We start from the raw sequence: 113,310 nt of genomic DNA, 5'->3' as shown, positions 1-113,310 counted from the left end.
CGTGATGCTGGTCATGGTGTTCGGGAACGTCGTGCTGCGGCTCTTCTTCAACACGGGCATCGACTTGTCCGAGGAGATGCCCCGCTTCGCTTTTGTCTGGATGACATTTCTCGGCGGGATCATCGGCCTGCATCGGCGCAGCCATCTCGGCGTCGACATGGTGGTGCAGGCATTGCCGGTGCTGGGTCGCAAGGTCTGCTGGGCGATCAGCCAGGTCATCATGTTCATCTGCGCGCTGTTCATCTTCTACGGAACCTGGCTGCAGCACGACATCATCGCCGGCAACGCCTCGCCGGTGGCCCAGATCAGCATGCTCTGGGTCTATGGCGTAAGCTATGTGACGGGCGCCGCGATTGCGCTGATCTGCCTGTCCAACCTCATCCGCCTGGTGCAGGGCAAGGTCCCTGACAACGAACTGATCGATGTCCATGAGGAGGGGCTGACCGAGGGGCTCGAGGCCGAGCGCGACATGAAGGCGCAGCAGATGGCTGGAGGAGCCAAGCCATGATCGTCTTCGTTTTTATCGTTTCGCTGCTGGGACTCATGGCGCTCGGCATGCCGGTCGCCTTCGCTCTGATCGGCTGCGGCCTCGCCATGATGCTCTATATGGGCATCAACGACCCGCAGATCGTCATCCAGAACATGTGGGACGGCGCCAACAGCTTCCCCCTCCTTGCCGTTCCCTTCTTCATGCTGGCGGGGGAACTGATGAATGCCGGCGGCATGACGCGCCGCATCATCACCATGGCGATGGCCTGGATCGGCCATATCCGTGGCGGCCTCGGCTATGTCGCGGTGATCGCGGCGGTGATCATGGCTTCGCTCTCCGGTTCCGCCGTCGCCGATACCGCGGCGCTCGCCTCCGTGCTGATCCCGCTGATGCGAAATGCTGGCTACGACATCAACCGCTCCTGCGGCCTGATCGCCTGCGGCGGCATCATCGCGCCGGTGATCCCGCCGTCGATCGGCATGATCATCTTCGGCGTCACCGGCGGCGTCTCGATTACCAAGCTCTTCATCGCCGGTATCGTGCCCGGGATTCTGATGGGCGTCGCGATCATGTTGGCCTGGCGCTGGAGCATCCAGCGCGACAAGCCGCGCGTCGAGCCCAAGCGCACCATGGCCGAGCGCTTCACGGAAACGCGCAACGCCCTCTGGGCGCTGGTGCTGCCCGTCGTCATCATCGGCGGCCTGAAGGCCGGTCTGTTCACACCCACCGAAGCCGCGGTCATCGCGGCCGCCTACTCGCTCTTCGTCGGGCTGTTCATTTATCGCGAGATCAAGTTCGCCGATCTGTTCAAGCTGATGTACCGGGCTGCCGAAACCACGGCGGTGATCATGTTCCTCGTCGCCGCGGCCGGCGTCTCCGCCTGGCTCATCACGACGGCGAACATTCCCCAGCAGGTTGCCGACATGGTCCGGCCCTTCATGGACAACAAGATGCTCCTGACCGCGGTGCTGATGTTGCTCGTGCTGGTGGTTGGAACCGCACTCGACTTCACGCCGACGGTTCTGATCATGACCCCAGTGCTGATGCCGGTCGTGAAGCAGGCCGGGATCGACCCGGTCTATTTCGGAGTCCTGTTCATCATGAACAACGCGATCGGACTGGTGACGCCGCCCGTCGGAACCGTGCTCAACGTCGTCTGCGGCGTGGCGAAAGTTCCGATGAGTGGCGTGATCAAGGGGGTGGTCCCCTTCATGGTTGCCCAGATCGTCGTTCTCGCGTTGCTGGTCATCTTCCCGCAAATCGTCATGTGGCCGCTGCAGATGATGTCGCGGTGATGACGACATTGCCTTGCCCACTGCAGATCGGCTTCACCGTTCATCGTCGCCATATCGGCTGGGGAGCCGGATGTCGCGGAGGGCGGGATGTCACTCATGGCCGTCGATGATCCAGATCCGGTGTCTATGACAATATTCCCGCTATCGCCTGGCGTTGCTCGGCGTGCTTCACGGGGTTCTGCTCCTTCAGCTTCGTGAGGTTGAGCAGCTTCCAGCGAACCGCCGGCAGATTTGCCGCTTGCGGCAATCCGATCACCTCGAAGTCCGGTTCAGCATCATGCAGCGAAAGCAGGAACCGCATCGCCCTTTCGTCGAGCCGTGCGAGCAGGTCTTTGGTCAGCCGCGCTCGCGCGTCCTTCAACTCGCTCAGGCTCACAGGGCTGACCGTCATACCCTCGAACTCTTTGGCAAAGGCGTCGTCGATATCGGAAAGGGACGGCTTGATAAGCTCGTGTGGCGGTCGGCCAGAACTTGCAACATAGATCAGGAAGGTCCGAAATAGCGCGTCGGTCAGCCCCTCATTCTCATAGAGAAGCTTCACATCGAACAGATCGCGCGGGTGCTGGCGATCGACCGCCGCATGGAGCTTGCCGCCGAACAGATCCTCGAAGGCGACGACCTGCAGCTCGGCAACCGCGTCGGTGACTGTGATTCAGCATCAAAGCGTGACCCCACTTCAGATGGGATCTAAACCATTAAATTTAAAAGGTTATCTTCATTCATAGAGGGATCGAGGTCGGCGCCGGTCGTGCCCCCTCTACCAGCGCAATATGCCATTCAAGTCATTGGGTAAAAGGCAGAATTCTTACGGTCAATCTTCGGCGCTTATTCACACCTAACCGAACTGGGGCGTCAGCGGGGTTGGCGGCGCAGTCGAGCCGCGCGCGACCAACTCTGGCTGGGTGACGATCTGCGTGATCGTTTCGCGGGCGCCGGTGATGATGTCGAGCAGCAGCTGGCCTGTTCGTTCGCCCATCTCGCGATGGCTGATGCGGATCGTCGAGAGCGGAGGGCTCACCATGTCGACGAGCGGCATGTCGTTGTGACCGATCACGGAGACATCGTCCGGACAGCGCCGGCCCTGTTCGCGCAAACCCTCGTAGACACCTAGCGCCAGCAGGTCGTTGGCGGCAATGACGGCCGTGGCGTCCGGACGTCGTTTCAGGAGCTCGCGTGCAGCCGGCAGTCCGGCTTCACGAGTGAAGGCGGCCGCTTCCATAACGGCGTCGCCGCCAACCGCCAGACCGGCAGCCGCCATTGCCTCGATGAAGCCGCGTCTGCGCAGCGAGCCGGTCGAGAGCGATTGCGGGCCGGCGACATGGACGATGGCGCGATGGCCGAGCCCGACCAGATGCTCGACGGCGAGCCGCATGCCGGCAATGTCGTCGGAAACCACGGAGGGTACGCGCGCGGTCGTCTCGGCGCGGTTGACCAGCACCACCGGCACCTGCCAGCGCAGGCAGCGCTCGACCGCATCGTCCCTCAGCGAAACATTGGCGAGGACGAGGCCGTCGACGCGGCGGGCCACCAGCATCTGCAGGATGTCGGGCTGAGCGGTCCGATCCGGGGGCTGGTCGACGACGATGAGCGCGTAGCCACGCGCGGCGAGCGCCCGTTCGAGTCCGCTGATGATCGGCGAAAATACCGGATTCGCGATGTCCGGGACGATGATGCCAATGAGATGGGAGCGGCCGCTACGCAGGCTGGCCGCCGCCGCATCGGGCCGGTATCCGAGCCGTTCCGCGGCCTCGAGCACGCGCTCGACGATCGATGGGCCGAGCCGGTCGCGCTGAGACGGATCGAGCGCGCGCGAGACCGTCGAGGGGTGAACACCGACCTCGCGCGCCACATCCTTGATCGTCGTGAACCCTGCCATGACCCCTTGTAGCGGCGGCGCTTGACGGCGGCAATCACGTGGAATAAGCATGCGCAATCGATTGTGCAAACGATTGCGCATGCACGGCCTACACATTGCGACGGCTAACCCTCGGCGGCAGGCCAGGGCAGGGGTTCGTTTCGACCTGGAGCGGAGGTTAGATGATCATCGAGCGTCAGGAGGATGTGACCGAAGCCGTGCTCACCGCCATGCGCGGAGCCGAAAACGCACGCCTGCGGACCGTCATGGCCGCCTTCGTTCGCCACTTGCACGCCTTCGCGCGTGAGGTTCGGCTGACCGAGCCTGAGTTCGAATACGCGATCGACGTGCTCAACCGCATTGGGCAGGCCACGAATGACAGCCACAATGAGGGCGTTCTGTTTTCGGACGCGCTCGGCCTTTCGACGCTGGTTTGCCTGCTGAACAACGGGCGGAGCGGCGCGACCGAGACGGCCGCCGCCCTGCTAGGCCCGTTCTGGCGGGCGAATGCGCCGCTGACCGAGAATGGCGGCTCGATCGTGCGTTCGCCGACGCCTGGGCCGCCGCTCTTCGTCGATTGCCGGATCTGTGATGCGCATGGCCTGCCGCTCGCAGGCGTGCGCGTCGATGTCTGGCAGGCCTCGCCCGCCGGCATGTACGAAAACCAGGACGAGACCCAGGCCGACATGAACCTGCGTGGCGTCTTCGAGACCGACGCGGAGGGGCGCTTCGCCTTCCGCTCGGTCAAGCCCGCCGGCTATCCCGTGCCGACGCATGGGCCGACCGGCGAGATGCTGGCGGCGCAGAAGCGCCATCCCTATCGCCCGGCCCATCTGCATGTGCTGGCCTTCAAGACTGGCTTCAAGACGCTGATCACCCAGGTCTTCGTCGACGATGACGAGCATCTCGAAAGCGATGTCGTCTTCGGCGTGACGCGGGCGCTGATCGGCGATTTCCGCAAAGGCGAGGGTCCGGCGCCGGCTGCCGATGTCGCGGGCGAGTGGTTCAGCCTCGCCTACACCTTCGTGATGGAGCCGGGCGAAGCCGTGCTCCCGCAACCCCCGATCAAGTGAGTCACCACCTGATGACGCAAATTCTCTCCGGCAAGGTCGCGGTGGTCATCGGCGGATCGGGCGGAATCGGCGCGGCGGCGGCAGCGGCGCTCGCGGCCGAGGGTGCGACGTTGGTCGTGACCTGGCGCTCCGACGAGGCGGTGGCGCAGGCGGTCGTCGCCGGCCTGCCCGGCATCGGCCACAAGGCGCGACAATCCACTGTCGAGGACAGCGCGACGCTGGTCGCGCTCGCCGCTGATGTCGAGGCGACGATCGGGCGCTGCGACATTCTCGTCAACAGCGCCGGCTATACGAAGCCGGTCCCGATCGCCGATCTCGATGCGCTGACCGACGATTTCATCGACGACATGTTCAGGGTGAACTGGCGCGGTCAGTTCGCGGCGATCCGTGCCTTCGCGCCGCTGCTGAAGGCATCCGGCGACGGGCTCGTGGTCAACGTCTCCTCGATCGCGGGGCTGAACGGCGTCGGCTCCAACCTCGCCTATGCCGCGATCAAGGCCGGCATCGACACCATGACGAAGTCGCTGGCGCGGGCACTGGCGCCGGCGATCCGGGTGATGTCGGTTTCGCCCGGCGTCGTCGCGACCGATTTCGTGCCGGGCCGCGACGTGGCCGCCCTCGATAAGGTCGCCGCGACGATACCGCTGCGGCGCGTCGCGACGGCCGAAGACGTCGCCCGCGCCATCGCGGCCTGCGCGACGCATTTGACCTATTCGACCGGGTCGATCCTGATCGTCGACGGCGGCAGGGCCTTGTGAGGCGATGACGATGCGCGCCATGCTCGACAGGGTGGTCATCACCTGCGCGGTCACCGGCAACCTGACGCGTCCGGATCAGACCCCGCATCTGCCGATCACGCCCGACGAGATCGCCGACGCCTGCCTGGGCGCGGCGGAGGCCGGCGCGGCGGTCGCCCACATCCACGTCCGCGAGCCCGGCTCCGGCGCGCCGTCGATGAAACTGGAATACTATCAGGACGTCGTCGCACGCATCCGAGCGCGCAACCGTGCGCTGATCCTGAACATCACCACCGGGCCGGGCGGGCGCTTCGTGCCGTCGCAGGACGATCCAAAGATTGCCGCCGCCGGCACCACGCTGATGAATCCGGAGCAGCGCGTCGCCCATATCGCGGCGCTGAGGCCCGATATCTGCACGCTCGACCTCAACACGATGAACTCGGGCGGGCAGGTCGTCATCAACACGCCCGGCAATGTCCGGCGGATGGCCAAGGTCATCCGCGAGGCCGGCGTGAAACCCGAGATCGAACTGTTCGACTCCGGCGACATCGCCCTGCTGCATGATCTGCTTGCCGACGGCACCCTGACGGGGCCGGCGCTCACCTCCTTCGTGATGGGCGTGAAATACGGCTTCCAGCCCTCGCCCGAGACCGTGCTCTACGCGCGCGGCCTGCTGCCGGCCGGCGCCCATTTCACCGCGATCGGCATCGGCCGTTCGACCTTCCCGATGGTCGCCCAGTCCGTGCTGGCCGGTGGTCATGCCCGTACCGGGCTCGAGGACGCGGTCTATATCGACCGCGGCACGCTTGCGCCTTCCAACGCGGCGATGGTCGAAAAGGCGCGGCTGATCATCGAGCAACTCGGCGTCCAGATCGCGACGCCTGCACAGGCGCGGGCGCTCTTCGAGCTTCCATCGGCCGGGTCCGAGCCATGACGGATGCCCGAATGACACGCGGGCAAGCGAGAGATCGGGAATGAACGCACCGGCGAAGATGAGCTCCGTCATGGCGGCGGCGGTCAGACTGTCGGCCAAGGCCGACGCAATCGAGGCGGTCGCGCCTGTGATCGAGCGGCGCGCGCTGGCTCTTGCGGATGCCGGCGACGCGATCGTCGAGGTCAGAGCGGCGGCGGTGAACCCGTCCGACGCCAAGGCCGCGATCGGGATGATGCCCTATGCCGTCTTCCCGCGCACACCGGGGCGCGATTTCGCGGGCATCGTCGTTGACGGGCCCGCCGCTCTGATCGGCAAGGAGGTGTTCGGTTCCTCCGGCGATCTCGGCATCCGGCGCGACGGCACCCACGCCTCCCATCTGGTGGTCGAGGCCGCCGCACTGATCGAGAAGCCCGCCGGCCTCACCCTCGCCGAGGCGGCCGGGATCGGTGTTCCCTTCGTCACGGCGCAGGAGGGCTTTCGCCGGAGCGGAATGCCGAAGCCCGGCGAGACGGTCCTGATCCTCGGATTGAACGGCAAGGTCGGACAGGCGGCGGCGCAGATCGCCTCCTGGCAGGGCGCGCGCGTCATCGGCGTGGTCCGCAAGGATGAACCCTATGTCGGCCACGCCCAAGGCGCGGTCACGGTGATCAATTCATGTCGGCAGGACGTCGCCGGGACGGTGCGTGAACTCACCGGCGGCAAGGGCGCCGACATCGTCTACAACACGGTCGGCGAGCCCTATTACGAAGCCGGCACGAATGCGCTCGCGACCCTCGGCCGGCAGATTTTCATCGCTGCCTTGAAGCAGACGGTCCCGTTCGACATCTTCGCCTTCTATCGCGGCCGGCATACCTATGTCGGCGTCGACACGCTCTCTTTGTCCTCGCTCGCCACGGCCGACATCCTGCGCGATCTCGTCCCGGGCTTCGGCAGCGGCGCGCTGCGGCCGTTCCCGATCCTTCCCGGCGCGACCTATCCGCTCGAGCGCGCTCGCGACGCCTATATCGCCGTACTCGGCTCCTCGCGCGATCGCCTCGTCCTCCTGCCGAACGGATAATCGCCATGCACGTCATGCGACTGAACCACGCTCCGCGCTACGAAGCCCCCGGCCACAGCGACATGCGGATGTTCCGGCTGCAGGGGCGCGAGGCCGGGCCCGCCGACGTGATGTGGCTGGGAATGAGCCAGATCCTGCCGGGCGGCGGCATCGCCCCTTCGGCCTCGCCGGAGGAGAAATTCTACCTCGTGCTCGAGGGCGAAGTGACCTTCGAGACGCCGGACGGTGTCGTCATGCTCGGGGTCTGGGATTCCTGCCGCATCGCCCCCAACGAAACGCGCGCCTTGCGCAACGAGGCCAATCGTCCGGCCACGGTTCTGCTTGCCATGCCGCTGCCCAACACCGCCAGAGGCTGAAGGCCCGGCTTGTCCACAGGGAGGAACGTCGATGGATCGCCGTCAGTTCATCATCCGAGCCGGCCTTGCTGCCGGTACGGCGCTTGGCGCCCGCAGCGCCCTCGCCCAGAGCTATCCCCACCAACTCGTGCGGCTCGTGGTGCCATTCTCAGCCGGCAGCATGACCGACATTCTCGCGCGCGCGGTCGCCGAGAGGCTTTCGCCGAAATGGAAGCAACAGGTGATCGTCGAGAACAGGCCTGGAATCGCTGGGACCAGCAGCGTCTCGCGCGGCCCGGCCGATGGTTCGCAACTCCTGCTGACTTCGAACGGTCATAGCGTCATCGGCGTCGTCAACAAGAATATCGGCTTCGATCCGGTCAAGGATTTCGCCGGGATCGGCCGGGTCGCGACCACGCCCTTGCTCCTGATCGTGCCGCCCAATGCACCCTTCAGGACATTGGCCGAGTTCATCGCGACCGCCAGGGCAAAGCCCGGCGATCTGAGCTACGGCTCGGCCGGCCTCGGAAGTACGACGGGAATCGCCGCCGAACTGTTCAAGCAACTGACCAACACGCAGATGGTGCTGGTGCCGCATCGCGGCCAGCCGGAATCCCAGATCAGCGTGATGCGTGGCGATACCGCCATGGCCTTCACCTTCTTCACTGTCGGCGGCGACCTGATCCAGTCCGGCCAGCTGCGCGCGCTGGCCGTCACAGGGGGCTCGCGCCTCCCGCAGCTCCCGGATGTGCCGACCTTCGCGGAGGCAGGGCTGCCGAGCTTCGTCTACGATAGCTGGTTTGGACTGCTCGCACCCGCGGCCTTGTCGCGCCCAATCATCGGCCAGATCGGCAGGGACGTCACCGAGGTCATGGCCGATCCCGCAACCGTCGGGCGCTTCGCGGCGCTCGGCGTCGAGATCACGACCTCGACGCCCGACGCCTTCGATGCGGAACTGCGCGGCGATGCCGAGCGCTACGGCAAGCTCGTCGCGCCGGCCGGCGGCTGAGCCGAACCTTCGCGGACCTTGCGCCGGGGAGCGCCAGGTGGGGCCAAACCGAAGCGAGTATCGAGGGGAGACACGCCGTGAGCCAACCAGTACCTGACCGCCGCGACCTGCTGCTGGGCGGCGCCGCCGCGCTCGCCATGGCCGCCGCTCCGATGCCCGAGGTTTACGCACAGGCGCGCAGCGACCGGGCGCTGCTGTTTCGTAACGCCACGCTCGTCACCATGGAGGCCGAGGATGGCGGCGTCCGCGCAGGCGATCTGATGGTGCGCGAGGGACGGATAGCCGCGATCGGCGAACGGCTGGAGGCGGGCGACGCCGAGGTCGTCGAGGCGCAGGGTAACATCCTGATCCCCGGCCTGATCAACAGCCACATCCATCTCGGGCAGGCGATCATTCGTGGCCTGTCCGCGGACCATACGCTCGGCCAGTACTTCCAGGTCGTGGTCGGCCGCTACAGCCCGAAGCTGAGCGCGCAGGACCTCGCCGCCAGCGACTATGCCGGCGCGCTCGAACAGCTCGAGGCTGGCGTCACCACGATCTTCGACTGGAGCCGCGAAGTGCTGACGCCGGCCCATGCGGACGCGGCCATCGACGCCATGCGCCGCGCGGGCATCCGCGCCTTTTTGGGCTACGCGATCCCCGGCGCGGCGCAGGGCGGCGAGGCGGTAAAGGCCGACATCCGCCGCGTGCTGGCGGGTCCGCTCGCCAGCCGCGAGGGGCGCGTACGTCTGGCACTCGGCATTCGCGGCCCCGACACGTCATCGCCCGAGGAGACGCTTGCCGACTTCACACTCGCGCGCGAACTCGACCTGCTGCACCAGTTCCATATCGGCGCCTGGCTGTACCAGGGCCGGCGGCCGCGCGCCGTGGCGCAGCTCGCCGCCGACAGGCTGCTGAGTGCAAAGTCGATCCTCGTCCATGCCAATGATCTCGACGAAGACGAATATCGCATCGCGACCGAAGCGGGCGCAAAATTTGTGGTCACGCCCGAGGTCGAGATGCTGATGGGCCATGGCCAGCCCGCCACGGGCCGCGTGCTCCGCAATGGCGGTCGGCCGGGGCTGGGCGTGGACGTCGTCACCGGCATCGGTGGCGACATGTTCACCCAGATGCGTACCGCGCTTGCCGCTCAGCGTCTGGCCGACAATCTCGCCGCACAGCAGAAGAAGGAGCCGCTCAAGACCGTGACGCTGACGACGCGGCAGGTCCTTGCGGCCGCCACCATCGATGGGGCGCGGCTGCTCGGCATCGACGCCGAAGTCGGCTCGCTCGCCGTCGGAAAGCGCGCCGACATCGTCATGCTAAAAGGGCGCGGGCTCGCGACCACGCCGCTACACGATCCGATCGCAGCCGTGGTGATGCAGGCGCATATCGGCATGGTCGACACGGTGCTGGTCGATGGCGAGCCGATCAAGCGCGATGGTGCCTTCGTCGGCCGCGACATCACCAAGGCGACCAGCGACCTCCAGCGCCAGGCCAGCGCGCTGATGACACGCTGAAAGGGCACGCCTATGCCACCAACTGTCTGGTCGGCTTTGGATAATGCCGGATCTGTGGCGGCAAGACTGGGATCGTTCCCAGATCGAGCTCGTCGACGAAGACATCCACCACCCGAACCGGATTAACTTCGCTGACGTAATCCTCAAGACAGTCGGGCAGGAGCTGCTTCTGCTGCCGGTTCTCGCCTTCGATGTAGCGCGCCATGCAAGTCCTCGGATCACCCACGGCATCATCCGGATTTCGCACTTCTTCTTCGCGTTTGGCCATCCGACATCGACCATCAAGGCGAAGTCGGGGTCATAGTCGCGGCAGGGCGCCCCGTTCGCAGAGCGCGTGTGCCATTTCTTGATGATTGATGATTGAGCCACATGAACTGGCTCACGCGGTTTCCGCCGCCGCCATGCGAGCCTCATCGACCGCTCACCACCCAAGCTCGGTCAGGCCGGAGATCTTTGGAACCAGTAGGCGTTCTGGATTTGTCGCTATTTTAACGAAGGCTATAAGCTATTCGCCTTCTGATCGCTCTTGGACACAATCGGCCGGAGCGAGGTCTGGAATCTCGACCGCCTAGCCTTACGGGCCCGCCATCCACATGATCCGCGACGCGACACGTTCGGCGAGCGCCGCCTCATGAGTCATCATCAGCAGGCCAAGCCCCCGCTCCTTTACGGCTTCGATCAGGATCGCGAACACGTCCTTTTGGCTGACCGGGTCGAGCCGCGAGGTCGCTTCGTCCGCGAAGAGGAAGACGGGGTCGAGCAGCAACGCCCGCAGGATGGCGAAGCGCTGCAACTCGCCGCCGGAGACTTCGCCAGGACGGCGGTCGAGCAGTTCGCGGCCAAGGCTGAAGCGCTCCATGGCGGCCTCGACCTGCGGCCAAGCCAGCCCATGCAGCTTCAGCAGATCGCCGAGCGCGCGGCGCAGCGTCTGGTGCGGCGCGAAGGCGGCCGGCGGATCCTGATAGAGCTTCTGGAAGCGAACTGGCGCGACGCCCGCCGCGCGCTCGACGCGGCCACTGTTCGGCGCGGCGAGGCCGAGCAGGATGTTGCCGATCGTGGTCTTGCCGCAGCCGCTCGGCCCGACAATGACGACGATCTCACCGCGGCGGATCGTGATGTCGAGATCGGTGAACAGAGGCTCTGCGCCGAAGCGCTTCGACAGCCCGGTGGCCACGACCACCGTCTCGCTGGCAGGCGACAGCGAGAGCGCGGGCCAGCGGCCGGGATCGGCCTCGACGAGTTCACGGGTATAGGCGTGGCGCGGTTGGCTCAGAACCTTGGCTGCGGGCCCGAACTCGACGAGACGGCCGTCGAGCATCACCCCGATCATGCCGCCGAGCGCAGCGGCGACCGCGATGTCATGGGTGATGGTGAGCAGGAGTCTGCCCTCGTCGATCTCCCGGCGCAGTCGCTCGACGACGCCGTCGCGCAAGGCGGCGTCCAGACCCTTGGTCGGCTCGTCGGCGATCAGCAGGGAGGCTCCCGCCGCATGCGTGACGGCGATTGCGGCTCGCTGGCACATCCCGCCGGAGAGCTCATGCGGATAGGCGCGGTACCGGCCGCCGAGCCCGACCTCGGCGAGGTCGCAGCCGGCGCGGGCGCGCGCCTCGGCGGGGCCGAAGCTGTGCAGATGGCGATGGACCTCGCCGATTTGCGCGCCGACGCGCATCGTCGGATCAAGCGCGAGCCAGGGCTCCTGCGGCAGGATTGCGATCGTCCTGCCCCAGCGGGCGCGGATCTCGGCCGGGCTGGCGGCGAGCAGATCGCTTCCGTCCAGGCTGACGTCGCCGCTTGCGGAAAGCCCGGCCGGCAGGCTCCCCATGATCGCATGCGCCACGAGCGACTTGCCCGAACCGCTGGCGCCGAGCAGCGTCATGGGCATGCCCTGCGTCAGGGTGAAGGCGACGTCGCGGACGATCGGCCTCTCGCCGGCGCGGACCTGGAGCCCGGAGACCGCCAGTGTCTGGAAACGGACGGGGGCGTTCATCGGCTTTCGCTTCGGGTCGCGAGTTGCAGACCAAGCACCAGCAGGAAGATCAGGACGCCCGGCATCAGCACATGCAGCGGCGCCTCCGCGTAGTACGGAAGCAGTTCGACGATCATCGCGCCGAGTTCCGGCGTCGGCGGGCGCAAGCCGACGCTGATCGCGCTCAGCGTCGAGATGGCAATGATCGCGGTCGACATGGCGAAGGCCGCAAGCGTAGTCAGGATCGGCCGCAGCTCCGGCAGCACCAGGCTGCGCAGCAGATAGGGCGCGCGGAAGCCCAGCAGCCGGGCCGCCTCGATATGTGGCTGCTTGAGCACGGTCGCGGCCGTCGCCCGCGTCACCCGGTAGAACTCGATCCAGAGCGTCAGCGCCAGGCCGAGATAGAGCGGTCCGAAAGCGCCCGGCGAGAACGCCAGCAGGATCAGCACGAGCAGCAGCCCCGGCAGCGCCAGCAGGACGGTGGCGAAAAGTTCCAGCGCACGCTCGACGAGCCCGCCCCGCCAGGCCGCGAGCAGTCCGAGCAGGATGCCGGGAACGGCTGCGGTCGCAACCGTCAGGAGCGCGAGGCCGAAGGAGAGCCGTGCGCCGTACGCGAGACGCGCCAGCATGCTGCGGCCGTAGTGGTCGGCGCCAAGCAGGTAGTCGCTGCTCGGCGGCGCGAGGCTCGCGGCGAAATCCTGCTCGGTCGGATCGACGGAGACCAGCAGCGGGCCAAGCAGGGCAAACAGCGCCAGTAACGCCAGGAGACCGAGCCCGCACAGGCGCGCGGGCGTGAGATCGCGGTGGCTTGCGAGAGGTATGAGGGCGGCGTCGGCGATGCTCATGTGCGTCTCGGTCTCGGATCGAGCCAGTGGCAGGCCAGATCGACGGCGGCGGCGATGACGACGAATAGCAAGCCCATGGCGAGCGCCGTGCCCTGCACCATCGGCATGTCGCGCGCGATCACGGCATGGACCAGCGCGTGGCCAATGCCGGGAATGCCGAACAGCGTCTCGACGACGACGACGCCCTCGATCAGGTAGATCGCTTGCAGCGCGATATAGGAGACGACCGGTATCGCCGCGTTACGAAGGACGTGGCGGCGTACCACGACCGTTTCGGGCAAGCCCTTCAGCCGCGCGTAGGCGAGGTACGGTGTGCGTACCACCGCCTCGACGGAGTCGCGCGCCACGCGGCTGGACACGGCCGCGAGGCCGAGCGCCAGCGTCAGCGCCGGCAGCGCGAGCTCCCGCCAGGTGCCCCAACCTGCCGGCGGAAACATGCCGAGCGTCATCGCGAAGAGCAGGATCAACAGCAGCCCGAGCACGAAGGGCGGCAACGAGCGCAGGAGGATGGCCCCGCCCAGCGAAGCGCGATCGGCTACACCGCCATGCCGAAGGCCGGCGAGGAGCCCGATCGGGGGGCCGAGCAGGAGGGAAAGGGCGAGCGCCGAGCCGGAGAGCCAAAGCGTGGCGCCAAGCTGGATACCGAGTTCCTTGGTGATCGGCAGGCCCGTCACGACCGAACGCCCGAGGTCGAACCGAGCCAGTTGGCCAAGCGACGCGCCGAGTTGCACGAGCACGGGCCTGTCGAGACCGAGCTCGCGTCTGACGCCTTCGGCCGCCTCCGTGATATTCGCGTCCGGACCGTAGCGGCCCGCGGCGATGCGCATGGCCGGGTCCCCCGGTAGGAAACGGACCAGCACGAAACACAGGATGCCGACGACAATCACGACAAGCCCTGCCTGGAGCAGGCGGGCGAGAACGAGGCGGGCCACGATCACTCAGCCCAGCGGATCGAGGCCAGTCCGTAGTTGACCTCCAGCGGATCGACGCGGACCCCGGCGATCCGTTTGTTGGAGACGATCGCCAGTTCCGACCACGTCACCGGAATGCTCGGCAGCTCGGCCTGGAGTATCTGGACTGCCCGCCTTTGCATCGGTGCGCGCGCGGCCGGATCGCTTGTCGCGGCCATCCTCTCGACGAGGGTGTTGAGCTCCTCGCTGCCCCAGCCGGTCGCGCCCCAGTCGCTGCCGCCGGTCTTGTAGTCGTCGCGCAAGGTACCGATCGCGTCGGGAACGATGGAATACAGCCGCGAGACCAACCCCATCTCCAGCGTCCCATCCGCGTGACGCGCCGGGATCTCCGAGCTGTTGCCGACCGAGACCTTGGCGTCGATCCCGACCTGGCGCAGTTGCGCCTGGATCGCGGTCGCCATCGGCGGCAGTTCCGGCCAGCTCGCATACGTGAGCAGGGTGAAGGAGAAGGGCCTGCCCTCCATCTGCAGGATGCCATCGGCGCCTGGCTTCCAGCCGGCATCGGCGAGCAGGGCCTTCGCGGCGTTCAGGTCGCGCGTCAGGGGCGGCAGGTCCGGGACGTGCCAGCCCGCCAACGCCTTGGGAAACAGCTGCGTCGCGGCAAGATCGGGATTGCGCAGGATGACCTTGGAGATGCCTTCCCGGTCGAGCGCGTGGGCGATCGCGAGACGCACGCGCACGTCACCGAATAAGGGCGAGGCGGCGTTGACCTTGAGCAGTCGCGTGCGCGGAATTGTGGCGATGCGCACCTCGAGCTTCGGATTGCGCTTCAGCCGCTCGACAGAGACCGGCAGCATCGAGAAGACGAGGTCGGCCTCCCCGCTCTCGGCCATCAGCGCGCGCGTTTCGCCCTGGCCGACCGCCTGATAGTCGACCTCGGCGATGCCGGGTTTTTCGCCAGTCCAGTCCGGAGCGGCTTCGAGCTGCATGTTGAGCGGCGGCGTAAGGCTCTTCACGCGATAGGGACCGGAGGCGACGATGCGCTCGACGCGGCCCGATGGCCCGTAGGAGGACGGCGCGAGCACGATCGTCGTGAAGTTGACGAGATAGGCCGGTAGCGCTGCGAATGGCTTGGCCAGCCGGATTACGACATCGTTGCCGTCGGGCTCGATTGCCGACACCGGCGCCTGGCTGAAAACGCCGGTGGCGGCATGGACCTTGCGCAATCCGTCAGCGACGATCGTGGCGGTGACGGGGCTGCCGTCGTGGAAGCGGGCGCCCTCGCGCAGGCGGAAGCGCCAGCTCAACGCGTCCTCGCTCGCGGACCAGGACGAGGCGAGCCCGCCGATCAGCTTGCCGTCGGCATCCACCGACACCAGCGTCTCGGCGACCTGCATGCGGCTGAAGACATAGCCGGACTGGGCAGGATCGATGCCAGCGATCTCCCAGGGGCCGATCACCTTCAGTGGCTTGGCCTGAACGGTTCCGATCAGCGACAGCCCGACAAAGGCCGCCGCTACCCAGTTTCTCATCATGATCGCAAACGTCCTTGCAATGTTATACTATAACGGATGTACCGGCCTGCTGCGGACGATGCAAGGTGCGCTTGACGGGTTCTGCCCGGAATGGACGTTGGATCTGCTTGCGCGGCGCGCTAATCGGCTTTGTGCCTGTTTCAGCGGCGCCGATCTCCGCGCGGTCGTCTTTCGCAGGCTGGCCCAGTTGAACAGGCCGCTCCAATCCGGTCACAACCCATCTAGGGTCTGCTGGCCGCCTGCGCCATCAGCACGTCGGCACGGGTGATGCGGCGCATGGCCTTGGCGATGCGAAGTCGTCGCGGCGCGGCGCCTGCGTCGATCTGAATGATCGACTCGATCTCGCTGCAGTCGGGATCGCCGCAGGAGCCGCACTGCATCTGCATGATCGCGATCTGGCAGCCCTGATCGAGATGGAGCGCGGCGCGCACGAGGTCAGTCAGCGCCTTGCTCGGATCGAGCACGGCGCCGTCTCTGCTTCTGCGACAGACGAAACTGGCCATCGACGCCGACCTCCACGCAACTCAAAGCGCTGACCTGTCGCGCCCGATCAGGCCGCGACGCAAGCCTCGAACTCGGTCTTGAGCCTCGCCTCATCGAGATGGCGCCCGATGAAGACCAGCCGCGACTCGCGCTTTTCGCCATCCGCCCAGGGCCGCTGCGGCTTGCCGTCGATCAGCATGTGGACGCCCTGGACGACGAACCGGTCCGCCTCGCCCCGGAAGCTCAGGATGCCCTTGGACCGCAGCAGGTTGGGTCCGTCGACCTGCGTCAGATTCTGGAACCACATCATGAACTTGTCCGGGTCGAGATCGCGCTCGGAGACGAGCGAGACCGACTGCATGTCCTCGTCGTGATAGTGCTTTGCTCCGCCATGGCCGTGCGCCTTGAGCCCGTGATTTTGGCCATACTCGCCCTCGGCGTGGTGATCGTGGTCGTCGTGATGATGCTCGTGCCCGTGATCATGCTCGTCGTCATGGTCATGATCGTCCTCCTCAAGAAAATGCGGCTCAAGCTTGAGGATGCGGTCGAGGTCGAAGGAGCCTCGGTTCATTAGGTCGGCGACCGGGACGCCCTGGCAATTCTGCGTCTTGTGGAGGGCGGCATAGGGGTTGATCGCGTGAATGCGTGCCTCGACCTCCCGGAGTTCCTCGCGCGAGACGAGATCGGTCTTGTTGAGCAGGATGACGTCGGCAAAGGCTATCTGGTTTTTGGCTTCGGGCGCGTCGCGCAGGCGGTCGAGCAGCCATTTGGCGTCGGCGACGGTGACGATGGCGTCGAGCGACGCGCTCTGGCCGACATCCTGATCGACGAAGAACGTCTGCGCGACGGGCGCAGGGTCGGCCAGGCCGGTGGTCTCGACGATGATCGCGTCGAACTTGCCCTTGCGCTTCATCAAACCGTCGAGGATGCGGATCAGGTCGCCGCGAACGGTGCAGCAGATGCAGCCATTGTTCATCTCGAAGACCTCCTCGTCGGCCCCGACGACGAGCTCGTTGTCGATGCCGATCTCGCCGAACTCGTTGACGATCACGGCATAGCGCTGGCCGTGGTTCTCCGTGAGGATCCGGTTGAGCAGCGTGGTCTTGCCGGCGCCGAGATAGCCGGTGAGCACCGTGACGGGGATCGTGTCGCGCGACATGAGGCAGCTCCTGAAGGGGCATTTTTGATCGGCCCATGCGGTCGGGCCGGAAAGCCGTTTGCAAAAAACCGCTGGACGTCAGAATGCAACATTATAACGTTGCGTACGTTCGACGCAATCGGAGAAGCCGACCATGAGACCGATAGACACCCCGATGACAAGCCGCCGCGCCGCGCTCGGCCTGTTCGCACTGGCGCTGGCAGGCGCGACCGCTCTGGGGTCTGGGCAGGCGCGAGCGCAGGTGAGCCCCGCGCCGGCGCAACTGATCGTCGGCGACGTCGCCGCAGCCAGCCTCTATGTCTTTGGCGCGCCAGAGTTCCAATTGCTGGCGAGTTTTGACGACATCGCGTTTGGCGCGCATGCCGGCGTCGTCGCGCTGCCGGATGGCCGCGTGCTGATCCCCGACGACCGCAACAAGCAGCTCGTCGTGCTGAAGCTCGGCACTGGCGCGCCGACGATCGAGAAGCGCGTGCCGATGCCGATCCCGCTGCCCTCGCGCTATGCCTGGGCTGCGGTCGACCCGAGCCAGAGCGTCTACGCCGCGACCAATCTCGACTCCGACGAATCGGTGAAGATCCTGACGCTGGTCGATCTCAAAACCTATGCGACAAAGCAGTTCCGCATCGATGTCGGCGCGGCCGATGCCGAGCTCAATTTCGCGCTCGGCGGCGATCCCGAGCCGGTCGTCATCCTGCATCTGGCGGAGAAGGCCGAGAGCTACAGGGTCGCCGATCTGATGGCGGCTGGCGCGAAGATCAACGGCATTCTCGACGGCACGATCAAGCCAGCGAGCACGCTGCCGCTCGGCAAGGGCGGCCACAGCGATTCCTTCTCGGCCGCCAGCAAACGCTGGACCGGCTCGACCCTGCGCGGCTTCGAGATCGCGACACTGAAGGACGCGGCGCTCACGGAACACAAGACGCTGTCCTGGGAGGCCGACGAGCGCGGCGGCGGCCGCAACGCGCGCCAGCGCCTGACCGCCGATGGCGGCCATGTTTTCGGCCCGCTCGCGGCGTCCGTGCCGCCGGCGCAATGGGCCGAGGCCGAAGTCGATCTGCACTGGGTCGATCTTGCCAAGCAGACCGCGCGCCGCATGCCGCTGGCCAAGGGCGCGGTCGGGCGCGGCGGCGTCTCCGAGAAGCTTGCCGTCTATGCGAGCATCCATTCCGATGGCGACCATGCCAATCTGGTCGATGTCGATCCGGCCTCCGCGAGCTTCCGGCAGGTCGTCGGGCGCGTGACGCTGCCCAAGCTCGTCAACGGGCCTGTGCCGGGCAAGCCGACGGCTGGCGCCGAGGGACGCCACAGCGCGATCACGCCCGATGGCCGCTTGGCCTTCGTCACGCAGGGCGGCGAGGGCAAGGTCGCGGTCATCGACACCGCTACCAAGGCTGTGGTCCGGACCATCGAGACGCCGACGCCGCTGAAGGGTGGCGCATATGTCGTCGGTGTGCAAATGGGCGCGGTTTCGGCTGATCTTTCGGCGCGGTGAGACGCCGAGCGGCGACGACCATAGGGGGCGCGCCGGGACGGTGCGCCCTTTCTCCTTACGGGCGCGGCGTCAACGCCTCGGTGATCGTCCTGGCGTTGTGGCGCATCATGTCGAGATAGGTCGCGGCCGGCCCCGATGCGTCCGAGAGCGCGTCGGAATAGAGCGTGCCGCCGATCTTTGCCCCGCTCTCCTCGGCGATCCGTCTGGCGAGGCGTGCATCGGAGATGTTCTCCAGGAACACGGCCGCGATCCTGTCCTTCCTCACCTGCTGGATGATGCGGCCGACATCGCGCGCCGAGGCCTGCGCCTCCGTCGATATGCCCTGCGGCGCGATGAAGGCGAGCCCGTAGGCGTCGCCAAAATAGCCGAAGGCGTCATGCGAGGTGATGATGCGCCGCCGCTCGGCCGGAATTTTTGCAAGCAGCGCCATGATCTCCTGCTCCAGCGCATCGAGCTTGGCGAGATAGGCGCTCGCATTGGCCTCGTAGCTATCATTGCCCGCTGGATCGGCCGCGATCAGCCCGGCGCGGATGTTGGCGATATAGACGCGGGCATTGACGACAGACTGCCAGGCATGGGGATCGGTCTCGCCGGCGTGAGAGTGGTCGCCATGATCATGGGCCGGCGAGTTCTCGTCGACGACGATCGTCTTCACGCCCCGGGCCGCCTCGACCACCGCGCCGTTCGTGGCCGAGGAGCGGATCAGCCGGGCAATCCAGCCCTCGAATTTCAGCCCGTTGGTGACGATCAGGCGCGCCTCCTTGACCTTGCGGGCATCGCTCGGCGAGGGCGAATAGACATGCGCGTCGCCATTGGGGCCGACCAGCGTCGACAGCGCGATGCGCTCTCCCCCGATGTTGGCGACGAGATCGCCGAGGATCGAGAAGCTCGCCACGACGGGGAGCCTGTCCTGGGCGCGAGCCAGTCGAGACAGTGCCGGTATCGAAAGCGCTAGCGGCGCTAGAGCGAGCACATGGCGGCGCGTGATCATCGCGATTTCCTGTTCATTCAAAGCTGCGTCGGATTGGGCAGGTCGCCATAGACCGCAACCGGATCGAAGATTTTTGCGTCCTCGGTGAAGCGCAGCCGCATCGGCCGCTCGCCCTCGCCGTGGGACGGATCGAGCACGAGCGCGCGGTAGAAGCAGGAGTGGTAGCCGACATGGCAGCTCGCGCCGCTGCCGGCGACGGTGACGCTGGCAATCAGCGCGTCCTGGTCGTCGTCGACGCGCAGCTCGACGAGGCGCTGGACAAGCCCGCTAGTCTGCCCCTTGCGCCAGAGCGCCTGCCGGCTGCGGCTCCAGTAATGCATCTCGCCGGTCGACAGGGTCAGCTCGAGCGCTTGCGCGTTCATCTGGCCGAGCATCAGCACGTCGCCGCCGCCGGCCTCCATCACAATGACCGAGATGAGGCCGGCCGTGTCGAACTTTGGCGCGAAGGCAAAACCTTCCTCGACCTGCTCGACGGTTTCGCGCGCGGCGAAGCGGCTTGCGGCAACGCGCATCGTCACGCGAGCGCCACGGCCGTTGTGGCCGTCTTCTGGCAATCGGCGCATTCGCCCTCGAGCTCGACGATGCGATGGCGCGGCCGGAAGCCGTTCGAAGCCGCCGTAACTTCGAGCGAGCGGTCGAGCGCCGGCGAGGTCGCCTCATCGACGCCGCCGCAACTGCGGCAGATCAGGAACACGACCGTCTCGTCGAGACCATGCGCATGCTCGCAGGCGACGTAGGCATTGCGGGTTGCGATCCGATGGACGAGCCCGATCTCGATCAGGAACTCGAGGCTGCGATAGACCGAGATCGGTGAGACGCGGCGCTGGCCCTGGCTCATCCGCTCGGCGAGGTCATAGGCGCCGAGCGGCGTTTGGCTTTGCGCCAGCGCCAGGACGGCGCTTCTGCGCAGCTCCGTCAATCTCAGGCCCCGCCCCGCGCACAGCGCCTCGGCGCGCGCGACGAACGCCGCCGCATCGTGACGGGCTGGGACGGGATGCGCCGATGCAGCGTCGATCGTGATCGTCACAGGCGGTTGCCTCCCGAGTCGGTTGACATCGATGCAATGTTATAATGTAACGAATTGAGATTGGCAAACAGACGAGCCGGAGCGCCCATGTCACCAGACGCGACCTATATCGACCGACGCCTTCCCGTGACCGTCCTGTCGGGTTTTCTCGGCGCCGGCAAGACGACGCTGCTCAACCACATCCTCAACAACCGCGAGGGCAAGCGCGTCGCCGTCATCGTCAACGACATGAGCGAGGTCAATATCGACGCCGACCTCGTGCGCGAGGGCGGGGCCGATCTGTCGAAGACCGAGGAACGGCTGGTCGAGATGAGCAATGGCTGCATCTGCTGCACGCTGCGCGACGATTTGCTCACCGAGGTTCGCCGCCTCGCGGCCGAGAAGAAGTTCGACTACCTCCTGATCGAGGGCACCGGCATCGCCGAGCCCTTGCCGATCGCCGCGACCTTCTCCTTCCGCGACGAGGACGACAATTCGCTCGACGACGTCGCCCGGCTCGACACGATGGTCACCGTCGTCGATGCGATCAACCTGCTGGCCGACTATGACAGCCGCGACTTCCTCAAGGATCGTGGCGAGACCGCCGGCGAGGGCGATGGGCGCACGCTCGTCGATCTCCTCGTCGAGCAGATTGAGTTCGCCGATGTCGTGGTGATCAACAAGGCCGGCGAGGTCTCCCCTGAGACGCTCGCCGAGGTCAGGCGCGTCGTGCGCGGCCTCAACGCCGACGCCCGCATCGTCGAGGCGGGCTTTGGCCGCGTGCCGCTCGACCAGGTCCTGAACACGCGGCTGTTCTCCGAGGAGAAATCGCAGGAACATCCGCTCTGGCACAAGGAACTCTTTGGCTTCCGCGACCATGTCCCTGAGACCGAGGAATACGGAATCCGCTCCTTCGTGTATCGCGCCCGCCGGCCGATGCACCCGCGCAAGTTCCTCGCCCTGTTGAACACGCGCCTGCCGGGCGTGATCCGGGCCAAGGGGCATTTCTGGCTGGCGACAAGGCCGAACTGGGTCGGCGAGTATTCGCTCGCCGGCCGGATCACCCGCACCGAGGGCATGGGGAGTTGGTGGGCGGCGGTGCCCAAGGAGCGCTGGCCGCGCTCGGAAGAGTTCGCCTCGCTGATGCGAAAACACTGGTCGCAGACCTGGGGCGACCGGCGGCAGGAACTCGTGTTCATCGGCGGCCCCGACATGGACGAGGCGACGATCCGGGCTTCTCTCGACGCCTGCCTCACGGGGAGCCCAGCGACGGGGATGTCGAAGTCGCTGCTCACGCTCGAGGATCCGTTTCCGGACTGGGATCGGCAGGCTGCGTGAGAAGGCGGCGGCCCAGCACCGGGCTGCGTCGGCAATGGCGGGCAATTGCCCTCTAGCCTGCTGCTTCAAGACCTTCGACGCCCGCGAGGCGCACATGCCTGCTTCATGGCGCTGTCACTCATGGCGGGTTACCAAGGTCGCCGCTGAAGGTAGGGGATGGGAAGCAGACATGACCGAAGCCGCACGGGCCGAGATCAATCCGACCGCGGCGGGCGAGCGCCGGATCGGTACGGCCGGCGAAGTCTTTTCGGCCTTTCTCAAGCTCGGGCTCACATCCTTCGGCGGCCCAATCGCTCATCTCGGCTATTTTCGCGACGAGTTCGTCGTGCGCCGGGGATGGCTGAGCGAGCCGGCCTATGCCGACCTCGTCGCGCTTTGCCAGTTCCTGCCGGGCCCGGCGTCGAGCCAGGTCGGCATGGCGATCGGCCTGTCGCGAGCCGGCTATCTTGGCGCGGCCGCCGCCTGGACTGCGTTCACCCTGCCGTCGGCGCTCGTGCTCGTCGCCTTCGCCTATGGCGTCACGGCGATGGGCGACCTGTCGGGCGCAGGCTGGCTGCACGGGCTCAAGGTCGCGGCGGTCGCGGTCGTGGCTGTTGCGATCCTGGGCATGGCGCGAAGCCTGACGCCGGACCGCGAGCGCGCCACCATCGCGGTCGTCGCCGCCGCGCTGGCGCTGGCGGTCCCGACCGCCTGGGGTCAGGTCGCGGTGATCCTGCTCGGCGCCGCCGCCGGGCTCGCGCTGCCGCGGCCCGCCGTACCCGAGGCTGCGACGGGGCTGCCGCTGACGGTCTCGCGCCGCGCAGCCCTGGCCGCTCTTGGGCTCTTTGCCGTCCTGCTCATCGGCCTGCCGGCGCTCGCGGCCGCCACCGGAGCCAGGCGATCGCCATGATCGACGCCTTCTACCGCTCGGGCTCGCTCGTCTTTGGTGGCGGGCATGTCGTCCTGCCGCTGCTGCAAGCCGAGGTGGTGCCACCCGGCTGGATCGGCAACGACGCCTTCTTGGCTGGCTACGGCGCGGCGCAAGCCGTACCGGGGCCGCTGTTCACTTTCGCCGCCTATCTCGGCGCGGTGATGGCCCCCAGCCGAACGGCTGGCTCGGTGGGCTCATCTGCCGCGTTGCTGTCTTCGCGCCGTCCTTCCTGCTCGTCGTCGGAGCACTGCCGTTCTGGGAGGCGCTGCGACGACGCCCGGCCGTCCAGGCCGCCCTGCGCGGCGTCAACGCCGCCGTGGTCGGTCTGCTCGGGGCGGCCTTCTACAACCCGGTCTGGACCGCGGGCATCCTCAGCGCCGCCGATTATGCGCTTGCGCTGGCAGCCTTCGTCTTGCTGTTCCTGTGGAAGGCGCCGCCTTGGCTCGTGGTCCTGCTCGCCGGCGTCGGCGGACAGGCGCCGGCGCTGATCATGCGCTGAGTGTTCAGTCGATTTACCGCGTCGCCAACTCCAAGGCTGGCTGCGAGATGTCTTTCTGCTTCGTCTCTTGACCTTTCCACATGAGAAGCCACTTCACTTCCATACGCATCATCCGAGTCGACGGACCGACGTGACAGCATTCGACGCATTGTCATGCGCGAGGACGGGGAAGCACCCATTCGAGGCTGTGCTGAGCCAATGGCTGTTTCGAAGATCATGATGGTTGATGATGCTGCTTCGGCACCGGTGTCACCGTGCCTAAAGCCTCAATCAGTTCGAGGACTTCGATGCATTCCATGTCGACTTCATCGTGTTCGAGGGCATTGCCGTTAGCCTCTACGATCAGAATGCCAACTGCACCTTCATGGCTCGCGATCGATCCCCGGCGAGTTCGAAGGCCTCGACCGCGCGCTCGAACGGCAAGGTGGCGCTGACCAGCGGCTTCAGATCGACGAGGCCATTGCTCATCAGATCGACGGCGAGCTGGAATTCGGCATCGAAGCGGAAGGTGCCGTGCAGGCGCAGTTCCTTGGCGACGATAAAGTTCATCGGCAGGGTCATGTCGCCGCCGAGCCCGACCTGCACGATGACGCCACCAGGGCGCATGGCATCGAGAGCGCCCGCCAAAGCGCGGCCATTGCCCGATGCTTCGAACAGGACGTCGAAGCTGCCCTTGTCGGCGGTATAGGCCGCGAGCGCCTCAGGCTGCGCCGCGATGTTGACGGCCTGCGTGGCGCCGAGAGCCAAGGCCGTCGCCAGCGGCGCGTCCGCGACATCGGTCGCGACGATCTGGGCCGCTCCGCCCAGGCGCGCGACCACGACGCAGAGCGCGCCGATCGGCCCGCAGCCCGTCACCAGCACGCGCTTGCCGAGCAGCGATCCAGCCTGCTTGCCGGCATGCAGGCAGACGGCGAAGGGCTCGGCCATCGCGGCTTCGCCCATGCTGACATTGTCGCCGACCGGCACCGCCTGATAGGCGTTGACGGTCAGGCTTTGCCGGAAGCCGCCCTGGGCATGAGGAAAGCGCATCGCGCTGCCGATGAACTGCATGTTCAGGCATTGATGGCGCATGCCTTCATGGCAATAGCGGCAGGCATTGCAGGGCTGGCTCGGATTGACCGCGACGCGCATGCCGGGAACGAGGTGCGAGACGCCCTCGCCGATCTCCTCGATCACGCCGGCGATCTCGTGCCCGAGCGCCATGGGCTGCTTGATCCGCACCGTGCCGAAGCCGCCATGCTGGTAGTAATGCAGATCCGACCCGCAGATGCCCCCGGCAGCGATGCGGATGCGCACCTGGCCGGCCTGCGGCGCAACGACCGCGATATCCTCGATCCTGAGATCGCGAGGGGCGTGAATGATGACGCCTTTCATCGGGATGGCCTCCTTCAAGCCGCCAAAGCGAGACCGGCGCGCAGCTGCTCGCCCGTGCTGCGGGAGAACAACACGGCCTCGGAAAGATCCGGCACGACCGAGACCGGGTCGCCGGGTTTGAGCTCGCTATAGCCCTGTGTGGTGATCATGATCTCGCCCGCCACCGCGCCTTCCTCGTCATGGGCGGTCGCCGCATGGCTCAGCTTGACGGCGACGACCGATTCCGCGCCGACATGCTCGACGAGGCTGACCGTGCCGGCGAGCTGGCCCTGCACGCCGGGCGCAGCCAGCGTCAGCGCGTTGGGCCGGATGCCGAGCAGGACCGGGTCGCGCCCGGCCCCGCGATCGGCCGCAGCCAAGGCATGCGGCAAGGGCAGGTTCGCCTCGCCGAGCTTGATCATGCCGGCATCGATGCTGCCCTCGATCAGGTTCATCGGCGGGGTGCCGATGAAGCGCGCGACATAGGTATTGGCGGGCGAGGTGTAGATATCGCGCGGCGTGCCGAATTGCTGCACCACGCCATCGCGCATCAAAGCGATGCGGGTGCCCATGGTCATGGCCTCGACCTGGTCATGCGTCACATAGACGAAGGTGCCGCCGACGCGCTGGTGCAGGCGGGTGATCTCGGCGCGCATCGCCGTGCGCAGCTTGGCGTCGAGGTTCGAGAGCGGCTCGTCCATCAGGAAGACCTCGGGCTTGCGCACCATGGCGCGGCCGAGCGCAACGCGCTGACGCTGCCCGCCCGACAAGGTGCGCGGGTAGCGGTCGAGCATCTCCGTCAGCGACAAGGTCTTGGCGGTCTTCTCGACGAGGTCCGCCACTTCCGGCGAGCGCTCGATCCGGCGCTTGGCCCAGCCGCCGATGAGCGGAATATGGAACCACCATTTGAACTGCCGCATGATCAGCGGGAAGGCGATGTTCCGGCGCACGCTCATATGCGGATAGAGCGCATAGGACTGGAACACGAAGGCCATGTCGCGCGCGCTCGGCGGCAATTGGTCGACACGACGGTCGCCCAGATGGATCTCGCCACTGCTGACGGTTTCGAGGCCGGCGAGCATCCGCAGCAAGGTCGACTTGCCGCAGCCGGAAGGGCCAAGCAGGACCAGGAACTCGCCATCGGTGACGTCGAGATCGACATCGGAGATCGCGACCTTGGTGCCGAAATGCTTGGCGACGTGGTTGAGCTTGATCGAAGCCATTTTTGTTCGCTTTCTCAGCCCTTGACGCTGCCGGCGGTCATGCCGGCCACGACATAGCGCTGGACCATGAGGTAGAAGAGGACGGCCGGCAGCGTGTACATCACGCCGATGGCCATGACGGTGTGGATCGGGGTGGAGAGCTCCCCGACGAAGCTGGCGAGGCCGACGGAGGCCGTGCGCAGATACTGGCTTGAGACCAGGGTCTGGGCGAAGACGTACTCGTTCCAGCCATGGAAGAAGGCGATGACCGAGGCTGCCGCCAATGTCGGCGCGACGACCGGCACCACGACCTGGAGCACGATGCCGATCCGGCTGCAGCCATCGACGCGGGCCGCCTCCTCGATCTCCATCGGCACGCCGTCGATGGCGCCCTTGAGGATCCAGGTGATGACCGGCACGGTGAAGGCGGTGTTGGCGAGGATCAGCCCGCCCAGCGTGTCGAGCAAGGCGAGATTGGCGAAGATCGCATAGAGCGGCACCACTAGCATCGCCTCGGGCAGCATCTGCGTCGCAAAGAGCAGGAAGCCGAGCGCGCCCTTGCCGCGGAAGCGGAAGCGCGACAGCGCATAGGCCGGCAGGATCGCCAGCAGGATCGAGAGTACCATTGTGCCGATGGCGACGATCGCGCTGTTGCGCAGCCAGATCAGCACGCCGGTATGGCTGAAAGTATCGGCGTAGTTGAAGGCCTGCGCCGGGTCGGGAACCAGCTGTGGCGTGTCGGCGAAGAGGTTCGCCGAGGAGGTCAGCGAGGTGACGACCATCCAGTAGATCGGAAACACCGAGACGCTGAGCAGGATCAGGATCAGCGCCATGCGGATGGCGTGGGAGGCTGGGCTACGCATCAGCTGCGGCCCTCCGCCCGTTCGGCGCGCTGCGTCGCCCAGAAATAGACCACCGTGACCACGAGCGCGATCGAGAGCCCGACCATGCCGACGGCAGCCGCCTCGCCGAGTTCACGTGCAACGAAGGCGCGGGTGTAGAGTTCGATGACGAGCGTCTTGGTCGCGCCGATCGGCCCGCCCTGCGTCATCACCCAGATCAGGTCGAAGCGCCGCAGCGACCAGATCGTGACGAAGAGCACGAGCAGAGCGACGGTCGGCCGGATCGTCGGCCAGACTGCGACCTTGAAGATGCTGAGCTTGTCGGCTCCATCGATCTGGGCGGCCTCGCGGACCTCTTCCGAGACACCCTGGAGCGCGGCAAGCAGCACGACCGAGGAGAAGGGGAAGATCTGCCAGATCGTGGTGAAGAGGATCGCAGGCAATGCGAGCCTGGGATTGTCGAGCCAGCTCTCATAGCCGATCTCGAGATCCAGTAGCTTCAGCCAGTGATTGAAGATGCCGTATTGCGCATTCAGCGTCCAGGCGAAGACGGTGGCGACCGCGACCGGTGGCGCCGCCCAGGGAATGGTGACGAGGGCACGCGCGATGCCGCGCCCCCGGAACGGCCGGTCGAGCAAGAGCGCAGCGCCCAGGCCCAGCGCGATCGCAAGCACGACGCAGATGGCGGTGTAGAGCGCGGTCACGCCAATCACGCGCCAGAAATCCGGCCGCGCGGCCAATTCGGCATAATTGCGCATGCCGACGAAATGCGAGGTCTGCGGCGTCAGCAGCGAGGTCTGCGTGAAGCTCAGCATGAGCTCGCGCAGCAGCGGATAACCCTGAAACAGCAGGAGATAGAGCACCACGGGTGCAGCGAAGAGATAGGGCGTCCACGGATTGCCGTCGAGCCGCGCGGTCCTTTCGGACCGCGCGATCGGTGAACGCGACAGCTGCGGCTGCCTCAGGGCGGCGTCCGTCATGTCAGCGCCGGAGAATGCGGCTGAGCGCCTGGGCCTGAGCGTCGGCCATCACCTGCTTGGGCGTCTCTCCGCCGATCAGGCAGCGCAGCACGTTCTCGCAGACGACCTGCTGGAAATCGAGCGTCTTGCTCTCCAGCGAGCGCACCAGAAAAGGCTGGCCGTTCGGGGTGTTGGCGTCGAAGGCGGTGACCCAAGGGTATTTCTTCAACTCTTCCTCCGCGCGCGGAATCTGTGTCGCGACATTGGAAGCGCCCAGGAGCAACTGGAGTTCGGCCTGCGGCTCGGGCTGCAACATCCATTCGATGAAGGCGGCCGCGGCCGCCTTTTTCTTGGAGTTGGCGTTGAAGGCGAGCATGGTCAGAGTGATGCCCTGCGCCTTGTTGGGGAAGGGCGAGGGTGCGGCGCTGAACTTGAAGTCGGGCGCCTGGGCAGAGAAGATGCCGCCGACGCCGCCATTGTCGACATTCATGGCGATCTTACCCTCCCAGAACATGCGCCGGTAGGTCGCGGCATCCGCGCCCTTCGGCACGACACCAAGGTCGTAGACGCGCTTGTACTGGGTGATCGCCTCGACCACTTCTGGGCTGTTCAGCGTTGGCTCGCCGCCGCCGCCCCACTGGCCGCCGAAGCCGTAAACATAGTTCGACAGGTCGAACCAGAAGCCGGCGCGCTCCGGCATCGTTGCGCGATAGGCATAGCCGAACTTGCCGCGTCCGGTGGCCTCCTTGGCGGCCGCGACGAACTCCTCGAAATTCTTCGGCGGCATGCCGCCCTTGAGCAGCTCCGGATTGTAGAGCATCGCGTAGTTTGCGGTTTCGAAAGCGATGCCGATGCGCTTGCCGTCGACCTTCACGAACTTGTCGGCGGCCTGGAACTTGTATTTCGAGAGGTCGAGCAGGTCGTCGACCGGAAACAGGCGGTTTGCCGGCACTGCGGCGAAGAAATCGGTCTGGTCGAAGCGGATCAGGTCCGGTCCGCCGCCGCCGCCCATCTGGGTGAAGACGGTGTCGGCGAGCTTGGAGAAGGAGATCGCCACGGGCTCGATGGCATAACGATCCTGGCTCCTGTTGAACTTGTCGATCCAGGCGCGCGTCTTGTCGCCTCGCCCGGCCTCGGCGAAAAGGGCGGCGGCAAAGGTCAGCGTCTCCTTGGTCTGGGCATAGCTGCGCGTCACATTCAGTGCGGCGCCGCCCGATGCCGCCTGCAGCAGCGTCCGTCTCGAAATTCCAGTCATGGCATTCCTCCGATGTGCCCCGTGAGGCGAAAGCGCCCGGTTTTCCGGGTCGCAGATGGTTGAGCCGGTGCTCTTGGGCGCAGCGTCTCTGTGTCTCTCCACGTCAGATGCTGTCAGGACGGCAAACGCGAGTGCGGCCTACTGCGAGGGCGCCGATCGTCAACCTGCGACCACCTTCCGCTTTTCCTCGTTCTGCTGCTCCAGCGCGTCGATCAGGACGTTTCCCCAGCGAATATCGTCCTGGATCGCTTGACGTGCAGCCTTGGCGTCGCCACGGCGCAGCGCTTCCAGGATGTCGTGATGCAGATGTTCCTCGGTCGCGAGCTGGCGCTTGGGGATATGGACGTGGAACAGCCGCAGGAACGGCCCCATCAGCACCCAGGCGTTCTCGACGATGCTTTCCAGGATCGGCAGTTCGGCGACACGCAGCAGGGCGAAATGGAAGTCGCGGTTGCGGATGCTCGCCTCCGCCGGATCGACCGCCGCAGCCTTGAGGAAGCGCTGATGGATCTCGGTCAGTTCGGCCAGTTGTTTGGCCGTGATCTTCTGTGCTGCCCGCTCGGCTGCCGCCCCTTCGAGCTCGACGCGGATCAACTGCACCTCGCGCAGGCGGGCCGGGTCGAGGCGCGGGACATGAACCGCCGTCGCAGCACGCATCTCGAGCGCATGCTCGCTGACGAGGCGGAAGATCGTCTCGCGGACCGGCGTGATGCTGGTGCCGAACTGCGTGGCGAGCGCCGCGATCGTGACGCGCTCGCCTGGCTCGAACTGACCTTCCATCAGGGCTCCGCGCATCTGCGCATAGACCCTGGCGGACAGATTGTCCTTGCTGACCTGTTTGATCGGAGACCTCGTCTCGGGCATCGCTCTACTCCTCGGGAACTTCGACGAGCTCTATCAGGATGCCGTGAGGATCGCGCATGAAGAGACCGCGCAATCCCTTGGCGATGCCTTCGGTGATTTCGCTAATCTCGCCCTGAAGCGCGCCGCCGGCGTCGAGGATCTCCTGTCGCAACGCTGCAAGTCGTGTCACGCGCAGGCAGATATGCGCGGCACCAGGCTGGTTCGCCGCCGGGCGGATCGCCTCGCCCTGCGGCGAGACGAATTCGATGAACTCGATATGCGCGCCATGGCCGAAGAGATGGACGAGGCGCATATGCGCGCCGGGAACGCCGATGAAGCTCTGAAGCCAGGGCGCGCTGCGCTCGCCGATCGGATCGGCGCGGAAGCCCAGGACCTTCGTCCAGAAGGCGACGGAGCGCTCGATATCGGGTGTGATGAAGCCAGTATGGCCGAAACTGATCGAACGTGGCGTCACGGTCACGTCCTGCTGCAGGGTGGCGGTCATGGTCATGATCCCACCCGCTCGGTGCGCAGCGCAAAACCCGCCGCGCGATCCCAGTCGAAGGCGATCGCCGCGCCAGGGGCCTCCGAGATCAGCAGGTCGCCGTCCTCGATGCGCGCCTCCTCGCTGAGCAGGCGGTCCATCGGGTCGGCGCCAACCTCGGGCAGGATCATCTCGACGCAGCGGATCGCCGGGAAGGCGGCCGCGAGCTGGCCATGCAGCGTCGGGAAGACATGCGGGATGACCTCGCGATCCATGATCGTCGCCAGATGCAGCGCCTCGACCGCGCCGGTGACGCCGCCGCTGACGGAGGCGTCGATGCGCAGGATGCGGGCGGACTCGGCGAGATCGCGGAAGCCATAACGGTCGATGACGTCCTCGCCGACAGCGATCGGCACGCCGATCTGCGCCTGCAGATCCCCGACATTGCGCCATTGCTGCGGCAGGAAGGGATCCTCGATGAAGGCCGCGCCAAGATCCTGCGCCAGGAGGCAGGTCGGCAGCGCATCCTCGATCGTCTTCCAGGACCAGTGCGCGTCGATACCGAAGGCGACATCGTCCGGCATTGCGCCGCGCACGGCTTCCAGCAAGGCTCGGTCGGCGACTGTGTCGGTGCCGTTGATCATGACCTTGATCGTGCGGAAGCCGCGTCCCGCGAGATCGGCGCATTGGCCGGTCACCGCCTCGATCGAGGCGCCATAGCCGACGACGGGCATCACCGGGACGCGCATCCGCGCCCCGCCGAGCAGTGCCCAGAGCGGCAGTTCGCGGGCGCGGCCGAGCGCATCCCACATCGCGACGTCGAGCAGGCTGATGCCGCGCATCAGCACGGCGCGTGCCGGCGGCGTCGCGGCCTCGGCAGCTTGGCGAGCGGCGGCGCGCATCTCCGGCGAGCGGCCGACATAGAAGGGCGCGACCCGCGTCACCAGATCGAGCAGCGGCATGCCGCGCTCGAAGCCGACCGCATGACCGGTTCCGCCATCGGCGAGACGGATGCGGACCAGGACATAGTCGCGATGCGTCATATGCACCTTGCCGAGCTGGAGCGGGTTCGGAAAGGGAATGCGGCAATGCATCGCCTCGACCGCGGTCACGGCCGGCATTGCAGCCGTCCCGGCCGCGGCGGAGAGAGCGGGCGAGCCCGTCATGCTGCGAGCCCCAGATCGGTCACTTCCGGCTGGAACAGCGTCGCCGACATGCCGCCATCGACCATCAGCACATGGCCGGAGACGAAACCGGCAGCAGCCGAGGCGAGGAAGACGGCAGGCCCAGCCAACTCGTCGGGCGAGGCCCAGCGCGCCAACGGCGTGCGGTCAACCACCTGCTTGTGGAAGCGGCCATCGGCGAGCGTCGCCTTGTTGATCTCGGTCTCGATATAGCCCGGCCCGATGGCGTTGACGGTGATGCCATAGGCGCCGAGTTCGGCGGCGAGCGCGCGGGTGATGCCGACGACGCCATGCTTGGCGGCGACATAGGAGATCACGCCCGGCCGCGACGAGATACCCATCAGCGAGGCGGTGTTGATGATGCGGCCATAGCCGGCCTTGCGCATATGCCGCGTCGCCTCTCGGGCAAGCGCATAAAGCGAGGTCAGGTTGATCGCGATGACCTTGTCCCAATCGGACATGTCATGCGTCTCGACCGGCTTGCGGATCAGGATGCCGGCATTGTTCATCAGGATGTCGAGCTTGCCATGACGCGCGACGATGGCGTCGATCGCGGCGGCACCCGCCGGATGGTCGGTGACATCGAAGGCCTGCGGCTCGGCCTTGTAGCCATCTGCGCACAGGACATCGCTGGCGGCTTGGGCTGCCGCCGGGTTGACGTCGTTGATGATGACCGTCGCGCCAGCCTCGGCGAAGCCACGGGCAATCGAGAAGCCGATACCGCGCCCAGCCCCTGTGACGAGCGCGATGCGACCGTCGAGCGAGAAATCGGCGATGCGCCTGGTTGGCAGGGACGGCGAGCTCATCAGGCAGCATCCTTCTTGACGAGAGCGGCAGCCTCGACAGCCTCAATAGCCGCAACAAGATCCAGAGCTGAGACCGGCCGCTCGAAATGCTTCATATGCGCGGCCTGCGCGGTCAATTCCGCGATCGTCGCGATCTCGGCCGCGCCGCCGGAAAAGCCGAGATCGGCGAGCGACAGTGGCAGGTCGACCTGCGCGAAAAAGCCCCGGATATCGGCAATGAAGTCCGGCGCGCGCCCCTCCAGAGCGAGCTGGACAAGCAGACCATAGGCGACCTGATGGCCGTGCAGCGCCGAGGCCGGCCCGGGCACGGCCGAGAGGCCGCGCGTCATGGCATGGCAGACCGACAAGCCGCCGCTCTCGAAAGCAAGCCCGCTCATCAGCACGCTCGCCTCAACTAGCCGCTCCAGAGCCTCGTCGGGTTCGCCACGCCCCACCGCCGCCAGGGCCGCGACGGCATCGGCACGCACCGTGTCATAGCAGGCATGCGCCAATGCCAGAGCCGTCAGGGGCGAGCGCCCGCCGAAGACGTTGTTGCCGCGTACGCCGACGCATTGCTCGACCTCGAAGCGCTTGACGATGGCATCGCCGATGCCGGCCGACAGCAGCGCCGCCGGAGCCTTGGCGATGACCGCAGTGTCGACCAGCACGAGGTCGGGATTGCCGGCAAGCTTCTCGACGCCGGTGAGCTTATGGTTCTCGTCATAGACCACGATGATGTGGCTGGTCGGGGAATCGTTCGACGCCACGGTCGGCATGGTCGCGAGCTTCGCCTTGATCTTGCCGGAGAGAAACTTGCCGGCATCGATGGTCTTGCCGCCGCCGGCCGCGATCACGACCTCGGGCGGATTCGCGCCGCAGAGGCCCGCCATGCGCTCGACCTCGGCATGGGTGATCTCGCCGCCGAAGGTGATCGGCGTGAGCACGATGCCGGCAGCCTTGCAGCTCGCCTGCGCCTTGGCGCCGACGAGATCGAGGACATGGGCGTCGGCAACCAGCACCGCCGTCTTGCCGAGCTTGGCGACCTCCTCGCCGAGCCGCGCGATCGCGTCCGGACCCTGAAGGTAGCGCCGTGGTGAGCCGAAGATGATCATAGGTCGAGGTCTCGTTCGGGTTGAGGTCAAGCGAGGCGAAGCGCCGGGCGCCGGGCTTCATTGCCGGCGACGCCGTCGCTGATGAGAAAATCGATGAAAAGGTCGACCTGCGCGGCAAGCATGTGCTCGCCCTGATGGATCTGGGCTCCGCGCGTGAGCGCACCGATCAGCAAAGGCGTCATCGCCGGCTTCATGACGATGTCGGCGACCATGCTGCCGCGCTCGATCGTGGCGATGTCGACTGGAGTTGACGGGTCGCCATCAAGGCCGACGGAGGTGCCGTTGACGACAAGATCGAAGCCGGTCGCATCCGCTGCGCCTGTCGCGACCTTGCTTACGGAGTTGAGCAGGCGCAGCCGGGCGGCGAGCGCCTCGCCGCGCGCGGCATTGCGGTTGGCGATGACGAGCTCGGAAACACCAGCTTCGAGCAGGGCCTGGGCGAGCGCGGTCGCCGCCCCGCCGGCACCGAGCAGCAATGCCCGGCGCCCCTTCGGCTCATAGCCGTGCTGGCGCAGGCCGGCTAAGAAACCGAGCCCGTCATAGAGCCGTCCGATCATCGCACCATCTGCGTCGCGGCGCACGATATTGGCGACGCCGAGCTCGGCCGCCACGCCCTCCAGCCTGTCGCAATGGCTGGCCGCGGTCTCCTTATGGGGGATCGTCACGATGGCGCCGGCCACACTGCGCGCCGTGCGCAACACGGCCCAGGTCGCGGCGAGATCGCCGGGCGCGACCTCCCAGGGCACGAGCACGGCATTGACGCCGCGCTCGACGCAGCGGGCGTTGAACAGCGCCGGCGTCCGCAGATGCGCGGACGGATAGGCGAGATGGACGATGACGCGGGTGCGTCCGTCGATAGTCATGTCCGCCTCCCTAAAAAACATCGCCGCAAGTTGTCGCCTTGCCAGCATTGTCAGACTTGGCGTCCTGCCAGCCTTGTTATCATATATGATGCATGATACGAGACTGCCGTCAACCGGCGACGGATGGCGAGCCGAAGACCACCCAGCGCGGAGCTTCGGCATGCCCATTCTTCACGAAGAAAAGCTTTGCTTCAGGCTGGGCCCGCAGGTCCCGACCTGTCTCGAAGCCGGCTCACCGGGGTGCGAACGAGGATTTCAGGGAAACGCCCAGCATGTCAGCCATCACCGCCACACAGAGACGGGCCGGCAATGATTACGAGCCGTCCGCCGCCCAGATCGCCCGCCTGCGGGAGAAAGCGCGCTTCGTGCGCCTGGAGACGATCCGGCTGATCGAGATCGCCAAGGTCGGCCATTACTCCTCGGTCTTCTCGGCCGCCGAGATCTTCTCCGCCCTGTATTACGACGTCATGGAGCTGAAGCAGGGCGAGCCGGCCTGGCCCGATCGCGACCGCTTCCTGATGGGCAAGGGCCACGCGGCTGTCGGCCTGTTCCCGATCCTGGCCGATCTCGGCTACATCGAGAAGGACGTGCTCGACGGCTATACGCGGCTCGGCAACCCGCTCGGCGACCATCCCGACATGCGCAAGGTGCCCGGCATCGATTTCTCCTCCGGATCGATCGGCCATGCGCTCTCGGCCGGCGCCGGCATGGCCTGGGGCGGCCGCGCTTCCAACCGCGATTTCAACGTCTTCGTCATGCTCGGCGATGGCGAGATGCAGGAGGGGCAGGTCTGGGAAGCCGCGCTCTTCGGCGCGCATCACAAGCTCTCGAAGCTGATCGCGATCGTCGACCGCAACGGCTTCCAGCTCGACGGCGCCGTCGACGATGTCATCGGCGTCGAGCCGCTCGACGCGAAATGGCGCGCCTTCGGCTGGGAGACCCATGTCGTCGACGGCCATAACCTCGCTGAGCTCACCGCGCTGCTGCGCCGGCTCAAGGCGGATGAGACCCGCAAGACGCCCGCCTGCATCATCGCCAGGACGCTCAAGGGCAAGGGCGTCTCCTATATGGAGACCGAGCCCGGCTGGCATCTCGGCTATCTCGCGCCCGAGGATGCAGAGCGCGCCGTCGCCGAAATCATGAGCCGGGAGATCTGAACATGAACGCCCCCCAATCCCCGAATTCCTGGCAGTATCGCGCGCTGAACTCGGCCAATCCCGGGCTGAACTTCCTCTCCGACGCACTGCTCGAGCTGGTCGCCGAAGGCCATCCCGTCCTCGCCGGCGCGGCCGATCTGCAATACTCAAACGGCCTCAATAAATTCGCTGCGCAGCATCCCGAGCGCTACATTCAGTTCGGCATCTCCGAGCAGAACATGGTGACGGCGGCGGCCGGCCTCGCCACCACCGGCCACATGCCGTTCGTCGCCACCTTCGCCTCGTTCCTCGGCCTGCTCTGCTGCGAGCAGATCCGCATGGATGTCGCCTATTGCGCCCAGCCGGTCCGGCTGATCGGCCACCACACCGGCATCTCGCTGGGCTTCTACGGCACCTCGCATCACGCGACCGAGGACATCGCGACGATGCGCGCCATCGCCGACCTGACCGTGATCTCGCCGGCCGACGGCCCCCAGCTCGCCGCTGCAATCAAGGCCTCGGCGACCTGGCCGGAACCGATCTATTTTCGCATCGGCCGCGGCCGCGAGCCCGATGTCTACGAGAACGGCACGCCTTTCGTCATCGGCAAGGCGATCGAGCACATGCAAGGCGATGAGCTCACCATCATCGCCTGCGGCCTGCCGGTTCATCCGGCGCTGGGGGCGGCCCGCAAGCTGAATGCGGAAGGGCGCTCAGTCGGCGTCATCGACATGGCGACGGTGAAGCCGCTCGATCGCGAGGCCGTGCTGCGCGCAGCCGGCCGCAGCAAGATCCTGATGACGGCGGAAGAGCACAATGTGCTCGGCGGTCTGGGCTCGGCGGTGGCGGAGGTGCTGGCCGACGATGGCTGCGGCATCAAGCTGGTGCGCCACGGCATCCATGACGAATACAGCCTGATCGCCCCGCCGACGCATCTCTACGCGCATTACAAGCTCGATGCGGCGGGAATGGAGGAGGTCGCGCGGGCAGCGTTGGCGCGGATCTGAGCTGTTGACCGATGCGGTGAATCGCGCTGCATCGGCCGTCCACAAACCGATCAAAACCCATCCTGACCTGGCAATGGATATCCGCTTTCTGGCCGACAGCTGAGGTACGCTCCTGGCGCAGGAGCTGAGATCCATGGTGATCGAGAGCCGCCAGCCTAGAACCTTTTGGCTGACCAATCGACGACAGCCGTGAGATACACAAAGCCCCGCGCCATCGGGATGTAGGGGATGTCCGTCGCCCAGACTTGGTTGGGACGCGTCACCGGCAGCTTGCGCAGCCGATTGGCGAAGATCTTGTGCCCGCGCGCCGGCCTCGAGGTGTTCGGCCGGCGATAGAGCGCCCTCGATCCCCATGCGCTTCATCAGCGTGGCGACCTGAAGACGCCCCGCGGCGTAACCTTCCGCGAGCAGCAGGCCCTGCAGCATGCGGCTGCCCGCGAAGGGGTACTCCAGATGCAGTTCGTCGATCTGCCGCATCAGCGCCGGATCGGCGGCCGAGACCGCGTGAGGCAGATAATAGACACTGCCCCTGCTGATCCCGAGCACCTTCGCCTGCTGGTTGAGCGGCAGATCGCGCGCGCGGTCGATCATCACTTTGCGCTCAGAAGACCGGTCTTGCCGAGCGCGCCGGGCAAAAAGTCATTCTCCAGCGCCAGCGCCCCGATCTTCGCATGCAGCGTCTTTACGTCGATCGCCGGTCCGGCGGCCTCCGACTTCGCCTCGGAACCGAAGACGCCGGCTGCCCCTTCAAGAAGTTGGCTGCGCCATTGCGTGATCTGATTGGGATGGACGTCAAACTGCTGAGCCAGTTCGGCGAGCGTTTTCTCACCCTTGACTGCTGCTAATGCTACCTTCGCCTTGAAAGCCGGCGTGTGGTTCCGCCGCGGTCGTTTCGTCATGGTCTCTCCTGTCACGGCCATCATGCCGCGGTCAGGCAGAAATTCCGTTTATCCCACCTGTCCACTTTTCCCGAGCCAGCTCTGTCCCGACGCCGCCTCCATCAGGATCAGCTTGTCGAGTGTCAGATCGACGACCGCGCGGCCTCAGCGGGCACCCGCTCCGATGAGGCTGCGCCAGGTCTTGATAAATTTTGCGCGCTTCACCGGGTCGAGATAGACCAGCAGCGACGGGTTCAATACGATCGGATGCGCAGCCGAGACCGGGGCCGAGTCGTAGCGCTCGAGATTGGCGAAGCGCTTCTGAATCTCCGGCGACAGGAGGTAGTTCAGGAAAGCCCCGCTCAAATCGGGGGCCTTGGCGGTGCGCGGAATCAGGGCGACGCGCGAAAGCACGAGCGTGTAGTCGTCGGGGAGGACGATCTCGATCGGCGCGCCGCGCTGCTTGCGGGCGAGGGCATAAGAGCCGAGCAGATTGTAACCCACCAGGACCGTCTGCTTCTCGATCTCGTTCAGCATCTCGCCGCTGCAGCAAGAGAGCCGCGCATGCGCCCGGCCGAACAGTTGCATCAGGGTCGTGTAGTTCGTCCAGTAGAGCGCGTCGTGATTGGCGAAGAGATAGCCGAGGCCGCTGAGTTCTAGATCATAGGTCGCGACGCGCCCGTCGAGCAGGGCGGAGTGCTTCACCAGCATCCGGATGAGATCTGCCCGCGACCGTGGGAGCGGGCCGAGCTGTGCCAGACTCTGGTGGAAGACGATCACCGCCGGCTCGACCGAGATGCCGAAGGCCTGGCTTCGCCAGGACGCCCAGGGCGGCAGCGTGATGTCCTTCGCCAGCTTGTGGTCGCGCGCGAAGCCGTCATTGACCAGCTTGATCTGCAGATCGGCGGCGGAGCTGATCGCCAGATCGGGCGCGGGCGGGGCGCCGGCCCGAATCTGCTCGTAGAGGACCGTCGATTGCAGGTCGTGATAGAGGATAGCGACATTCGGCTTCTGGGCGAGGAAGCCTTCGATTGCCGGGCGCAGTTCGTCGAGGTCGGTCGATCCCCAGATCACCAACTGGGCTGCGGCGTTGGGCGGCCCGAAACGAGTGACCTTCTCCGCCGCCGCGACGGTGCCTGCCATTATCACGGCGAGGCCCATCCAGAGGAGCCGCTGCCATCTCATGGCGCATGCTCCTCGGGAAATCGGCTCAAGGGGAACGTCATCTTCACCACCAGGCCGCCTCCCTTCCGATCCTCGAAGGTCAGTATCGCATGATGGTGCCGGATGACGTTAGCAACGATTGAAAGACCGAGGCCGCTGCCCGGCGTGTCGCCGGAGCGGGAACCACGCACGAAGCGCTCGGTGATGCTCGGGCGCTCGTCCGCGGCGATGCCGGGACCGCGATCCTCGACCGAGAGCACGGCCTGGCCGGCTTCGGATACCAGCCGGACCGTGGTCGGCTCCGCTCGGCCGGCATATTTCAGCGCATTGTCGAGCAGGTTCCGGAACGCCTCGGTGAGCATCAGCCCGTCGCTCAGGATGTAGGGCGGTGCCTCCAGCGTCTCGATGCGCAGCTTGACCTTCATGCCCGTCCGGTCGCTGAACTCGTCGATCGCCAGCTCGACAAGCTCCAGCAGATCGGTCGGCGCGAGCGACGAGATCTCGGCGCGATGGGCGACCATGGTGTCGGCAAGGAGCTGGTCTGCGAGGCGGCTGACGACGACGGCATTGCGATGGATCGAGCGCAACTGGTCGCGGATGGAACCGCGATCCGTTTCGTCCACCGCCATTTCGACCTGCGCCCGCAAGTTGGAGAGTGGAGTGCGAATCTGGTGGGCCGATTCGGCGACGAAGTTCTGCATCCGCGCCAGCAGTGAAATCAGCCGGCCGATCAGGCTGTTGAGGGCGGCGACAAGGTGGTGGATCTCCTGCGGTACCGGCACGTCGAGCGGCTGGAGATTGGCGGCGTCGTTGGCGACGATGGCGCGTTCGATGGCGTCGAGCGGCCGCAATGCGCTGCGCACCGCCAGCCAGATCAGAGCCATGGCGAGCAGCATGATGCCGGCGGCCGGGCCGAAGGAGAGCCGCAGCAGCTCCGCGCTGAACTGCTCCTGCTCCTCGTTGGTTTCGGCGACGACAACCGTGACCCAGCCCGATTGCCGCCCGCCCGAGATGAAGCGCCCGAGCGTGCAGATCCGCACCGGGACGCCGAGAAACGTGCCGTCCACGAATTGCGGGGCGGCCGAGGCAGCGGGCGGCGCCTTCGTTGCAAGCTCGGGATAGCCGGTGATCAGCGAGCCGTCCGGCGCGGTGACACGATAGAAGATCCGGTTGGTGGTCCGGCTGGCGATGATGGTGAGGGACGAATGGGTCAGGTCGACAGTCGGGACGCCGTCGTCGTACTGGATGGCGTCCGCGATCGACAGCGCCGATGCGGCGAGCAGATGGTCGAAGGACCGCTCCGAGGCCCGCTGCGCGTGAAAGTGCAGATAGTAGAACAGCCCCAGCCCGAGCGCGAGAAAGGCCGGCATCAGCCGGCCGAACAGTCGCGCGCGGATGGAGTAGGTCTCACGTCTGCTCATGGACTTCGGCGATGTAGCCTTCGCCCCATATGGTCTTGATCTCGACCGTCGTGCCGGTCAGCTTCTTCCGCAGCCGCGACACATAGAGTTCGATCGCATTCGGCGCAGCTGGTTCGTCGAACGAGAAGAGATGGTCGAGGATGGTATCCTTGGCGAGTATCCGGTCGAGGTTTCCCAGGAAGAGTTCGAGCAGCCGGAACTCCCGCTGGCCGATCGGGACATGGTGCCCGTCGATCTCGACCCGCCGCCGGGACAGGTCGAAGACGAGGTTTCCAATGGTCATGGCGCTGCTGTTCCGGCCCTGCGGCCGGCGTAGCAAGGCGCGTATGCGCGCTTCGATCTCGCTCAGATCGAAGGGTTTGACGACATAATCGTCGGCGCCGATGTCGAGAATCCGAATCTTCTCGTCGAGGCCTCCGCGCGCCGTCATGACGAGGACCGGCACGGTCGAGTTCCTCGCGCGCAGACGTCCAAGGAAGACTTCGCCGTCCACCTTGGGCAGGATGAGATCGAGCAAGACCACATCATAGACGCCTTGCTGGAAGAACTCGTCGGCGTGTTCTCCGTCTTTGGCCCAGTCGACCGCGTACCCCGACCGCCGCAGGCGTGCGACCACCGCCGTCGCCTGATCCACACTGTCTTCCACAAACAGAATCCGCATTCCGCCCAATAATCCTCCCCCAAGGTCGGCTTGTCTGAAATCCCGTCTCGACCAATTTCGTCAAAGATGATTTAGTTGGCTAGTGACAGGGTTTTGACAGCTTCGTATCTCATGATCGTCCCAACATACGGCTGAAGCGCCAGCGCGCCAAGGTCGAAAAAATATTCGGGAGGATCTTGATCTGGTCGCGCTCTTCAGCGGCATCGTTCAATCACGCCATTATTGATGCGAATACTCTTGCCATCAAGAGTACAGCGCGCAGTTCAGTTGGTCGGTCTTTCCGGTCAATACGCTGACCGTGCTGCGGTCGGCAGTGGGCGTGTCCGTCGCTATCCAGCAGGAGTCTGGGTGGGCGGTGTTACGGTGTCGGTGCATGCGTCTTCGGGAGGCGTATGAGGGTCGATCGGGTGTTCCGGGATCTCCATTCAAGTCGCGGGTCGGCAAAGTCCTGCCGGCTTTCGCTCGAGTTCGATGTCGTACGGACCAGGGGCCTGGAGCCATGTCAACAACCCTCGACAGCTTCGGCTGCAAGCGCTCTTTGAACGTCGCGGGCGTAAAATACGCGTATCTCGACTTGATCGAAGCCGAAAAGAACGGGCTCGCCGGCATTTCGCAGCTGCCTTTCTCGATGAAGGTTTTGCTCGAGAACCTGCTGCGCAACGAGGACGGGCGCTCCGTCACCAAGGCCAGCATCGAGGCCTTCGTCGCCTGGCTCGACGACAGGGGCAGGGCCGGCGTCGAGATCGCCTACCGTCCGGCGCGCGTCTTGATGCAGGACTTCACCGGCGTGCCGGCGGTGGTCGATCTCGCCGCGATGCGTGACGGCGTCGTCGCGCTCGGCGGCGACCCGCAGAAGATCAACCCGCTGGTGCCGGTCGACCTCGTCATCGACCACTCGGTCATCGTCGACGAGTTCGGAACGCCCAAGGCCTTGCAACGGAACGTCGATCTCGAATATGAGCGAAACGAGGAGCGCTACAAGTTCCTCAAATGGGGCCAGCAGGCCTTCCGCAACTTCCGCGTCGTGCCGCCCGGCACCGGCATCTGCCACCAAGTCAATCTTGAATATCTCGGCCAGGTTGTCTGGACCAGCGAGGAGGCCGGCGAGACGGTCGCCTATCCCGACACCTGCGTGGGCACCGACTCGCATACGACGATGATCAATGGCCTGGGCGTGCTCGGCTGGGGCGTCGGCGGCATCGAGGCCGAGGCCGCCATGCTCGGCCAACCGGTTTCCATGCTGCTGCCGGAGGTGATCGGCTTCAAGCTCACCGGAAAGCTCAAGGAAGGCATCACGGCGACCGACCTGGTGCTGACCGTCACCCAGATGCTGCGCAAGAAGGGCGTCGTCGGCAAGTTCGTCGAGTTCTACGGCCTCGGCCTGTCCAACATGACGCTGGCCGACCGCGCGACCATCGCCAATATGGGCCCGGAATACGGCGCCACCTGCGGCTTCTTCCCGGTCGACGGCGAAACCCTGCGCTATCTCACCATGTCCAGTCGCTCGGAAGAGCGCATCGCGCTGGTCGAGGCCTACAGCAAGGCGCAGGGCATGTGGCGTCATGACGGCTCGGCCGACCCGGTCTTCACCGATACGCTCGAACTCGATCTGGGCGAAGTCGTCCCCTCGATGGCCGGCCCGAAGCGTCCCGAGGGTCGGGTCGCTCTGCAGGACATCCCGGCCGGTTTCGCCGTCGCCATGGAGGCCGATTACAAGAAGGCCGCCGAGATGCACAAGCGCTACGCGGTCGAGGGCACAGGCCACGACCTCGGCCATGGCGACGTGGTGATCGCCGCCATCACCTCCTGCACCAATACGTCCAACCCGTCGGTGCTGATGGCGGCAGGCCTGCTCGCCCGCAACGCCAATCGCCGCGGATTGAAGCAGAAGCCCTGGGTGAAGACCTCGCTCGCGCCCGGATCGCAGGTCGTGGCTGAGTATCTGGCCAGTTCCGGCCTGCAGAAGGAACTCGACCAGATCGGCTTCAACCTGGTCGGCTTCGGCTGCACTACCTGTATCGGCAATTCCGGCCCGCTGCCCGCCCCGATCTCCAAAACGATCAGCGACAAGGGCCTGATCGCGGCCGCCGTGCTCTCGGGCAACCGCAATTTCGAGGGCCGCGTCTCGCCCGACGTGCAGGCGAACTATCTCGCCTCGCCGCCGCTGGTGGTGGCGCATGCGTTGGCCGGCACGGTCACCAAGGATCTGACCAAGGAACCGCTCGGCGAGGATCGTGACGGCAAGCCGGTCTATCTCCGCGAGATCTGGCCGACCTCCGCCGAGATCCAGGAGTTCATCGAGAAGAACGTCACGCGCGAGGTATTCGCGCGGAAATACGCCGACGTCTTCAAGGGCGACGCCAACTGGCAGGCAGTCAAGGCGCCGAGCGGACAGACTTATGCCTGGGACGACACGTCGACCTATGTGCAGAATCCGCCCTATTTCCAAGGCATGCAGAGGACCTTCGGCAGGACGGGCGACATCAAGGGTGCCCGCGTCCTCGGCCTGTTCGGCGACAAGATCACCACCGACCACATCTCGCCGGCCGGCTCGATCAAGACCACTTCGCCGGCGGGCCAGTACCTCACCGAACATGGCGTGGCGCCCGCCGACTTCAACCAGTACGGCACGCGCCGCGGCAATCACGAGGTGATGATGCGTGGCACCTTCGCCAACATCCGCATCCGCAACCACATGCTTGGCCCCAACGGGCGCGAGGGCGGCTACACCATCCACTATCCGAGCAAGGAAGAGCTGCCGATCTACGACGCCGCCATGCGCTACCAGACGGAGAAGGTGCCATTGGTGGTCTTCGCCGGCGTCGAATACGGCAACGGCTCCTCGCGCGACTGGGCGGCCAAGGGCACCAACCTGCTCGGCGTCAAGGCCGTGATCGCCCAGAGCTTCGAGCGCATCCACCGCTCGAACCTGGTCGGCATGGGCGTGGTGCCGTTCACCTTCGAGCCCGGAACATCCTGGGCGAGCCTGGACCTGAAGGGCGACGAGACCGTCGAGATCGACGGTCTGGACACGATCAAGCCGCGCCAGACGATGACCGCCAAGATCACCTATGTCGGCGGCACGGTGAACAACGTTCCGATCCTCTGCCGCATCGATACGCTGGACGAGCTCGAATACTTCAGGAACGGAGGAATTCTGCAGTACGTCCTGCGCGACATCGCAGCCTGACCACGCCGCAACGACAACAATCTCACTTTTGCTGGGAGAAACAGCGTGACGACAACAATACCCGCCACGCTCATTCCGGGCGATGGCATCGGACCCGAGATCACCGAGGCCGTCGTCCAGATTCTAGACGCCGTGCAGGCGCCCTTCGCCTGGGATCGGCAATATGGCGGCCTCGCTGGCATCGACCATGGCGGCGAGCCCATGCCGCAGGCGACGCTCGATAGCATCCGTCGTACCAAGCTGGCGCTGAAGGGCCCGCTGACCACGCCGGTCGGCGGCGGCTTTCGCTCCGTCAATGTCCGCCTGCGCGAGACCTTCGGCCTCTACGCCAATGTGCGTCCGGCCAAGACGCTGACTGGCGGCGGGCGCTATGAAGACATCGACATCGTCCTGATCCGCGAGAATCTCGAAGGGCTCTATGTCGCTTTCGAGCACTTCATCGCGGTCGGCGACGACCCGGAGGCGGTGGCGATCTCGCAGGGCGTCAACACCAAGGCGGAGTGCCGCCGGATCGTCCGATACGCCTTCGACTACGCCCTCGCGAACGGTCGCAAGAAGGTCACCGTCGTGCACAAGGCGAACGTGCTGAAGGCGCTGACCGGCATCTTCCTGACCGCCGGCAAGGAGATTGCCAAGGAGTATGAAGGCCGCGTCGCGATGGACGATCGCATCGTCGATGCCTGCGCGATGCAACTCGTGATGAAGCCGGAGCAGTTCGACGTCATTGTGACCACCAACCTGTTCGGCGACATCCTGTCCGATCAGATCGCCGGCCTCGTCGGCGGGCTCGGCATGGCGCCGGGCGCCAATATCGGCCCCGACGTCGCGATCTTCGAGGCCGTGCACGGCTCGGCTCCGGACATCGCCGGCAAGGGCATCGCCAACCCGCTCGCCCTGCTTCTGGCGAGCTGCCTGATGCTCGAGCATGTCGGAGAGGGGCAGAAGGCGAAGGCCGTCCGCGACGCAGTCGATGCCGTGCTCAACACGGACAAGATCAAGACCGGCGATCTTGGTGGATCGGCATCCACCAAGGACTTTGCAGCAGCAATCATAAAGCGACTGGCATGACGAAAGCACAAGCGAACCACGCCTCTTCGGGGCAGAACAAGAAGACTGGACAAACCATGGTCAAGGGATCCGATCTTCTCGTCGCAGCGCTCGAGAACGAAGGCGTCGACCGCATCTTCGGCGTGCCGGGCGAAGAGAATCTCGACGTCGTCGAGTCGCTGCGGAACTCGAAGATCCAGCTGATCCTGACCCGGCACGAGCAGGCGGCGGCCTTCATGGCTGCCACCTATGGCCGCCTGACCGGCAGGCCGGGCGTCTGCATCTCGACGCTGGGGCCCGGCGCGCTCAACTTCTCGACGGGCGCGGCCTATGCCCATCTCGGCGCGATGCCGATGGTGATGATCACCGGCCAGAAGGCGATCATGAGCAGCCGCCAGGCGCGCTTCCAGATTGTCGACGTGATCGCCTCGATGAAGCCGCTGACCAAGGCGGCGCGCCAGATCGTCAGCGCCGCGAGCATCCCGACGATCGTGCGCGACGCTTTCCGCACGGCGATGGAGGAGCGGCCCGGGCCGGTGCTTCTGGAACTGCCCGAGGACATCGCGGGCGACATGGTTCCGGCGGTTCCAGTGGTGCCCGTCCATCCGATCGAAATTCCCGTCGCGCACCGCACCGCGCTCGACCGCGCGGCCGAGATGATCCTGAAGGCGAAGCACCCGCTGATCATGTTTGGCGCGGCCTCGAGCCGACCGCGCGGGACCCATGGGATCGCGAGCTTCGTGCGCCGCACCGGCATCCCGTTCTTCAACACCCAGATGGGCAAGGGCACGGTACCCGGCGGCTCGAACCTCTATATGGGCACCGCCGCGCTGTCGGAGCGCGACTATGTGCACGACGCCGTCGACAAGGCCGACCTGATCATCGCGATCGGCCACGACACAGTCGAGAAGCCGCCCTTCATCATGGGCCCCGACGGGCCGCAAGTGATCCATGTCGGCTATATGCCGGCGACGGTCGAGCAGGTGTACTTCCCGCATGCCGAGGTGGTCGGCGATGTCGGGCCGAGCCTCGAGGCTCTGGCCGACCGGATCGAGGGGAAGCTGTCGAACGCCGGCGCGCTGCTGCCCCTGCGCGAGGAGATCCTCGGCAAGATCGCGGATCGCGCGGAGGAGGATCGCTGGCCGGTGACGCCGCAGCGCTTGGTCCACGACATTCGCGCGGTCATGCCGGAAAACGGCATCCTGGCGCTCGACAACGGCATGTACAAGATCTGGTTTGCGCGCAATTACCGGACCTATGTCGCCAACACCGTGCTGCTCGACAACGCGCTGGCGACCATGGGCGCGGGCCTGCCTTCGGCGATGATGGCGGCGATGCTCCATCCCGACCGCCGCGTCATGGCGGTCTGCGGCGATGGCGGCTTCATGATGAACAGCCAGGAACTGGAGACGGCCGTCCGTCTCAAGCTCAACCTCGTCGTGCTAATCCTCGACGACGGCTCCTATGGCATGATCCGCTGGAAGCAGGCGGTCGACAACTTCCCGGACTTCGGCCTCACCTTCGGAAATCCCGACTTCGTCGCTTATGCGAAGGCCTACGGCGCGAAGGGCACGCGCGTCCAGGCCATCAAGGACCTGGCGCCGGCGCTCGAGGCCGCCTTCCAGGGCGGCGGCGTCCATCTCGTCGTGGTGCCGATCGACTACTCGGAAAACATCCGCGTGCTCATCGACGAATTGCGGGGCCACGAGCAGGCGAAGTCCGCCTAAGCGGACGGTGCGGAACAGAACCATTCGGTTCGTGCGGTCCGCCGCACCGGTCGGCTGGGAGGCACGGCGTTCGAGACATGAGGACTACCCATGATACCTTTCACCTTCCAGGCGCCTGCCAACATCCTCTTCGAGGCCGGAGCTTCGCGGAAGATCGCGGCGCGCGTGCAGGACTATGACGCGCGGCATGTCCTTCTCGTCACCGACAAGGGGGTGAGGGGCGCCGGACTGACGCGCGATGCCGAGGCGGCGCTGGCCGCGGCCGGCATCGCACTTACCGTCTTCGAGGACGTGGTCGCCGATCCGCCCTCTCATGTCATCGAGGCGGCGGCCGAGCTCTGCCGCAGCCAGGGCGTCGACCTCGTCCTGTCGATCGGCGGGGGCAGCGCGCTCGATACGGCCAAGCTGGTCGCCTATCTCGCCAAGACCCCGGACCGTCTCGACGACATCTATGGTGTCGGCCTCGCCAAGGGCGAGCGCCTGCCGTTGCTGCTGGTCCCAACCACGGCCGGCACCGGCTCGGAGGTCACGCCAATCGCGATCGTGACGACGCCGACCACAGAGAAGAAGGGCGTAGTCTCGCCGCGCCTGATCCCGGACTGGGCGATCCTCGATCCGGAGCTGACGCTCGGCCTGCCCGCGCATGTCACGGCGGCCACCGGCATCGACGCCATGGTGCATGCGATCGAGGCCTATACCAGCAAGATCAAGAAGAACCCGATGTCGGACCAGCTCGCGCTGAAGGCGCTGGAGCTGCTCTCGCGCAACATCAGGACCGTCTGCACCAACGGCCAGGATCTCGAAGCCCGTTCGCAGATGCTGCTGGGCTCGATGCTCGCCGGCATGGCGTTTGCCAACGCCCCGGTCGCCGCCGTCCATGCGCTGGCCTATCCGATCGGCGCGATCTTCCATGTGCCGCACGGGCTATCGAACGCCCTGGTCATGCCCCATGTGCTCGCCTTCAACCGCCCGGTGGCGGAGGCGCTCTATGCCGAGCTCGCCGATGTCGTGAAGCCGGGCCACCAGGCGTGCTCCGCCGCCGAGGCGGCCGGGGTCTTCATCGCGGAGATCGTGGCGCTCTGCCGGGATTGTCAGGTTCCCGACACGCTCGCGGCCGTCGGCATCGCCGAGAAGGACCTGGCCAAGCTCGCCGAGGACGCGATGAAGCAGACGCGCCTGCTCGTGAACAACCCGCGCGAGCTCGACTACCAGCAGACCTTCGAGATCTACCGCAGCGCACTCCTCGGGCGCGGCGCGGCGGCCTGACGGGCCGGGAGAGGAGCGCGCGATGGCGGGCGAGCAGGACGATCGGCCGGAACTCTCCAAGATGTTCCTGCACATGAGCGAGGTCTGGCGAGACTCGGCCGAGAAGGCCGGCGCGGCCGGCAAGCTCTGGTCGGAATCGATGATGCCGTTTCTAACGCAGCGCGCGGCGGACAGCAGCCTCTTCGGCGCGGCGCAGGGCGGCGAGATCACCGAGGCCATCAAGCGTATGGCGGAAGGTCCCAAGCTTGCGGATGTCTGGAATCTCGACCGCGAGATCTACGCGCTCATGGCTGCCTGGATGGACATCCAGCAACGCATGGCCGCCTATCGGGCCGTCGTCTCCGTGCCATGGAACAAGGCCTTCGAGCGCTACAGCGCGGCGCTGAAGGAAAAACAGGAACAAGGCGGCGAGCAGGAGACCGACTGGCGCAAGGCCTTCGGAGTCTGGAGCGGCATCGCCAATGAGGAGCTGATCAGGAGCCAGCGTTCCGACGAGTTCTTGTCGGCCCAGCGCGAGCTGCTGCGCTCCGCGCTTGCGGTGCGCATCCAGCAGCAGCGGATCTCCGGTTCCATCGCCAAGCTTTTCGGCCTGCCGACGCAGCAGGATTTCGACGAGGTGACCCGGCAGCTCACCGAGATGCGCCGCGAGCTGCGCGCGCATCTGCGCTCGCAGCGCCGGGCGGAGCGTGCCGGCGGAAGCGAGGCTTCCGAAGGCCGAAAACCGGCTCCGGCTGCCGCCAAACGGACGGGGAAGGCGAAGACATGACCGACAGCAACGCCGCCCTGAACGCCTTCTTCAAGGATTTCGCCCAGAATCTCGGCCGGCTCCAGAAGGGTGCTGACGTGATTGCCGGCATCCGCGATTCCGATGTCGATGTCGGCTCGACGCCGAAGCGGCTGATCCAGCGGCGCGACAAGGTGGAGCTGTTCCGCTACGAGCCGGAGGTCGAGCAGCGGATCGATACGCCGGTCCTGATCGTCTACGGGCTGATCGGCCGCTACACCATGGCCGATCTCCAGCCCGACCGCTCGCTGGTACGCAGCTTGCTCGCCAAGGGGCTGGATCTCTGGCTGATCGACTGGGGCCAGCCCGGCCGCAACGAGCGTTGGCTCACGATCGACGACTATGTCGACGACTATATCGACGAGGCGGTCGAGCGCATCTGCCGCGAGACCGGGCATGAGAAGATCACGCTGCTCGGCATCTGCGAGGGCGGCGTCTTCACCACCTGCTACACCGCCCTGCACAAGGAGCGGGTCCGCAATCTCGTGCTGACGATCACGCCGGTCGATTTCCATGCCGATGTTGACGATCCGGCGGCGCATCACGGCTTCCTCAACGTGTGGACGCGGAGCCTGGCGCCCGAGGACATTGACCGCATGGTCGATGCGCTCGGCGTCATTCCCGGCGAGTTCATGAGCTCAATCTTCTCGCTGATGACGCCGATGCGCTCGCTGACGAAGTACAATGTCGATCTCGTCGACATCATCGACGACAAGGACAAGATGATGAACTTCCTGCGCATGGAGAAATGGCTGGCCGACAGGCCGGACCATCCCGGCGCTGCGGGAAGGCAATGGTTGCGCGAGCTCTACCAGGAGAACCGCCTCTTCGAGGGCAAGTTCGAGCTCTCCGGCCGCGTGGTCGATCTCGGCGAGATCGACGTGCCGGTCCTCAACATCTTCGCGCTTGACGATCACATCATCCCGCCGACCTGCTCGAAGGCGCTGGCGGCGAAGGTCGGGAGCTCCGACTACACCGAGATCCCGCTGCCCGGCGGCCATGTCGGCCTCTTCGTCTCCAGCAAGTCGCAAGGCGCTTTGACCAAGAGCATCGCCGACTGGCTGCAGGCGCGCGACGGCTGAAGGGGATCGCGATGCGCAACAAGATCGTCTCGGCCGACGAGGCCGTCGCCATCATCCGCTCCGGCGACACGGTCGCATCCTCGGGCTTCGTCGGGGTCGGTACGCCGGACGAGGTGATCAAGGCGCTGGAAAAGCGCTTCCTCGACACCGGCGAGCCGCGCGACCTGAGCCTCGTCTTCGCCGCGGCGCCGGGCGACGGCTTGGACAAGGGCCTGAACCGCCTCGCCCATGACGGCCTGGTCAGGCGCCTCGTCGGCGGCCATTTCGGCCTCGTGCCGAAGCTCGCGCGCAAGGCGGTCAGCGGCGAATACGAGGCCTACAACCTGCCGCTGGGCTGCGTCTCGCACCTGTTCAGGGAGATCGCTGGGCGCAAGGCGGGGCTGCTCTCCAAGGTCGGTCTGCAAACCTTCGTCGACCCGCGCAACGGCGGCGGCAAGCTCAACGCCAACACCACGGAAGATCTGGTCGAGCTGATGGAGATCGGTGGCGAGCCCTGGCTGTTCTACAAGGCCTTCCCGATCCATGTCGCGATCCTGCGCGGCACCACCGCCGACCCCCATGGCAACGTGACCATGGAAAAGGAGGCGCTGACCCTCGACAACCTGTCGCTGGCGATGGCTGCGAAGAACTGCAAGGGCTTCGTCATCGTCCAGGTGGAGCGGATCGCGGCCACGAACTCGCTCAATCCGCGCGCAGTCAGGATACCGGGCGCCCTGGTCGACTGCATCGTGGTGGCCGAGCCCGAGCACCACGCCCAGACCTATGCGACGCACTATAACGGCGCCTTCTCCGGCGAGTTCCGCGCGCCCACGGAGCGCAACCGCCCGATGTCGCTGGACGAGCGCAAGGCCATCGCGCGCCGCTGCGCCTACGAGCTGCCGATGGGCGGCGTCGTCAATCTCGGCATAGGCATGCCGGAGGGCGTCGCCGCGGTCGCCGCCGAGGAAGGCATCATCAACCTGGTCACGCTGACGGCGGAGCCGGGGATCATCGGCGGCATTCCGCAGAGCGGCCTCGATTTCGGCGCGGCGATCAACGCCGAGGCGATCATCGACCAGCACCAGATGTTCGATTTCTACGATGGCGGCGGGCTCGATCTCGCCTGCCTCGGCCTGGCTCAGGCCGACGCGCAGGGCAACGTCAATGTCAGCCTGTTCGGCGGCCGGCTCGCCGGCGCCGGCGGCTTCATCAACATCTCGCAGAATGCGCGGCGGCTGGTCTTCTGCGGCACCTTCGCCGCGGGCGGCCTCAAGACCGAGATCCGGGACGGCCAGCTCCACATCCTGCAAGACGGCAGGCAATCGAAGTTCATCGACAAGGTCGAGCAGATCACTTTCTCCGGCGAACTGGCCCGCTCGGCGCACCAGAGCGTGCTCTTCGTCACCGAGCGCTGCGTGTTCGCGCTGACGCCGGAGGGGCTCGAGCTGACGGAGGTGGCGCCCGGCGTCGACATCGAGCGCGACATCCTCGCGAAGATGGGCTTCCGGCCGATCGTCCGTTCGCCGCGCATCATGGCGGCTGCGATCTTCGACCCGCAGCCGATGAAGCTGGACGAGCTTTTCCTCAACCGGCCGCTGTCGCAGCGCATGGATTTCAACGAGGAACGCAACACCCTCTACCTCAACCTTGGCGGCTACCGGGTCTACACCAGCGCCGATGTCGAGGCCGTCAAGGACGCGCTGCTTGCGCTCTCCAGCCGGCTCGGCCGGCGCTTCTCGGCCGTCATCAACTATGACGCCGTCGATATCGCGCCATACATGAGCGACGCCTGGTTCGCCATGGCGAGCGAGGTCGAGCGCGCCTGCTACGACCATGTCTCCCGCTACACGACCAGCGCCTTCCTACGCCTCAAGCTCGGCGCCGCGCTGGGCGATCGTGAGGCTGCCCCGCATGTCTTCGAAAGTCGGCGCGAAGCCACCGACCATGTGTTGGGTCGCTTCCAGAACCCCCCGGCCCCGCCCTGAGCTCGCAGCCGCTCCGTCCGCCGCCCGCCCATCGCAAACAAGGAGAGCACGACATGGCAAAATCGATCGAGACTGACATCAACTCCGTCACCGAGCAGGTCAAGGAGATGGTCGAGAAGTTCAAGATGCCGGGCGTTGACGCCCAGGCCCTGATCGAGCAGCAGCGCAAGAACCTCGACGCCGCGGTCGAGGCGACGCGGATCGCGACCAAGGGGACGCACAGTGTCGCCGAACGGCAGCTCCAGCTTTTCCATGCCGCGTCGACGCAGCTCCTGTCGATGTTCACGGAAGCCAAGCTAAAGCCCGATGAGCGAACGGAACTCGCCAAGAAGGCCTTCGACGCGGCGCTGGCGGGCTCGCGGGAGCTCTACGACATCACGGCCAAGGCGAGCGAGGACGCGTTCGCCGTCGCACGACAGCGCGTTACCGAGGGCGTCGAGCAGTTCCGCAAGCATCTCGACCGCAGAGACGCAAAATGACCGAGGTCGCCATGAACAGGCCCCATCAGGCGCGCGATGCGCGCCTGATGGGAAGCAGGCCCGAGCCCGCTCGCAGCGGCTCGGTGCTCGGCCTGTCGACGACCGGCTTCCACGAGATCGCCTATGTCGAATGGGGGCCGGAAGAGAGTGAGGTTCCGGTCCTGTGCGTCCATGGCTTGACGCGCCAGGGCCGCGACTTCGACCACCTGGCCGAGAATCTCGCCCGGCGCCGGCGCCGGGTCGTATGTCCGGACCTGCCGGGCCGCGGCCGCAGCCAGTCCCTGTCCGATCCGGGCGACTATGCGCTGCCGCAGTACTGCGCCGACATGAACGCGCTGATTGCCCGGCTCGGCGTCACCCAAGTCGACTGGGTCGGAACATCGCTCGGCGGCCTGATCGGCATCGTGCTGGCGGGCATGCCGGGCTCCTGCATCCGCCGGCTGGTCGTCAACGATATCGGCCCCTATGTGTCGTCGGTCGGTCTGCTGCGCATCGGCTCCTATCTCGGCGACATGCCGCGCTCCTTCGTGACCCTTGCACGGGCGGAGCGGTATTTCCGCGAGATCCTCGCCCCCTATGGCGAGCTCAGCGACGAGCAGTGGCGGCACATCACCGCGCACAGCGTCCGCTGGGACGAGACGCGCCACGTCTTCACCATGCTGTGCGACCGCGAGATCGCGCGCGCCTTCCGGAATCCCTGGCTCGTCAGCCTGAACCTCTGGAAATACTGGGAACGGATCGGTGTGCCGACGCTCGTCCTCCATGGCGCCAAGTCCGATCTGCTGACGCACGAGCTCTGCGACGAGATGCTCGAGCGCAATGCCAACGCCACGCTTCATCGCTTCGAGGAATGCGGCCACGTCCCGCCGCTCTTCGAGCTGCAGCAGATCAAGATCGTAACCGATTTCCTGGCCGACAAGCGTCCGGCCGGGCCGGATTAGTAGCGCGACCGCCGAGACTGCCCAAACCCAGCCCCAGAGCTCCGGGAGACAGAATATGAGAGGGAACGCCGACCATGAGACGACAGGGCTCTACCCTGTCCCGGCCGATTGGGCCGCGCGAGCCCATGTCGATGAGGGCGCCTACAACATCATGTACGAGACCTCGGTGACGGCGCCGGAGGCATTCTGGCTCCATCATGGTCAGTGTATTGACTGGTTCAAGCCGTTCACCAAGGTAAAGAACACCTCTTTCGCGCCCGACAACGTCTCGATCCGGTGGTTCGAGGACGGCACCACCAACGTGTCCTACAATTGTATTGATCGGCATCTCGCCACGCGCGGCGATCAGGTGGCGATCATCTGGGAGAGCGACGACCCCGGGCACGATATCAAGATCACCTATCGGCAGCTGCACACCCATGTAACGAAATGGGCCAATGTTCTGAAGTCGCAGGGTGTCGCGCGCGGCGACCGGGTCACGATCTACTTGCCGATGATCCCGGAGGCGGCCTATGCGATGCTTGCCTGCACCCGGATCGGGGCCGTCCATTCGGTCGTCTTCGGCGGCTTTTCCTCCGACGCATTGGCCGATCGCATAGCGGGGGCGGCTTCATCTGTCGTCGTGACCGTCGACGAGGGTCTGCGCGGCGGGCGCAAGGTGCCACTCAAGGCAAATGTCGACGTGGCGGCGAATAAGCTGGCCGGCGTCGTGACCAGCGTCATCGTCGTCAAGCGCACCGGCGGGGACGTCGCCATGACGGTCGGGCGCGATCGGTATTATGACGAACTGGCGGCCAGCGTGCCCGACGATTGCCCACCTGAGGAGATGGGCGCCGAGGACCCGCTCTTCATCCTGTACACGTCAGGCTCGACCGGAAAGCCCAAGGGCGTGCTGCACACCACCGGCGGCTACCTCGTCTATGCCGCGATGACGCATCAATACGTCTTCGACTACCATGACGGTGACATCTACTGGTGCACCGCCGATGTCGGCTGGGTCACCGGCCACAGCTATATCGTCTACGGCCCGCTCGCCAATGGCGCGACCACGCTGATGTTCGAGGGCATCCCGACCTATCCGACGATCTCGCGCTTCTGGGACGTCGTGGACAAGCACAAGGTCAACACCTTCTACACCGCCCCGACCGCGATCCGCTCGCTGATGGGCGCGGGCGAGGAGCCGGTCAAGCGGACCAAGCGCAAATCGCTGCGTCTGCTCGGTTCGGTCGGCGAGCCGATCAATCCGGAAGCCTGGGAGTGGTATCACCGCGTCGTCGGTGACCGGCGCTGCCCGATCGTCGACACCTGGTGGCAGACCGAGACCGGCGGCATCCTGATCACGCCACTGCCCGGCGCGACCAAGCTGAAACCCGGCTCGGCGACGCGGCCCTTCTTCGGCGTTCGCCCCGAGATCGTCGATGCCGAGGGCAAGGTTCTGGAGGGCGCGACCGAGGGCAATCTCGTCATTGCCGAGAGCTGGCCCGGCCAGATGCGCACGGTCTACGGCGACCACAAGCGCTTCGAGGAAACCTATTTCGCGACCTATCCGAACAAGTATTTCACCGGCGACGGCTGCCGGCGCGATGCCGACGGCTACTACTGGATCACCGGCCGCGTCGACGACGTGATCAACGTGTCGGGCCACCGCATGGGTACCGCCGAGGTGGAATCGGCGCTCGTCGCGCATCCGTCCGTCTCGGAAGCCGCTGTCGTCGGCTACCCCCACGACATCAAGGGCCAGGGCATCTACGCCTATGTCACCCTGATGACCGGGGAAAAGTCCAGCGATGCGCTGAGCAAGGAACTCGTGGCCCATGTCCGCAAGGAGATCGGCCCGATCGCCTCGCCCGACCTGATCCAGTTCGCGCCCGGTCTGCCGAAGACGCGCTCGGGCAAGATCATGCGCCGCATCCTACGCAAGATCGCCGAGGACGAGTACGGCGGGCTCGGCGACACCTCGACGCTCGCCGACCCCGCCGTCATCGACGACCTGATCGCCAACCGCCAGAACAAGCGCAAGGCGGGCTGAGCCTGCGCTACGAACAGCACCCGATAGGAATCGCCGATGCATCTCGAGTCGATCAAAATCGGTATCCAGCCGCCCGATGACGTCAATGTTCTCGTCGAGGTGCCGATCGGCGGCGAACCGATCAAGTACGAACTCGACAAGGCGGCCGGCGTGCTCGTCGTCGACCGATTCCTCCATACGCCGATGCGCTATCCGGGGAATTACGGCTTCGTTCCGCACACCCTCTCCGAAGACGGCGATCCGATCGATGTCCTCGTCGCCAATACGCGGCCGATCATGCCAGGCGCGATCATCAATGTCCGCCCGGTGGGCGTGCTGAAGATGGAAGATGACGGTGGCGGCGACGAGAAAATCATCGCGGTTCCGTCAAATAAACTGACACAGCGCTACAGTAAAGTAGCCAACTATATCGATCTTCCGGAGGTATTGTGCCGCCAGATCGAGCATTTCTTCACGCATTACAAGGATCTCGAGCCCGGAAAATGGGTGAAGCTGATCGGTTGGGGCGATGCCGCCGAAGCTCGCCAACTGATCAGCGCGGCGATCGCGCGGGCCGAGGGCGCCCGGACCAAGATGGAGGGGAAGTCATGAAGGTCATCATGCTCGGACCGCCCGGAGCCGGCAAAGGGACGCAGGCGTCGCGCTTGGCGGCGCGTCTGGGAATTCCACAGTTGTCGACAGGCGACATGCTGCGCACCGCCACCGAAAAGGGCACTCCCATCGGTCTCGCGGCAAGGGAGGTCATGGCGCGCGGCGAGCTTGTCAGCGACGCGATCGTGATCGACTGCGTGCGCGAGCGCATCGCGGAACCGGATGCGGCGGCGGGTTTCATTCTCGACGGCTTTCCGCGCACCCTAGGGCAAGCCGTGGCATTCGACGCGGTGCTGGCTGCAGCCAACACCAAGCTGGACGCGGTGCTCGAGCTCAAGGTCGTCGAGGCGGCGCTGCTCGACCGCGTCATCTTGCGGGCCTGCGAGGCCAAGGCAGCCGGCCAGCCGGTTCGCGCCGACGACAATGCCGCAGCCCTGAAGGTTCGCCTCGACGCTTATCGCAGGCAGACCGAGCCCCTGGCGCAGTACTACCGTGACGCCAGCCTGCTCCGAACGGTCGACGGCATGCTCCCTGTCGACCGGATCACCACACGCCTGCTGATCGAATTGCAGCTCTGACCAGCACCGCTGCCGGCCACGCCACTTGGCATAAGGACTTGAAGATGCTGACTCTCTTAGCTTATGCGATGATCATCGTCTTCATGACCTTGATCATGACGAAGCGCCTGCCGGCCCTGACGGCGCTGATCCTGGTACCAATCCTGTTCGGCCTGATCGCCGGCTTCGGCATGGGTCTCGGCCCTATGATGCTCGATGGCATCAAGAAGCTCGCGCCCACCGGCGTCATGCTGATGTTCGCAATCCTCTATTTTGGTCTCATGATCGACGCCGGCCTGTTCGACCCGGTGGCGCGGATCATTCTGAAGCTGGTCGGCGGCGACCCGATGAAGATCGTGGTCGGCACCGCTGCCCTGTGTATGGCGGTCGGTCTCGATGGCGATGGTTCGACCACCTACATGGTCACTGCGGCCGCCATGCTGCCATTGTACAGGCGGCTGGGCATGAGCACGGTGGTATTCGCCTGCATCGTCATTATGGCCTCGCAGAACATGAACCTGCTGCCTTGGGGCGGCCCGACCGCCCGCGTCGTCAGCTCGCTCGGGCTCGATATGAAGGATGTGTTCGTTCCCCTGATCCCGATCATGATCGTGAACGCGGGGTGGGTTTTCGCCGTCGCCTATATTCTCGGCATGCGCGAGCGCAAACGCCTGGGCATCGCCGACCTGAATCCGGGCGATGCCGGCGCGCAGGCGATCATGGTCGGCAGCGACCCATCGCTGCTGCGGCCCAAGCTGCTTTGGTTCAACTTCCTGCTGACCGTCAGCCTGCTGGTCGTGTTGATCCTGGACATCGTTCCCTTGTCGGTCCTGTTCATCATCGCCTTCGCGATCGCGGCTACCGCCAATTATCCGGGCCTGCAGATCCAGAAGGAGCGCATAGCCCACCATGCCGAGAACGTGTTGCCGGTGGTAGCGCTGATCTTCGCCGCGGGAATCTTTGTCGGCATCCTGTCGGGGACCAAGATGGTGGACGCAATCGCCGCAAGCGTGATCGCCGCGGTGCCGGACTGGATGGGACCCTATATGGCGGTGGTAACCGCCGTGCTGAGCGTCCCCTTCACCTTCTTCATCTCCAATGACGCCTTCTACTTCGGCATCGTGCCGATCCTGGCAAAGACAGCGGCGGTTTATGGCATCACCGGGCCCGAGATCGCGCGCGCTTCCCTGGTGGGTCAGCAGGCGCACCTGCTCAGTCCGCTGGTTGCCTCGACCTATCTTTTGGTGGGGTTGACGAAGATCGAGTTCGGAGACCTCCAGCGCGGCGCGCTGTTGTGGTCGCTGTCGGCCGCCCTGGTCATGTTGCTCGGCAACATCCTCATCGGCGTCATACCCATTGTCGGCCGGATCGGTTGATCGGAGCGCAAAATGACCAATGTCATCCAGAACATTCTCTACGCGGCGGATCTCAGCGACGACGGCGAACCGGTGCTGGCTTACGCCATCGACCTGGCCAACCGATTGGGCGCGCACCTGCAGGTGCTGACGGTCATTCCCGACCAGCGTGAGAAATCGCTGATCGACGCCGAGTCCTACGTGCCGCAGGCGGAGCTCGACAAATACCATGACGACCGGGCCAGGCGCGTCAAGGAACACATAGAGGCGCAGATAGCGGCCTTCTACGCCGTGCGCGGCGAGCAGAAGCCCGCGCGGCCGGTCACCGAAGTGGCCGTGCGCGAGGGTGACGATGTCGCCCAGCTGATCCTGGAACAGGCGCGCTCGAATTCCTCCGATCTCATCGTCATGGGGTCGCGGGGCGAAGGCGTGCTGGTGGGCTTGCTGTTCGGCTCGGTCGCGCAGGAACTGACGCGCAAGGCTCGCACGCCCCTGTTGCTGGTGCCCGTCAGAGGATGAACGTGACCCGGAGTCTGGCCATGAAGAAGCTGAGTGCAGTTCTCGCCACCGCGTGTCTGGCACTGCTCGCCGCCTCGCCGGCCTCCTCGCAGTCCAGCGAGGAACTGATGAGCTACGCGGTACGGGGCAACGTGCCGCCCGGATATCCAGCGTCTTATGCGGCGATCGTCCGGGCGGGCGAGGATGAGGGTCGCCTCGTGATCTACTCGACCACCGACGCCGACCTCGTGGCGCCGCTGATCGCCGATTTCCGCGCCATGTATCCGCGGATCGACGTCGCTTACGAGGATTTGAACAGCACCGAGCTCTACCACCGCTTCATCGCCGAGACGAAGCTCGGCGCCGATACGGCTGACATCCTGTGGAGTTCGGCCATGGACCAGCAGGCGGCGCTGGTCAGCGGCGGCTACGCCATGACCTATGTCTCGCCGGAGAAGGCCCGTTTCCCGGCCTGGGCGAACTGGAAGGATCAGGGCTTCGCCACGACCTACGAGCCCGTCGTCTTCGCCTACAACAAGAAGCTGTTGCCGGCGAACGAGGTCCCCCAGACCCATGCCGACTTCACCCGGCTGCTGAACGCCAATCCGGCGCGGTTCAAGGGCAAGGTCTCAAGCTACAACATCGAGAAGTCCGGCCTCGGTTTCTTCCTGGCGACGCAGGACGCCGCCATCTCGCCCGAGTTCTGGACCCTCGTCGCGGCTCTCGGCAAGGCGCAGGCCCGGCTCGACCTGACCACCAGCGCAATGACGCGCAAGCTCTCCTCCGGCGAAACGGTGCTCGGCTACAACCTGCTCGGCGCCTACACCGCCCAGAAGGCGGCGTCCGATGACTCGCTCGGCTATGTCTTCCCGCGCGACTACACGCTGGTGATGACGCGCATCCTGATCGCGAGCAAGCAGGCCGGCCATCCGAACGCCGCGAAGCTCTGGATCGACTATCTGCTGTCGAAGCGCGGCCAGACCGTCCTCGCCACCGCATCGCGCCTCCATGCGATCCGCGACGATGTCGAGGGCGAAAACACCGCCGCGCGCCTGAAGCAGACGCTCGGCGCCAGCGAGCGGCCGGTCGCCATCGGCCCGGCGCTGATCGGCTACCTGAACAACCAGAACTACCGCGACTTCATCCTGCAGTGGAAAAAAGCCCTGTCCGGTTCGTGAGCCGCCCTCCGGCCTCCTGAACCGGGGGGCCGCGAAGCCGAGACGTCGAAAGGTCAAGCGTTATGTCGGAGTTCCTTGCGACCCATTTTTCGTTCGTGAACGATCCAACGGCCTGGGCCGCGCTGGCCACGCTGATCATTCTCGAGATCGTGCTCGGCATCGACAACCTGATCTTCATCTCGATCCTGACGAACAAACTGCCGAAAGAGCAGCAGAAGCCCGCCCGCCGCGTCGGCATCATCGCCGCGCTGGTCATGCGGTTGCTCCTGCTGGCAACGATCTCCGTCATCGTTCAACTGACCCATCCGGTGTTCAGCCTGTTCGGCCAGGGCCTCTCCTGGCGCGACCTTATCCTGATCACGGGCGGCTTCTTTCTGGTCTGGAAGGCGACCAAGGAGATCCATCACTCCGTCGACCCCGAGGATCACAAGGATTCGATCGTCGGCGAGACGCTGCAACTGAGTCTCGCCGGGGCGGTGGTTCAGATCCTGCTGCTCGACCTCGTCTTCTCGATCGACTCGATCATCACCGCCATCGGCATGACCGACCACATCGTCATCATGTACATTGCCGTCATCGTTGCGGTCTCGGTGATGATGCTGGCTGCGACCCCGCTGGCCGAGTTCATCGAACGCAACCCGACCATCGTCATGCTGGCGCTGGGCTTCCTGCTGATCATCGGCATGACGCTGATTGCGGAGGGCACGGGCTTCCACATCCCCAAGGGCTACATCTACGCGGCGATGGCCTTCTCGGCCTTGGTCGAGGGGCTGAACATGCTGGCACGCAAGCGGAAGACCTCTAGTGCGTAGCCGTGGCGGCCGGCTGAGCTAGTATCGGTCCGAAAAGTGCCATGCGGTTTTCGGAAAAAGCCGATGCAAAACAAAGAGCTACAGCATCGGGCCGAATACGATGTTCGGTCCGATGCTGTAGCAACAACAATCGGTTCGAACGGGCCGGAGGAGAGGCGCATGCAAAGCAATGTAGGCTCAGTGAGCGGATCCGCGTCGGGGTCCGGCTCGGATGGGGTCGAGCACGCGCTGGACCGCGCGCGCCGTATCAGGGCGATCGTCGATGCTTCCTCCTGCAATCTCGACGGGCGGGTCTGACCCGCCGCACGCGAGCCATCCCTTGGCCGGCGCCGAGGGCCGCTCAACCGGCCCGAGCCTTCGATCCGGTCAAGCGGCATGTCAGCGATCAACAATCAAAAAGGAGAGAGCCGCAGAGGACGTCACCAGCTGCGCCGGCAAGCCAGGATACCGCCGCATTAGAAGCGGGCACCGGCGTCGTCAGCCTCGCTGATTGGCACGCTGCGTCAGCGACCGGCAGCTTCCCGTTCGCCCAGTTGCCGCTTTGTGCGCTCACGGCCGTCTCCTGCCTCGTGCTCTGGATCGGCCGCAGCGCCGGCCCGATAGGCTCCGGGACCGGCGACATGCGTCCGGTCTGCCATCGTCAAAGACAGGGACCATCACGCCATGAAAAGCACTCTCTCCAACGATCTTCGCTCGGGCGCGCTGATCTACCACCGCAGCCCCCGCCCCGGTAAGATCGAGATCCAGGCCTTGAAGAAGGGCGGCGCGACCGAGCCCATGGTCGCGGCGGCCGCGACCGAGGGGACCGAGATCGCCGAGAACACGCCGGACGCCGCACACGTCCCCTCGCACTATCGATCCTGAGCGGCGGGATGCTCAAAAGGGGCATCTCTGCCACGGTGACTGACGGGCTGCACGACAAGAACTATCGCGAGGCGCTGCCCAGTTCCGGGCGGTATGACCACACATATTGTAGTTCTACCGCCAGCGGCCGGGCGAGGCCCCTTATGATCCGTCAGCTTCAGCCCTATTGGATCCAGCGCTTGTCCCCAATCCGAGTGCCAAAATGATGGGCGAACAGTAGCAGTGCGTCGACGACCGACTGGTCACTTCCGCCATCGAATGCGAACAGCGGATAAGAGACGCTGATGGCGATACTCATGCCCTTATGCGGATCCTCGAAGGCGACGGAGATGGCCTTCACACCGTCGAACAATTCCTGGTTCGAGATCGCGTAGCCGCGCAATCTCGACATCGCGATTTCGTGCAGCAAATCGTCAACCGAAATCAAGGTCTGCTTCGTCACCGGATCGAGCGATGTAGCAAAGAGACTGCGTATCTCGGTATCGGATTTGATGGCGAGCAGAGCCTTGCCCATGGCAGCTGCATGGGCGGGCAACCTATGGCCGGGCTCGACGGTAAACTGGATCGGCTGTGAGCCTCGCACGGTCTTCAGGACGACGACCTCTGCGCCGGACAGAACGCCCAGCCACACGGTGTGCTCGGTCTGACGGGCGAGTTCGTCCATCTCCTTTTGCGCCTGTTCCACCAGGTCGAAGTTCCGGTGAAAGCTCGCCGCAAGCTGCACGGCCAGAATGCCCGCCCTGTACCGCTGTGTCGCGGGATCTTGTTCTATGAGGGCTCCGCTCGCCAGGGACGCGAGCAAGCGTGAGGCGCTGCTCCGCGTGACTTTCAAGTGACGACTTGTATCTCCGACCCGCAGCTCGCCCCCCGAATTTACGAGCAGTTGCAGTGCTCTAACGGCCTTCTCAATCGATTTCATATGGGCTCACTTCCAAGCTTGACGCAGCGTGGATGTCCTGCTTACGATAAAATAATCAACATGTTGCATAATAAGCAACACTTTCCTGGACGTCAAGAGGGAGACACCCATGCGGGGTACCGGCGGCGCGCTCGTTTACGAAACACTTAAGAGCTACGGGGTGACGTGCCTGTTCGGCATGGAGGATCCGATCCATGTGTTCCACGCGGTCGACCGGGCGTTCACGCGGATCGTGACAGTGCGCGACGAGAAGCACGCGGCGATCATGGCGCATGGCTATGCCCAGGTGACGGGTCGACCGGGTGTTTGCGCCGCCACCTTCGGGCCCGGCGCCACCAATCTGATCACCGGCCTCCTGGAGGCGCAGCGCTCATCCGTTCCGGTGATCGCGCTCGTCCAAGACCACCCGCTGCGCCTCAAGAACAAGAACGCCAGCAGCGCGCTCGATCATGCGGTCGCGCTGGCGCCTTACGTGAAGGACGTAACCCGGATCGATGCAGCTGAACAGGCAGCCGATGCCGTTCGAAAGGCTTTCCGGATTGCGACGTCAGGACGACCGGGCCCGGTTGTCCTACTTTGCCCGGGCGATGTCATGGCCGCCGAAGCCGAAGCCCAGACATGGGCCGACCCGGCCTATACCCATTTTCCTGCCAACCGGGTTCGAGCGAGCCGCGAATCCATCGAGAAAGCGGCCGAGCTGGTCGCGACAGCACAGCGACCGCTTCTGATCGCGGGCGGCGGGTCGATCATTTCCGGCGCCGAGGACGAAATCCGGATGCTGGCGGAGCTGTTCGATATTCCGGTCGCGACAACGATGACGGGGCGCGGAGCCATTGCCGATACGCATCCCCTCGCAGCAGGCCCGCTCGGCTCTACGACTGGCGGTCGCTATGGTCGCGGCCAGATCTCCAACCGGCTGTTTGCCGACGCCGACGTTGTCTTCGTGCTCGGGTCGCGCACGGGCCAGATCTGTTACAGTGACTGGTCGCTGCCCAAGCCTGAAACCAAGCTGATCCATCTCGATATCGATCCCGCCGAAATCGGTCGCAATTTCGCGACCGACATCGCCATGGTCGGCGACGTACGCGACACGTTGCGTGATCTCATGGCCTATTGCGCCGATAACGGCCTGGCGCGAACGAACCCGGAGGCAAGGGCGCGGATCGGCCAGTTGACAGAGGGCTGGAGGGCCGATTTCCGGTCGGTCGCGGAATCGATGCAAATCCCGATTCGGCCAGAACGCCTGTTGGCGGAGATCTCGGCGCAGGTCGAGGAAACGACCCTTATCGTCACGGATGCCAGTTACATCACCGGCTGGGCCATGAGCCACATCGATGTACCAAGCTCGGGGCGGTTCATCCTGTCGCCGCGGGGCACTGGCGGGATTGGCTGGAGTCTGCCTGCTGCCATCGGTGCCAAGCTGGCGGATCCTTCGCGCAAAGTCGTCTGCGTGACCGGCGACGGCGCCTTCGGCTACGTGATCAACGAACTTGAGACCGCCGCGCGCTACGGCGTCGACGTTCTTGTCGTCGTGTTCAACAACGGCACCCTCGGCTTCCAGCGGCATTGGGAGCAGAAGGTAATGGGCAGCTACCTCGAATGTGACTTCCTGGACATCGACTACGCGGAGGTCGGTCGCGCTCTGAAGTGTCGCGGCGAGCGCGTGACGGACCCGGAGGCGGTCGCCGCCAGCCTGGCAAGGGGCCTGTCTGCCGACGGTCCTTATGTCATCGACGTCGTAATTGACCCCAACGCAACCGCACCAATCGTCGGCTTCGAGACGATTCTCGCCCGCGACGCTGTCCACTGACGCCTTCGATCACCTGACCAGAGCCGATCCGTTGTAGAGCACCAGAAAAAAGGGGAAGATCATGCTGAGAACCATCGCCACTGCACTCGCGTCGGCCGCTGTCGCGGCGGTCGTCGCGCTCTCCTCAACCGGAGTGTCGGCTGGCCCGACGCTGGATCGGATCATATCCGAGAAGAAGCTGGTCGTCGGCGTCGCGCCCTGGAACAAGTTCATCCTCATGAACCCGAAGACAAGCCAATACGAAGGCCTCATCGTCGATGACATTCGCAATCTCGAGGCGATGACCGGCATCAAGGTCGAACTCGTCAACACGACCTGGAGCGGCCTGGTGGCCGGCCTGCAGGCCGGCAAATGGGACGTCATCATGAGCGGGCTCGGGGCAACGCCCGAGCGCGCGACGGCGGTCGCGTTCGGAGAGGCCTTCGGATATCTCTCATCGACCGCCATGGTTCGCGCGGATAGCCCGGTCCGGACCTTCGCGGACCTGGACAAGGAGGGCAATGTTCTCTCCGTCGTTTCGGGGACGGCTGCCCAGCAATACGCCCAGCGCACCTTCAAGAAGGCGAAGGTGACGCCCCTCTCCGATACCGGAGCCGCGGTGCTCGAGGTCATGCAGGGGCGGTCGACGGCTTATATCGGCGATTCCGTCTCGAACGAGTTGCGCGCTCAAGAGCGCCCAACCGAACTTCGCAACGTCAAGTTCGCCAGCAACCAGACCGAGTGGACCAGCATGAACCATGCGGTCCGCTATGCCGATCTCGATCTTCTGGTCTTCCTCGACACCTATGTCCGTTCAATGAAGCTCCGGGGGTGGTACCGCACCCTCGCGGAGAAGTGGAACCTGCCGCCTGAGTTGGCTGTCGGGCCGCGCTAGCCGTCGATCTGTGCAGGGGACGGATGCTCATCGAGGATCCGTCCCCTGCACGCATCGGGTCGCCTTTGGTCGGATAACTGCTGGTCGGGTTGGATCATGAATTACACATTTCAGTTCGGCGTTTTGACCGAATACGGTCCCTACCTTGCAGGCGGTCTGTGGCATGCCTGGTGGACGAGTTTTCCCAGCATTATCGTCACGACCATTCTCGGCGTCGTACTGGCGGCGATGAGCATGTCGCAGCGATGGCTGCTGCGCGGGTTCTCCGTTGTCTTCGTGGATCTGTTCCGCACGCTTCCCGTGGTGGTTCTGCTGATCTGGATCCACTACGTCATGCCGATTTTGACCGGTATCTCGCTGTCGCCGACCATGAGCTCGATCATCGCCCTGTCCCTGAACGGCGCGGCGCTTGCCTGTGAAGCGTTTCGCGGTGGTCTCGAAGCCATCCCGGCCACACAGGTGCAAGCCGCGCAGTCCCTCGGTTTCTCGCGCTGGAAGGTCATGCGCTATATTACGCTGCCTCAAGCTTTCTTTGCCACGCTGCCGTCGCTCACCAATGTTCATATCACAGTCATCAAGAACGTGACCGTCACCGTCCTGATCGCCGTCCCAGAAGTGATGTTCCGAGCTCAGGAACTTACGGTTCAATTCTTCCGTCCGCTGGAATTCTATACTGGCGCGGCCGTGCTGTATGTCGCTCTTATCTGGGGGTATGCCCTTCTCATGCGGATGCTCGAAAGGCTTCAAAAATGGCAACCGATCTGATGACGGACACAACGGTTCCGGCGGCCACGGCTTTCATCCGCATTCGCGATGTCTACAAATCCTATGGCGCGGTCAGCGTGCTCAACGGAATCTCGCTTGATGTTGCGCAGGGCGAGGTCGTGGTGCTGTGCGGCCCCAGCGGCTGCGGCAAGAGCACGCTTTTGCGCTGCATCAACGGGCTTGAGTCGATCAATCGCGGCAGTATTTCTGTGGGCGGGCGTGACGTCGAGTCGGCAAATCCGGATGCGTTGCAGCAAATTCGCTTGTCAACGGGCTTCGTCTTCCAAAACTTCAACCTGTTTCCCCACATGACCGCGCTCGAGAACATCACCATCGCGCCGAGGAAGATTTTAGGGGTTCCCCCTCGCGCGGCGACAGAACAAGGCCGGAAGCTGCTCGAACAGGTCGGCATGGAGGAGAAAGCGGATGTCTATCCGTTCCAACTATCCGGCGGACAGCGTCAACGCGTTGCAATCGCCAGAGCATTGGCGATGAATCCCACCTTGATGCTCTTCGACGAACCGACCTCGGCGCTCGATCCGGAGATGCGCGAGGAGGTGCTTCAGGTCATCCGCAAGGTGCACCACGAGCACAATATGACGATGGTCGTCGTGACGCACGAGATCGGTTTCGCCAAGAGCGTCGCGAGCCGGGCCATGCTTCTCGACGCGGGGCAGATCGTCGAAGAGGCGCCGGCTCGGGCCTTTTTTGAGAACCCGGCGGAGGAACGTACCCGCCGCTTCCTGCGCGCCATCATCAACGATTGATCCTGCGCGATCGCCTTTCCACCGCGCGACGTTTGCACCCACATTGCCCGCGCACGTGAACACCACGGTGTGATAGCCGCCTTGCGCAGGAACGTCGCTTAGTGCAGGGCCGCTTTACGGCTACAGAAGCGCGATCAACATAAATCCGGCGATTGCAGCCATCATTTTCCGCCGCGAGGCTGCTCGCCATGCATCGCCCGCCTTGCGTACTCGTGGAAGATCACCTGGACGCTGCGGCCCCGGCACTCCTCTATGCCGATCCGGAGTCGGTCGTGCGATGCGACGACGCAAGGGATGTCGCGGCGGCGCTTGGCCAGATCGAAGCGGGCCTAGCGCGCGGGCTGCACGCCGCCGGATTCTTCTCGTTCGAACTGGGTTACGCCTTCGAGAGGAAGTTGGCGCCTCTGATACCGCAGAAGCCCACTCTGCCGCTTTTATGGCTCGGCCTCTTTCGTCAACCCACGCAGATTCCGGCAGCCGCGCTCGACCAGTTCTTCGCCGCCCTGGCGCCCCCGCCACCGATCAGCGCCGTGCAGCCGGCGCTTGATCCCGCCGGCCATGCAGCGCGTGTGCGACGCATCTTGGACTACCTCGCTGCCGGCGACGCCTATCAGGTCAACCTCACCTTTCCCGTCGGGTTTCGCTAGGAGGGCGATCCGCTCGCGCTCTACGCCGCATTGCGATCCAGCCAGCCCGTGTCGCATGGAGGCGTGGTGGCCTTCGATGGGGTGTCGATCCTGTCGGTTTCGCCGGAGCTCTTTCTCGACGTTGCGGCTGGCCATGTCACGAGCCGGCCGATGAAGGGGACCGTGGCACGTGGTGTCGATCCAGAGGCGGATCGTGCCGCAATTGCGGGCCTGATGGCCGACCCCAAACAGCGCGCCGAGAACCTCATGATCGTCGATCTCCTGCGCAACGACCTGGGGCGCATCGCGCAGCTCGGATCCGTCAAGGTGCCGGCGCTTTTCAGCGTCGAGACCTATCCGACGCTCCATACCCTGACTTCGACCGTGACGGCACAGCTGCGCCAGGACATCGCTCTCCACGATCTGCTGCAGGCCGTCTTTCCCTGTGGCTCCATAACCGGCGCTCCGAAACATCGGGCGATGGAGCTGATCCGGGACATCGAGGCGGAGCCACGGGGTGCATATACGGGTGCGATTGGTGCTTTCGCACCCAATGGCAATCTCTGGCTCAACGTGGCTATCCGCACGGCAACGCTCTTCGCGGATGGCGAAGGCTATTATGGCGTGGGCGGCGGCATCGTGGCGGATTCAGAACCGGCGAGCGAATATGACGAATGCCTGCTCAAGGCCCGCGTCTTGACCGATCTCGCCGGCGAGTATGGCTTGATTGAAACGCTGCTCTGGTCGCACGGCACCAGTTTCGCACGGCTTGCCCTGCATCTCGACCGACTCGGAGCCTCGGCCGGCGCGCTCGCTTTCCCGTTCGATCCGAAATCGATCGCGGCGCGGCTCGATGAGCTGTCGGGATCTTTCGCTCCGGATGAGAAACGCCGCGTTCGTCTGGAGTTGCATCGCAACGGCGACCTCGGGATCACATCCACAGCCCTGGATGAAGAGCCGAGCCGGCCTCTGCTGGTTGCGGTCTCTCCTGAGGCGATCGATGCAGGCGACCCCTTCCTTCGGCACAAGACTACCCGAAGGGAGCGCTATGAGAGCGCCTTCGCCGCCGCGGCGTTGTCTGGGCGAGACGAGGTGATCTTCCTGAACCGGGCAGGTCTCGTGACCGAAGCCTCGCGAAGCAATGTCTTCGTCGAACAGGAAGGGCGCCTGCTTACGTCACCGTTGGAAAACGGCCTGCTCCCCGGGGTATTTCGCCGAACTCTGCTCGAAAGCGGCGAAGCGATCGAGCAGGACTTGACGCTCGATGACCTTCGTCGGGCCGAGCGCTGGTTTCTCGGCAACAGCTTGCGCGGCCTGCGTCCGGCCCGGCTCTGAAATTCAGCATCGTCCCGGCCCGCGCATGAGGAAACAGCGCGCAGGGAGCCTGCCGCTGTTCACGTCTTGGCGCCACTTGCGCCTTTCACGGGGGCGGCGTCGGCAAAGCAATGCTCTGGAGCAGGGAACTTTCGCTCGCGCACATCGGCGGCATAGCCAGCAACGGCCGCCTCCACGGCGCCGCCGAGTTCGGCATAGCGTTTGACGAATTTCGGTCGGAAATCCGTGAAGATGCCGAGAATGTCGTCGAGCACGAGGATCTGACCGTCGCAGGCCGGGGAGGCGCCGATGCCAATGGTCGGGATCGGGATGCTGTCCGTGATCTCGCGGGAATCGTCTCGACCACCTTTTCCAGCACGACTGAGAAGGCCCCGGCCTGGGCGATGGCCTGGGCGTTCTCGCGAACCCTGTGCGCGGTATCCCCACGGCCCTGAACCTTGTAGCCGCCGAACCCGTTCACGCCCTGCGGGGTAAGGCCGACATGACCCATCACCGGAATGCCGCGCGCCACGAGGAAACGGACCGTCTCGGCCATCTCGACCCCGCCTTCGAGCTTTACTGCAGCGCAACCTGTTTCGGCCATGACGCGTGCGGCGCTTTTGAAAGCTTGCTTCGGACTGCTCTCATAGGTGCCGAAGGGCATGTCGACCACGAGCAGTGCCTTCTCCACGCCCCGTCGGACGGCCTGTCCATGCAGGATCATCATGTCGAGTGTCACGCCGATCGTGGTTGGCAGGCCGTGCAGCACCATGCCGAGGCTGTCGCCGACCAGAACCACGTCACAATGAGCATCGACGATGCGGGCAAAGGGCGTCGTGTAGGCCGTCAGGCAGACGATGGGCTCGCCGCCCTTGCGGGAGGCGATGGCTGGCGGAGTTAAAGCCTTGGAGGCGACACTTGCACTCATGATAATCTGTCCCAGTCTGAGCGTGATAAGGTTGCACCGGCTCGACGAAGCCATAGTGGAATGTCAGGTCGTCTGAAGCTTCTTCGGTGGCGATAACGGGATCGCGAACAGTTCCGCGATTGTTTCGGTGACCAATTGGAAGGGAATGAGGAACATTGGCGGGTTCAGAACCGCGTCAGTGCCATGGGCAAACATGTTTCGCAGATGATTCAGCCCTTCCACGTCGGCCGAGATCAGATTCTGGGCCCTTGCGGCCTTGAGCAACTCGTCGAGCATGGGAGGAGGTCTCACCTTTCCCTTCCTATCGACCCTGCCGACAAACTGAGAACCCAGGCGCTCGCGCAGCGCCAACTCGAGGCACGGAAAGGTCTGGGCCGCTGCAACCGTCAAGAGGTCGTAGGAATAGTACGAGTAGATATAGGTGTGACGCAGGGCGTCATGGCATCGGCGGACTGCGTCCGGGACCCCTTCAGGTAGTTCTATCCTGCTCATGTCATCATGCAGCTGTTCAAGGCCGCTTCCAACAAAACCGGCGATCCCGGAATAGTACGGGTCGGGCGTGTGCAATTCATCCGCTCGTTTGAACATGCTCTCCGCCTTACAGTTCAACCATCACGGACGGCACGGCTTGTCTATATCTTGGTGATCGGTTGGCGCATGGGGCGGCATCCGCCCCCGATTTGCCACCCGGCTTCCTAGTCCTGCTGCTGATCGCTGTTTTTATCGGCGGCATCGCCAACATCCTCTGCGCTCTACTGCACCGGCACTGAGGATGGGCGCGCTTTTTGCTCTCACCCATGCAGGGCGTGGCGGACGCTTCGCCTGTCCTTGCTAACGTGCTCCGTTCGCCACTCGTTCAATCATTTCCATCGAGGCTAGGATTTCTTCGAAGCGAGGGGCTTCGCCGAAAATCATGGGCGTCATGTTTGCATAGTCGCGCGCAAGCGCGTCGATCATTGCCGCTGTCGGCACGAGTGCAAATGATCCGGTTGCGGCCGTGGCCAGGTCGTAGTCGGTCCGGTTGAAGAACATGAGCGCGTGTCGAACACAGTCTGCTCCCAGCGCAGCATCGGCTAATGCTGTCCGGCCGGTGTCGGATGCGAAGAGGCAGTGGAGATCATAGAAGTGCCGCGAAACCCGCTGGCCTGCATGGCGCAGCTCGCCGCGGCGCTCGAACCAGCGCCGCAGGCCGTGTGCGATCACGACCTTGTCCCAAAACGTGCGCTCCCCATTGATCGTTGTGACATTCGGAACCGTGAGATCGAGTCCGCCCGCATCGTCGGCAATGTAAGGCCGGATGTTCCTGGGCTGGTTGGGGTCGAGTGCCGACTTGGCGCCGGACTCGATCCGCACTGCCGGTCGCACGTAGGACCCATCGCGCGGCTCAACCTCTGGATACCAGACCAGAAGTGTCTGTCGGTCGGGGTCTGCCTCATCGATCTCGACTCGGCCTTTTCCGTCCGTCGCTGCAGCAAGGTGTTCGGCCAGGAATTCGTGCAGCGCGCCGGTGATATAGCTGCGACAGGCGTCGCGGATCGCGTCTAGGCGAGCACGACGCTTGTTGTTCGACAGTGCCTCGAGCTCTTCCACGGAAGCGGGCTCGTCGAGATCGTCACGAAACACCGTGACGTCGATGTCTTCCGAAAATCGCTCAATGAGTCCATAGGCTTTCGATAGCGATGTTCCGCCCTTGAACAATAGGCGTGGCCCTCCCGCTGGTCGTTCACGATAGAGGGCGTCGAGAGTCCAGCAGACCCAAAAATCCTTTTCGACATTCCCGATCGGGGTGCCGAGCCGGTTTGCTGTGGTCAAAAAGAGGTCGAGCTTCTCGGCGGGTGCGGCTGAGATGACTTCGGCATAGGCAACAGCGCTCACGAGTGGTTCTCCAGCTCGCCATTCATAGGTTCAAGAAGGGGCCGGAGAAAATCCTGCATCCAGATTGGCATGGCAGAGAGCCCCGCGCGAAGATCGTCGCGGATCTCCTTTCCATGCTTTGGAGCGGTGAGCAGCCTGCGAAGTTGGTTCTCGACGCTCCGTAGATCGTCTTCCGTACTCATCATATCCTGCATCCAGTAGAGTGCTTGGACGACGCGCATGCCTGGGCGTCCCGCCCAGTAGAGACGGCTGGGTGCGGCCGATTTGAAGTGGATGACCTGCTTCCCGAGCGTGATCGGTTTCAAGCGGGCATCAATTAGCACTTCAATGCGCGCCGGGACCGCCGTGGTGAGGCCGAGGTCGTTTGCGGCGGTCATGCCGTCGACCACGACGCGGGCTTGATCCCGCCGCGTTACGGCTCTGATCACAGCGCGATAGTCGGGGACCACCGTTTTGCCGGTGAGGTTGCTTTTTCGCGGCTTGTCGTAGAGCCCACGATCGATGCGACGGAGTTCGCCTGCCGCGACGAGGCGTTGCAATGTCTTGTCGATGGCAGCGCGGCTGGCGAGGTCCGCGAAATCGCTGGGCGTCCACACCTCTGCCGGCGTCGCGTCAATACGCGCCATAAGGCGCCGCCGAAGGTCCGTGGCCGGTTGATCGAGCATGTCCGAAATATGGCGCAAATTTCGGACACTGTCGAGAGTGTCCTAACAATGCTGCATTCTTCGGACAAGCCGTGAGCCCCACCGGCGCTCAATCGTCGTGAGCGTCGAGATTTGCGAGAGCCCCGTCGATTCGAGCAGGCATCTCCTCGATGTCACGTGTCAGCCGACGTGAACAGTTACGTCGTATCCAAACGACCGGAGCGCCTTGCTCGTCCGGCCATTCCTCGGGGGGTACCGATCGGGAAGCGCCCATCCCACGATCTCACCCAAGGCGCTGACGCCCAGCAGCTCGACCTTTCGCTTTGGGTCCGTGAGCGCTTCCCAGAGCCGGTGTGGAACTTCCTCCGGCCGGCCGCCATAGAGAACGAACGCCAGTGTTTCCGTGACGGACACGCCGCCTCGCCCCGGCGCACGAAAGATGTGCCTGGCCAGGGCGTCGACCTTTTCGGGAATATCGTAGGCCTTTCCGCCCTTCAGGCCGATGAACCGGTTGGGTGCACGACGGGCATACTCCCTTGTCGCATGAACCCGCCCGAGCACTTTGACGAATTGGTCTTCGGTCAGCCGGCCCAAAATCCTCTCCGAAAAGGCCTTCTGCAGGAAGGGCGCTGTCTTGTTGAGCATTCTGTTTTCGTCCGACGAGGAGGGCAGGGTGCGCCACCAGCGGATCGCTTTCTCGACTGCGGCGTCGGGGTCCATTCGATTGCGCGCGAAATGGCTCTCGAAGTCTGCGCGCCGTCCGTCGAACGTGTTCTGATAGTAGTGCGCATGCAGGAATTGATCGGCTTGTGCGCCGACCCATGACGGCCTGTTGCCTTCAGCGGAAATCTTGGACGCGATATCCCGGATGATCTGAAGCGTGCGGTTCCATTCATCGAGGAAAGCCTGGCGGCGGCGATCGCCAGCTGATTTGCTGCTGGCGCGAGCCAATCCCTCCCAATGTGGCACCAGGTCGGTCGCCAGCATCGCGTCGTCGTCGGCCTTCTCGGCGACCTTGCGTCGTGTCAGTTCCTTGCTCCTCGCCGAAAGCAGGTCGAAGAGCTCCTGCGTCAGAGGCGCGGCGTGCTTGTCGATCTCGGCGAACATATGATCCAGCTCAAGGTCGTGACCGCCCTCGGCGAGCTCGGCTTCCGTCAGGAAAACGCCAGCTTCGACGTTATTCCACCACGCGCTTTGGGTGAGATTGGCCGAGCCGATATAGGCGCCGTAGCCGCGCCACCAGATGACCTTTGGGTGAAATCGCCGTACCAGCTTGCAGACATAGCGCCCGGACTTGCGGTTCAGGAATTTGTCGAGAACCGAAATCCCGACAGGGACCTGTTCATCAAACCGTCCCCAGAAGTGAAGCGGGATTTTGTTGTCCCAGCACCAATCGAACAGCAGATCGCTCTCGGAAGCATAGGCGACGGCGGCATCGACGCGTTCGGTATGTTCTGTGGCGTTCAGGATGATGTTGCGGAGGTAGCCACCATTTATTCCATTCAGCAGTAAATCCACGTCACGCTACCCCCACCCGTACCCTCGCCTTTGGCCGTGGCCTATTTCAAGGTCCGGACCTCGGCAATATGGTCGGAGTGCTTCAAAATCCGAAGTGAATGAGGGCGTCGCCCTTCGGGCCGGGCTGTTGGCTGCGCCGAAGCCCCGAAGCCGGGTCTTCTCCCTTGCGGGCGGCCATCCCTGACGCGAGCCGGGCGAGTGCCGTCCGAGGAAGGGAAGGCGGGGATTCATGCTGGGTTCGCTGCGACGGTGGATTGAGGGGCGAAGGCAAATCCGCCGGAGATGGCAGGCAGACGCGCTTCGTCTGGTGCAGCATGACGAACCTGGCGCGTACTACGAGGCGCAGCGCCTGGCCGCTCGGGCCCGCGCTTCAGGTCAAGCCCGGGAGTTCATCCATTGGACGATTGTGTTGAAGAAGTCGGCGCCGGGTCGGCTATCGACCGAGGCTGGGTGGCTTTGTGACAGAGGCCTTTGCCCTTATGCGGCCAGGGGCGGCGCTCCCACCGGCATCAGCTTCGCCATTTTCCTGAGGTTCTGGGCGGTGGCTGCGAGGAGGAACTCGTCGCGGGCACCGCATGGTCCTCGCAGTCTCAAGCGGTCGAGTTTGAGGATGCGCTTCAGGTGCGCAAACAGCATCTCGACCTTCTTCCGTTCGCGTCGCGAGGTGACGTAGGCATCGGTGGCGGCGATGTCGCGCGCCATGTCGCGGGCGCCCTCGTGGATGGAGCGCAGAAGCTTGCGGGCAGGTTCTTTCGGACAGCAGCGCGGCTTCAGGGAACAGGCATCGCAGTCGCGCTTGATCGCCCTGTAGCGCATCAGGCCTTCACGATCGACGCCGTCGCGCGGCACCGCGAAGGGGCGGCGGAACTGCCGAAGCTCCTTGCCGCCCGGGCAGATGTAGAGATCGCGATCATGATCATAGGCGAAGTCGGACCGGCTGAAGGTGCCGTCCCGGCGCTGGGATTTGTCGAACACGGGAACATGCGGCTCGATCCCGCGCTCGTGCACCAGCCAGGCGAGATTCTCGGCTGAGCCATAGGCTGCGTCCGCGACCAGCTTCTCGGGCCAGGTGCCGAACCTGTCCTGCGTGCGCTCGATCATGGTCCGCGCGGCGCCGACCTCGGCCTGCCGCACGGCCGTCGTCGCCTCGACGTCCATGATGACGGCGTGCTTGAGGTCGATCAGATAGTTCGTCGCATAGGCGAAGAAGGCCTGCCCGCCATGGGCGGCGGTCCAGCGCGCGGCAGGGTCGGCTGGCGAGATGAACTTGGGCACGACCGGCGTCGCCGCGCCGAAGGCGGCATCGTCCAGCACGGCCAGATACTCGCGCACCGCATGGTTGGCGGCCTCGGGAGGCAATCCATTCTTGCCGGGCACGCCGTTCTGGCGATTGGCATCGGCCTTGATCAGGCTGGCGTCGACCGCAAATCCCTCGCCACCGACCAGCCCTTCCGCCATGCAGCGTCGAACCGTCGTCTCGAAGACCTCGCGCAGCAGATCGCTGTCGCGGAAGCGACCGTGCCGGTTCTTCGAGAAGGTGGAATGGTCGGGCACATCGCCCTCCAGACCGAGCCGGCAGAGATGGAGTAGGCGGGCGGTCGCGCCAGGGCGAGAGTGCGCAACGCGGCCTGAATCGCAACAGCTGCCATGGAGAGGGTGATGGACTATTTCGCTGGTCTGGATGTGTCCCTGGACACCGTGAACGTCTGCATCGTCAACGACACGGGCGACGTCCTGCTCGAACGGAAGATCGAAGCTGAGCCAGCGGTCATCGCGGATCTGCTGACGCGGTTCGGTCATCCGTTCAAGCGCGTCGGCCTGGAAGCGGGTCCAACATCATCATGGCTTCACAGCGCGCTACGAGAGGCCGGATATCCCGCGATCTGTCTCGAATGCCGCCATGTGAAGGCGGGCCTCAGTGCGATGAGGAACAAAACCGATCGCAACGACGCGCGTGGCATCGCCCATCTTCTCCGCCTGGGATGGTTCAGACAGGTCCACATCAAAAGCGACGAAGCGCAACAAGTGCGCATGGCGCTCGTCAGTCGTCAGCAGCTCTTGAACAAGACGCACGATATCGAGAACGTAGTACGCGGTTCGCTGAAGGTGTTCGGGCTTCGGATCGGGATTGTCACGCGGAGAGCCTTCGAGGAGCGCGTCCTGGAACTCGTCGCCGATCATCCAATCCTGCTCGCGATCACGGAGCCTATGCTGCGCGTTCGGCAAACGATGATCGAGGCGTTCGAAGGGCTGGACCGTATGTGCCGGCAGTTGGCGCGACGAGATACTGTCTGCCGCCGATTGATGACGATACCCGGCGTCGGAGTGGTTGTGGCGCTGACCTATCGTGCGGGCGTCGACGCGCCCGAGCGCTTCTCCAGGTCAAGAGATGTCGGCGCGCACTTTGGCCTGACGCCGAGGCGCTACAACTCCGGGCAGACCGATTTCGACGGTCGTATCAGCCGCTGTGGCGACGAGATGGTCCGCACCGCTCTCTATCAGGCAGCTCACGTGCTTTTCCATCACGGTCCCTGGTCATCTTTGAGGTCTTGGGCCATGCGGCTGGCGAAGCGCGGCAGCGTGAAGGTCGCGAAGGTTGCTCTCGCACGCAGGCTCGCTGTCATCATGCACCGCATGTGGACCGATGGCACCGAGTTCCGTTGGTCGGCGACGCCCGGATCGGCCGCTGCGTAGTGAGGAGAGCCACGTAGCGATCGACCTTCATAGTTCCGTCGCCGCGGCGGAGAAGAGCGCCCGGGAGGGTGCGAGGGTCGGACGAGCACGCATCGCTGGTTGCGATGGTTCGGCATATGCCGATCTAATCGCGAGGCAGAGCTAGGCCGTTCGATCCTTCTCAACCCATCCTGTCCGCCGACGCAGCCAGCGTCGAGCACGCAAAGAAGCCTGAACTCGTCCGGGCGCTTCCGATCCGCAGTGACAACATGAAAACGGAGTTGACACATGCCCGCCTAAAGAAACCAGCGATAGGCGAGGTTCAGATGGACCTCGTCGCAAAGCCTGCGCTCGGAGCGGATGCCCAAGCAGTAGCCGACGATCAGCATCCGGATCATCAGCTCGGGATCGATCGAGGGACGGCCGGTGTCGCTGTAGTAGGGACGCAGATGCGCACGGATGCCGGACAGATCAATGAGCCGGTCGATCGAGCGCAGCAGGTGATTGGCCGGGACATGCCGCTCAAGGCTGAACTCGTAGAACAGGGCCTCCTGCGCAACCGTCCGCTCGCCCATCATCGCGCCGCCCTCCGCCCAAGGACGACTGAATCAGAACCTCAAGCTCGCAGCAACACCGACTTCTTCAACAAAATCGGACCAAAGCGGCCGCTGAAGTGGCGAGGATCTCGCCGCACGCGCACATGGATCTCGCCGTCGTCCAGGCGATCGTCGATGACGAGATGCGGCGTGGAAGGGCTTCTCGCAGCCGCGACGCCTGAACGGGCCGCTGCGGAGACATTGCTCCGGCAACGCACGGAAGCCGTCCTCTCGACCTGAGGCACTGAGCGGGACGGGACGGGTTCCGGTGCGGCAGTGTGGTTCAACGTCCGAGAAAAGAGCGTGCGAGAGGGCGCAGACCTCCTTCGGAGCAAGCCCGACCCCGCTCTCCATGGATGGCTTTCCTGGTCCTCCGCCCGGCCTTCCACGATCAACCCGCAAGGGGTCGGCTATGCGCAGCATGCCGCCGCTGCGGCTTCGCCTGCGCGGTGATCGCGGCCGGTTGAGGACACTGACGGACGCCATCGAGCGGGGATCGGCCTCGCTCCAAGATGGAGCCCTCAAATGTCGCACGATCTTTCCCTCGCCCAGTCCCACGCGTTCCAGCTCGCCCGCACCCTGATGGTCCCGGTCACGCTGTTCGAGGTCGATGGAGAGTTCGGCGTGATGCCGAGCGACGAACTCGACGACGCCGATGTGGTCGTCGTCCATGAATACGACCCCTACCAGTTCGGCCCGGCTCATTGAGCCGGGTTCGCCCTAACGGGCGGGTGCCGCTCGCGAGCGGGCGGCCGCAAGGGAAGCTGCGCCGCGGCTGGCTCGCCGTGCTGCAAATTTCGTCAGTGGCCAGCCGCGCCCTTGCCGCCTTCGCTCTTCGCGGCGCCCAGGCGGATGTTCCCCAGATGCAAGGGAAAGCAACGTAATCAGGAAAGGCCGGCCGGGCCGCTGAAGAGGCGGCCCGCGGAGAAAACATGGAGAGGAATGAAGTTGAAGAGCTGAGAGATCGCGTTGCCTGCGCAGCCGTGCTGGAGAAGGCAGGCTTCGCGATCGATCTGAAAGAGAGCACGCGCCGGGCGGTCAAATACCGCCGGGGCGACGCCATCGTCATCGTGATCCACGAGGGCCGGGGATGGTTTGATCCCCTCTCGGATGCGAAGGGCGATGTGTACACCCTCGTCGCGCACCTCGACGGCGTCGGATTCGCCGAGTGCCTCGACCGCGTCGCGGAACTGGTGGGGTTCGTCCCCTCCGAGCCTGTCTGGACACGATCGGCGCGCGAGCACGATTACGATCTTGCGGTCTCCGAGCGTTGGCGTCGCCGCCGCAAGCCGTGGCCCGCATCTCTGACCTGGCGATACCTCCATGACGAGCGCGGCCTCTCCGAGACGGTCCTCCAGGCTGCGATCCGGCGCGGCCGGCTGCGCGAGGGACCGCGCGGCAGCATGTGGGCGGCCCATCTCGACGATGCGGACATGGTCACAGGTTGGGAGGAACGCGGCCCGGACTGGCGCGGATTTGCGACCGGAGGCGCGAAGGTTCTGTTCCGCTTCGGTCCTGTCGATGCCCGGCGCCTCTGCGTGACCGAGGCGGCGATCGATGCCTTGAGCCTCGCGGGGATCGAGGAGATGCGGCCGGACAGCCTGTTCCTCAGCACCGGCGGAGGCTGGGCGCCATCGACCGAGGCGGCGATCCGGGCGCTCGCGGCGCGGGAGAACACCCTGCTCGTCGCGGCCACCGACAACAATGCGCAAGGCGAGAATTATGCCGCGCGCCTGATGGTGATCGCCGCAGAAGCCTCCTGCAGCTTCGTGCGCCTCCGCCCGATCGCGGAGGACTGGAACGAGGATCTCCGCGCGCGGGCAAAGAGAAAGGAGGGAGAAAAAGGGAAACCTAGCTGCCGCATGCCCGCCGGCCGCCTCAAGGGTGACGCTTCGCCCGCGTGCCGCGGCCCTTGACCCGGCCGGGCGGAGAGGCGGCCGCGGGAGAGGGGTCAGAAGGGCTGAAAGTGACGGCGACATCGAGAGGATGAGCCGAGCTCCAGCCCGACGAGGCTGAAGGAGCCCGCCATGACCCTCTCGACCCCGATCCGCAAGATCTATCAGGGCGTCGCCGACCGGCGCCAGCTGTTCCGCATGTTCGATCGTCACGCCCAGCGCCCGAACCGCGGGCAGGTCGATGCCGGCCCGCTCTATGCGGGTGAGTGGTTCGAAATCGCTCAGCCCGAGCATGACTACATGCTCGAGATCCTGCCGCCGCTCTGGATGCGACAGGACATGTTCGCCATGCGCGAGCGCCTGACGGGCTCGATCACCAGCATCTTCTTCTCCCTGACGATCGACGGCCGCTCCAGGTGGTTCCATGGCTACTGCGATCTGTCGGACCCCGCCTCTCTCGATCGGATGAAGACCGCGATCATCGAGCGTGAATCCCGCCCGGTGAAGGCGATGACGCGCGAGGAGCGGCTCGAGCACATCTGGAGCGCTACCCATGACGACTATCGGGGCTACGCCGATTGGCGTTTCCCCCAGCTACGGCGGGGCAGCCGGATCGTCATGATCTGTGCGCCGGGGAAAAGCCGCGACTTCAAGCTGCTGGACAAGCTCACCGATACGGAGATCGCCGCGAAGCTGCCGGTGCATCTGCGCTATCTCCCGGACGCCATCGCGGCCTGATGGGAGGCGGCGATGTTCACCTTTTCCGTGACCGATGTCCGCGCCGTCATCGCGCGTGGACGAATCGACGCTTTCCTCAACGGCGGTTTCCGCAATCCCCATTACGGCCTCGCCCCCGGTAAGGACGAAAAGCCCGGCCTCTGGCTGGTCGGCGACGAGGGCGTCTACATCCTATCCAACGGCAAGCTCGCCGAGGGGCAGCGTCCCCTCGTCGTCTATGCCGAGGAATGCGATCCGAAGACCAATCCGGACTACTGGCACTACAAGCGCCAGCATTTCGGCGGCGATGACGGCATCAATTTTCTCGACGCTGTCGAGCTCGTGAAGCTGATCACGGCCTTTCCCGAAGCCACGCATCTGTCGATCGAGATGACCGACACCAGCATGTCGTTCAGCCTGATCCGCCGCTGATCCGGCGGGCCGACTACCCGTTCCTCCCAACATTCCCGCGATCATCGCTCCCGCCGGCCAGCGTCCGGCGGGCCGATAGCGCGCGCCTTCAACGCAAGGAGATGTTCCGATGGCGCATGACGATTCCTTCACCCTCGATCTCTTCGGCAACACGGCCCTGTCCTCGGGGCTTGGCCTCGGCATCACGGCGTTTCCAGCCGGATCCAACGACAATCCGGACCATGACAATCCGCCGCCATCGACGCCGGCGCCAGCGATGCCAGCCAGGATATCCGAACGGCCGACGGTGACGCAGCCCCGGAGCCGCGGGCAGGATTTCCACCTCGTCGGCGATCGCGGCCTGGCCCGGGGCTGGAAGCCGCGGGCGCGCGACAGCATCGCGGCGATCCGGCTGGCGGCCGAGATCGAGTGCCTGGGGCGGCCGGCCAAGCGGGAAGAGCAGGCGCGGCTGATCCGCTTCACCGGCTTCGGCGCCTCCGAGCTCGCCAATGGCGTGTTCCGCCGGCCCGGCGAGGCCGATTTCGCGCAGGGCTGGGGTGAGATCGGCGCTGCACTGCAGGATGCAGTGGACGACGCGGATTATGCTTCGTTGGCCCGCTGCACGCAGTACGCCCATTTCACTCCGGAGTTCATCGTGCGGGCGATCTGGGCCGGATTGCTGCGCTTCGGCTGGCGCGGCGGCCGCGTGCTTGAGCCAGGCATCGGCACGGGGCTCTTTCCGGTGTTGATGCCCGAGGATCTGCGCGAGATCTCGCACGTCACCGGCGTCGAGCTCGATCCCGTCTCGGCGCGGATCGCGAGGCTGCTCCGGCCGCGCGCCCGGATCATCGCCGGCGACTTCGCGCGCACCGATCTGCCGGCGCGGTTCGATCTCGCCATCGGCAATCCTCCCTTCTCCGATCGAACCGTGCGTTCGGACCGTGCCTTCCGATCGCTCAGTCTGCGCTTGCATGACTACTTCATCGTGAAGGCGATCGACCGGCTGAAGCCCGGCGGGCTTGCCGCCTTCGCGACCAGTCACGGCACGATGGACAAGGTGGACGCCACCGCACGCGAGCAGATCGCGACGATGGCCAACCTTGTCGCGGCGATCCGGCTGCCAGAAGGCAGCTTCCGCGCCGATGCCGGGACGGACGTCGGGGTCGACATCCTTTTTTTTCGGAAGCGCAGGCGCGATGAGCCGGAGGGCGATGTCTCCTGGCTCGATCTCGAAGAGGTCCGGCCGGCGACGGAGGACGAGGGCGCGATCCGCATCAATCGCTGGTTCGCGCGCCATCCCGGCATGGTGCTCGGAACCCATGCCCTGACCTCCGGACCGTTCGGCGAGACTTATACCTGCCTGCCGAATGACGGCGAGGATCTCGACGCCAGGTTGACCGCCGCCATCAACCTTCTCCCGGAAGGCCTCTATGACGGCGCGCCGGAGGCGATCGACCTCGACGGCGACGATGTGCCGATCGTCCACGAGCGCCCCGACGACAGGCATGTCCGCGAGGGCAGCTATGTCCTCGACAATCGACAGGGCCTCATGCAGATCCTCGACGGGAACCCGGTCGCTGTCACGGTGCGGAAGGGCCGCAGCGCCGACGGCGTTCCGGAAAAACATGTCCGGATCATCCAGAAGCTGATCCCGATCCGCGATGCGGTCCGCGAGGTGCTCAAATGCCAGGAACTCGACCGCCCTTGGAAGGATGCGCAGGTCCGCTTACGCATCGCCTGGTCGAATTTCGTCAGGGCCTACGGGCCGATCAACACCACGGTCGTCTCGACCACGGAAGACCCGGAAACCGGCGAGGTCCGTGAGACGCATCGCCGCCCGAACCTCCAGCCGTTCATCGACGACCCGGACTGCTGGCTGGTCGCGTCGATCGAGGACTACGACCTCGAATCCGACACGGCGAGGCCGGGTCCGATCTTCACCGAGCGGGTTATCGCCCCGCCGGCGCCGCCCGTCATCACGAGCGCCACGGACGCGCTCGCCGTCGTGCTCAACGAGCGCGGCCATGTCGATCCCGACCACATCGCCGAGCTGCTGCATCGTGACGCGGACGACGTCATCGCCGAGCTCGGCAGCGCCATTTTCCGCGATCCGGCCGAGGGCCCCTGGCAGGCGGCCGACGCCTATCTTTCCGGTGCGGTTCGCTCGAAGCTCGCGGTCGCTCAAGCCGCCGCGGCCCTCGAGCCTGCCTATGAGCGCAATGTCACGGCGTTGCAGGGCGTGCAGCCAGTCGATCTGCGGCCCTCCGACATCACCGCCCGGCTCGGCGCGCCCTGGATTCCCGCTGCCGACATTGTCGCCTTCATCAAGGAGGCAATGGGCGCCGAGATCCGGATCCATCATATGCCGGAACTGGCCTCATGGACGGTCGAGGCCCGTCAGCTCGGCTGGATGGCTGCCGGCACGTCGGAATGGGGCACCGGGCGCCGTCACGCCGGCGAACTGCTCGGCGATGCGCTGAACAGCCGCGTGCCCCAGATCTTCGACACCGTCGAGGACGACGGCAAGGAACGTCGCGTTCTGAACGTCGTCGACACCGAGGCGGCGAAGGAGAAGCTGCAGAAGATCAAGGCCGCTTTCCAGACCTGGATCTGGTCCGATTCCGACCGGACCGACCGGCTGGTGCGCGTCTATAACGACCGCTTCAACAACATCGTGCCGCGCGCCTTCGACGGCTCGCACCTGAAGCTGCCGGGAGCCTCTGGCGCCTTCGTTCTGTATGGGCATCAGAAGCGCGGCATCTGGCGCATCATCGCCTCGGGCGCGACCTATCTCGCCCATGCCGTCGGCGCCGGCAAGACGATGACTTTTGTCGCCGCCATCATGGAGCAGCGTCGGCTCGGCCTGATCGCCAAGGCCATGCTGGTCGTTCCCGGCCATTGCCTCGCGCAAGCCGCGCGCGAGTTCCTGGCGCTCTATCCGAACGCCCGCATCCTCGTCGCCGACGAGACCAATTTCACCAAGGACAAGCGCGCCAGATTCCTGTCGCGCGCCGCGACCGCGACCTGGGACGCGATCATCATCACGCACAGCGCTTTCCGATTCATCGGCGTGCCCTCCGCCTTCGAGCAGCAGATGATTCAGGATGAGCTGGAACTCTACGAGCAGCTCCTGACCAGGGTCGAAAGCGACGACCGCGTCTCGCGCAAGCGCCTCGAGCGGCTGAAGGAGGGATTGAAGGAGCGCCTCGAGGCGCTCGCGACCCGTAAGGACGACCTCCTCACCATTTCCGAGATCGGCGTCGACCAGATCATCGTCGATGAAGCGCAGGAGTTCCGCAAGCTCTCCTTCGCCACGAACATGTCGACCTTGAAGGGCGTCGATCCGTCAGGCTCGCAGCGCGCCTGGGATCTCTATGTGAAGTCCCGCTTCATTGAGACGAGGAACCCGGGCCGGGCGCTGGTGTTGGCTTCCGGCACGCCGATCACCAACACGCTCGGCGAGATGTTCTCGGTGCAGCGCTATCTCGGCTACGAGGCCCTGTCTCAGCGCGGTCTGCATGAGTTCGACGCCTGGGCGGCGACCTTCGGCGACGTCTCGACCGAGCTCGAGCTCCAACCGTCGGGCAAGTACAAGCCGGTCACGCGCTTCGCCACCTTCGTCAACGTGCCGGAACTGATCGCCATGTTCCGGTCCTTCGCCGACGTGGTGACGCCGGAGGATCTGCGGCAGTACGTCAAGGTTCCGGCGATCTCGACCGGTCGGCGCCAGATCCTGACGGCCAAGCCGACGCCGGCATTCAAGCTCTACCAGGTCCAGCTCGGCGAGCGCATCAAGGCGATCGAGATGCGCGACCGGCCCCCGGAGCCGGGCGACGACATCCTGCTCTCGGTCATCACCGATGGCCGCCACGCGGCGATCGACCTGCGGCTGGTCGATCCGGACAATTACAACGAGCCGGACAACAAGCTCAACGACCTGATCGCGAACGCCTTCCGCATCTGGCAGGAGACGGCCGGCAAGAGCTATGTCCGGCCGGACGGAAAGCCCTTCGAGCTGCCCGGTGCCGCGCAGATGATCTTCTCCGACCTCGGCACGATCAGTGTCGAGAAGAGCAGGGGGTTTTCTGCCTATCGCTGGATTCGGGACGAGTTGGTCCGACTCGGCGTGCCGGCGTGCGAAATCGCCTTCATGCAGGACTTCAGGAAGTCGGAGGCGAAGCAGCGGCTGTTCGGCGATGTCCGCGCCGGCAAGGTCCGCTTCCTGATCGGGAGCTCGGATACGATGGGCACGGGCGTCAATGCCCAGCTCCGCCTGAAGGCGCTCCACCACCTCGATGTTCCCTGGCTGCCGTCTCAAATCGAGCAGCGCGAGGGCCGCATCGTGCGCCAGGGCAACCAGCATGACGAGGTCTTTATCTTCGCCTACGCGACCGAAGGCAGCCTCGATGCCACGATGTGGCAGAACAACGAGCGGAAGGCCCGCTTCATTGCGGCAGCACTTTCGGGCGACACCTCGATCCGGCGGCTGGAGGACCTCGGCGAGGGCCAGGCAAACCAGTTCGCGATGGCGAAGGCGATCGCGTCGGGTGATCAGCGCCTGATGCAGAAGGCCGGGCTGGAGGCCGACATCGCACGGCTCGAGCGTTTGCGCGCGGCCCATATCGACGATCAGCATGCCGTTCGCCGGCAGATCCGCGACGCCGAACGCGAGATCGAGCTGTCCGCCCGGCGCATTGGTGAGATCGGACAGGATATCGAGCGACTCGTGCCTACCGCCGGCGACGCCTTCGCCATGACCGTGACGGGTAAGACCTACGCCGAGCGCAAGGAGGCGGGCCGCGCGCTGATGAAGGAGATCCTGACTCTGGTGCAGCTCCAGCAGCAGGGCGAGAGCGTCATCGCCTTGATTGGTGGCTTCGACTTTGAATATTCCGGCGAACGGTTCGGACGTGACGGCTATCGCTACAACACCATGCTGATGCGCACTGGAGCCGACTTCGAGATCGAGCTTCCGGTCACGGTGACGCCGCTCGGCGCGATCGCGCGCCTCGAACATGCGCTCGGGGATTTCGAGGGCGAGCGGGAGCGCTATCGCCAGCGTCTGGCCGATGCCCGGCGCCGCCTTGCTTCCTATCAGTCGCGCGATGGTGGGGAATTCGCCTTCGCAGGCGAACTTTCCGAGAAGCGGCAGCAGCTTGCCGATGTGGAAAAGGCCCTTGCGGCCGACGTTGATCCGCGAACTGTTGAGGACCCGATCGGACAGCGGGCAGCAGCATAGTGTCTAAGTTTGGCGACAAATCGCCGGCGCTGATTGTTTAGGGAAATTTCTGTCGCGAAAGTCAGGTGCAAAAGTCAAACTTGTGCGACAGACTTTCGCGGCACGTCGCGGCCCCCCGATTCCGGGCCGCTGCGCACGGTCGCGGAAGGGGTTGAATCCTACGCTAAGCAAAAGCCCGCTGAGCAGCGTGATACTGCGAAGTCCACCCATCAGAAGGGATTGTCAGCTCGCTCAAGGTCGGGCTCGATAGGCGCGCCCCGTTCAACGCCCTCGCTCAGGTAGGCTAGCTCGCCATTCGACCAAATGTCGCCTCCTTGACCTGTTAAGCGGGAACGAAAGCTAAGCCCTCGGTAGGGCGTTCTCACAATGAGGCTTGCGATAAGGCCAGGCCAGGCCAGGCGGCAGTCGACGATACCTCACCGACCAAATACTCCAACGCGGCGTACACAACAGCGTCGCCGCGCTCGAGAAAGACGTAAGTAACTGGGTCACCCAAACCATTCGTCTGGACCAAAGCCGCCGACGAAATCCTCAACTCACTCGCCACATATATCCAACGAATCTCTGGCGCAGGAAACTAGAGCTCCTTGAGTGCCGTTGCAGTCTCGGAGAGGATTTCGTCGGACAGGCCCCCTTCGCCGATTGCTCGTGCCATGGCAAGGGCACCAACCAGTGCGCTGAGTACCAAGCAGGCGCGACGTCGATCACCAGCGGCGTCCGTACCCGGCGTCAACCCGGCCAGAAGCTCGAGGTACTGCTCGATCTGGCGTCCGTAGGCCGAGCGGGTTCGATCATCCGCGCGCGAAATGTCCTCGGCCAACCCGGCCACTGCGCATCCGGCCTCAGGGTGGGCGCGGTGGGCTGGACTGAGGTAGTCGTCGACGATCGCTTCGAGCGCCCGTCTGCCACCTTGGCCGGACGCAGCCACGGTCCGCGCACTTCCCTGAGCCAAGGCGTGTTCCACCGCGGCGCCGACCAGTTCATCTCGGGATTCGAAATGACGATAGAAGCCGCCGTGCGTCAGGCCGGCTTCCCGCATCAGCTCCGCTACTCCGACACCGTTTATGCCACTGCGGCGCATTCGAGCCGCAGCGATGTCGACGATTCGATCGTGGCTTGCCGCCTTGTCAGCTTTCGAACTACCCATGAATGAACCTCCGGCCCCGATGCGACACCAGTTACATCCTGGTGAGTTTGGTAACGATCCAGTTCAGGCGAACGTACGCCAAGGCTCCCCCATCCAGGGGGGCTTGGTGTCATTGGGTGTCGGTGCTGAGATTGCCGAGGTGATGACCGAGGCGTGCCTCGAAGTCAGGACCCACTTCGCCACGCTTTTGCGCGATTCGGGCTCCCCGCTCTTGGACAGTCGGCCAAGAGAACGCGTTGAGGAAAGCGTCCTGTGTCTGCATCAGGTCCTCAGCGGAGGGCAGAGTTTTACGGTTGATCAACCGCTTGGCCTCGGCGAGCGCAGGCTTGTCGAACGACGCGATGCGCCGAGCGAGGTTGTCGACGAAGGCGTCGAGCTCATCATCGGGGAGTGCGCGGTTCACCCACCCGTAGTTCGCTGCCGTTGCTGCGTCGAAATCGTCACTGCCGAGGACGATTTCGAGCGCCCTGGCCCGTCCGACGAGTAGGGGTAGGCGCTCGGTTCCGCCACCGCCCGGGAAGACGCCTGCCCCGACTTCGATCTGAGCGAAGATGGCTCGCTCCAGGCTGGCAAAACGCATATCACACGCCAGAGCAATCTCAGAACCCCCGCCGCGAGTGCGACCCCGAATCGACGCGATGGTCACGACCGGGGAGGTGGTCAACCGTGTCGTGGCATCGATGAACGTCGGCAGACCAGTCGGCCCCGGCGTCAGGGGAAAATCGGTAACCCGCGAGACGTCGTAGTGATTGACGAAGAAGTCCGGGTCAGCGCTATCGAACACGACCACCCGCAAGGTGTCATCGGACTCGATGAGACCGACGATCTGCTGCAGCTCGATGAGGGTCTCCGGATCGCACAGGTTAATCGGCGGATTGTTGAAGGTCACCCGCCAGTATCCCGGCGCTGCCTCGTTGATCGTGAACTGGGTCAGTGGAGCACTCATCCGAAAGATTCCTTCGTTCTAGGGCGCCGAGCACCGGAGGTGTCGAGGTGTGCAGACCATCTGGTCGACAACAATGAGGATGACAGTCATCATCCTCATTGTCAACGACGCGACCGCATCGAGGCTATCGGCAACCGCTACGGGCGGCTGGGGAAGCGGAACCGCTCAAAAGGCCGATGCTTGTTCCTTCCACTCCCGCAACGGCCGCCGACAACTTTCTTCCCTGCCGGCTGCGCCGTCATTCCTCCCGCAAGCCACGAAAGCCGCTCCTGGCCGCTCTCCACGCTGTTCCGCCCCTAAGGACCACCACATTGCGCAAGCGCAACGGGGACCCGGGCGGGGTGCGGTCCGATCGTCTGTCGCAAAACCACGCAGCATTTGGCCCTATCGCGAGAGGCGGTTCTCGTCGTCGACCAAAATGAGACGGGCCGGAGGTCTGTCGGCCCACCTCCAGAGCACGAGGTTCAGATCGTCGAGGCTCGCGCCCGTGGCAAAGCTTCGAACGAGCAGGCCGCTATAGCCCGCGCCAATCAGGCGCCGGGCGAGATTTTGCGTCTTCGCTTCCCCGGTTGCCCTCATCTCGTCTCGCCATGTCGGGTCCGCGAGAGCGGCGGCATCCATGCCTTCGGCGGCGAGCGTTGTCTCGTCGCGACAATCGAACACGGCTTCGATTTGCGCCTCATAGGCGACGAGCGTCGTCGGCTGCAGGTTGCCGACCTGGTTGGATTCCCTCAGCGCCGTCATAATCGACAGGGAGGTGTAGAGCGCCGGCACACCCTTCGGATTGAACCGGCCGCCATAGAGTTCGGCGCCGCGCCCCGACAGCGGTTCACGCGCGTAGATCGGGTTGAGAGCTCGATAGAGTTTTCCGTCGTAGCGGAGCGGCACGGTCAGGCGTGCACGCCGGCGTCGACCGCGTCGATATAGTCGAGCACGTCATCGGCCCGGCCGCCGCGAACCAGTTGCATAGCCGTCTGGCCGGAGAAGCCGGACAGCGGTTCGGAGCGATACCAGGCATAGGCCATCAACGCGGAGCCGAAGCGCGGCTCGACCTTGTTGATGATCTCGATCATCTCGCGCAGGCGCCGCTGAGTCTTGTCCGAGCGGATCCTGTCCTTGCGCTGGATTGCGTCCTTGCCGAGCCCGGCCGTGCGGGCGATCTCCTCGCTCGTCGTTCGCAAGGCTTCCGCGATCCTGCGTGGGGCGAAGACGCCGTCATCAGCATATTGGGCGACGCCCATGGCTCAGATCTCCATCTCTCTGTGCCGATCATTCTGACGCAATATAGTGTCAGAAATAGCGGAATTCAACAGAGGGAGGAGAGGAGGGAATAGCCCGCTCGCAGATCGGCCGATCCGGCAGCGCTGACGCTCAACCGCGGCCTGCGGCGATCCCGGCCCGTCGTCCCGCGCAGGGCTAGATGCCCTGCTTGTCCGGCCGGGCAGGGATGCTCGGTCGCAGTTGTGCCGGCCCGCCCGCTCCGCGCGCCGAGGGGGGTCTTCGGGAAGAAGACGAAAAATGGACTCAGCGAGAGCCTGAGTCCGCAACCCCCAGATGGAGCAGTCCCATGCATCTCATGAAGGTCGATCCGCGCGCGCTGAAGGAGAACCCCGACCGTTCGCGCCAGACCAAGTCCACGGCGCAGGCCGATGCCCTGCTGCTGGCGACGATCAGGGCCGTCGGCATCGTCCAGCCGCCGGTCGTCGCGCCGCAAACCGATGGCGGCAACGGCTTCATCATTGATCGCGGCCACCGTCGCGTGAAGCAGGCGATCGCCGCCGGCCTCGATGAGATCGAGGTCCTCGTCGACGAGGCGGCCAACGATAATGGCGCGATGCGCTCCATGGTGGAGAATATCGCGCGTGAGCAGCTCAATCCGGTCGACCAGTGGCGCGCTATCGAACGCCTCGTCGCGCTCGGCTGGACCGAGGAGGCGATCGCCGTCGCGCTCGCGCTGCCGGTGCGCCAGATCAAGAAGCTCAGGCTGCTGGCCAACGTCCTGCCCGCCATGCTCGACCACATGGCGAAGGGCGACATGCCGAACGAGCAGCAGCTGCGCACCATCGCGGCGGCTGACCTCGAGGAGCAGAAGGAGGTCTGGAAGGTCCAGAAGCCGAAGAAGGGCGATCCGCAGGTCTCGTGGTTTGCCGTTGCCAATGGGCTGTCGAAGAAGCGCATGTATGCGCGCGACGCCAGCTTCGGCGAGGATCTCGCGCAGGCCTACAGCATCCAGTGGGTCGAGGACCTGTTCGCGCCGGCGGACGAAGACTCGCGCTACACCACCCATGTCGAGGGCTTCCTGGGGGCTCAGCAGGAATGGATGACCAGTAACCTCCCCAAGCGCGGCATCATCGCCGACGTGAACAATTGGGGCCAGGTCGCGCTGCCGCCCAAGGCCGAACGCGTCTACGGCAAGCCTGGCAAGACCGACCGCACGGCGATGTACCTCGACCGCGAGGGCAAGGTGCAGACGATTCATTTCCGTTTGCCCGAGCCGAAGAAGTCGAAGGACGGCAAGGCTGACGAAGGCGGCGATGAGACCGCGCTCGTCGCGAGGCCGCGTCCGGAGGTGACGCGCAAGGGCGTCGAGATGATCGGCGATCTGCGTACCGACGCGCTGCACGAGGCGCTGGCGCGTGCGCCGATCGAGGATGATACGCTGATGGCGCTGCTCGTCCTCGCTCTCGCCGGGCGGAACATCTCGATCCAGTCCGGCGCGTCCAGCGACGTCCATGGTTTCGCCCGCATGGAGCGGCATGCCGTGCGGCTCGTCGGCGAGAAAGGCCAGCTCGCCTTCGATATGGATGCGCTGCGGTCCGCCGGGCGCTCGGCGCTGATCGATGCCTTGTCGGCGCGTGAGAACCGCACCGATAGCGGTATCGTCGCCCGCATCGTCGGCGAGGCGGTCGGAGCGGTCAATTTCCTGCCGAACATGGCGACGGAGGACTTCCTCTCTTGCTTGTCGCGCGCGGCGCTCGAGCGCTCCTGCAAGGACACCTCCGTGCTGCCGCGGCAGAAGGTGAAGGACACGCGCGCCGCGCTCGTCGAGCATTTCAAGGAGGGGCGGTGGGTCCATGCCGCCGCTCTCTTCGCGCCTGACGAGGCCAAGCTCGCCGAGTGGCTCCGCAAGAGCGCTGACGTCGAACTCGATGACGACGGCGATGCCGTTGACCAGTCCAATTCGCTGGCCGACGCGGAGGAGCTCGACGCCGACGACCAGCCCTATCAGGTCGCGGCCGAGTAGGCGGCCTCCCGCTACTCCCGATCGACCTTCCGCCGCCGGTCTTTCCGGCGGCGGTTTCGTTTCCACGACCTTTCGAAGGAGGACACCATGTCCGCGCAACCGATCTACGACCTCGCCCCGCTGGGCTCGATCATCCGCTTCTCCGACGGCACGGCGCAGCCGCCGCAGCGCCATCGCAACAAGCTCGCAGCCTGGGAGAACCGCAACAGCGGCGGGCGACTGATCCGCAAGGAGCCGCGGCGCCAGACGGGCAATGTCACCATCCCCGCCGCCTTCACGCTCCATATCGGCGACTATGGTGCGGCCGGCATCGGCGTGCTGCGTGTCCACCGCACATTCTCGGTCGATAGCGATCTTAGCTTCGTCGTCGTCGAGCGCCCTGCCGTCGGTGCGATCCGTATCCTCAGCCGCGCGGGCGACCGTAGCGAGCTCGTGCATGTCGCGATGGATCGGGCCGCCGCCGCGGCATGGCTGACGTCTCACGGCTATCGCGATGCGGTGCTCGAGGAAGTCACCGCGGACGAGGCTTCAGCTGGGAGGGCGGCGGCATGAGCACGTCCCCAAATACCGCGCTCCCGTGCGATTTCCCGGAGGTTGCCTTCGGACGCAGCATCGAGGGGTTCGCTGTCGCCCGTGTCGGCGACAACGCCTTCGCCATCGTGCCGACCCACGGCGGCCGGCACTATCTCGCCACCGGCTGGCGTATCGGCCGGCCGATCGGAGAATGGACCCGCTCGGACTTCTACGGCCATTCCGGCGAGCTTGCCGACGAGGCGGCCTTCCAGGCAAGGGTCGTCGAAAATGCGGAGCACCAGCGTGAGAAGCGCGCGCTCGGTCGCCGGGAGATCCGCTCGGCCGCGAACACACCCTGGGGCCCTTCGCAGGGCGCTGCGCTCTATGACGAGGGCGTGGTCTCCCATTCGACGGCGGGCCATGGTGGATTTCATCTGTTCGGCGAGCGCAACCGCATGGTCCATCCCATGCTCCGCGCCGAGGGTGGCTGGTACGAGGAAGATGCGGCCTGGGCGATCGTCGCGATCACATTCCCGCATTTGTTTACCGGCTTCGAGCGCCGCTGCGCCGAGCGGACGATCAAGGATAGTTGGCCCGATGCCTGGGAGGCGATCTTCGGCATGGTGCTTCAGCCCGGCGAATCCTTCGAGAAGGATCGCCGTGCCTTCGAGCTGGAGCATGTCGACGACTGGATCGTCATCTCGGCGATCATCTCCGATCATGAGCCAGGGTTTGTCGAGGTCGTCGCCACGCCCGGCGGCAGGCGAGGGGCCGGGACCGAGGAGCGCCGCTTCCTCGTGCAGGCAGCCGAGTATCGGGTGGGCCGCTTCGGCTTCGTCATCGATGACGTTCGCCACCGCGTCTATGCCGGCCCATCGAGCTTCGTCGGCTGGCAGCAGAGAACAGCGTCATGACGCCTCCTCGCGAGCGGGGCTCCCAACTCTGCCGGATGGAGGAGGCGCGGCGCCAGACACAGCGTCAGCTCGACCTGATCGACCGCCAGATCATCCGCCGCATGACGACACTGATCCCGCTGCTCGTGCCCAAGCGCATCGGCTATCGCCGCGGCAAGCCGCCGGATCCCGGCGCCTTCCTCGAACGATACCGTTCGAATCTCGCCGCGATCACAGCCGAGCGCCAGCCGGAGATCGACGCGCTGTCGCGCAAGCTCGCCCGTCAGGACGCCGCCATCGCGGCGCTCCGGGCCAAGAGGCCGCCGGAGCGGGCGACAACCTGACCGATTCCTCCGCGCCGAAACGTGGTCGCGATAAGGCGACGCGAGTGGAAGCCGCCCGCAAAGGAGATCACCATGCCGTTGTTCACGGTCGAGACCACCTATCATCTGCCCGTTTACCGCCAGCGCATCTACGACGCGCCTTCCGCCGAGGCGGCTTGCCGCCTCGCCATCGCGGACGAGGGCTGGGGAGACGGTCAGGAGGACGTCGATACCTCCGGTGAGACCTACGTCACCGATATCTGGGAAGGCGGCGAAGCCGATGCTGGGCCGGCGATCCCGGTCCCGAAATGCTTCGGCGAGCTGGTTCAGCGCAAGGCCGATCTGTTCGATGCCCTGCTCGCCCTGCTGAAGGAGCCTGCGCAGCCGATGGGACTGTCGCGCCACGACTTCGAGAGATGGCTGCCGCGTGCACTCGCCGCGATCGGAAGTGCCGACGCCATCACGGCCGGCAACGAGGTGCAACGGGAGCGGAGTTGAGCTAGCCTTCCCCCATCACAGGAGTCCGGCCATGGACGAGACGACGCGCGCCGCGTTCGAGCGGCTTCTGGACATCGCCCGCAGCGACACCGGGCAGTCGCGCCGCGTTGCCGATTTCATCCTCGCCTGGTGGAACGCGACCGACCTCGGCGGTTTCGACATCGCCGATGTCTTCGCGGTCGACATGGCCATCGGCCAGGACATGGCGCGGGTCTTCTCCTGGATCGCTGGTCGAGTGGATGCCGAATATCCGGGCAGCTACCGACCCGAGATCGAGGACGTCATCCGGCTATGGCGGCCGGATGTCTGGGCGCGCTCGAAAGAGACCGTCTGACCGACGCTGGTTTCCGGTGGCGAACCTCCATCGCAATGGAGGCCGCGTGCATCGGCTTCCTGCTTACCCGTCGCTTGTCGGCTGACCGTCGTCCTGCTGCGGTCGAGATCCGGTCGTCGTTGGCGGCGCGGCCGCCGGAGATCGCGCGACATGTCTCCGGCGCAGGCCGATCACAGCCCGCGTGCCATGTCGAGCCCTGGGGCGACCTGCCGATGAGCGGCGGCCGGTCTCATGTGGCCCTTTCCTGCGGCGACATCTCCGGCTTGGGGAGCTGGCCCTGCCGGTCCCCCCTCGGGTCTGGCTGCGGTCGTAAACCGGCGGCCGGCCGCTTCAAGGCCGCGTTCCGCGCCGCGAGGCGGCCGGAACCGCCAGGCTCGGCAGGGCGGGCCTGCGTTCCGCGCGAGGGCTTGAACGCCCTGCTTGTCCGCAAGCCCGCCCCGCTCGCTCCGGCGGCCCCGGACCCTGAAGCGCCCACCTTTCGCCGGTTTGTCCCGACCGCGCCCGAGGGAGGGCCGGCAGGGGCTGGTCCGGATCCTCGGCAGAAACCCCAGGAAAGGATCCTCACATGGCCAAGACCGTTGCCGCTCCCCGCCAGACCGCGCGCGTTGTCCCGCTCCGCAAGGGCACCACCCTCGAAATGATCCGGCTCTGCTGCCCGGATGCCGGCCAGGCCACGCTCATCGCCGAGAGCTTCGGCCTCACCATCCTCGACAGCGACGGCATCCGCGAACGCCACGAGAAGCTGATCGTCGAGACCGCCGATGGGCTCAGCGAAGGGCTCGGAGAGCGGGCTATGCAGATCCATCTGCAGCGCATCGTCGGCGCCTATGTCGGCTCCGCCCACGGCGCCGGCCAGTTCTATAGCCGCGCCGTCACCGAAGCTCGCGACCTGACTGCCAAGGCCGCCTGCGATGCCCGCGACGAGGACCTCGATGGCCCGGTCGGCTTCGACGGGGCCGCCCAGCGCAAGCGCGAGTTTGCCGCTGACATGGCGCTGCAGTCCCATGCGCTCCTTATGGCGGCCGAGGGCGCCGTCGCCGCCTATGAGCAGGTCGTCGGCGAGCGCTGGAGGCCCTTCGAGCGACCGGTCGAGAATCCCGGGCGGAGCATCGACCGCAAGGCGGCCGACCTCCAGATGGCGGCTCTCGGTTGAGCCGCTACGGGCGAGGCGATGCCTCGCCCGTCTTCACGTCAACGACTGCGACAGGCCGGTCTCTCGCGAGGCCGACCGTTTTGTCGTGCAGTTATCTCACCCGGCCGGCTCGCGCGCTGAGCGGAAATTTCGCCGGATCGTTATTCCACGGATCGAAGACGAGCGCGCCGGATGGCCGCGCATCCTTCACGTTGCGCGTGACCAGGTAGAGATCATGCTCGATCGCCGTAGCAGCGAGCATCGTGTCGATCACCGGTGGTGGATGTCCGGCCGCGCGCTTCACCTCGCCGGCGAGACGACCCCACCGCCGCACAATCTCGTCGGTGAGCGACAGGACGCGCTCACCGAACCGCACTTCCAGCGCATCGCGCGCCGCGATGTATCGAGGCCGGTCGGCGTGATCGTCCGCAAGGTTGTGGATGCCCTTGTCGTATTCGGCGAGTGTGAGAACGCTGATGTGGAAGAAGCTCTCGTCCTGCGCTGCCGCCCAGGACTTCACGGACGGCGCTCCCTGCGGATTGATCAGCGCGGCGACGACATTGGTGTCCAGCAGCCAGCCCTTCAAAGTTCGACGTCCCGTCCGCGATCCAACTCGCGCTCCAGATTGAGCCCGCCAAGATGAAGGCTTTCCATGAACTCGACGAACGGCGCCCGCGGCTTCTCCGGCACAAGGCGCTCGAACTCCTCGACGCTCATCACGACGACAGCGTCGTGCCCGCGCACGGTCACGCGTTGCGGCCCGTCCTCGCGCGCATGCCGCACCACCTCGCTGAACCGCGCCTTGGCGTCTTCGAGCTTCCACCGTCCCACCGGGGTCCGGCGTCCGGCTCGCTTCGCCGTCTTCAGGTTCGCCTGCTTGGCCATCGTCTCACACCTAGTCAGATGGTCAGATATCTAGCACGGCGCGGGGGGGGCCGCCAGATCGCGGACGAGCCGGACCAGAAAATGATGGAAAAGCGCCCACACGGTCCGCCCCGGCTGTCGGCCCTGCCGGGACCGGCGGGCTGCGCAACGGCTTCGCCGTCCTCCACTGCCGTTCCGGCCCTAAGGACCACCCCATTGCGCAAGCGCAACGGGACCCCGGTGGGTGCGCATCCCGCCTGAACGCCCCGGCGACGGACCTCCGTGACGGCCGCGATGGGCGCGGCCTCCGAAACGGAGGTTCAGGACCATGAGAAAGAAGGAAGAAGGACCGCGCGCCGACATCTATGCACGCATCACGGAGCGCATCGTCGCGGAGCTGGAGAAGGGCGTTCGCTCCTGGGTGCGGCCCTGGAGCACGGGCAATATGAGCGGGCGGATCACCCGGCCCCTGCGCCACAATGGCGGGCCCTACACCGGAATGAACGTCCTGCTGCTGTGGTCCGAGGCCATGGCTCGGGGCTATTCCGCCCCGGTCTGGATGACTTTCCGGCAGGCGACAGAGCTTGGCGCGCATGTCCGCAAGGGCGAAACCAGTTCAACTGTCATCTATGCGAGTCGCTTCACCCGGTCTCAAACCGACGCGCATGGTGACGAGGTCGAGAAGGACATCCCGTTCCTCAAGGCCTACGGCGTCTTCAACGTCGAGCAGATCGAGGGCTTGCCGGAGCACTATTACCTCAGGCCGGCACCGATCCTCGATCCGGTCGAGCGCATCGAGCACGCCGACCGCTTCTTCGCCAATACCGGCGCGGTGATCCGGCATGGCGGCGCGCAGGCGTTCTATTCGCCCTCGACCGACCACATCCAGATGCCACCCTTCGAGACCTTCCGCGATGCTGCCGGATATGTCGCCGTGCTCAGCCATGAGAGCGTGCATTGGACGGCGGACTCGCGTCGCGTCGGCCGCGATCTCAGCCGTTACAGCAGGGATCACACTGAACGCGCCCGGGAGGAGCTGGTCGCCGAGATCGGTTCGGCGCTGCTCTGCGCCGATCTCGGCATCGTGCCGGAACTGGAACTGAGGCCCGATCACGCCGCCTATGTCGCAAGTTGGCTTAAGGTCCTCTCGGACGACAAGCGGGCGATCTTCCAGGCGGCCGCGCATGCGCAGCGCGCCGTCGCCTATCTGCACGGATTGCAGCCGGAATCCGAAGCGGAGCGAGAGGCCGCCTGATCCCGCATACATCGCATTCGGAAGGGAGAGGCGAGTGCCCTCCCTTCCTCCGGTTGCGGATGTGGCAAGGAGAGCCCGGCCGCGGCGTTGAACCAGGGCCGTCTTTCTCTCAATGACTGGCCAGCATACCGGCGGTCGGGCCGCGTCAAGGACGCGCGGTGCCCCCAATTTTACCCCCGCTGCGCGACGACAAAATCGGCTCCCCCACGCGCCGGCGCTGGCGGTTCGCTGCGATCCATGACCCGTCCTCCAACACCGGCTCGCCCGCCTCCGTCATCGAAATGAACGAGGTTCACATGACATAGGTTCTCGACATCCACGCCGAAATCGCCGAGCTGCGCGCCGAGTTGGCGCCCTGCATCCTCACCCGCAAGGAGCGCGCCGAGACGTTTCGACGCCTCAACGATCTGCTCGCGGAGGTGAAGCGCCGGCGCCGCGAAGCCGAGGGGGCGTGAGCCCCCTCTTTCTTTGTCGGCGCCGGTATCACCGGCGGATTGCATCTCGGGAGGCCGGCCACGCGCCTCGGGGCGGCCCCACTTCGCGAAGGGCTCTCTCGCGGGCATGACCTGCTGGGCGGACAGGCTGCTGCGGCCGTGCCGCCTTGCCCGAGTCCGGTGAGAGTGATGGTCGGCGGGGTCCCTGGATCACGCGGTGAGCGCTTGTCGACGGACTCCGCGTCGACCGCCTGGCGAAGCCAAGTTCGACATCGGGCCGGAGCAGATTCTCGAGGGTTCTGGTGTCCGAGCTGGTTCGCGGTGTGCGAGGCCTCGATGCCGGAGATCGACATCGGTCTCACGGAGAAGATGGCCTGCGTGGGTCGAAGCGATCTCCGGCGCCTGTCGTCATTCCCCCGCGGTTTGCAAAGGCCACCCCCAAGCGCAGACCCGATGTGGCAGGTCTGGCCGAGGGACGCGCGCTGCGCGCTCTCGATCTTGTCCCCGCAACGGCCCGAGCCGGCTTTTTTCCGCCACCGGCCCCCCGATAGGATGGCCGGCTTTGCATCGCGAAGCAAAAAAGCCGCCTCTGGCCGCCTTCCACTTCGTTCCAGCCCCGAAAGGGGTGCGGGCCGATCGCCCCCGGCCTCTCGACCGCCATCGGGTCGCGATGGGCGCGGCCCGGAAACAAGGGAATGAGACAATGGCCAACATCGGCAGCTTCACCACCAACGGCAACGGCTTCACCGGTTCGATCCGCACGCTGGCTCTCAACGTCAAGGCGCGGCTCGTCCGCATCGAGAATCCCTCAGAGAAGGGGCCCCACTTCCGGGTCTTCGCCGCCGCGAATGTCGAGCTCGGCGCCGCCTGGCAGAAGGTCTCCGGCGAGGGCCGCGATTACCTCTCGGTCAAGCTGGACGATCCGAGCTTCCCCGCCCCGATCTACGCCACCCTGGTCGAGGTGGAAGGCGAGGAGGGCCTGCAGCTGATCTGGTCCCGGCCGAACCGGGATTGATCGTCCGACAAGAGGGCCCCGCCGCGAAGCGGGGCCTTCGCTTTCGCCTCAGCCGTTGAGTGCGTCCTTGACCGCCTTGGCCGGCGTGAAGGTCAGCTTCTTCGAAGCCGCGACCTTGATCGTGGCGCCCGTGGCGGGGTTGCGGGCTTCGCGCTCCGGCTTGTCCTTCACCTTGAACTTGCCGAAGCCGGCGATGTTCGTCTCGCCGCCGCTGGCGGCGGCATCGGCGATCAGCTTAAACACGTTGTCGACGATGGTCTTCGCTTGCGCTTTGGTCAGACCCTGCTCGCTGGCGATCTTGTCGGCGATCTCGCTTGCTGTAGCCATGAGGAATGGTCTCCTGTTTTTCCGTTGCAAGCGCCCATGACAACATAAGCGCGGCGGCGGGGAAGACAGGTAACGGCTGTGCGACTGTCAATCCACTGGAAATCGACACGAATCCGGCCAGCGCTCGACGGATGGGCTCCGGAAATCCGCGCGGCTTACCCGGTAAGGCAATCGAAGTAACCCCGGCGCCGCTTGCTCCGCTCGAGATGGCTCAGCGCGATGTCAGCCGCATCCGGCTGATCGAAGGTTTCCATCATCGACTGGCCGCCCGTGCCGATCCGGCCCCAGTTGCGTATGACCGACGCGCCGCCGAACAAAGTCGGTTGAATCGACAGCCCATAGAAGCGTCGCATGTTCCGCGTCGGATCGATGCGGCGGAGATGAAGCGGTCCTGTCTCGGATGTGGGCATGGCTGGAATCGTCGCCTCACGGCGATGCGACGTCCAACGACTTCGATGAATCGATTGCCCGTGACCGATTCATGCCGCTGATGCGTTCGGCCGGATCCCACCCGACGCAATCCGCCCAACCTTACGCCGTTGATTAGGTTGCCAACGTGGGTGCTTCCCGCGCCAACTGGAGGGACTCTCTGGTCGGCCCATGATACGGCCGGCGGAGCCCGCCTCAAGGACGCGCGGTCCCCCCAAAATGCTAACGCATTTCGGCTCCCCCGCGCGCCGCCTTCGGCGGTCGGCTGGCGCCGATCCTTGACCCGGCCTCCACCGGCGCGTGGCGCGCCTTCGTCCATTCGAGACGAAGGAGGATCTCATGACCATGCCGATCGATCAGCAAATTGCCGAACTCAAGGCCGAACTGGCCAATGCCTGCCTGACGCCGCGCGAGCGCCGCGATGCGAAGCGCGAACTCGAATTCCTGACCGAACAGGATCGAAGCGAGGCTGAGACGGCGTATTTCGCGAGGGTCGAAATCTGGGCGGTGCGTCACTCCGCCGAGCTTGCCGCACTGCCGTTCTGACATCACGATCCGAAACAGCCGGTCCGACGCCAGGCGCGTCGGGCCGACTTTTCGTATGTCGCCAGTCGCGACAGGGCTGGAAGCCTATTTTCGCAAGCGGGCCTGGGCTGCGATCCGTTCATCGGCTTTACCCTTGTCCGCAAGGGCTGAGGCCAATTCATCATAGTCGACGCCTTTGCGCTTGAGCGCCCGGCGCGCATCGTCTTCAGTGAACCCCAGCAGCTCGAAGACGCTCATGTTCAGCCGCGCGGCGATCCGCTCGATCGTCCGAAGGGTCGGATTCCCCTTGGCGCGCGAGACATCGTAATAGGTGCCCTTGCCGATGCCGAGTTTGCTGATGAAGCCAGGCGAGTCGTTGCTCTGCGCTTCCAGCTCCTGCAGGCGCATCGCCAGCATCTCGTTCAGAATGGACTGCTCGCCCTCGCGGGGACGGCGCACATTGACCATGGTGATGATCTGACCTTCGAGGCAGGATAAAATTCTCCGTGCAGCCCCCCACACAGTGTCATCAATCTATTATACTGACCAATGGTTATCAATATATCGAATTAGAATAGTTCCGTCTGGAACGACGATTGCTGGTTGTGTCGCGGGGCTGAGTGGGCCGTTCGAAGATCAACTTGGCGCATCCGGCCGAGGGCCGGCCCGGGCTCTCCTCGCGCCATGCCGGCGCTCACCGAACCGCCTTGAGGCGTTTCGGCCGGAGGGAACGATCCCTTGCGCAACTCTGGTCAGTGGGGTGGTGGTCTGTCACCTAGACCGGGAGCGCCGGCATCGGCTCGTCGCCGGGCGACCAGGTCCAGGCCGATAGGTCGCTCGAAGCGATCAGCGCATCGAGAGCCAGGCGATAGGCGGCGTCGGCCTCACGCGGCACGACGAACATGGCGAGCGGCGTCGGAGCGTCCTCATGCAGGACGACACTGGCCAGCGGTTGGCTCGCCGGGAGGTTGTAGCGCAGCCCCTTCAGGAAGCTGATTTTGCGCCGGGTCAGGGCATCGAGCAGGCCCGCCTCAGCGACGCTCTCGAACGGGATCCAGTTCTCGGTCACCACCATCAGCGCGATCGCCTCGACCGTCGCGACGCCGGCACTGTCGAGACCGAAGGTCGCGATCGCGACGAGATGCGTGTCCGGGTTCGCATTCCACAGCGAAAGCTCGCTGGCAAACACGACGCCCAGGCGCCGATGGATATCCTCGTTCAGCAGGAACGGGAATTTTGGCGCATGCTTGATTACCAGGCGATGACCCGAACGAGCCGGCGCGATGTCCTTCACCTCACCGACGACGAGCAGTAGCGGGCGGCCCTTGCCCATTGCTCCTACGGCTCGTGCCATGAATGCGGATCGACGCTGGGCGATCTCCGCTTCGCGCTCGGACTGAAACCTCTCCGGGACGTAGAGAATGTCGGGCAGCGCCTTGCCCTTACTGGTCTTGCCCTCGGCCGCCTCGAGCAGGAATTTTCGGATGACGGCCCAGTTGCGTTTGCCGGCCATGCCTCGCCGCCAACGGTTGAATCCAGCCTGGTCCCAGAGATAGTGCAGGAGGGCGCGGAGCGTCAGCTTGGTCCCATCGCTGCGGACCTCGCCCTTGTCAGGCGTCGCGCTTGGAGCCGGCGGCGCGCGGGCGGGCGATTTCGTCAGGCTGAAGTCGAGCTTGAGCAGCGTATTTCCGGTGTCCAGATCCTCGCTGATCGCCGAGCCGGCGACCGCGCCAAGCCCCGAAAGCTCATAAGGCGGTTCATAGGATGCACAGATCGGATCATGCCGCGCTCCGGTCCCCGGCATGCGCTTCAGGATCAGGCGGCCCCCGACCCGGGCGATATAGAGCGGCAGCCCCGGATTGCGGCACAGGCACAACGGTCGGACGTGTCGAGCTTGAGCATCCGCCAGCCTGTCCTGCAGATCGGCCGCTTCAGTCGCGACAACCTCGCCTTCGATCGCAATCTGTCTCATTGCACGGCCATCGCGCGGTCCCTGCTGGCGACTGCAGCAGGACGATTATGCATCGGGACGGTCGGGTAAGCGATTGAGCTTTTCCAGAAAATCGCGAATGGCCTGGTCGATCAGCCGAAGCGGCTGGACCTGGCGCTCAGCGGCGATTTGGCGAATGACGAGATCGATCGGGCGCGGCAGACGCAACGCCAGCGGTCGCGAGGCCAACCGATCACCAAAGCCCTCAAACGGGTCGCGCTGACGGATTGGCATCGTTGGCCTGGCCTGCCTGGCGGTTCGATCTCGGGACCCTTCGCTCGCCGCCGGAAACTCCCCCGCTGGCCGCAACGGCTCCTCGCCATAGTCGGGCGTCACGATTGTCGGGCGAGGCGCCGAAGGACTGTCGATTCCCGATTTGCGGGGCAGGGCGAGACGAGGCTTGGCTTCGCTCACGAGATGCCCTCTTGGCTAGCGGCCAGGAGCTCGCGCACGACTTGGTCGGCATTGTAGCGGGCTTTCCGCACGGCCTCGTCCTTGTCGTTCATCTGATAGAGCGTGCCATGGCCATTGGTCATGGTGCGATAGGTGACCCGGCGATAGAGCGCGTTCTGGCAGAGCTTGACGCCCTCGCCGTCGAAGTAACCCAGCACTTCCCGGATCGGCACGGTGTTGCGATCGAGGCTGTCATACTCGTTGATCACGACGCGATAGACCGGCTCCGAAACACCCATCTCGGCCGCGCGCTTTTTCATGAAGCCGACGGTTCGGACGATCTGCGAGGCGTCGAACATCGAGACCTTGCAGGGCAGGATGACGAGGTCGGCGCGAAACGCCGTTTCAGTGATCCGCGTATCGGCGAAGCCCGGCGTGTCGATGATGACGGCATCGCGCTCGTCGAGCTCGTTCAGACGCTTCAGCACGGCAGCTTCGGTTGTCGCATGGACGATGTCGATGCCAGTGGGGTCGTGGCCGCGGGCTTTCGAGGAGGCATGCCATTGATAGGCGGAACCCTGCGGATCGGCGTCGATCAGACCGATCGCATAGCCCTGTTGCGCCAGTTCGCCCGCAAGCAGGATCGACATCGTCGTCTTGCCGCTGCCACCCTTCGGCGTCGCCACCGCGAAAATGCTCGCTATCATTCAGCCCTCGATCGCCTACTGACCGCATGCGTTACCAACGGGTTGATGCACGGGCTTAGTCATTAGTCAGTATATTGACTAAGCCTGTCAAGGCGGGCCTGCGGTGGTCCGGAACTCCATCGATCGTCGACCAAAGCGAGGCCGTGCTTCGCCGATGCCTTGGTCCTGACGTGCGGCGGCCACGGATCGGCGCAACGAGGTACTCCTGGAAACGTGGAGCAAGGAAGTACGACAGTGACCGACACACGCACTGCTGATGCCACGTGGTGCGGTGTTGCCGGAACATGGCAATGACGGGATCATGGCATCATACAGCGCAATTGCGCGGCAGTGCGTGACTGTAAAATGACGGAATACGTTACCCCGCTGACGCGGCAGTTCGACAATCGTGATCTCGTGGAAAGATGCTCTGCCCAGACGCGCGTCCGACGGAACGCACCGTTGCCGAAGGCGATGATTGATTGATTGCCGAACGTCGTCATCTCGGTGCCCCGGCATGCGTGGATATCATCGGCTGTCATGCCGTCGCTTCCAAAGCGGCCATTTCCGGGAATGCGCATCATCGACAGGCGGGTAGCGCGTGCTTGAGGTGTGCGGGAAAGTGCGAAGCAGGGACAGGGAGAAAGGTGGGTCAGTATTCCGACTTTTGATTGACAAGATACCGGTTTGTGGGCCAAACCAAGGGAGGCTGCGAGGTGCAGCCGTTCGCTGGCGCGACATTGCCTCACCGATTGCAGGCAGCAGCGCGACCGTCGGGCAGCCGGAAAAGAAGGGAGGGTGCGGTGGCTCAAGCGAAGTGCCGTCCGCGGGAAAAGCCTCGGCTCCGCACGGAATTGTCGGATGGTGACGCGGCTAGGCTGGACGAGGCGGTGGAGCTGTTCGGCTTGCCGAAGGCAGAGATCGTGCGCCGCCTGATCCGGGCATCCGTTCAGGCTGGGCCGGCGCTGTCGGCGGAGAACATGGAAGCTGTCCTAACCCTGGCGTCGGAGGTTCGGCAGGTTGGTCGCACTCTGGCGCAAATGCTGAGGATGATGCGGCAGGGTAGAGGGATGGAGCTCGCGGCGGCGGAGCAGGTCTGGAGCGAACTCCACGGCGCGATCGCCGCCATTGACGAAGAACTCACCGAGATGACTGTGGCGCACGGAGCCGGGCTCAGACGGCTTGCGCGTCTCTCGGTGATCGACATGGCTCCAACCAAAGGGCCCGCAGCATGAGCCAGGTCGACGTAATCGATCGCTGGACGGAAACGTTTCGTGGTGCTCGCGAGACGATTGCCCGTGGCCAAGCACAGCGCCGCCAGCCGGCTCCGATATCGGTGCAAGCGAGTGAGCGCGGCCAGGATTTTGGCCGGACGCCGCCGTCAACGATGATGGGCGCACATGCCATCTTGCAGGGCATTACAATCACCGGAGGGCGCGACGCCGAGCGCGAACGCCGTCTCGATACCGTCAAGGCAAAGGGCGGCGGCGGTGCGTTGCCGGCGCGCCAGGCGCCGCCGGCCCGGATTGAGGGCGGTGCGCTTGACCGGGCGCGTCGCCTGGCGACCGGTTATCAGCCGGCTGTGGTCAAGGTCATCTCCTTTGCCCATGGGGCCGCGCGCGCGACCGCAACCGGGCAATATGTCCAGCGCGATGACGTCGCGCTCGAAACGCATGATGGGCGCATTCTGGCGGATCGCGAGGCGGTCGCCGATGAAATCAATCAGTGGTCCAGGGCGTTCGAGACCCGGAAGGAGAGCCAGGATGTCGTCGCGATCAGGCTGAAGCTGCATGGCGTGCGCGATGCGCCGGCCGGACGAGAGACCTATGAGCGCGCGATCGCCTCAGGCTTCGCCGGCCACCGGCACGCTTTCCGGCTCGAGCCGACATCCGACGGGGAATTTGAGGCGCGGCTGGTGGTTGCGATGGCGGGTGCTGCAAAAGAGCGTTTCAGGGTCCGCGACGAGCAAATCGGCAGCGAGCAGGATGGCTTCAGCCAGAAGCGCCTCGATGCCCGATCGGAAGCGGCCATCAAGGCTCGGATCGAAGCGGCGATCGGCCATCCTCAGCATGCGATGAGCGTGGAACCGGGAACCTCGCGTCATGGACGCGACGGCGTCGCCTATCAGCTCAGGCAGCATATCGCGAAACATGGCGAGCTCACGGATGACCGTGGACAGTCCATCACTGACGCGGTCAGCGCCCGCGAGGCGGCGCGGGATTGGGGGCCGTCGCTGCGATCGCAGTCGCCGCGGGACACGATGCATTTGATGATCTCGGCCAAGGCCGGCACCGATGTCGGTGCTCTGGCCAATGCGGTCCGCGAGTTCCTGCATGACCGCTTCGCCGACCACAAGTTCATGTTTGGTGTCCACACCGACAAGGAGGCCGAGGGGCATATTCACGCCCACGCCGTCATCACCGTGAAAAGCGAGGCGGGCCAGAAGATCCATCCGAGCAAGGATGATTTTCGGACCTGGCGCGCGGTCTATGCCGAACATGCGCGCGCCCAGGGTCTCAAGATTGTTGCGACCTCGGCGATGGAGCGGGCGTCGTCACAGAGCTATGGCGCCAGGGACAAGGCAATTGTCCATGTGGCCGAACGCCCGCGCCCGGCGCGAGAGGCCCTTGATCGCACCTATGCGGGTGATCCCATCAATCAAGAGCTGATCGAAAAAGCGCGTCAGCGTATTGCGACGGCCCGCGAGAACCCGATCAAGCTGCCGCTGAGCAACGCCGACCGCCACGCCGTCAGCGAGGGCTTGAGGGGCTGGTCGGCGATTGCGCAAGAGGGGGCATCGGGCGCGCTCGCGTTGGAAATGGTCCAGCGGTTGACGATGGCGCAGACGTTGGGCGGCATCATTCACACCCTTGAGAAACGCATGCAGCATTGGTTGGGTAAGGAGGACAAGCCGGTGGCGATCACATCAGAGCAGATGGCGAAGGATCTTCGCGCCATGAACGATGCAGTCTCGCGCACGACCGACCTTCTGGAAGGCGCGACCAAGGACCAATTCCGCGAGACAGCGGCGCGCTATCTCGAAACCCTGGCGATGCGGGTGGATTTTCAGCGGATGCAGGAACGAGGGGTTCATGAGCTGTCACGCGGAGATATCGAGCGAATGGCCGGCGTCTCTGCAGACCGGCTGATCGAGCGCGTCGAAGCTGTGAGATTAAAAGAGAATCATGAAGCTGCGGACGCCCAGCGGCTATCGGATCGCGCGATCGAGGTCGAACGCCGGCAGGAGGGCCGGGGCGGAATGGATCCGCAATCGCAGCGCGAGTTGCCATCAGAGCGCGCCATTGTCAACGCTGCGCAGCAATCTGCCACGCGTGAGGCGCGTGAAGCTGCCGCGGCGTTAGAAGCGGCTCGGATGCTTGCGGAATCGCCTGGTCAGCCTTTGCCGAACGCGCTCCTGCAGACTGATGCGCTGGCCAAGTTGAAGGCTGAGCAGGAGAAGGTCGTTGGTCAGGCCGAAACCGAGCGTGCAAAATCTCAATCGGTCAAGGGACAGCGACAGAAATGAGAGCCTTGTTTGGCTACCCGCCCGCAATGCTTGAGTCTTTGTCGGGCTGGGCACCAAGACAATACTGCCCATGCTAATAGAAGCCGCGTGCTGTTGGCAGGTAGATCGACGACGTATCGGATGCTGGCCGCGCATTCGGTACAGGGCGGCGGCTTTCGCCGCCGAGCTTGGTAGCGGTCAACCCGTTCAGCCAGCGTGAACGGCGACGCCCTCATGGCGAGTTCCGCAGCAAGGTTCAGCGTCAGGGCATTCGGAGCTGGCCCTCGCTGTGTTCTAAGCAGGCGCGCGGCGTCCCAAGTCCCGCTGGCGATGAAGTGATGAAGCTGGTCGTAGCCGACGTCACCGTCGCGCGCCGCCATCGGCTGGATGCTCTTGCGATCACCTGCGCCGATCAGCCCTGCCACATAAGCCGGACACATCCGCGCCCGCACCTTGTGCCCAAGAGCATCGAGAAACGGTGCAAGCCAGCGCTCAAGATCGGACTTCCAGCTCGCGTCCATGGCCGGCCCTCCATAAGCCGACCACCCATGAATCACGCAAACAGCGCCGCGGGAATCCTAAAAATGCGGCCCAACTCAAAAATCTGCCAAAGTAGTGCTAGTATTCAGGAGGGCCGCCCACCGGCTTGGGCGGGACCAAATTTCCACCTGACACCGCCTGCCATCGCTCGGCCGTTTCGCAGATCCTTGCGAGTTTGGAGAAGGAGTTTGAGGTCTCGTTTGTGAATCGCACCATCATGCCGGTGCAGGTCACGCCCGCCGGCCGGGCCCTGCTGGAAGGCGCGGAGGAATGTCCACTTTCAACTGGGCAAGATCGGTCATGCCGCCATCTTCGCGTTCGCAGCCAATACTTCATCGGAGGAGCGGCCGACGATCTCCTCATAGAGCACGGGGTCCGTAGCTCCTTCGGTGTTGATCAGGAAAACCCTCGACTGTTCGTTCAGTCCGATCTGCTTCCGAAGTTCCGGGAGACGAGCAACCTGGCTCAAGGCAGCCAAGCCAACGCCGCCGCTTTCGCCGGCGACTATCGCTGGGTCGCCGCTGATCGGGTAAGCTAACCGCTTCATGGTATCGACAGCTTCGCTGTCTTCGACCGTCATGAAGGCGTCAGCGATGCGCGAAAGGATACGCCAGGCCACGAGCGATGGCTCATAGCATTCGAGCATCGCCATGATGGTCGGCTCACCGTGGTCGACCTTGACCGGACGACCAGCGCGGGCGCTCTCGAACAGACAGGCGGCCTTAGACGGGTCGACGACGACGAAGTACGGGCGCTTGTCACCCAGTACCTCCGAGAAATAGGCGGCCGCGGCTGCGGCAACGCCCCCTACGCCTGCCTGAACGAAGACGTGCGTGGGCACCTGAGGAATTTCCTTCAGAGCCTCGCTCAGAAGCGCGGTGTAGCCCTGCATAACCAAACCTGGAATGCGTTCGTAACCGGGCCAGGAGGTGTCCGATACAATAACCCAGGCATTCTTCTCGGCGACGCGGGCAGCCTCTGCGACAGAGTCGTCGTAGTTGCCGGCGACGCGGACCATTTGAGCGCCGTAGCGAGCGATAGCGGCGACGCGTTCATCGCTCACGCCGGAGTGGACGAAGATCACGCAGCGAGCACCTATCAACTGCGCGCCCTGAGCGACTGAGCGACCGTGGTTTCCGTCGGTCGCACAAGCCACGGTGAACTGAGCCGCCACATTGCGGACGTCCGGCGAATTGAAATCGGCGATGTCGATTTCGCGGCCCAATTGCTTTGATGCCTCCTCCACGATCAGACGAATGACAGCGTAGGCGCCGCCTAGGGCCTTGAAGCTACCAAGGCCAAGCCGGTGACCCTCATCCTTGATGTGGATCGACGAAACGCGAAGCGCACCGGCCAACTGCGGCAATGAAACCAGCGGCGTCGCCTTGTGTCCCTCACGCTTCTGGAGAAAGCGCTCAACCTCTAACGCCGCCGACGGCCCCAGCATTTCCGCATCGACCGGATCGAGAGGCTTGCCGTGATCGGGGTTGCGATTGACGATCAGCATGTGTCGGGCCTTCAGCTGCAATAGTCGGTACAAAAATACAGTATTGCGCTTTTATCGAGCGTTGCGCTCCAATTGAGTAACTTCGCTGCAATTTTGCTCCAGTTTGGACTACAGATTCGCGCGAAATCATCGAGCGGCTCGCGGATCTGGACCAGCACGACAAGGCAGTTATCCGGACCCTGCAGCAAGACACCAAGACGTCGCAGCGGGAGAAGCGGAGGCGGTCGATCTCGGCGGATGTCGACCAGCGCCGCATGCAGCGCATTAAACAAACCGGCGTCATCCAAGCCAATATCGGCGACGATCTCGCCGGGCTGAAACACGACCTGGGGCGGCTCGACAATTGGGTGGCCGATCACGGCGACAATCGTGTCAACCCGGCAAGATCGTGCGGCCGCTGCGCATGGACAACCGCAACCTGATGCGCTTCGCACCCGGCTATGCCACGCCGGTCCCCATGGAGACCGCGCTCGACTGGACCGATCGGCGCGGAGGGCAACAACAACGGCACCTGCCGGAAGTTGGCAGGCGGCACGATGTGCCCGTCGTACCGCGACGCGCGAAAAGCAGCATCTCCCCCGTGGCCGGGCCAATACTGCCGGCCGTGTGCTAGGGTGCTGAAACCGATCTTTCGTCGCTGACTGAACTAGATCCATGATGGGACGAAGCGCAACGCCGTGCACGTGGCTCGCGTTCTGGTTGACGCATTGAAGCCGAACGCTCCCCGCTACCACGACATATCAGCGCGGTCGGTGAAGGGCGACCGACCGCTTACCAATCATGCGCAAGGCCAGCTGGAAATGAACAAAAATTGCATTTCTATCATGAAATAAGAGCGCGATTCTCACGTATGTTGCAATATTAATGCACCTCGCTGGCGTCGCCTCATTTCTGCGCCTGCATCGTTTGCTGGTCGAGGTCCGAATATGCCCAGCTTTTCGCTCGCGACGGCCGATCGTGAACAAGTTGTGGCCGCGGCCCTTCGCTACGTCCGCGATGGCAGCTTTTTTGCGGAGATGAAGCCGCGGATTGCCATTGCCAGTGAGAGCCCCCGTTTGGACTCCCTCGAAGACAATTTGCGCTACCTCAATGGTGAGATACGACCTCTATTGGAAGCCATGGGCTTCCGCTGCGAGCAACTGGACAATCCGGCCGAGGCTCGGCTTCCTGCTCTCTTTGCTGAACGCATCGAAGATCCCGCGCTACCTACCATCCTGATCTACGGCCATGGCGATGTACTTTGGGGTATGTCCGGTGACTGGAAGGAGGGGCGCGATCCTTGGACGCTCGTCGAAGCTGAAGGCCGCCTCTATGGTCGAGGCATAGCCGATAACAAGGGGCAGCATTCGATCAACCTGGCTGCTTTGAGACTGGTCTTGGAAAGGCGCGGCTACCTCGGCTTCAATGTCAAAGTCCTGATCGAAATGGCGGAGGAGACCGGCTCTCTGGGCTTGGCCGATATCGCGCGGACTCACCGTGCGCGCTTGAAGGCGGATTGCTTGATCGCGTCCGACGGGCCGCGACTGGGAGCGAACTCGCCGACTCTGTTCTTAGGGGCGCGTGGTACTGTCGGCTTCAATCTGCACTGCGACCTACGCGAAGGCGCCTATCATTCCGGCAACTGGGGCGGCCTGCTGGCCAATCCGGGTATCCGGCTGACACATGCACTGGCTACGCTCACCGACGAGAAAGGCCGCATTGCGTTGCCAGAATGGCGTCCAGAGCGAATCCCCGAAAACGTCCGCGCCGCGCTTAAGAAGCTGAAGTTTGAAAAGGGCGCTGACGATCCTGAGATCGACGACAATTGGGGAGAGCCTGGCCTGGTTGGTCCGGAGCAAGTCTATGGCTGGTGCAACTTCGAGATCCTGGCGCTCACGTCCGGACGCCCTGAAGCCCCAATTGGGGCAGTTCCTCCCTCTGCCAGAGCAACATGCCAGTTGCGGTTCGTAGTCGGAGTCGATCCGCACAATGTGGTCCCCGCTTTGAGAGCTTACCTTGACGCGAGGGGCTTCACGGACATTCGTATCGAGGGACTTCGCGAGGACTTCTACCTAGCGACGCGCACGGATCTCGAGAATCCCTGGGCCAAGTTTGCCTTGGGGTCGATGGAGCAAACGATTGGCCGTGATGTAGCTCTTCAGCCGAACTTCGGCGGATCACTCCCAAACGATGTCTTTGCTGAGATTATCGGCATGCCGACGCTCTGGATTCCGCATTCCTACCCTGCCTGCTCCCAACACGCGCCGGACGAGCACATGCCAGTGACGATCGCCGAAGAGGGCATGCAGATCATGGCCGGGCTGTTCTGGGACCTCGGGTCCCCCGGGTCGCTCAACGGCATCGCCAAAACCTGACGATCCGTCTTTTCCAGCCTGCGAAATGCCGCTGTTCTCCCCAAAGAACAGCCTTGAATCACGCCTCGGCTGATTAGGGGATCCGCTTTGTCCGCGCGACCTAGCGACGCGGGTGTTCTAAGTTGATCGATTTGGCTATGCTGGCGAGCATTGGTTGATCGCCCGCTCGTTCGCGAAGAGGGATGCCTGCGCTGTCAGGTTGACCTATCGCGCCAACTGGGCGGGAGAATGCAGAACATTTCGTTGACCTCGGCATAGTCCGCGTAACCACAGCGGGCGACCGGATTGGCCGCGGCGGTATCGAACCGGCCATCCCTTAGGTAAGCGGCGTCGATATAGATGCCGACCACCTGGCCGATGACCATGAAGGTCGGAATGAGAGTTCCTTCGATGTCTCGCATTTGAAGGACTGAAATCAATTTGCATTCGAGAGCGGCGGGAGTGCCCGACACTCGGGGAGGGCGCACATATCGAGAAGCCTCCATCCCGAGTTTGGAATACGCATACTCGCTTTGTCCGCGCGGGAGGTCGGCGGACGTTTCATTCATTGCATCGGCCAGCCGCTTGGAGACGAAGGAGCAGGTGAATTCACGCGTCTCCTCGATGAACGTCACGGCATCTTTCTTTCCTTCGGAGCAGAAGGAAACGAGATGTGGTCGAGTGGCGACCGCATTGAAGAAGCTGTAGGGCGAGAGATTGATGGCGCCGCCCGCGCTCTGAGCTGTGATCCACCCAATCGGGCGCGGCGCGACGATGGCCTTGAGGGGGTCGTGTGCCAGTGAGATGTTGGCGCTCTCATCTGTGTAGATCATCCGCATATCCCGTTAGTGGAAGGGTCTCGAAAGCCTCGATTGAGGCCTACCGCTATGCGATAGAAGATATCGGGTTCGTGAGAGGCGTGCGCGTCAATTTCGGCCCGATATTGCAGCATTTTCTCATCTCACCGCTCGGGCTCTTGCCACCTAAGGCGAACCCCGATCGATACGAATCTAGAAAAAGCGCCCGATACTGGCTATAAACAGTGCAAAAATGCTGAAAAACGGGGCTGATGCATTGTGTATGCTTCAGTCGTCGTGTTTGGGGCGCCGCCTCCGATTCCGCCGCTCTAATGAAACAAATTTGCAGAAGCGGTGGGCAATTCGAGCGCAAGCTTCGTTCAGAACGGTCTAAACTTTTCGGCAATCGTGGACGGATCGGGATCAACCGATCTGCCAATCGGGGAATATAAAAAGGTGGAGGTTAGACATGTCTCGACAAATCAATCGGCGTAGAATTCTTCAGGGTGCCGGAGCAATCTCTTTGGCGGTTACCGGGCTCGTCAAGCCGGCGATAGCCAAGGCCATCCGCGGAACGGGCGAGCTGGTCGTATTCGATGGTGGTGGCGTCTGGGGCGAGGCTCAGCGCAAGGCCTATTTCGAGCCTTTCGAGCGAGAGACCGGCATTAAAGTCATCCGCAATCCGCGTGTGGAGACCGGCGCCGTTCGGGCTAGCATCCTGGCCGGTGCGCCCCGCTATGACGTGGCCGTCGCCGCAGGTGGCGTCACGCCGGGTTTCGAGCGCGACGGACTCCTCCTGCCCATCGACTACCAGTATTTCGAGAAAGAGGACCTTGAGGCGTTCACGCCCATCGCGACATCGAAATACACGTGCCCCCACATCGTCTACTCCCTCATTAGCGTGTACAGCAAAGCGGCGTTCCCCAACGAAGCGCCCAAGACTTGGGCCGATGTCTGGGACGTGAAGCGCTTTCCTGGCAAGCGCACGCTCGCTGGTGGCACTTGGGGTCCCACCGCTGCGGCGTATGAGATCGCCCTGCTGGCGGACGGCGTAGATCCGGCAAAGCTCTACCCGATCGATTGGGATAGGGCCTTCAAGAGTCTCGAGCGGATTAAGCCAAGCATCCTGAAGTGGTGGACTAGCGGGGCGGAGACCTCACAGCTGCTTATCGATAAGCAGGCCGTGATCGGTAGCGCCTGGAATGGACGTGTTTTCGGTGCGATCGAGGAAGGCGCAAACCTCGGTGTCAGCTGGGATCAGGGCATTATCCAGTACGACAACTGGTACGTGCTGAAGGGCGCTAAGAATGCCGAGAACGCGATGAAGTTCCTTGGCTTTAGCGCTCGGGCTGATCGCCAAGCGGAGTTTGCCAAGCACATTCTGTACTCCCCGCCGAATGCCAACGCGTTCAAGCTGATTGATCCAGCTCGCGCGGCCCTGCTCCCGACCAACGAGAAAGTGCGCGGTCTTCAGATCGTGCAAAACTACGACTTCTGGTCTCAACAGACGAAGGGCCAGGACAACGAGCGATACGCGGTCTCCCAGTGGGAAGCCTGGATCTCTGGCGTTCGGTGATCTTAGGGCCTCTCGAGCCGCCTGCACCAAGTGCTGCAGGCGGCTCGTAAGTCCGGCCTGGCCTTCACCATGGCTGCGGGATGGCGCAACGTGTGCGCCGTAGCTTTTTCTCCAAAGCAACATTGGCGGGTTGTACTGGTGACAAAATCGAACAAAGCGGCTTACGTAGCTCCCCTTATATTGCTGGGGCCAGTGTTGCTATTTGTTGCCGCGTTCTATCTCGTTCCCCTCGTCCAACTTTTTGGTGGAAGCTTTAGGGTCGGGGACGAATGGACCTTGGACGGCTACCGGCAAACCCTATCTCAGGCGGCGTTTGTACGAATCTTCTTCAGGACACTGACTCTTTCGATCATCGTCACGATCATTTGTTTATTGATCGGGTACCCGCTTGCGTACCAACTTTCGAAAGTGAAAGGCAGGGCGGCTGCCATTCTACTTCTGCTTGTTTCGTTGCCGTACATGACAAGCGTCCTGATCAGGACCTATGCATGGGTCATCATTTTGGCGCCCAATGGCGTGGTGAACAAGACTCTTCTGGGTGCGGGTCTGATCCAGGATCCGCTTGATCTGGTGTTCAATACGTTCGGCGTTTATGTCGGCATGGTCCAGATCCAGTTGCCGCTCATGGTCTTTCCGCTTTACGCGGCCATGATGCGTGTCGATCGGTCTTTGATCGACGCGGCCGCCAATCTCGGCAGCAATCCGGTGAGCGCGTTCCTTCACGCGTTCGCGCCTCTGACCGCCCCCGGCATCGTTAGCGGCTGCACACTCGTCTTTCTGTCCTGCCTCGGCTTCTACGTTACGCCGGCTCTCCTCGGCGGGGCAGGGGACTACATGCTCGCGCAAGGCATTACTGTCCGTGTGACGGCGCTCGCTGACTTTGTTGGTGCGACCACGCAATCAGTGATTTTGTTGAGCATTGTGATTGCGATGCTGATTATCTTCCGCTCGACGCTGGCCCCGGATACGGGAGAGGACAGGAGTACGAAAAAGCTGGCCGCGAAGAACGGGACGGGCCTCACCCGTTATCCGGATGCGCTTGAAAGCTTACGTTGCCGAATTCATCCGTTCGCCCGTTCGCTGTCGGAGGCGCTCGCCGTCATTCGGACCCCCCTGTTGTGGGCTACGACGGTCCTGGCATTCGTCTTTCTCCTTGTGCCACTGCTGGTCATCTTCCCCCTCGCATTCAGCTCGGCGTCCTACCTGACGTTCCCGCCTCCCGGCTATTCCCTGCGTTGGTTCAATACCTTCATTTCCAACGACATATGGCTTCGGGCGGCCTGGTTTAGTATCCAAACGTGCCTGCTGGCCTCTCTTTTCGCGGTCGCTTTGAGCGTTCCGGCAGCGTACGCGATCGTCCGTCAGCGCGCGCCAGCTCGTATCGCGATTTACATATTGCTGATCTCGCCGATCGTTCTGCCACACGTCGTGCTTGCGTTGGGTCTGTATTTCTTCCTTGGAAAGATCGGGCTTCTCGGGACCAAAGCGGGTTTCGTGATTGCGTACACCGTCGTCGGGATCCCTTATGCGCTGATCGCGATCGTCGGTGGCTTACGCCAGCTCGATGCCTCGCTTGAACGTGCGGCCCAAAGCCTCGGTGC

102 protein-coding genes and 10 pseudogenes (2 of these 112 only partly in view) are annotated in these 113,310 nt (G+C 64.7%); 60 read left to right on the top strand and 52 right to left on the bottom strand.

The features are described 5' to 3' along the window. Positions 1-508, top strand: the 3' portion of a protein-coding gene (locus BHK69_RS30665) for a TRAP transporter small permease (protein ID WP_069694253.1). It extends 74 nt beyond the left edge of the window; the window shows 508 of its 582 coding nt (coding positions 75-582); its start codon lies off the left edge, out of view; it ends in the stop codon at positions 506-508. After that, a complete protein-coding gene (locus BHK69_RS30660) occupies positions 505-1,785 on the top strand; it encodes a TRAP transporter large permease (protein ID WP_069694252.1) in 1,281 nt (426 codons plus the stop codon). The genes BHK69_RS30665 and BHK69_RS30660 overlap by 4 nt, the downstream gene beginning before the upstream one ends. A 124-nt stretch (positions 1,786-1,909) precedes the next feature. Here the strand turns inward: BHK69_RS30660 and BHK69_RS30655 are convergent. After that, a pseudogene (locus BHK69_RS30655) lies at positions 1,910-2,416 on the bottom strand (nucleotidyl transferase AbiEii/AbiGii toxin family protein); the annotation flags it as partial. Between the two features lie 204 nt (positions 2,417-2,620). Beyond that, a complete protein-coding gene (locus tag BHK69_RS30650; RefSeq protein WP_069694251.1) occupies positions 2,621-3,661 on the bottom strand; it encodes a LacI family DNA-binding transcriptional regulator in 1,041 nt (346 codons plus the stop codon). A gap of 161 nt (positions 3,662-3,822) precedes the next feature. Between BHK69_RS30650 and BHK69_RS30645 the strand changes: the two genes are divergently transcribed. From BHK69_RS30645 to BHK69_RS30615, 7 genes are all read left to right on the top strand, one after another. Further along, the gene (locus BHK69_RS30645) at positions 3,823-4,713 is read left to right on the top strand and encodes a dioxygenase family protein (RefSeq protein WP_069694250.1); all 891 of its coding nucleotides are present in this window, start codon (positions 3,823-3,825) and stop codon (positions 4,711-4,713) included. A gap of 11 nt (positions 4,714-4,724) precedes the next feature. Beyond that, the gene (locus BHK69_RS30640; protein ID WP_069694249.1) at positions 4,725-5,471 is read left to right on the top strand and encodes an SDR family NAD(P)-dependent oxidoreductase; all 747 of its coding nucleotides are present in this window, start codon (positions 4,725-4,727) and stop codon (positions 5,469-5,471) included. 10 nt (positions 5,472-5,481) lie between these two features. Then, positions 5,482-6,384: a beta-keto acid cleavage family enzyme gene (locus BHK69_RS30635; protein WP_425285585.1), complete on the top strand. Its 903-nt coding sequence runs from the start codon at positions 5,482-5,484 to the stop codon at positions 6,382-6,384. Between the two features lie 40 nt (positions 6,385-6,424). Beyond that, entirely contained in the window at positions 6,425-7,441 is a 1,017-nt protein-coding gene (locus BHK69_RS30630; RefSeq protein ID WP_069694248.1) for a quinone oxidoreductase family protein, read from the top strand. Positions 7,442-7,446: 5 nt separating this feature from the next. Then, the gene (locus tag BHK69_RS30625) at positions 7,447-7,797 is read left to right on the top strand and encodes a cupin domain-containing protein (RefSeq protein WP_069694247.1); all 351 of its coding nucleotides are present in this window, start codon (positions 7,447-7,449) and stop codon (positions 7,795-7,797) included. A 31-nt stretch (positions 7,798-7,828) separates the two neighbouring features. After that, positions 7,829-8,785, top strand: a complete 957-nt coding sequence (locus tag BHK69_RS30620; RefSeq protein WP_069694246.1) for a Bug family tripartite tricarboxylate transporter substrate binding protein — start codon at positions 7,829-7,831, stop codon at positions 8,783-8,785. A 77-nt stretch (positions 8,786-8,862) separates the two neighbouring features. Further along, positions 8,863-10,284: an amidohydrolase family protein gene (locus tag BHK69_RS30615; protein WP_069694245.1), complete on the top strand. Its 1,422-nt coding sequence runs from the start codon at positions 8,863-8,865 to the stop codon at positions 10,282-10,284. A gap of 70 nt (positions 10,285-10,354) precedes the next feature. On the opposite strand, the pseudogene BHK69_RS33355 reads toward BHK69_RS30615, so the two are convergent. The 7 genes and pseudogenes from BHK69_RS33355 to BHK69_RS30580 form a co-directional block, all read right to left on the bottom strand. Next, a pseudogene (locus BHK69_RS33355) lies at positions 10,355-10,489 on the bottom strand (hypothetical protein); the annotation flags it as partial. Between the two features lie 369 nt (positions 10,490-10,858). Next, complete coding sequence (locus BHK69_RS30605; RefSeq protein ID WP_069694243.1) at positions 10,859-12,271, bottom strand: ABC transporter ATP-binding protein; 1,413 nt, start codon at positions 12,269-12,271, stop codon at positions 10,859-10,861. Then, the gene (locus BHK69_RS30600) at positions 12,268-13,095 is read right to left on the bottom strand and encodes an ABC transporter permease (RefSeq protein ID WP_069694242.1); all 828 of its coding nucleotides are present in this window, start codon (positions 13,093-13,095) and stop codon (positions 12,268-12,270) included. Before BHK69_RS30600 ends, BHK69_RS30605 begins: the two co-directional genes overlap by 4 nt. Beyond that, a complete protein-coding gene (locus BHK69_RS30595) occupies positions 13,092-14,027 on the bottom strand; it encodes an ABC transporter permease (protein ID WP_069694356.1) in 936 nt (311 codons plus the stop codon). The genes BHK69_RS30600 and BHK69_RS30595 overlap by 4 nt, the downstream gene beginning before the upstream one ends. 2 nt (positions 14,028-14,029) lie before the next feature. Next, complete coding sequence (locus tag BHK69_RS30590; protein ID WP_069694241.1) at positions 14,030-15,541, bottom strand: ABC transporter substrate-binding protein; 1,512 nt, start codon at positions 15,539-15,541, stop codon at positions 14,030-14,032. Between the two features lie 221 nt (positions 15,542-15,762). Further along, on the bottom strand, positions 15,763-16,044 hold the full coding sequence (locus tag BHK69_RS30585) for a hypothetical protein (RefSeq protein WP_069694240.1): 282 nt from the start codon (positions 16,042-16,044) through the stop codon (positions 15,763-15,765). A gap of 47 nt (positions 16,045-16,091) precedes the next feature. Beyond that, a complete protein-coding gene (locus BHK69_RS30580; protein ID WP_069694239.1) occupies positions 16,092-17,183 on the bottom strand; it encodes a CobW family GTP-binding protein in 1,092 nt (363 codons plus the stop codon). A 133-nt stretch (positions 17,184-17,316) separates the two neighbouring features. Here BHK69_RS30580 and BHK69_RS30575 point away from each other — a divergent pair, with 133 nt between their 5' ends. Continuing rightward, positions 17,317-18,675 carry a YncE family protein gene (locus tag BHK69_RS30575; RefSeq protein WP_158516311.1) on the top strand — a complete coding sequence of 453 codons (1,359 nt, stop codon included), beginning with the start codon at positions 17,317-17,319 and terminating at the stop codon, positions 18,673-18,675. A 55-nt stretch (positions 18,676-18,730) separates the two neighbouring features. Here BHK69_RS30575 and BHK69_RS30570 read toward each other — a convergent pair whose 3' ends face one another. From BHK69_RS30570 to BHK69_RS30560, 3 genes are read right to left on the bottom strand one after another with little or no spacing between them, the layout of a single operon-like run. Next, positions 18,731-19,666, bottom strand: coding sequence for a metal ABC transporter substrate-binding protein (locus BHK69_RS30570; protein WP_069694237.1), 936 nt, complete (start codon positions 19,664-19,666; stop codon positions 18,731-18,733). Between the two features lie 17 nt (positions 19,667-19,683). Beyond that, positions 19,684-20,178, bottom strand: coding sequence for a phosphoribosyl-AMP cyclohydrolase (hisI, locus tag BHK69_RS30565; RefSeq protein WP_069694236.1), 495 nt, complete (start codon positions 20,176-20,178; stop codon positions 19,684-19,686). Positions 20,179-20,180: 2 nt separating this feature from the next. Then, entirely contained in the window at positions 20,181-20,693 is a 513-nt protein-coding gene (locus tag BHK69_RS30560) for a Fur family transcriptional regulator (RefSeq protein WP_342029757.1), read from the bottom strand. 87 nt (positions 20,694-20,780) lie between these two features. Between BHK69_RS30560 and BHK69_RS30555 the strand changes: the two genes are divergently transcribed. The 3 genes and pseudogenes from BHK69_RS30555 (at position 20,781) to BHK69_RS33675 (ending at position 23,419) form a co-directional block, all read left to right on the top strand. Then, the gene (locus tag BHK69_RS30555; RefSeq protein WP_069694235.1) at positions 20,781-22,010 is read left to right on the top strand and encodes a GTP-binding protein; all 1,230 of its coding nucleotides are present in this window, start codon (positions 20,781-20,783) and stop codon (positions 22,008-22,010) included. 169 nt (positions 22,011-22,179) lie between these two features. Next, the gene (gene chrA, locus BHK69_RS33680; RefSeq protein WP_425285584.1) at positions 22,180-22,899 is read left to right on the top strand and encodes a chromate efflux transporter; all 720 of its coding nucleotides are present in this window, start codon (positions 22,180-22,182) and stop codon (positions 22,897-22,899) included. Next, positions 22,896-23,419, top strand: a pseudogene (locus tag BHK69_RS33675) (chromate transporter). Before chrA ends, BHK69_RS33675 begins: the two are co-directional and overlap by 4 nt. Before the next feature lie 342 nt (positions 23,420-23,761). On the opposite strand, the gene BHK69_RS30545 reads toward BHK69_RS33675, so the two are convergent. The 11 genes from BHK69_RS30545 to BHK69_RS30495 all read right to left on the bottom strand — a co-directional run bounded on the left by BHK69_RS30545 (position 23,762) and on the right by BHK69_RS30495 (position 34,301). Next, positions 23,762-24,793: an L-idonate 5-dehydrogenase gene (locus BHK69_RS30545; RefSeq protein WP_069694234.1), complete on the bottom strand. Its 1,032-nt coding sequence runs from the start codon at positions 24,791-24,793 to the stop codon at positions 23,762-23,764. 14 nt (positions 24,794-24,807) lie between these two features. Then, positions 24,808-25,995 (bottom strand): ABC transporter ATP-binding protein, encoded by a 1,188-nt coding sequence (locus BHK69_RS30540; protein WP_069694233.1) that lies wholly within the window; start codon positions 25,993-25,995, stop codon positions 24,808-24,810. Between the two features lie 14 nt (positions 25,996-26,009). Continuing rightward, positions 26,010-26,837, bottom strand: coding sequence for a carbohydrate ABC transporter permease (locus BHK69_RS30535; protein ID WP_069694232.1), 828 nt, complete (start codon positions 26,835-26,837; stop codon positions 26,010-26,012). After that, entirely contained in the window at positions 26,837-27,796 is a 960-nt protein-coding gene (locus BHK69_RS30530; protein WP_083269948.1) for a carbohydrate ABC transporter permease, read from the bottom strand. The genes BHK69_RS30535 and BHK69_RS30530 overlap by 1 nt, the downstream gene beginning before the upstream one ends. Position 27,797: 1 nt before the next feature. Next, complete coding sequence (locus tag BHK69_RS30525; RefSeq protein ID WP_069694231.1) at positions 27,798-29,030, bottom strand: ABC transporter substrate-binding protein; 1,233 nt, start codon at positions 29,028-29,030, stop codon at positions 27,798-27,800. Positions 29,031-29,189: 159 nt separating this feature from the next. Further along, positions 29,190-29,894 (bottom strand): GntR family transcriptional regulator, encoded by a 705-nt coding sequence (locus tag BHK69_RS30520; protein WP_069694230.1) that lies wholly within the window; start codon positions 29,892-29,894, stop codon positions 29,190-29,192. 4 nt (positions 29,895-29,898) lie between these two features. Then, on the bottom strand, positions 29,899-30,378 hold the full coding sequence (locus BHK69_RS30515; RefSeq protein ID WP_069689501.1) for a VOC family protein: 480 nt from the start codon (positions 30,376-30,378) through the stop codon (positions 29,899-29,901). Positions 30,379-30,380: 2 nt separating this feature from the next. Further along, on the bottom strand, positions 30,381-31,523 hold the full coding sequence (locus BHK69_RS30510) for a mandelate racemase/muconate lactonizing enzyme family protein (protein WP_069694228.1): 1,143 nt from the start codon (positions 31,521-31,523) through the stop codon (positions 30,381-30,383). Next, positions 31,520-32,347: an SDR family NAD(P)-dependent oxidoreductase gene (locus BHK69_RS30505; RefSeq protein WP_069694227.1), complete on the bottom strand. Its 828-nt coding sequence runs from the start codon at positions 32,345-32,347 to the stop codon at positions 31,520-31,522. Before BHK69_RS30505 ends, BHK69_RS30510 begins: the two co-directional genes overlap by 4 nt. Continuing rightward, positions 32,347-33,438: a glycerol dehydrogenase gene (locus BHK69_RS30500; RefSeq protein ID WP_069694226.1), complete on the bottom strand. Its 1,092-nt coding sequence runs from the start codon at positions 33,436-33,438 to the stop codon at positions 32,347-32,349. Before BHK69_RS30500 ends, BHK69_RS30505 begins: the two co-directional genes overlap by 1 nt. Before the next feature lie 26 nt (positions 33,439-33,464). Continuing rightward, the gene (locus BHK69_RS30495) at positions 33,465-34,301 is read right to left on the bottom strand and encodes a shikimate dehydrogenase family protein (protein WP_069694225.1); all 837 of its coding nucleotides are present in this window, start codon (positions 34,299-34,301) and stop codon (positions 33,465-33,467) included. Positions 34,302-34,573: 272 nt separating this feature from the next. On the opposite strand from BHK69_RS30495, the gene BHK69_RS30490 reads away from it, so the two are divergent. Further along, complete coding sequence (locus tag BHK69_RS30490) at positions 34,574-35,458, top strand: transketolase (RefSeq protein WP_069694224.1); 885 nt, start codon at positions 34,574-34,576, stop codon at positions 35,456-35,458. A gap of 2 nt (positions 35,459-35,460) precedes the next feature. Beyond that, positions 35,461-36,444, top strand: a complete 984-nt coding sequence (locus tag BHK69_RS30485) for a transketolase family protein (protein ID WP_069694223.1) — start codon at positions 35,461-35,463, stop codon at positions 36,442-36,444. An 87-nt stretch (positions 36,445-36,531) separates the two neighbouring features. Here BHK69_RS30485 and BHK69_RS31765 read toward each other — a convergent pair. The 4 genes and pseudogenes from BHK69_RS31765 to BHK69_RS30465 all read right to left on the bottom strand — a co-directional run. Beyond that, positions 36,532-37,343: pseudogene (locus BHK69_RS31765) on the bottom strand (IS3 family transposase); the annotation flags it as partial. 144 nt (positions 37,344-37,487) lie between these two features. Beyond that, positions 37,488-38,507, bottom strand: coding sequence for an ABC transporter substrate-binding protein (locus BHK69_RS30475; RefSeq protein ID WP_083269947.1), 1,020 nt, complete (start codon positions 38,505-38,507; stop codon positions 37,488-37,490). Beyond that, the gene (locus BHK69_RS30470) at positions 38,504-39,907 is read right to left on the bottom strand and encodes a sensor histidine kinase (protein WP_069694221.1); all 1,404 of its coding nucleotides are present in this window, start codon (positions 39,905-39,907) and stop codon (positions 38,504-38,506) included. Before BHK69_RS30470 ends, BHK69_RS30475 begins: the two co-directional genes overlap by 4 nt. After that, on the bottom strand, positions 39,894-40,568 hold the full coding sequence (locus tag BHK69_RS30465; RefSeq protein ID WP_069694220.1) for a response regulator transcription factor: 675 nt from the start codon (positions 40,566-40,568) through the stop codon (positions 39,894-39,896). Before BHK69_RS30465 ends, BHK69_RS30470 begins: the two co-directional genes overlap by 14 nt. 499 nt (positions 40,569-41,067) lie before the next feature. On the opposite strand from BHK69_RS30465, the gene acnA reads away from it, so the two are divergent. From acnA to BHK69_RS30375, 17 genes are all read left to right on the top strand, one after another. Continuing rightward, positions 41,068-43,758, top strand: coding sequence for an aconitate hydratase AcnA (gene acnA, locus BHK69_RS30460; RefSeq protein ID WP_069694219.1), 2,691 nt, complete (start codon positions 41,068-41,070; stop codon positions 43,756-43,758). Between the two features lie 45 nt (positions 43,759-43,803). Next, the gene (locus BHK69_RS30455; RefSeq protein ID WP_069694218.1) at positions 43,804-44,826 is read left to right on the top strand and encodes an isocitrate/isopropylmalate dehydrogenase family protein; all 1,023 of its coding nucleotides are present in this window, start codon (positions 43,804-43,806) and stop codon (positions 44,824-44,826) included. Between the two features lie 56 nt (positions 44,827-44,882). After that, complete coding sequence (locus tag BHK69_RS30450; RefSeq protein WP_069694217.1) at positions 44,883-46,532, top strand: acetolactate synthase large subunit; 1,650 nt, start codon at positions 44,883-44,885, stop codon at positions 46,530-46,532. Between the two features lie 90 nt (positions 46,533-46,622). After that, positions 46,623-47,798 carry an iron-containing alcohol dehydrogenase gene (locus BHK69_RS30445; protein WP_069694216.1) on the top strand — a complete coding sequence of 392 codons (1,176 nt, stop codon included), beginning with the start codon at positions 46,623-46,625 and terminating at the stop codon, positions 47,796-47,798. A gap of 22 nt (positions 47,799-47,820) precedes the next feature. Continuing rightward, on the top strand, positions 47,821-48,564 hold the full coding sequence (locus tag BHK69_RS30440; RefSeq protein WP_069694215.1) for a poly(R)-hydroxyalkanoic acid synthase subunit PhaE: 744 nt from the start codon (positions 47,821-47,823) through the stop codon (positions 48,562-48,564). Next, complete coding sequence (gene phaC, locus BHK69_RS30435; RefSeq protein ID WP_069694214.1) at positions 48,561-49,664, top strand: class III poly(R)-hydroxyalkanoic acid synthase subunit PhaC; 1,104 nt, start codon at positions 48,561-48,563, stop codon at positions 49,662-49,664. The genes BHK69_RS30440 and phaC overlap by 4 nt, the downstream gene beginning before the upstream one ends. An 11-nt stretch (positions 49,665-49,675) precedes the next feature. After that, positions 49,676-51,628, top strand: coding sequence for an acyl CoA:acetate/3-ketoacid CoA transferase (locus tag BHK69_RS30430; protein ID WP_069694213.1), 1,953 nt, complete (start codon positions 49,676-49,678; stop codon positions 51,626-51,628). Positions 51,629-51,681: 53 nt separating this feature from the next. Continuing rightward, complete coding sequence (gene phaP, locus BHK69_RS30425; RefSeq protein ID WP_069694212.1) at positions 51,682-52,107, top strand: TIGR01841 family phasin; 426 nt, start codon at positions 51,682-51,684, stop codon at positions 52,105-52,107. Continuing rightward, on the top strand, positions 52,104-53,048 hold the full coding sequence (locus BHK69_RS30420; protein WP_244548580.1) for an alpha/beta fold hydrolase: 945 nt from the start codon (positions 52,104-52,106) through the stop codon (positions 53,046-53,048). The genes phaP and BHK69_RS30420 overlap by 4 nt, the downstream gene beginning before the upstream one ends. Positions 53,049-53,103: 55 nt before the next feature. Then, positions 53,104-55,077, top strand: a complete 1,974-nt coding sequence (gene acs / locus BHK69_RS30415) for an acetate--CoA ligase (protein ID WP_069694211.1) — start codon at positions 53,104-53,106, stop codon at positions 55,075-55,077. A gap of 36 nt (positions 55,078-55,113) precedes the next feature. Next, entirely contained in the window at positions 55,114-55,668 is a 555-nt protein-coding gene (gene ppa / locus BHK69_RS30410) for an inorganic diphosphatase (protein ID WP_069694210.1), read from the top strand. Continuing rightward, positions 55,665-56,246, top strand: a complete 582-nt coding sequence (locus BHK69_RS30405; protein ID WP_069694209.1) for an adenylate kinase — start codon at positions 55,665-55,667, stop codon at positions 56,244-56,246. Before ppa ends, BHK69_RS30405 begins: the two co-directional genes overlap by 4 nt. Positions 56,247-56,290: 44 nt before the next feature. Then, complete coding sequence (locus BHK69_RS30400; RefSeq protein ID WP_069694208.1) at positions 56,291-57,601, top strand: CitMHS family transporter; 1,311 nt, start codon at positions 56,291-56,293, stop codon at positions 57,599-57,601. 12 nt (positions 57,602-57,613) lie between these two features. Further along, on the top strand, positions 57,614-58,099 hold the full coding sequence (locus BHK69_RS30395) for a universal stress protein (RefSeq protein WP_069694207.1): 486 nt from the start codon (positions 57,614-57,616) through the stop codon (positions 58,097-58,099). A gap of 20 nt (positions 58,100-58,119) precedes the next feature. Further along, a complete protein-coding gene (locus tag BHK69_RS30390) occupies positions 58,120-59,256 on the top strand; it encodes an ABC transporter substrate-binding protein (RefSeq protein ID WP_069694206.1) in 1,137 nt (378 codons plus the stop codon). 62 nt (positions 59,257-59,318) lie between these two features. Next, positions 59,319-60,068 (top strand): TerC family protein, encoded by a 750-nt coding sequence (locus BHK69_RS30385; RefSeq protein WP_069694205.1) that lies wholly within the window; start codon positions 59,319-59,321, stop codon positions 60,066-60,068. A gap of 663 nt (positions 60,069-60,731) precedes the next feature. Next, entirely contained in the window at positions 60,732-60,932 is a 201-nt protein-coding gene (locus BHK69_RS30375) for a hypothetical protein (RefSeq protein ID WP_069694203.1), read from the top strand. Between the two features lie 163 nt (positions 60,933-61,095). On the opposite strand, the gene BHK69_RS30370 is transcribed toward BHK69_RS30375, so the two are convergent. Continuing rightward, positions 61,096-61,851 (bottom strand): IclR family transcriptional regulator, encoded by a 756-nt coding sequence (locus BHK69_RS30370; protein WP_069694202.1) that lies wholly within the window; start codon positions 61,849-61,851, stop codon positions 61,096-61,098. A 109-nt stretch (positions 61,852-61,960) separates the two neighbouring features. On the opposite strand from BHK69_RS30370, the gene BHK69_RS30365 reads away from it, so the two are divergent. The 6 genes and pseudogenes from BHK69_RS30365 (at position 61,961) to BHK69_RS33705 (ending at position 68,028) form a co-directional block, all read left to right on the top strand. Further along, positions 61,961-63,661: a thiamine pyrophosphate-binding protein gene (locus tag BHK69_RS30365; RefSeq protein WP_069694201.1), complete on the top strand. Its 1,701-nt coding sequence runs from the start codon at positions 61,961-61,963 to the stop codon at positions 63,659-63,661. Positions 63,662-63,722: 61 nt separating this feature from the next. Next, positions 63,723-64,535 (top strand): transporter substrate-binding domain-containing protein, encoded by an 813-nt coding sequence (locus tag BHK69_RS30360; RefSeq protein ID WP_069694200.1) that lies wholly within the window; start codon positions 63,723-63,725, stop codon positions 64,533-64,535. A gap of 96 nt (positions 64,536-64,631) precedes the next feature. Then, entirely contained in the window at positions 64,632-65,300 is a 669-nt protein-coding gene (locus tag BHK69_RS30355; RefSeq protein WP_069694199.1) for an amino acid ABC transporter permease, read from the top strand. Beyond that, entirely contained in the window at positions 65,285-66,067 is a 783-nt protein-coding gene (locus BHK69_RS30350) for an amino acid ABC transporter ATP-binding protein (protein ID WP_083269946.1), read from the top strand. Before BHK69_RS30355 ends, BHK69_RS30350 begins: the two co-directional genes overlap by 16 nt. A gap of 188 nt (positions 66,068-66,255) precedes the next feature. Next, positions 66,256-67,335 (top strand): annotated as a pseudogene (pabB, locus tag BHK69_RS33710) (aminodeoxychorismate synthase component I); the annotation flags it as partial. Then, entirely contained in the window at positions 67,318-68,028 is a 711-nt protein-coding gene (locus tag BHK69_RS33705; RefSeq protein ID WP_503413693.1) for an aminotransferase class IV, read from the top strand. The pseudogene pabB and the gene BHK69_RS33705, both read left to right, overlap by 18 nt. A gap of 59 nt (positions 68,029-68,087) precedes the next feature. Here BHK69_RS33705 and panB read toward each other — a convergent pair. From panB to BHK69_RS30315, 6 genes and pseudogenes are all read right to left on the bottom strand, one after another. After that, a pseudogene (gene panB / locus BHK69_RS30340) lies at positions 68,088-68,935 on the bottom strand (3-methyl-2-oxobutanoate hydroxymethyltransferase). A gap of 63 nt (positions 68,936-68,998) precedes the next feature. Further along, on the bottom strand, positions 68,999-69,523 hold the full coding sequence (locus tag BHK69_RS30335; protein WP_069694198.1) for a hypothetical protein: 525 nt from the start codon (positions 69,521-69,523) through the stop codon (positions 68,999-69,001). Between the two features lie 243 nt (positions 69,524-69,766). Further along, positions 69,767-70,810 (bottom strand): nucleotidyl transferase AbiEii/AbiGii toxin family protein, encoded by a 1,044-nt coding sequence (locus BHK69_RS30330; RefSeq protein WP_069694197.1) that lies wholly within the window; start codon positions 70,808-70,810, stop codon positions 69,767-69,769. Next, positions 70,807-71,475, bottom strand: a complete 669-nt coding sequence (locus tag BHK69_RS30325) for a DUF6088 family protein (RefSeq protein WP_069694196.1) — start codon at positions 71,473-71,475, stop codon at positions 70,807-70,809. The genes BHK69_RS30330 and BHK69_RS30325 overlap by 4 nt, the downstream gene beginning before the upstream one ends. Positions 71,476-71,634: 159 nt before the next feature. Continuing rightward, positions 71,635-72,972 carry an anti-phage END nuclease gene (locus BHK69_RS30320; protein ID WP_069694195.1) on the bottom strand — a complete coding sequence of 446 codons (1,338 nt, stop codon included), beginning with the start codon at positions 72,970-72,972 and terminating at the stop codon, positions 71,635-71,637. Positions 72,973-73,449: 477 nt separating this feature from the next. After that, positions 73,450-74,550: pseudogene (locus BHK69_RS30315) on the bottom strand (transposase); the annotation flags it as partial. 81 nt (positions 74,551-74,631) lie between these two features. On the opposite strand from BHK69_RS30315, the gene BHK69_RS30310 reads away from it, so the two are divergent. Continuing rightward, positions 74,632-75,666 (top strand): IS110 family RNA-guided transposase, encoded by a 1,035-nt coding sequence (locus BHK69_RS30310; protein WP_069694194.1) that lies wholly within the window; start codon positions 74,632-74,634, stop codon positions 75,664-75,666. 281 nt (positions 75,667-75,947) lie between these two features. Here BHK69_RS30310 and BHK69_RS30305 read toward each other — a convergent pair. Next, positions 75,948-76,223, bottom strand: a pseudogene (locus BHK69_RS30305) (transposase); the annotation flags it as partial. Between the two features lie 543 nt (positions 76,224-76,766). On the opposite strand from BHK69_RS30305, the gene BHK69_RS30300 reads away from it, so the two are divergent. The 5 genes from BHK69_RS30300 (at position 76,767) to BHK69_RS30280 (ending at position 84,503) form a co-directional block, all read left to right on the top strand. Next, entirely contained in the window at positions 76,767-76,949 is a 183-nt protein-coding gene (locus BHK69_RS30300; RefSeq protein WP_069694193.1) for a hypothetical protein, read from the top strand. A 224-nt stretch (positions 76,950-77,173) separates the two neighbouring features. Then, complete coding sequence (locus BHK69_RS30295) at positions 77,174-78,157, top strand: DUF3991 domain-containing protein (protein ID WP_148663734.1); 984 nt, start codon at positions 77,174-77,176, stop codon at positions 78,155-78,157. 111 nt (positions 78,158-78,268) lie between these two features. Beyond that, entirely contained in the window at positions 78,269-78,874 is a 606-nt protein-coding gene (locus BHK69_RS30290; protein WP_069694192.1) for a DUF1419 domain-containing protein, read from the top strand. Between the two features lie 12 nt (positions 78,875-78,886). Next, positions 78,887-79,285 carry a DUF3085 domain-containing protein gene (locus tag BHK69_RS30285; protein WP_069694191.1) on the top strand — a complete coding sequence of 133 codons (399 nt, stop codon included), beginning with the start codon at positions 78,887-78,889 and terminating at the stop codon, positions 79,283-79,285. A 109-nt stretch (positions 79,286-79,394) separates the two neighbouring features. Continuing rightward, entirely contained in the window at positions 79,395-84,503 is a 5,109-nt protein-coding gene (locus tag BHK69_RS30280; RefSeq protein ID WP_069694190.1) for a helicase-like domain-containing protein, read from the top strand. 577 nt (positions 84,504-85,080) lie between these two features. Here the strand turns inward: BHK69_RS30280 and BHK69_RS30275 are convergent. From BHK69_RS30275 to BHK69_RS30260, 4 genes are all read right to left on the bottom strand, one after another. Continuing rightward, a complete protein-coding gene (locus BHK69_RS30275; protein ID WP_083269944.1) occupies positions 85,081-85,650 on the bottom strand; it encodes a TetR/AcrR family transcriptional regulator in 570 nt (189 codons plus the stop codon). 109 nt (positions 85,651-85,759) lie between these two features. Beyond that, positions 85,760-86,596 (bottom strand): enoyl-CoA hydratase/isomerase family protein, encoded by an 837-nt coding sequence (locus BHK69_RS30270; protein ID WP_069694189.1) that lies wholly within the window; start codon positions 86,594-86,596, stop codon positions 85,760-85,762. A 384-nt stretch (positions 86,597-86,980) separates the two neighbouring features. Then, complete coding sequence (locus tag BHK69_RS30265; RefSeq protein ID WP_069694188.1) at positions 86,981-87,484, bottom strand: RES family NAD+ phosphorylase; 504 nt, start codon at positions 87,482-87,484, stop codon at positions 86,981-86,983. A gap of 2 nt (positions 87,485-87,486) precedes the next feature. Continuing rightward, positions 87,487-87,837 (bottom strand): antitoxin Xre/MbcA/ParS toxin-binding domain-containing protein, encoded by a 351-nt coding sequence (locus BHK69_RS30260; protein ID WP_069694187.1) that lies wholly within the window; start codon positions 87,835-87,837, stop codon positions 87,487-87,489. A 326-nt stretch (positions 87,838-88,163) separates the two neighbouring features. Between BHK69_RS30260 and BHK69_RS30255 the strand changes: the two genes are divergently transcribed. From BHK69_RS30255 to BHK69_RS30225, 7 genes are all read left to right on the top strand, one after another. Continuing rightward, positions 88,164-89,840, top strand: a complete 1,677-nt coding sequence (locus BHK69_RS30255; RefSeq protein WP_069694186.1) for a ParB/RepB/Spo0J family partition protein — start codon at positions 88,164-88,166, stop codon at positions 89,838-89,840. 87 nt (positions 89,841-89,927) lie between these two features. After that, on the top strand, positions 89,928-90,392 hold the full coding sequence (locus tag BHK69_RS30250) for a UCP036055 family protein (protein WP_069694185.1): 465 nt from the start codon (positions 89,928-89,930) through the stop codon (positions 90,390-90,392). Continuing rightward, complete coding sequence (locus BHK69_RS30245) at positions 90,389-91,267, top strand: DUF7007 domain-containing protein (RefSeq protein ID WP_069694184.1); 879 nt, start codon at positions 90,389-90,391, stop codon at positions 91,265-91,267. The genes BHK69_RS30250 and BHK69_RS30245 overlap by 4 nt, the downstream gene beginning before the upstream one ends. After that, positions 91,264-91,590, top strand: a complete 327-nt coding sequence (locus BHK69_RS30240) for a hypothetical protein (protein ID WP_069694183.1) — start codon at positions 91,264-91,266, stop codon at positions 91,588-91,590. The genes BHK69_RS30245 and BHK69_RS30240 overlap by 4 nt, the downstream gene beginning before the upstream one ends. A gap of 72 nt (positions 91,591-91,662) precedes the next feature. Continuing rightward, positions 91,663-92,067 carry a hypothetical protein gene (locus BHK69_RS30235; protein ID WP_069694182.1) on the top strand — a complete coding sequence of 135 codons (405 nt, stop codon included), beginning with the start codon at positions 91,663-91,665 and terminating at the stop codon, positions 92,065-92,067. 31 nt (positions 92,068-92,098) lie between these two features. Beyond that, positions 92,099-92,401: a DUF7673 family protein gene (locus BHK69_RS30230; protein WP_069694181.1), complete on the top strand. Its 303-nt coding sequence runs from the start codon at positions 92,099-92,101 to the stop codon at positions 92,399-92,401. Positions 92,402-92,966: 565 nt separating this feature from the next. Beyond that, entirely contained in the window at positions 92,967-93,554 is a 588-nt protein-coding gene (locus tag BHK69_RS30225; protein WP_069694180.1) for a hypothetical protein, read from the top strand. A gap of 91 nt (positions 93,555-93,645) precedes the next feature. Here the strand turns inward: BHK69_RS30225 and BHK69_RS30220 are convergent, their stop codons facing one another. Continuing rightward, positions 93,646-94,119 (bottom strand): type II toxin-antitoxin system VapC family toxin, encoded by a 474-nt coding sequence (locus BHK69_RS30220; RefSeq protein ID WP_069694179.1) that lies wholly within the window; start codon positions 94,117-94,119, stop codon positions 93,646-93,648. Next, on the bottom strand, positions 94,116-94,418 hold the full coding sequence (locus BHK69_RS30215; RefSeq protein WP_069694178.1) for a type II toxin-antitoxin system Phd/YefM family antitoxin: 303 nt from the start codon (positions 94,416-94,418) through the stop codon (positions 94,116-94,118). The genes BHK69_RS30220 and BHK69_RS30215 overlap by 4 nt, the downstream gene beginning before the upstream one ends. A gap of 307 nt (positions 94,419-94,725) precedes the next feature. Between BHK69_RS30215 and BHK69_RS30210 the strand changes: the two genes are divergently transcribed. Together BHK69_RS30210 and BHK69_RS30205 are read left to right on the top strand one after the other, a co-directional pair. After that, on the top strand, positions 94,726-95,652 hold the full coding sequence (locus BHK69_RS30210) for an ArdC family protein (protein ID WP_069694177.1): 927 nt from the start codon (positions 94,726-94,728) through the stop codon (positions 95,650-95,652). A 1,137-nt stretch (positions 95,653-96,789) separates the two neighbouring features. After that, on the top strand, positions 96,790-97,101 hold the full coding sequence (locus BHK69_RS30205) for a DUF736 domain-containing protein (protein ID WP_069694176.1): 312 nt from the start codon (positions 96,790-96,792) through the stop codon (positions 97,099-97,101). 48 nt (positions 97,102-97,149) lie between these two features. Here BHK69_RS30205 and BHK69_RS30200 read toward each other — a convergent pair whose 3' ends face one another. Beyond that, positions 97,150-97,428, bottom strand: a complete 279-nt coding sequence (locus tag BHK69_RS30200; protein WP_069694175.1) for an HU family DNA-binding protein — start codon at positions 97,426-97,428, stop codon at positions 97,150-97,152. Positions 97,429-97,583: 155 nt separating this feature from the next. After that, positions 97,584-97,838, bottom strand: coding sequence for a WGR domain-containing protein (locus BHK69_RS30195; protein WP_069694174.1), 255 nt, complete (start codon positions 97,836-97,838; stop codon positions 97,584-97,586). Between the two features lie 358 nt (positions 97,839-98,196). Here BHK69_RS30195 and BHK69_RS30190 point away from each other — a divergent pair, with 358 nt between their 5' ends. Then, positions 98,197-98,403, top strand: coding sequence for a hypothetical protein (locus BHK69_RS30190; protein ID WP_069694173.1), 207 nt, complete (start codon positions 98,197-98,199; stop codon positions 98,401-98,403). An 84-nt stretch (positions 98,404-98,487) separates the two neighbouring features. Here BHK69_RS30190 and BHK69_RS30185 read toward each other — a convergent pair whose 3' ends face one another. The 5 genes from BHK69_RS30185 to BHK69_RS32790 all read right to left on the bottom strand — a co-directional run bounded on the left by BHK69_RS30185 (position 98,488) and on the right by BHK69_RS32790 (position 101,993). Next, entirely contained in the window at positions 98,488-98,850 is a 363-nt protein-coding gene (locus BHK69_RS30185; protein WP_069694172.1) for a transcriptional regulator, read from the bottom strand. Positions 98,851-99,157: 307 nt separating this feature from the next. Then, positions 99,158-100,354: a DUF1173 domain-containing protein gene (locus BHK69_RS30180; RefSeq protein ID WP_069694171.1), complete on the bottom strand. Its 1,197-nt coding sequence runs from the start codon at positions 100,352-100,354 to the stop codon at positions 99,158-99,160. 45 nt (positions 100,355-100,399) lie between these two features. Beyond that, on the bottom strand, positions 100,400-100,786 hold the full coding sequence (locus BHK69_RS32440) for a hypothetical protein (protein ID WP_069694170.1): 387 nt from the start codon (positions 100,784-100,786) through the stop codon (positions 100,400-100,402). Then, a complete protein-coding gene (locus BHK69_RS30170; protein WP_158516310.1) occupies positions 100,783-101,472 on the bottom strand; it encodes a nucleotide-binding protein in 690 nt (229 codons plus the stop codon). Before BHK69_RS30170 ends, BHK69_RS32440 begins: the two co-directional genes overlap by 4 nt. Positions 101,473-101,771: 299 nt before the next feature. Beyond that, on the bottom strand, positions 101,772-101,993 hold the full coding sequence (locus BHK69_RS32790) for a hypothetical protein (RefSeq protein ID WP_158516309.1): 222 nt from the start codon (positions 101,991-101,993) through the stop codon (positions 101,772-101,774). Between the two features lie 348 nt (positions 101,994-102,341). Here BHK69_RS32790 and BHK69_RS30165 point away from each other — a divergent pair, with 348 nt between their 5' ends. Then, entirely contained in the window at positions 102,342-102,686 is a 345-nt protein-coding gene (locus tag BHK69_RS30165; protein ID WP_244548594.1) for a hypothetical protein, read from the top strand. Then, positions 102,683-104,977 carry a relaxase/mobilization nuclease domain-containing protein gene (locus BHK69_RS30160; protein ID WP_069694168.1) on the top strand — a complete coding sequence of 765 codons (2,295 nt, stop codon included), beginning with the start codon at positions 102,683-102,685 and terminating at the stop codon, positions 104,975-104,977. The genes BHK69_RS30165 and BHK69_RS30160 overlap by 4 nt, the downstream gene beginning before the upstream one ends. 278 nt (positions 104,978-105,255) lie before the next feature. On the opposite strand, the pseudogene BHK69_RS31755 reads toward BHK69_RS30160, so the two are convergent. The 3 genes and pseudogenes from BHK69_RS31755 to BHK69_RS30150 form a co-directional block, all read right to left on the bottom strand. Next, a pseudogene (locus BHK69_RS31755) lies at positions 105,256-105,477 on the bottom strand (transposase); the annotation flags it as partial. A gap of 317 nt (positions 105,478-105,794) precedes the next feature. Then, positions 105,795-107,003: a diaminopropionate ammonia-lyase gene (locus tag BHK69_RS30155; protein ID WP_069694167.1), complete on the bottom strand. Its 1,209-nt coding sequence runs from the start codon at positions 107,001-107,003 to the stop codon at positions 105,795-105,797. An 11-nt stretch (positions 107,004-107,014) separates the two neighbouring features. After that, positions 107,015-107,362, bottom strand: a complete 348-nt coding sequence (locus tag BHK69_RS30150; protein ID WP_069694166.1) for a hypothetical protein — start codon at positions 107,360-107,362, stop codon at positions 107,015-107,017. A 17-nt stretch (positions 107,363-107,379) separates the two neighbouring features. Here BHK69_RS30150 and BHK69_RS33335 point away from each other — a divergent pair. Beyond that, a pseudogene (locus BHK69_RS33335) lies at positions 107,380-107,600 on the top strand (hypothetical protein); the annotation flags it as partial. A 329-nt stretch (positions 107,601-107,929) separates the two neighbouring features. Continuing rightward, positions 107,930-109,357: a M20 family metallopeptidase gene (locus tag BHK69_RS30145; RefSeq protein WP_069694165.1), complete on the top strand. Its 1,428-nt coding sequence runs from the start codon at positions 107,930-107,932 to the stop codon at positions 109,355-109,357. A gap of 194 nt (positions 109,358-109,551) precedes the next feature. On the opposite strand, the gene BHK69_RS30140 is transcribed toward BHK69_RS30145, so the two are convergent. After that, positions 109,552-110,169 (bottom strand): flavin reductase family protein, encoded by a 618-nt coding sequence (locus BHK69_RS30140; protein ID WP_083269972.1) that lies wholly within the window; start codon positions 110,167-110,169, stop codon positions 109,552-109,554. A gap of 433 nt (positions 110,170-110,602) precedes the next feature. On the opposite strand from BHK69_RS30140, the gene BHK69_RS30135 reads away from it, so the two are divergent. Both BHK69_RS30135 and BHK69_RS30130 read left to right on the top strand, forming a co-directional pair. Next, positions 110,603-111,709 carry an ABC transporter substrate-binding protein gene (locus tag BHK69_RS30135; RefSeq protein WP_083269943.1) on the top strand — a complete coding sequence of 369 codons (1,107 nt, stop codon included), beginning with the start codon at positions 110,603-110,605 and terminating at the stop codon, positions 111,707-111,709. A gap of 30 nt (positions 111,710-111,739) precedes the next feature. Further along, positions 111,740-113,310: the 5' portion of an ABC transporter permease subunit gene (locus BHK69_RS30130; protein ID WP_083269942.1), read on the top strand. It continues 298 nt past the right edge of the window; the window shows 1,571 of its 1,869 coding nt (coding positions 1-1,571); the start codon lies at positions 111,740-111,742; the stop codon falls past the right edge of the window.

It is taken from the genome of Bosea vaviloviae (assembly GCF_001741865.1).
Lineage (GTDB): Bacteria > Pseudomonadota > Alphaproteobacteria > Rhizobiales > Beijerinckiaceae > Allobosea > Allobosea vaviloviae.
The sequence above is the reverse complement of the archived record's forward strand: the minus strand, read 5'-3'. Positions and strand labels throughout refer to the sequence as shown.

What these genes read in the sequence shown, in the direction of transcription:
- BHK69_RS30660 (WP_069694252.1), top strand. Translation starts at nt 505, where the DNA reads ATGATCGTCTTCGTTTTTATCGTTTCGCTGCTGGGACTCATGGCGCTC.
- BHK69_RS30650 (WP_069694251.1), bottom strand. Translation starts at nt 3,661, where the DNA reads ATGGCAGGGTTCACGACGATCAAGGATGTGGCGCGCGAGGTCGGTGTT.
- BHK69_RS30645 (WP_069694250.1), top strand. Translation starts at nt 3,823, where the DNA reads ATGATCATCGAGCGTCAGGAGGATGTGACCGAAGCCGTGCTCACCGCC.
- BHK69_RS30640 (WP_069694249.1), top strand. Translation starts at nt 4,725, where the DNA reads ATGACGCAAATTCTCTCCGGCAAGGTCGCGGTGGTCATCGGCGGATCG.
- BHK69_RS30635 (WP_425285585.1), top strand. Translation starts at nt 5,482, where the DNA reads ATGCGCGCCATGCTCGACAGGGTGGTCATCACCTGCGCGGTCACCGGC.
- BHK69_RS30630 (WP_069694248.1), top strand. Translation starts at nt 6,425, where the DNA reads ATGAACGCACCGGCGAAGATGAGCTCCGTCATGGCGGCGGCGGTCAGA.
- BHK69_RS30625 (WP_069694247.1), top strand. Translation starts at nt 7,447, where the DNA reads ATGCACGTCATGCGACTGAACCACGCTCCGCGCTACGAAGCCCCCGGC.
- BHK69_RS30620 (WP_069694246.1), top strand. Translation starts at nt 7,829, where the DNA reads ATGGATCGCCGTCAGTTCATCATCCGAGCCGGCCTTGCTGCCGGTACG.
- BHK69_RS30605 (WP_069694243.1), bottom strand. Translation starts at nt 12,271, where the DNA reads ATGAACGCCCCCGTCCGTTTCCAGACACTGGCGGTCTCCGGGCTCCAG.
- BHK69_RS30600 (WP_069694242.1), bottom strand. Translation starts at nt 13,095, where the DNA reads ATGAGCATCGCCGACGCCGCCCTCATACCTCTCGCAAGCCACCGCGAT.
- BHK69_RS30590 (WP_069694241.1), bottom strand. Translation starts at nt 15,541, where the DNA reads ATGATGAGAAACTGGGTAGCGGCGGCCTTTGTCGGGCTGTCGCTGATC.
- BHK69_RS30585 (WP_069694240.1), bottom strand. Translation starts at nt 16,044, where the DNA reads ATGGCCAGTTTCGTCTGTCGCAGAAGCAGAGACGGCGCCGTGCTCGAT.
- BHK69_RS30580 (WP_069694239.1), bottom strand. Translation starts at nt 17,183, where the DNA reads ATGTCGCGCGACACGATCCCCGTCACGGTGCTCACCGGCTATCTCGGC.
- BHK69_RS30575 (WP_158516311.1), top strand. Translation starts at nt 17,317, where the DNA reads ATGAGACCGATAGACACCCCGATGACAAGCCGCCGCGCCGCGCTCGGC.
- BHK69_RS30570 (WP_069694237.1), bottom strand. Translation starts at nt 19,666, where the DNA reads ATGATCACGCGCCGCCATGTGCTCGCTCTAGCGCCGCTAGCGCTTTCG.
- hisI (WP_069694236.1), bottom strand. Translation starts at nt 20,178, where the DNA reads ATGCGCGTTGCCGCAAGCCGCTTCGCCGCGCGCGAAACCGTCGAGCAG.
- BHK69_RS30555 (WP_069694235.1), top strand. Translation starts at nt 20,781, where the DNA reads ATGTCACCAGACGCGACCTATATCGACCGACGCCTTCCCGTGACCGTC.
- chrA (WP_425285584.1), top strand. Translation starts at nt 22,180, where the DNA reads ATGACCGAAGCCGCACGGGCCGAGATCAATCCGACCGCGGCGGGCGAG.
- BHK69_RS30545 (WP_069694234.1), bottom strand. Translation starts at nt 24,793, where the DNA reads ATGAAAGGCGTCATCATTCACGCCCCTCGCGATCTCAGGATCGAGGAT.
- BHK69_RS30540 (WP_069694233.1), bottom strand. Translation starts at nt 25,995, where the DNA reads ATGGCTTCGATCAAGCTCAACCACGTCGCCAAGCATTTCGGCACCAAG.
- BHK69_RS30535 (WP_069694232.1), bottom strand. Translation starts at nt 26,837, where the DNA reads ATGCGTAGCCCAGCCTCCCACGCCATCCGCATGGCGCTGATCCTGATC.
- BHK69_RS30530 (WP_083269948.1), bottom strand. Translation starts at nt 27,796, where the DNA reads ATGACGGACGCCGCCCTGAGGCAGCCGCAGCTGTCGCGTTCACCGATC.
- BHK69_RS30525 (WP_069694231.1), bottom strand. Translation starts at nt 29,030, where the DNA reads ATGACTGGAATTTCGAGACGGACGCTGCTGCAGGCGGCATCGGGCGGC.
- BHK69_RS30520 (WP_069694230.1), bottom strand. Translation starts at nt 29,894, where the DNA reads ATGCCCGAGACGAGGTCTCCGATCAAACAGGTCAGCAAGGACAATCTG.
- BHK69_RS30515 (WP_069689501.1), bottom strand. Translation starts at nt 30,378, where the DNA reads ATGACCGCCACCCTGCAGCAGGACGTGACCGTGACGCCACGTTCGATC.
- BHK69_RS30510 (WP_069694228.1), bottom strand. Translation starts at nt 31,523, where the DNA reads ATGACGGGCTCGCCCGCTCTCTCCGCCGCGGCCGGGACGGCTGCAATG.
- BHK69_RS30505 (WP_069694227.1), bottom strand. Translation starts at nt 32,347, where the DNA reads ATGAGCTCGCCGTCCCTGCCAACCAGGCGCATCGCCGATTTCTCGCTC.
- BHK69_RS30500 (WP_069694226.1), bottom strand. Translation starts at nt 33,438, where the DNA reads ATGATCATCTTCGGCTCACCACGGCGCTACCTTCAGGGTCCGGACGCG.
- BHK69_RS30495 (WP_069694225.1), bottom strand. Translation starts at nt 34,301, where the DNA reads ATGACTATCGACGGACGCACCCGCGTCATCGTCCATCTCGCCTATCCG.
- BHK69_RS30490 (WP_069694224.1), top strand. Translation starts at nt 34,574, where the DNA reads ATGTCAGCCATCACCGCCACACAGAGACGGGCCGGCAATGATTACGAG.
- BHK69_RS30485 (WP_069694223.1), top strand. Translation starts at nt 35,461, where the DNA reads ATGAACGCCCCCCAATCCCCGAATTCCTGGCAGTATCGCGCGCTGAAC.
- BHK69_RS30475 (WP_083269947.1), bottom strand. Translation starts at nt 38,507, where the DNA reads ATGAGATGGCAGCGGCTCCTCTGGATGGGCCTCGCCGTGATAATGGCA.
- BHK69_RS30470 (WP_069694221.1), bottom strand. Translation starts at nt 39,907, where the DNA reads ATGAGCAGACGTGAGACCTACTCCATCCGCGCGCGACTGTTCGGCCGG.
- BHK69_RS30465 (WP_069694220.1), bottom strand. Translation starts at nt 40,568, where the DNA reads ATGCGGATTCTGTTTGTGGAAGACAGTGTGGATCAGGCGACGGCGGTG.
- acnA (WP_069694219.1), top strand. Translation starts at nt 41,068, where the DNA reads ATGTCAACAACCCTCGACAGCTTCGGCTGCAAGCGCTCTTTGAACGTC.
- BHK69_RS30450 (WP_069694217.1), top strand. Translation starts at nt 44,883, where the DNA reads ATGGTCAAGGGATCCGATCTTCTCGTCGCAGCGCTCGAGAACGAAGGC.
- BHK69_RS30445 (WP_069694216.1), top strand. Translation starts at nt 46,623, where the DNA reads ATGATACCTTTCACCTTCCAGGCGCCTGCCAACATCCTCTTCGAGGCC.
- BHK69_RS30440 (WP_069694215.1), top strand. Translation starts at nt 47,821, where the DNA reads ATGGCGGGCGAGCAGGACGATCGGCCGGAACTCTCCAAGATGTTCCTG.
- phaC (WP_069694214.1), top strand. Translation starts at nt 48,561, where the DNA reads ATGACCGACAGCAACGCCGCCCTGAACGCCTTCTTCAAGGATTTCGCC.
- BHK69_RS30430 (WP_069694213.1), top strand. Translation starts at nt 49,676, where the DNA reads ATGCGCAACAAGATCGTCTCGGCCGACGAGGCCGTCGCCATCATCCGC.
- phaP (WP_069694212.1), top strand. Translation starts at nt 51,682, where the DNA reads ATGGCAAAATCGATCGAGACTGACATCAACTCCGTCACCGAGCAGGTC.
- BHK69_RS30420 (WP_244548580.1), top strand. Translation starts at nt 52,104, where the DNA reads ATGACCGAGGTCGCCATGAACAGGCCCCATCAGGCGCGCGATGCGCGC.
- acs (WP_069694211.1), top strand. Translation starts at nt 53,104, where the DNA reads ATGAGAGGGAACGCCGACCATGAGACGACAGGGCTCTACCCTGTCCCG.
- ppa (WP_069694210.1), top strand. Translation starts at nt 55,114, where the DNA reads ATGCATCTCGAGTCGATCAAAATCGGTATCCAGCCGCCCGATGACGTC.
- BHK69_RS30405 (WP_069694209.1), top strand. Translation starts at nt 55,665, where the DNA reads ATGAAGGTCATCATGCTCGGACCGCCCGGAGCCGGCAAAGGGACGCAG.
- BHK69_RS30400 (WP_069694208.1), top strand. Translation starts at nt 56,291, where the DNA reads ATGCTGACTCTCTTAGCTTATGCGATGATCATCGTCTTCATGACCTTG.
- BHK69_RS30395 (WP_069694207.1), top strand. Translation starts at nt 57,614, where the DNA reads ATGACCAATGTCATCCAGAACATTCTCTACGCGGCGGATCTCAGCGAC.
- BHK69_RS30390 (WP_069694206.1), top strand. Translation starts at nt 58,120, where the DNA reads ATGAAGAAGCTGAGTGCAGTTCTCGCCACCGCGTGTCTGGCACTGCTC.
- BHK69_RS30385 (WP_069694205.1), top strand. Translation starts at nt 59,319, where the DNA reads ATGTCGGAGTTCCTTGCGACCCATTTTTCGTTCGTGAACGATCCAACG.
- BHK69_RS30375 (WP_069694203.1), top strand. Translation starts at nt 60,732, where the DNA reads ATGAAAAGCACTCTCTCCAACGATCTTCGCTCGGGCGCGCTGATCTAC.
- BHK69_RS30370 (WP_069694202.1), bottom strand. Translation starts at nt 61,851, where the DNA reads ATGAAATCGATTGAGAAGGCCGTTAGAGCACTGCAACTGCTCGTAAAT.
- BHK69_RS30365 (WP_069694201.1), top strand. Translation starts at nt 61,961, where the DNA reads ATGCGGGGTACCGGCGGCGCGCTCGTTTACGAAACACTTAAGAGCTAC.
- BHK69_RS30360 (WP_069694200.1), top strand. Translation starts at nt 63,723, where the DNA reads ATGCTGAGAACCATCGCCACTGCACTCGCGTCGGCCGCTGTCGCGGCG.
- BHK69_RS30355 (WP_069694199.1), top strand. Translation starts at nt 64,632, where the DNA reads ATGAATTACACATTTCAGTTCGGCGTTTTGACCGAATACGGTCCCTAC.
- BHK69_RS30350 (WP_083269946.1), top strand. Translation starts at nt 65,285, where the DNA reads ATGGCAACCGATCTGATGACGGACACAACGGTTCCGGCGGCCACGGCT.
- BHK69_RS30335 (WP_069694198.1), bottom strand. Translation starts at nt 69,523, where the DNA reads ATGTTCAAACGAGCGGATGAATTGCACACGCCCGACCCGTACTATTCC.
- BHK69_RS30325 (WP_069694196.1), bottom strand. Translation starts at nt 71,475, where the DNA reads ATGCTCGATCAACCGGCCACGGACCTTCGGCGGCGCCTTATGGCGCGT.
- BHK69_RS30310 (WP_069694194.1), top strand. Translation starts at nt 74,632, where the DNA reads ATGGACTATTTCGCTGGTCTGGATGTGTCCCTGGACACCGTGAACGTC.
- BHK69_RS30300 (WP_069694193.1), top strand. Translation starts at nt 76,767, where the DNA reads ATGTCGCACGATCTTTCCCTCGCCCAGTCCCACGCGTTCCAGCTCGCC.
- BHK69_RS30295 (WP_148663734.1), top strand. Translation starts at nt 77,174, where the DNA reads ATGGAGAGGAATGAAGTTGAAGAGCTGAGAGATCGCGTTGCCTGCGCA.
- BHK69_RS30290 (WP_069694192.1), top strand. Translation starts at nt 78,269, where the DNA reads ATGACCCTCTCGACCCCGATCCGCAAGATCTATCAGGGCGTCGCCGAC.
- BHK69_RS30285 (WP_069694191.1), top strand. Translation starts at nt 78,887, where the DNA reads ATGTTCACCTTTTCCGTGACCGATGTCCGCGCCGTCATCGCGCGTGGA.
- BHK69_RS30280 (WP_069694190.1), top strand. Translation starts at nt 79,395, where the DNA reads ATGGCGCATGACGATTCCTTCACCCTCGATCTCTTCGGCAACACGGCC.
- BHK69_RS30275 (WP_083269944.1), bottom strand. Translation starts at nt 85,650, where the DNA reads ATGGGTAGTTCGAAAGCTGACAAGGCGGCAAGCCACGATCGAATCGTC.
- BHK69_RS30270 (WP_069694189.1), bottom strand. Translation starts at nt 86,596, where the DNA reads ATGAGTGCTCCACTGACCCAGTTCACGATCAACGAGGCAGCGCCGGGA.
- BHK69_RS30260 (WP_069694187.1), bottom strand. Translation starts at nt 87,837, where the DNA reads ATGGGCGTCGCCCAATATGCTGATGACGGCGTCTTCGCCCCACGCAGG.
- BHK69_RS30255 (WP_069694186.1), top strand. Translation starts at nt 88,164, where the DNA reads ATGCATCTCATGAAGGTCGATCCGCGCGCGCTGAAGGAGAACCCCGAC.
- BHK69_RS30250 (WP_069694185.1), top strand. Translation starts at nt 89,928, where the DNA reads ATGTCCGCGCAACCGATCTACGACCTCGCCCCGCTGGGCTCGATCATC.
- BHK69_RS30245 (WP_069694184.1), top strand. Translation starts at nt 90,389, where the DNA reads ATGAGCACGTCCCCAAATACCGCGCTCCCGTGCGATTTCCCGGAGGTT.
- BHK69_RS30240 (WP_069694183.1), top strand. Translation starts at nt 91,264, where the DNA reads ATGACGCCTCCTCGCGAGCGGGGCTCCCAACTCTGCCGGATGGAGGAG.
- BHK69_RS30235 (WP_069694182.1), top strand. Translation starts at nt 91,663, where the DNA reads ATGCCGTTGTTCACGGTCGAGACCACCTATCATCTGCCCGTTTACCGC.
- BHK69_RS30230 (WP_069694181.1), top strand. Translation starts at nt 92,099, where the DNA reads ATGGACGAGACGACGCGCGCCGCGTTCGAGCGGCTTCTGGACATCGCC.
- BHK69_RS30225 (WP_069694180.1), top strand. Translation starts at nt 92,967, where the DNA reads ATGGCCAAGACCGTTGCCGCTCCCCGCCAGACCGCGCGCGTTGTCCCG.
- BHK69_RS30215 (WP_069694178.1), bottom strand. Translation starts at nt 94,418, where the DNA reads ATGGCCAAGCAGGCGAACCTGAAGACGGCGAAGCGAGCCGGACGCCGG.
- BHK69_RS30210 (WP_069694177.1), top strand. Translation starts at nt 94,726, where the DNA reads ATGAGAAAGAAGGAAGAAGGACCGCGCGCCGACATCTATGCACGCATC.
- BHK69_RS30205 (WP_069694176.1), top strand. Translation starts at nt 96,790, where the DNA reads ATGGCCAACATCGGCAGCTTCACCACCAACGGCAACGGCTTCACCGGT.
- BHK69_RS30200 (WP_069694175.1), bottom strand. Translation starts at nt 97,428, where the DNA reads ATGGCTACAGCAAGCGAGATCGCCGACAAGATCGCCAGCGAGCAGGGT.
- BHK69_RS30195 (WP_069694174.1), bottom strand. Translation starts at nt 97,838, where the DNA reads ATGCCCACATCCGAGACAGGACCGCTTCATCTCCGCCGCATCGATCCG.
- BHK69_RS30190 (WP_069694173.1), top strand. Translation starts at nt 98,197, where the DNA reads ATGACCATGCCGATCGATCAGCAAATTGCCGAACTCAAGGCCGAACTG.
- BHK69_RS30185 (WP_069694172.1), bottom strand. Translation starts at nt 98,850, where the DNA reads ATGGTCAATGTGCGCCGTCCCCGCGAGGGCGAGCAGTCCATTCTGAAC.
- BHK69_RS30180 (WP_069694171.1), bottom strand. Translation starts at nt 100,354, where the DNA reads ATGAGACAGATTGCGATCGAAGGCGAGGTTGTCGCGACTGAAGCGGCC.
- BHK69_RS30170 (WP_158516310.1), bottom strand. Translation starts at nt 101,472, where the DNA reads ATGATAGCGAGCATTTTCGCGGTGGCGACGCCGAAGGGTGGCAGCGGC.
- BHK69_RS32790 (WP_158516309.1), bottom strand. Translation starts at nt 101,993, where the DNA reads ATGACAGCCGATGATATCCACGCATGCCGGGGCACCGAGATGACGACG.
- BHK69_RS30160 (WP_069694168.1), top strand. Translation starts at nt 102,683, where the DNA reads ATGAGCCAGGTCGACGTAATCGATCGCTGGACGGAAACGTTTCGTGGT.
- BHK69_RS30155 (WP_069694167.1), bottom strand. Translation starts at nt 107,003, where the DNA reads ATGCTGATCGTCAATCGCAACCCCGATCACGGCAAGCCTCTCGATCCG.
- BHK69_RS30145 (WP_069694165.1), top strand. Translation starts at nt 107,930, where the DNA reads ATGCCCAGCTTTTCGCTCGCGACGGCCGATCGTGAACAAGTTGTGGCC.
- BHK69_RS30140 (WP_083269972.1), bottom strand. Translation starts at nt 110,169, where the DNA reads ATGATCTACACAGATGAGAGCGCCAACATCTCACTGGCACACGACCCC.
- BHK69_RS30135 (WP_083269943.1), top strand. Translation starts at nt 110,603, where the DNA reads ATGTCTCGACAAATCAATCGGCGTAGAATTCTTCAGGGTGCCGGAGCA.